The organism is Lolliginicoccus suaedae, assembly GCF_008312885.1.
GTDB classification, from domain to species: Bacteria; Actinomycetota; Actinomycetes; order Mycobacteriales; family Mycobacteriaceae; genus Lolliginicoccus; species Lolliginicoccus suaedae.
The window spans coordinates 56,903-171,413 of record NZ_VSSO01000004.1; the positions used below are offsets into that span (position 1 = coordinate 56,903).

At 68.5% G+C, this 114,511-nt stretch carries 107 protein-coding genes and 2 tRNA genes (1 of these 109 only partly in view); 31 read left to right on the plus strand and 78 right to left on the minus strand.

The window, feature by feature from the left end; all coding sequences use genetic code 11:
- The 3 genes in view from dnaG to FXO18_RS12050 are tightly spaced (at most 45 nt apart) and all read right to left on the minus strand, a layout consistent with a single transcriptional unit that may run on beyond the window.
- On the minus strand, nt 1–1,566 hold the 5' portion of the coding sequence (gene dnaG / locus FXO18_RS12040; RefSeq protein WP_149361381.1) for a DNA primase. Its footprint begins 351 nt before the window's first position; only the first 1,566 of its 1,917 coding nucleotides appear in the window; the start codon lies at nt 1,564–1,566; its stop codon lies off the left edge, out of view.
- A 45-nt stretch (nt 1,567–1,611) separates the two neighbouring features.
- On the minus strand, nt 1,612–2,898 hold the full coding sequence (locus FXO18_RS12045; RefSeq protein ID WP_149361382.1) for a deoxyguanosinetriphosphate triphosphohydrolase: 1,287 nt from the start codon (nt 2,896–2,898) through the stop codon (nt 1,612–1,614).
- 35 nt (nt 2,899–2,933) lie between these two features.
- Nucleotides 2,934–3,608 (minus strand): YdcF family protein, encoded by a 675-nt coding sequence (locus FXO18_RS12050; RefSeq protein WP_149361383.1) that lies wholly within the window; start codon nt 3,606–3,608, stop codon nt 2,934–2,936.
- A gap of 84 nt (nt 3,609–3,692) precedes the next feature.
- Between FXO18_RS12050 and FXO18_RS12055 the strand changes: the two genes are divergently transcribed.
- Genes FXO18_RS12055 through FXO18_RS12080 form a run of 6 tightly spaced genes read left to right on the plus strand, consistent with a single transcriptional unit; the run spans nt 3,693 to nt 9,070 of the window.
- Nucleotides 3,693–5,762, plus strand: a complete 2,070-nt coding sequence (locus FXO18_RS12055; RefSeq protein WP_149361384.1) for a TPM domain-containing protein — start codon at nt 3,693–3,695, stop codon at nt 5,760–5,762.
- A 29-nt stretch (nt 5,763–5,791) separates the two neighbouring features.
- Entirely contained in the window at nt 5,792–6,628 is an 837-nt protein-coding gene (locus FXO18_RS12060) for a hypothetical protein (RefSeq protein ID WP_149361385.1), read from the plus strand.
- Between the two features lie 46 nt (nt 6,629–6,674).
- Nucleotides 6,675–7,175 (plus strand): RNA polymerase sigma factor, encoded by a 501-nt coding sequence (locus FXO18_RS12065; protein ID WP_149361386.1) that lies wholly within the window; start codon nt 6,675–6,677, stop codon nt 7,173–7,175.
- On the plus strand, nt 7,172–7,774 hold the full coding sequence (locus FXO18_RS12070) for a methylated-DNA--[protein]-cysteine S-methyltransferase (RefSeq protein WP_149361387.1): 603 nt from the start codon (nt 7,172–7,174) through the stop codon (nt 7,772–7,774). Before FXO18_RS12065 ends, FXO18_RS12070 begins: the two co-directional genes overlap by 4 nt.
- On the plus strand, nt 7,767–8,429 hold the full coding sequence (locus FXO18_RS12075) for an alpha-ketoglutarate-dependent dioxygenase AlkB (RefSeq protein ID WP_149361388.1): 663 nt from the start codon (nt 7,767–7,769) through the stop codon (nt 8,427–8,429). The genes FXO18_RS12070 and FXO18_RS12075 overlap by 8 nt, the downstream gene beginning before the upstream one ends.
- A complete protein-coding gene (locus FXO18_RS12080; RefSeq protein ID WP_149361389.1) occupies nt 8,426–9,070 on the plus strand; it encodes a DNA-3-methyladenine glycosylase I in 645 nt (214 codons plus the stop codon). Before FXO18_RS12075 ends, FXO18_RS12080 begins: the two co-directional genes overlap by 4 nt.
- A gap of 236 nt (nt 9,071–9,306) precedes the next feature.
- Here the strand turns inward: FXO18_RS12080 and FXO18_RS12085 are convergent, their stop codons facing one another.
- Nucleotides 9,307–10,695 (minus strand): glycine--tRNA ligase, encoded by a 1,389-nt coding sequence (locus FXO18_RS12085; RefSeq protein ID WP_149361390.1) that lies wholly within the window; start codon nt 10,693–10,695, stop codon nt 9,307–9,309.
- A 234-nt stretch (nt 10,696–10,929) separates the two neighbouring features.
- Here FXO18_RS12085 and FXO18_RS12090 point away from each other — a divergent pair, with 234 nt between their 5' ends.
- Together FXO18_RS12090 and FXO18_RS12095 are read left to right on the plus strand one after the other, a co-directional pair.
- Nucleotides 10,930–11,277: an ArsR/SmtB family transcription factor gene (locus tag FXO18_RS12090; protein WP_149361391.1), complete on the plus strand. Its 348-nt coding sequence runs from the start codon at nt 10,930–10,932 to the stop codon at nt 11,275–11,277.
- Nucleotides 11,274–11,711, plus strand: coding sequence for a Fur family transcriptional regulator (locus tag FXO18_RS12095; protein WP_149361392.1), 438 nt, complete (start codon nt 11,274–11,276; stop codon nt 11,709–11,711). The genes FXO18_RS12090 and FXO18_RS12095 overlap by 4 nt, the downstream gene beginning before the upstream one ends.
- 135 nt (nt 11,712–11,846) lie before the next feature.
- On the opposite strand, the gene FXO18_RS12100 is transcribed toward FXO18_RS12095, so the two are convergent.
- The 16 genes from FXO18_RS12100 to hemW form a co-directional block, all read right to left on the minus strand.
- A complete protein-coding gene (locus FXO18_RS12100; protein ID WP_149361393.1) occupies nt 11,847–12,662 on the minus strand; it encodes an isoprenyl transferase in 816 nt (271 codons plus the stop codon).
- 67 nt (nt 12,663–12,729) lie between these two features.
- Nucleotides 12,730–13,506 (minus strand): DNA repair protein RecO, encoded by a 777-nt coding sequence (gene recO, locus FXO18_RS12105; RefSeq protein WP_149361394.1) that lies wholly within the window; start codon nt 13,504–13,506, stop codon nt 12,730–12,732.
- A gap of 31 nt (nt 13,507–13,537) precedes the next feature.
- The gene (locus tag FXO18_RS12110; protein ID WP_149361395.1) at nt 13,538–14,338 is read right to left on the minus strand and encodes a response regulator transcription factor; all 801 of its coding nucleotides are present in this window, start codon (nt 14,336–14,338) and stop codon (nt 13,538–13,540) included.
- A 74-nt stretch (nt 14,339–14,412) separates the two neighbouring features.
- Nucleotides 14,413–15,306: a phosphate ABC transporter ATP-binding protein PstB gene (gene pstB, locus FXO18_RS12115; protein WP_149361725.1), complete on the minus strand. Its 894-nt coding sequence runs from the start codon at nt 15,304–15,306 to the stop codon at nt 14,413–14,415.
- 76 nt (nt 15,307–15,382) lie between these two features.
- Nucleotides 15,383–16,207 (minus strand): phosphate ABC transporter ATP-binding protein PstB, encoded by an 825-nt coding sequence (gene pstB / locus FXO18_RS12120; protein ID WP_149361396.1) that lies wholly within the window; start codon nt 16,205–16,207, stop codon nt 15,383–15,385.
- A gap of 5 nt (nt 16,208–16,212) precedes the next feature.
- Nucleotides 16,213–17,124: a phosphate ABC transporter permease PstA gene (gene pstA, locus FXO18_RS12125; RefSeq protein WP_223114735.1), complete on the minus strand. Its 912-nt coding sequence runs from the start codon at nt 17,122–17,124 to the stop codon at nt 16,213–16,215.
- Nucleotides 17,121–18,110: a phosphate ABC transporter permease subunit PstC gene (pstC, locus tag FXO18_RS12130; protein ID WP_149361398.1), complete on the minus strand. Its 990-nt coding sequence runs from the start codon at nt 18,108–18,110 to the stop codon at nt 17,121–17,123. Before pstC ends, pstA begins: the two co-directional genes overlap by 4 nt.
- Nucleotides 18,111–18,227: 117 nt before the next feature.
- Nucleotides 18,228–19,298: a phosphate ABC transporter substrate-binding protein PstS gene (gene pstS, locus FXO18_RS12135; protein WP_149361399.1), complete on the minus strand. Its 1,071-nt coding sequence runs from the start codon at nt 19,296–19,298 to the stop codon at nt 18,228–18,230.
- 183 nt (nt 19,299–19,481) lie between these two features.
- On the minus strand, nt 19,482–20,390 hold the full coding sequence (gene era / locus FXO18_RS12140; RefSeq protein WP_149361400.1) for a GTPase Era: 909 nt from the start codon (nt 20,388–20,390) through the stop codon (nt 19,482–19,484).
- Complete coding sequence (locus FXO18_RS12145) at nt 20,380–21,735, minus strand: hemolysin family protein (RefSeq protein WP_149361726.1); 1,356 nt, start codon at nt 21,733–21,735, stop codon at nt 20,380–20,382. Before FXO18_RS12145 ends, era begins: the two co-directional genes overlap by 11 nt.
- A gap of 29 nt (nt 21,736–21,764) precedes the next feature.
- A complete protein-coding gene (gene ybeY / locus FXO18_RS12150; RefSeq protein WP_149361401.1) occupies nt 21,765–22,310 on the minus strand; it encodes an rRNA maturation RNase YbeY in 546 nt (181 codons plus the stop codon).
- 103 nt (nt 22,311–22,413) lie between these two features.
- Complete coding sequence (locus FXO18_RS12155) at nt 22,414–23,517, minus strand: PhoH family protein (RefSeq protein WP_407936470.1); 1,104 nt, start codon at nt 23,515–23,517, stop codon at nt 22,414–22,416.
- Nucleotides 23,518–23,685: 168 nt separating this feature from the next.
- Nucleotides 23,686–24,450: a 16S rRNA (uracil(1498)-N(3))-methyltransferase gene (locus FXO18_RS12160; protein ID WP_149361402.1), complete on the minus strand. Its 765-nt coding sequence runs from the start codon at nt 24,448–24,450 to the stop codon at nt 23,686–23,688.
- 4 nt (nt 24,451–24,454) lie between these two features.
- Nucleotides 24,455–25,609 carry a molecular chaperone DnaJ gene (dnaJ, locus tag FXO18_RS12165; RefSeq protein ID WP_149361403.1) on the minus strand — a complete coding sequence of 385 codons (1,155 nt, stop codon included), beginning with the start codon at nt 25,607–25,609 and terminating at the stop codon, nt 24,455–24,457.
- A gap of 117 nt (nt 25,610–25,726) precedes the next feature.
- Complete coding sequence (hrcA, locus tag FXO18_RS12170; protein WP_149361404.1) at nt 25,727–26,761, minus strand: heat-inducible transcriptional repressor HrcA; 1,035 nt, start codon at nt 26,759–26,761, stop codon at nt 25,727–25,729.
- A gap of 195 nt (nt 26,762–26,956) precedes the next feature.
- Nucleotides 26,957–28,156 (minus strand): radical SAM family heme chaperone HemW, encoded by a 1,200-nt coding sequence (hemW, locus tag FXO18_RS12175; protein ID WP_149361405.1) that lies wholly within the window; start codon nt 28,154–28,156, stop codon nt 26,957–26,959.
- 424 nt (nt 28,157–28,580) lie between these two features.
- On the opposite strand from hemW, the gene FXO18_RS12180 reads away from it, so the two are divergent.
- The 4 genes from FXO18_RS12180 to FXO18_RS12195 all read left to right on the plus strand — a co-directional run bounded on the left by FXO18_RS12180 (nt 28,581) and on the right by FXO18_RS12195 (nt 33,523).
- A complete protein-coding gene (locus FXO18_RS12180) occupies nt 28,581–30,296 on the plus strand; it encodes a nitrite/sulfite reductase (RefSeq protein WP_149361406.1) in 1,716 nt (571 codons plus the stop codon).
- 226 nt (nt 30,297–30,522) lie between these two features.
- On the plus strand, nt 30,523–31,224 hold the full coding sequence (locus FXO18_RS12185; RefSeq protein WP_149361407.1) for a phosphoadenylyl-sulfate reductase: 702 nt from the start codon (nt 30,523–30,525) through the stop codon (nt 31,222–31,224).
- Nucleotides 31,225–31,262: 38 nt separating this feature from the next.
- Nucleotides 31,263–32,228 (plus strand): sulfate adenylyltransferase subunit CysD, encoded by a 966-nt coding sequence (gene cysD / locus FXO18_RS12190; RefSeq protein ID WP_235900644.1) that lies wholly within the window; start codon nt 31,263–31,265, stop codon nt 32,226–32,228.
- 2 nt (nt 32,229–32,230) lie between these two features.
- Nucleotides 32,231–33,523 (plus strand): sulfate adenylyltransferase subunit 1, encoded by a 1,293-nt coding sequence (locus tag FXO18_RS12195; RefSeq protein WP_149361408.1) that lies wholly within the window; start codon nt 32,231–32,233, stop codon nt 33,521–33,523.
- A 282-nt stretch (nt 33,524–33,805) separates the two neighbouring features.
- Here the strand turns inward: FXO18_RS12195 and FXO18_RS12200 are convergent, their stop codons facing one another.
- The 7 genes from FXO18_RS12200 to FXO18_RS12225 all read right to left on the minus strand — a co-directional run bounded on the left by FXO18_RS12200 (nt 33,806) and on the right by FXO18_RS12225 (nt 40,630).
- Nucleotides 33,806–36,097 carry a hypothetical protein gene (locus tag FXO18_RS12200; RefSeq protein ID WP_149361409.1) on the minus strand — a complete coding sequence of 764 codons (2,292 nt, stop codon included), beginning with the start codon at nt 36,095–36,097 and terminating at the stop codon, nt 33,806–33,808.
- Nucleotides 36,098–36,296: 199 nt separating this feature from the next.
- On the minus strand, nt 36,297–37,265 hold the full coding sequence (locus tag FXO18_RS12205) for a sulfate/molybdate ABC transporter ATP-binding protein (RefSeq protein ID WP_149361410.1): 969 nt from the start codon (nt 37,263–37,265) through the stop codon (nt 36,297–36,299).
- On the minus strand, nt 37,262–38,071 hold the full coding sequence (cysW, locus tag FXO18_RS12210; protein ID WP_149361411.1) for a sulfate ABC transporter permease subunit CysW: 810 nt from the start codon (nt 38,069–38,071) through the stop codon (nt 37,262–37,264). The genes FXO18_RS12205 and cysW overlap by 4 nt, the downstream gene beginning before the upstream one ends.
- The gene (gene cysT, locus FXO18_RS12215) at nt 38,068–38,898 is read right to left on the minus strand and encodes a sulfate ABC transporter permease subunit CysT (RefSeq protein WP_149361412.1); all 831 of its coding nucleotides are present in this window, start codon (nt 38,896–38,898) and stop codon (nt 38,068–38,070) included. Before cysT ends, cysW begins: the two co-directional genes overlap by 4 nt.
- A 4-nt stretch (nt 38,899–38,902) precedes the next feature.
- Nucleotides 38,903–39,952, minus strand: a complete 1,050-nt coding sequence (locus FXO18_RS12220) for an extracellular solute-binding protein (RefSeq protein WP_149361413.1) — start codon at nt 39,950–39,952, stop codon at nt 38,903–38,905.
- A gap of 160 nt (nt 39,953–40,112) precedes the next feature.
- Nucleotides 40,113–40,205, minus strand: coding sequence for an Ms4533A family Cys-rich leader peptide (locus FXO18_RS16270; RefSeq protein WP_407936471.1), 93 nt, complete (start codon nt 40,203–40,205; stop codon nt 40,113–40,115).
- A 149-nt stretch (nt 40,206–40,354) separates the two neighbouring features.
- Nucleotides 40,355–40,630: a hypothetical protein gene (locus FXO18_RS12225; protein WP_149361414.1), complete on the minus strand. Its 276-nt coding sequence runs from the start codon at nt 40,628–40,630 to the stop codon at nt 40,355–40,357.
- A 158-nt stretch (nt 40,631–40,788) separates the two neighbouring features.
- Here FXO18_RS12225 and FXO18_RS12230 point away from each other — a divergent pair, with 158 nt between their 5' ends.
- Nucleotides 40,789–42,708 (plus strand): glycoside hydrolase family 15 protein, encoded by a 1,920-nt coding sequence (locus tag FXO18_RS12230; RefSeq protein ID WP_328593441.1) that lies wholly within the window; start codon nt 40,789–40,791, stop codon nt 42,706–42,708.
- A gap of 286 nt (nt 42,709–42,994) precedes the next feature.
- Here the strand turns inward: FXO18_RS12230 and FXO18_RS12235 are convergent, their stop codons facing one another.
- The 4 genes from FXO18_RS12235 to FXO18_RS12250 all read right to left on the minus strand — a co-directional run bounded on the left by FXO18_RS12235 (nt 42,995) and on the right by FXO18_RS12250 (nt 46,673).
- Complete coding sequence (locus FXO18_RS12235) at nt 42,995–43,369, minus strand: hypothetical protein (protein ID WP_149361416.1); 375 nt, start codon at nt 43,367–43,369, stop codon at nt 42,995–42,997.
- Nucleotides 43,370–43,488: 119 nt separating this feature from the next.
- On the minus strand, nt 43,489–44,424 hold the full coding sequence (locus FXO18_RS12240; protein ID WP_149361417.1) for an NAD(P)H-dependent flavin oxidoreductase: 936 nt from the start codon (nt 44,422–44,424) through the stop codon (nt 43,489–43,491).
- Between the two features lie 43 nt (nt 44,425–44,467).
- Nucleotides 44,468–45,355: a potassium channel family protein gene (locus FXO18_RS12245; protein ID WP_149361418.1), complete on the minus strand. Its 888-nt coding sequence runs from the start codon at nt 45,353–45,355 to the stop codon at nt 44,468–44,470.
- A gap of 94 nt (nt 45,356–45,449) precedes the next feature.
- On the minus strand, nt 45,450–46,673 hold the full coding sequence (locus FXO18_RS12250; RefSeq protein ID WP_149361419.1) for a cation:proton antiporter domain-containing protein: 1,224 nt from the start codon (nt 46,671–46,673) through the stop codon (nt 45,450–45,452).
- A 123-nt stretch (nt 46,674–46,796) separates the two neighbouring features.
- Here FXO18_RS12250 and FXO18_RS12255 point away from each other — a divergent pair, with 123 nt between their 5' ends.
- Nucleotides 46,797–47,582, plus strand: coding sequence for a PhzF family phenazine biosynthesis protein (locus FXO18_RS12255; RefSeq protein ID WP_149361420.1), 786 nt, complete (start codon nt 46,797–46,799; stop codon nt 47,580–47,582).
- A 39-nt stretch (nt 47,583–47,621) separates the two neighbouring features.
- Here FXO18_RS12255 and lepA read toward each other — a convergent pair whose 3' ends face one another.
- Complete coding sequence (lepA, locus tag FXO18_RS12260) at nt 47,622–49,493, minus strand: translation elongation factor 4 (protein ID WP_149361421.1); 1,872 nt, start codon at nt 49,491–49,493, stop codon at nt 47,622–47,624.
- Between the two features lie 250 nt (nt 49,494–49,743).
- Here lepA and FXO18_RS12265 point away from each other — a divergent pair, with 250 nt between their 5' ends.
- The gene (locus FXO18_RS12265) at nt 49,744–51,012 is read left to right on the plus strand and encodes a peptidoglycan recognition protein family protein (RefSeq protein ID WP_187774342.1); all 1,269 of its coding nucleotides are present in this window, start codon (nt 49,744–49,746) and stop codon (nt 51,010–51,012) included.
- On the opposite strand, the gene FXO18_RS12270 is transcribed toward FXO18_RS12265, so the two are convergent.
- From FXO18_RS12270 to FXO18_RS12285, 4 genes are all read right to left on the minus strand, one after another.
- Nucleotides 50,996–51,826, minus strand: a complete 831-nt coding sequence (locus FXO18_RS12270; RefSeq protein WP_187774343.1) for a transglutaminase family protein — start codon at nt 51,824–51,826, stop codon at nt 50,996–50,998. The two genes, FXO18_RS12265 and FXO18_RS12270, sit on opposite strands and share 17 nt — an antisense overlap.
- 8 nt (nt 51,827–51,834) lie before the next feature.
- Complete coding sequence (locus FXO18_RS12275; RefSeq protein WP_149361424.1) at nt 51,835–52,806, minus strand: alpha-E domain-containing protein; 972 nt, start codon at nt 52,804–52,806, stop codon at nt 51,835–51,837.
- 13 nt (nt 52,807–52,819) lie between these two features.
- A complete protein-coding gene (locus FXO18_RS12280; protein WP_407936478.1) occupies nt 52,820–54,394 on the minus strand; it encodes a circularly permuted type 2 ATP-grasp protein in 1,575 nt (524 codons plus the stop codon).
- Between the two features lie 259 nt (nt 54,395–54,653).
- Nucleotides 54,654–55,193, minus strand: coding sequence for a DUF1648 domain-containing protein (locus FXO18_RS12285; RefSeq protein WP_149361425.1), 540 nt, complete (start codon nt 55,191–55,193; stop codon nt 54,654–54,656).
- Nucleotides 55,194–55,687: 494 nt separating this feature from the next.
- On the opposite strand from FXO18_RS12285, the gene rpsT reads away from it, so the two are divergent.
- Entirely contained in the window at nt 55,688–55,951 is a 264-nt protein-coding gene (gene rpsT, locus FXO18_RS12290; RefSeq protein ID WP_149361426.1) for a 30S ribosomal protein S20, read from the plus strand.
- 142 nt (nt 55,952–56,093) lie between these two features.
- On the opposite strand, the gene holA is transcribed toward rpsT, so the two are convergent.
- The 9 genes from holA to FXO18_RS15970 form a co-directional block, all read right to left on the minus strand.
- On the minus strand, nt 56,094–57,041 hold the full coding sequence (gene holA / locus FXO18_RS12295; RefSeq protein WP_407936472.1) for a DNA polymerase III subunit delta: 948 nt from the start codon (nt 57,039–57,041) through the stop codon (nt 56,094–56,096).
- 1 nt (nt 57,042) lies between these two features.
- Nucleotides 57,043–59,475, minus strand: a complete 2,433-nt coding sequence (locus FXO18_RS12300; RefSeq protein ID WP_149361428.1) for a DNA internalization-related competence protein ComEC/Rec2 — start codon at nt 59,473–59,475, stop codon at nt 57,043–57,045.
- Complete coding sequence (locus tag FXO18_RS12305; protein WP_149361429.1) at nt 59,456–60,373, minus strand: ComEA family DNA-binding protein; 918 nt, start codon at nt 60,371–60,373, stop codon at nt 59,456–59,458. Before FXO18_RS12305 ends, FXO18_RS12300 begins: the two co-directional genes overlap by 20 nt.
- A 109-nt stretch (nt 60,374–60,482) precedes the next feature.
- Nucleotides 60,483–61,316: a DegV family protein gene (locus FXO18_RS12310; RefSeq protein WP_149361430.1), complete on the minus strand. Its 834-nt coding sequence runs from the start codon at nt 61,314–61,316 to the stop codon at nt 60,483–60,485.
- A gap of 16 nt (nt 61,317–61,332) precedes the next feature.
- Nucleotides 61,333–62,088, minus strand: coding sequence for a diglucosylglycerate octanoyltransferase (gene octT / locus FXO18_RS12315; RefSeq protein WP_149361431.1), 756 nt, complete (start codon nt 62,086–62,088; stop codon nt 61,333–61,335).
- Nucleotides 62,078–62,761, minus strand: a complete 684-nt coding sequence (locus FXO18_RS12320) for a histidine phosphatase family protein (RefSeq protein WP_149361432.1) — start codon at nt 62,759–62,761, stop codon at nt 62,078–62,080. The genes octT and FXO18_RS12320 overlap by 11 nt, the downstream gene beginning before the upstream one ends.
- A gap of 86 nt (nt 62,762–62,847) precedes the next feature.
- Entirely contained in the window at nt 62,848–63,243 is a 396-nt protein-coding gene (rsfS, locus tag FXO18_RS12325; protein WP_149361433.1) for a ribosome silencing factor, read from the minus strand.
- Complete coding sequence (nadD, locus tag FXO18_RS12330; protein WP_149361434.1) at nt 63,240–63,956, minus strand: nicotinate-nucleotide adenylyltransferase; 717 nt, start codon at nt 63,954–63,956, stop codon at nt 63,240–63,242. The genes rsfS and nadD overlap by 4 nt, the downstream gene beginning before the upstream one ends.
- 68 nt (nt 63,957–64,024) lie before the next feature.
- Complete coding sequence (locus FXO18_RS15970; protein ID WP_187774345.1) at nt 64,025–64,366, minus strand: 2-oxo-4-hydroxy-4-carboxy-5-ureidoimidazoline decarboxylase; 342 nt, start codon at nt 64,364–64,366, stop codon at nt 64,025–64,027.
- A gap of 192 nt (nt 64,367–64,558) precedes the next feature.
- Between FXO18_RS15970 and FXO18_RS12335 the strand changes: the two genes are divergently transcribed.
- Nucleotides 64,559–65,722 carry an adenylate/guanylate cyclase domain-containing protein gene (locus FXO18_RS12335; protein WP_187774346.1) on the plus strand — a complete coding sequence of 388 codons (1,164 nt, stop codon included), beginning with the start codon at nt 64,559–64,561 and terminating at the stop codon, nt 65,720–65,722.
- 6 nt (nt 65,723–65,728) lie between these two features.
- Here the strand turns inward: FXO18_RS12335 and FXO18_RS12340 are convergent, their stop codons facing one another.
- Genes FXO18_RS12340 through FXO18_RS12355 form a run of 4 tightly spaced genes read right to left on the minus strand, consistent with a single transcriptional unit; the run spans nt 65,729 to nt 69,732 of the window.
- Complete coding sequence (locus FXO18_RS12340) at nt 65,729–66,028, minus strand: DUF1905 domain-containing protein (RefSeq protein WP_149361436.1); 300 nt, start codon at nt 66,026–66,028, stop codon at nt 65,729–65,731.
- 36 nt (nt 66,029–66,064) lie between these two features.
- Complete coding sequence (locus tag FXO18_RS12345) at nt 66,065–67,510, minus strand: vWA domain-containing protein (RefSeq protein WP_149361437.1); 1,446 nt, start codon at nt 67,508–67,510, stop codon at nt 66,065–66,067.
- Nucleotides 67,511–67,520: 10 nt separating this feature from the next.
- Complete coding sequence (locus FXO18_RS12350) at nt 67,521–68,399, minus strand: AAA family ATPase (protein WP_149361438.1); 879 nt, start codon at nt 68,397–68,399, stop codon at nt 67,521–67,523.
- 46 nt (nt 68,400–68,445) lie between these two features.
- A complete protein-coding gene (locus FXO18_RS12355; RefSeq protein WP_149361439.1) occupies nt 68,446–69,732 on the minus strand; it encodes a glutamate-5-semialdehyde dehydrogenase in 1,287 nt (428 codons plus the stop codon).
- A 75-nt stretch (nt 69,733–69,807) separates the two neighbouring features.
- On the opposite strand from FXO18_RS12355, the gene FXO18_RS12360 reads away from it, so the two are divergent.
- From FXO18_RS12360 to FXO18_RS12400, 9 genes are all read left to right on the plus strand, one after another.
- The gene (locus FXO18_RS12360; RefSeq protein WP_149361440.1) at nt 69,808–70,668 is read left to right on the plus strand and encodes a ribokinase; all 861 of its coding nucleotides are present in this window, start codon (nt 69,808–69,810) and stop codon (nt 70,666–70,668) included.
- 162 nt (nt 70,669–70,830) lie between these two features.
- Nucleotides 70,831–71,352 carry a diaminobutyrate acetyltransferase gene (gene ectA, locus FXO18_RS12365; RefSeq protein ID WP_149361441.1) on the plus strand — a complete coding sequence of 174 codons (522 nt, stop codon included), beginning with the start codon at nt 70,831–70,833 and terminating at the stop codon, nt 71,350–71,352.
- A gap of 77 nt (nt 71,353–71,429) precedes the next feature.
- Complete coding sequence (gene ectB / locus FXO18_RS12370; protein ID WP_149361442.1) at nt 71,430–72,737, plus strand: diaminobutyrate--2-oxoglutarate transaminase; 1,308 nt, start codon at nt 71,430–71,432, stop codon at nt 72,735–72,737.
- Between the two features lie 88 nt (nt 72,738–72,825).
- Complete coding sequence (locus tag FXO18_RS12375) at nt 72,826–73,224, plus strand: ectoine synthase (protein ID WP_149361443.1); 399 nt, start codon at nt 72,826–72,828, stop codon at nt 73,222–73,224.
- Between the two features lie 345 nt (nt 73,225–73,569).
- Nucleotides 73,570–74,439 (plus strand): Sir2 family NAD-dependent protein deacetylase, encoded by an 870-nt coding sequence (locus tag FXO18_RS12380; protein WP_149361730.1) that lies wholly within the window; start codon nt 73,570–73,572, stop codon nt 74,437–74,439.
- An 83-nt stretch (nt 74,440–74,522) separates the two neighbouring features.
- Nucleotides 74,523–74,849: an ArsR/SmtB family transcription factor gene (locus FXO18_RS12385; protein WP_149361444.1), complete on the plus strand. Its 327-nt coding sequence runs from the start codon at nt 74,523–74,525 to the stop codon at nt 74,847–74,849.
- Between the two features lie 34 nt (nt 74,850–74,883).
- On the plus strand, nt 74,884–75,975 hold the full coding sequence (gene arsB, locus FXO18_RS12390) for an ACR3 family arsenite efflux transporter (RefSeq protein WP_149361445.1): 1,092 nt from the start codon (nt 74,884–74,886) through the stop codon (nt 75,973–75,975).
- Nucleotides 75,972–76,382 (plus strand): arsenate reductase ArsC, encoded by a 411-nt coding sequence (locus FXO18_RS12395; protein ID WP_149361446.1) that lies wholly within the window; start codon nt 75,972–75,974, stop codon nt 76,380–76,382. The genes arsB and FXO18_RS12395 overlap by 4 nt, the downstream gene beginning before the upstream one ends.
- Nucleotides 76,379–76,807, plus strand: coding sequence for an arsenate-mycothiol transferase ArsC (locus tag FXO18_RS12400; protein ID WP_149361447.1), 429 nt, complete (start codon nt 76,379–76,381; stop codon nt 76,805–76,807). The genes FXO18_RS12395 and FXO18_RS12400 overlap by 4 nt, the downstream gene beginning before the upstream one ends.
- 12 nt (nt 76,808–76,819) lie before the next feature.
- On the opposite strand, the gene proB is transcribed toward FXO18_RS12400, so the two are convergent.
- From proB to FXO18_RS12455, 11 genes are all read right to left on the minus strand, one after another.
- Entirely contained in the window at nt 76,820–77,917 is a 1,098-nt protein-coding gene (gene proB, locus FXO18_RS12405) for a glutamate 5-kinase (protein ID WP_149361448.1), read from the minus strand.
- Complete coding sequence (gene obgE, locus FXO18_RS12410) at nt 77,914–79,377, minus strand: GTPase ObgE (RefSeq protein WP_149361449.1); 1,464 nt, start codon at nt 79,375–79,377, stop codon at nt 77,914–77,916. The genes proB and obgE overlap by 4 nt, the downstream gene beginning before the upstream one ends.
- 245 nt (nt 79,378–79,622) lie before the next feature.
- Nucleotides 79,623–79,886: a 50S ribosomal protein L27 gene (gene rpmA / locus FXO18_RS12415; RefSeq protein WP_149361450.1), complete on the minus strand. Its 264-nt coding sequence runs from the start codon at nt 79,884–79,886 to the stop codon at nt 79,623–79,625.
- Between the two features lie 47 nt (nt 79,887–79,933).
- Nucleotides 79,934–80,242, minus strand: coding sequence for a 50S ribosomal protein L21 (rplU, locus tag FXO18_RS12420; RefSeq protein ID WP_149361451.1), 309 nt, complete (start codon nt 80,240–80,242; stop codon nt 79,934–79,936).
- A 406-nt stretch (nt 80,243–80,648) separates the two neighbouring features.
- A complete protein-coding gene (locus FXO18_RS12425; RefSeq protein ID WP_235900646.1) occupies nt 80,649–84,305 on the minus strand; it encodes a translation initiation factor IF-2 N-terminal domain-containing protein in 3,657 nt (1,218 codons plus the stop codon).
- Nucleotides 84,306–84,801: 496 nt separating this feature from the next.
- Nucleotides 84,802–85,215, minus strand: coding sequence for a nucleoside-diphosphate kinase (gene ndk / locus FXO18_RS12430; RefSeq protein WP_149361452.1), 414 nt, complete (start codon nt 85,213–85,215; stop codon nt 84,802–84,804).
- A gap of 34 nt (nt 85,216–85,249) precedes the next feature.
- The gene (locus FXO18_RS12435) at nt 85,250–85,624 is read right to left on the minus strand and encodes a DUF4233 domain-containing protein (RefSeq protein WP_149361732.1); all 375 of its coding nucleotides are present in this window, start codon (nt 85,622–85,624) and stop codon (nt 85,250–85,252) included.
- Nucleotides 85,625–85,689: 65 nt separating this feature from the next.
- Complete coding sequence (gene folC / locus FXO18_RS12440; protein WP_149361453.1) at nt 85,690–87,183, minus strand: bifunctional tetrahydrofolate synthase/dihydrofolate synthase; 1,494 nt, start codon at nt 87,181–87,183, stop codon at nt 85,690–85,692.
- A 123-nt stretch (nt 87,184–87,306) separates the two neighbouring features.
- On the minus strand, nt 87,307–89,931 hold the full coding sequence (locus FXO18_RS12445) for a valine--tRNA ligase (RefSeq protein ID WP_407936479.1): 2,625 nt from the start codon (nt 89,929–89,931) through the stop codon (nt 87,307–87,309).
- Nucleotides 89,932–90,227: 296 nt separating this feature from the next.
- Complete coding sequence (locus FXO18_RS12450; RefSeq protein WP_149361454.1) at nt 90,228–91,559, minus strand: pyridoxal-phosphate dependent enzyme; 1,332 nt, start codon at nt 91,557–91,559, stop codon at nt 90,228–90,230.
- On the minus strand, nt 91,556–93,037 hold the full coding sequence (locus FXO18_RS12455; protein WP_223114736.1) for an alanine racemase: 1,482 nt from the start codon (nt 93,035–93,037) through the stop codon (nt 91,556–91,558). Before FXO18_RS12455 ends, FXO18_RS12450 begins: the two co-directional genes overlap by 4 nt.
- Nucleotides 93,038–93,308: 271 nt before the next feature.
- Between FXO18_RS12455 and FXO18_RS12460 the strand changes: the two genes are divergently transcribed.
- Nucleotides 93,309–94,286: a pirin family protein gene (locus FXO18_RS12460; RefSeq protein ID WP_149361456.1), complete on the plus strand. Its 978-nt coding sequence runs from the start codon at nt 93,309–93,311 to the stop codon at nt 94,284–94,286.
- Between the two features lie 3 nt (nt 94,287–94,289).
- Here the strand turns inward: FXO18_RS12460 and FXO18_RS12465 are convergent, their stop codons facing one another.
- Entirely contained in the window at nt 94,290–96,344 is a 2,055-nt protein-coding gene (locus FXO18_RS12465; RefSeq protein ID WP_149361457.1) for a S9 family peptidase, read from the minus strand.
- A gap of 93 nt (nt 96,345–96,437) precedes the next feature.
- On the opposite strand from FXO18_RS12465, the gene FXO18_RS12470 reads away from it, so the two are divergent.
- Nucleotides 96,438–97,259: a GNAT family N-acetyltransferase gene (locus FXO18_RS12470; RefSeq protein WP_149361458.1), complete on the plus strand. Its 822-nt coding sequence runs from the start codon at nt 96,438–96,440 to the stop codon at nt 97,257–97,259.
- Between the two features lie 23 nt (nt 97,260–97,282).
- On the opposite strand, the gene mobA is transcribed toward FXO18_RS12470, so the two are convergent.
- The 7 genes from mobA to FXO18_RS12505 all read right to left on the minus strand — a co-directional run bounded on the left by mobA (nt 97,283) and on the right by FXO18_RS12505 (nt 103,094).
- On the minus strand, nt 97,283–97,867 hold the full coding sequence (gene mobA / locus FXO18_RS12475) for a molybdenum cofactor guanylyltransferase (RefSeq protein ID WP_149361459.1): 585 nt from the start codon (nt 97,865–97,867) through the stop codon (nt 97,283–97,285).
- Between the two features lie 9 nt (nt 97,868–97,876).
- Nucleotides 97,877–98,344, minus strand: a complete 468-nt coding sequence (aroQ, locus tag FXO18_RS12480) for a type II 3-dehydroquinate dehydratase (RefSeq protein WP_407936480.1) — start codon at nt 98,342–98,344, stop codon at nt 97,877–97,879.
- Nucleotides 98,345–98,346: 2 nt separating this feature from the next.
- Nucleotides 98,347–99,627, minus strand: coding sequence for an ATP-dependent Clp protease ATP-binding subunit ClpX (gene clpX, locus FXO18_RS12485; RefSeq protein WP_149361461.1), 1,281 nt, complete (start codon nt 99,625–99,627; stop codon nt 98,347–98,349).
- Nucleotides 99,628–99,906: 279 nt separating this feature from the next.
- Nucleotides 99,907–100,560 carry an ATP-dependent Clp protease proteolytic subunit gene (locus FXO18_RS12490; protein ID WP_149361462.1) on the minus strand — a complete coding sequence of 218 codons (654 nt, stop codon included), beginning with the start codon at nt 100,558–100,560 and terminating at the stop codon, nt 99,907–99,909.
- 100 nt (nt 100,561–100,660) lie between these two features.
- Entirely contained in the window at nt 100,661–101,248 is a 588-nt protein-coding gene (locus FXO18_RS12495) for an ATP-dependent Clp protease proteolytic subunit (RefSeq protein WP_149361734.1), read from the minus strand.
- A 220-nt stretch (nt 101,249–101,468) separates the two neighbouring features.
- Nucleotides 101,469–102,884, minus strand: coding sequence for a trigger factor (gene tig / locus FXO18_RS12500; RefSeq protein WP_149361463.1), 1,416 nt, complete (start codon nt 102,882–102,884; stop codon nt 101,469–101,471).
- 136 nt (nt 102,885–103,020) lie between these two features.
- Nucleotides 103,021–103,094 (minus strand) — tRNA-Pro (locus FXO18_RS12505).
- Nucleotides 103,095–103,225: 131 nt separating this feature from the next.
- Here FXO18_RS12505 and FXO18_RS12510 point away from each other — a divergent pair.
- Nucleotides 103,226–103,299, plus strand: a tRNA-Gly gene (locus FXO18_RS12510).
- 233 nt (nt 103,300–103,532) lie between these two features.
- Here FXO18_RS12510 and FXO18_RS12515 read toward each other — a convergent pair.
- The 5 genes from FXO18_RS12515 to FXO18_RS12535 form a co-directional block, all read right to left on the minus strand.
- On the minus strand, nt 103,533–104,522 hold the full coding sequence (locus FXO18_RS12515; RefSeq protein WP_149361464.1) for a DUF2804 domain-containing protein: 990 nt from the start codon (nt 104,520–104,522) through the stop codon (nt 103,533–103,535).
- A gap of 2 nt (nt 104,523–104,524) precedes the next feature.
- Nucleotides 104,525–104,803 carry a GNAT family N-acetyltransferase gene (locus FXO18_RS12520; protein WP_149361465.1) on the minus strand — a complete coding sequence of 93 codons (279 nt, stop codon included), beginning with the start codon at nt 104,801–104,803 and terminating at the stop codon, nt 104,525–104,527.
- Between the two features lie 41 nt (nt 104,804–104,844).
- Entirely contained in the window at nt 104,845–105,639 is a 795-nt protein-coding gene (locus tag FXO18_RS12525) for an Fpg/Nei family DNA glycosylase (protein WP_149361466.1), read from the minus strand.
- A gap of 27 nt (nt 105,640–105,666) precedes the next feature.
- A complete protein-coding gene (locus FXO18_RS12530) occupies nt 105,667–106,140 on the minus strand; it encodes a ribose-5-phosphate isomerase (RefSeq protein WP_149361467.1) in 474 nt (157 codons plus the stop codon).
- Nucleotides 106,141–106,385: 245 nt separating this feature from the next.
- Nucleotides 106,386–107,465: an oxygenase MpaB family protein gene (locus FXO18_RS12535; protein ID WP_149361468.1), complete on the minus strand. Its 1,080-nt coding sequence runs from the start codon at nt 107,463–107,465 to the stop codon at nt 106,386–106,388.
- 74 nt (nt 107,466–107,539) lie between these two features.
- Between FXO18_RS12535 and FXO18_RS12540 the strand changes: the two genes are divergently transcribed.
- On the plus strand, nt 107,540–108,196 hold the full coding sequence (locus tag FXO18_RS12540) for a TetR/AcrR family transcriptional regulator (protein ID WP_223114741.1): 657 nt from the start codon (nt 107,540–107,542) through the stop codon (nt 108,194–108,196).
- Here the strand turns inward: FXO18_RS12540 and FXO18_RS12545 are convergent.
- Both FXO18_RS12545 and FXO18_RS12550 read right to left on the minus strand, forming a co-directional pair.
- On the minus strand, nt 108,193–108,804 hold the full coding sequence (locus FXO18_RS12545; RefSeq protein ID WP_149361469.1) for a mycothiol-dependent nitroreductase Rv2466c family protein: 612 nt from the start codon (nt 108,802–108,804) through the stop codon (nt 108,193–108,195). The two genes, FXO18_RS12540 and FXO18_RS12545, sit on opposite strands and share 4 nt — an antisense overlap.
- Nucleotides 108,805–108,852: 48 nt before the next feature.
- Nucleotides 108,853–109,749 (minus strand): SGNH/GDSL hydrolase family protein, encoded by an 897-nt coding sequence (locus FXO18_RS12550; protein WP_149361470.1) that lies wholly within the window; start codon nt 109,747–109,749, stop codon nt 108,853–108,855.
- Nucleotides 109,750–110,295: 546 nt separating this feature from the next.
- On the opposite strand from FXO18_RS12550, the gene pepN reads away from it, so the two are divergent.
- The gene (pepN, locus tag FXO18_RS12555; protein ID WP_149361471.1) at nt 110,296–112,875 is read left to right on the plus strand and encodes an aminopeptidase N; all 2,580 of its coding nucleotides are present in this window, start codon (nt 110,296–110,298) and stop codon (nt 112,873–112,875) included.
- Between the two features lie 109 nt (nt 112,876–112,984).
- Here the strand turns inward: pepN and FXO18_RS12560 are convergent, their stop codons facing one another.
- From FXO18_RS12560 to FXO18_RS12570, 3 genes are all read right to left on the minus strand, one after another.
- Nucleotides 112,985–113,467, minus strand: coding sequence for a DUF5130 family protein (locus FXO18_RS12560; RefSeq protein WP_235900647.1), 483 nt, complete (start codon nt 113,465–113,467; stop codon nt 112,985–112,987).
- On the minus strand, nt 113,454–113,687 hold the full coding sequence (gene ctaJ, locus FXO18_RS12565) for an aa3-type cytochrome oxidase subunit CtaJ (protein WP_235900668.1): 234 nt from the start codon (nt 113,685–113,687) through the stop codon (nt 113,454–113,456). The genes FXO18_RS12560 and ctaJ overlap by 14 nt, the downstream gene beginning before the upstream one ends.
- A gap of 108 nt (nt 113,688–113,795) precedes the next feature.
- Complete coding sequence (locus tag FXO18_RS12570; protein ID WP_235900648.1) at nt 113,796–114,386, minus strand: HNH endonuclease; 591 nt, start codon at nt 114,384–114,386, stop codon at nt 113,796–113,798.
- Nucleotides 114,387–114,511 lie beyond the last annotated feature (125 nt).

A 114,511-nucleotide genomic window follows, 5' to 3' on the forward strand; every position in this document is an offset into this window, starting at 1 on the left:
GAGAATCGCTTCGTGGACGGTGTGGTAGGCGGGGTGGGTGAAGGTCTCGTCGGGCAGCGCGGCGAAGATCGTCCCGGCGATGGCGGGGTATTGCAGCGCGGCCTTGAGCGCTTCCCGCTCGGGCCAGAGCGCGGGGTCGCGCGGGGCTGGCATGCGCGGGGCGGCGGGAGCGCTGGTGGCCTCCTCCGGATGCGATGCCGCAGGACTCTTGGCGGGGGTGGTCGCTGTGGCGGAGCGGGCGTGCTGGGCTTCCTCGCGGACGCGCTTGCGGACTTGCGCCACCTTGTCCCAGCCGACCCATTCGGCGAGCTGGCGGGCGTAGTCGTCGCGCAGGGCACTGTCCTTGATGCGGGCGACGATGGGCACGGTGCGGCGCAGGGCCTCGACCCGTCCCTCGGGGGTGTCGAGGTCGTGCTCGGCGAGGATCGATTGCACAGCGAACGCGAACATCGGGGTGCGCCGGGCGATGAGGTCGCGGACGGCGGCATCGCCGCGTTCCTTGCGGAGGTCGCAGGGGTCCATGCCGTCGGGGGCGATGGCGACGAAGGTGCGGCCGGTGATCTTCTGGTCGCCGTCGAATGCCTTGAGGGCGGCGTTGCGGCCGGCCTCGTCGCCGTCGAAGGTGAAGATCATCTCGCCGCGGAAGTAATCGTCGTCCATCAGCAGGCGCCGCAGCACCGAGGTGTGCTCGTCGCCGAACGCGGTGCCGCACGCCGCGACGGCGGTAGTGATGCCCGCGAGGTGCAGCGCCATGACATCGGTGTAGCCCTCGACGATCACGGCCTGGTGCTGGCGGGCGATGTCGCGCTTGGCGAGGTCGAGCCCGAACAGCACGTTGGACTTCTTGTACAGCATCGTCTCGGGAGTGTTCAGGTACTTGGCCTGGGGGTCGTCGTCGAAGATCTTGCGCGCCCCGAACCCGATGACGTCGCCGGAGAGGTTGCGGATGGGCCACACGAGGCGCCGGTGGAAGCGGTCCATGGGGCCGCGCTTGCCCTCTCGGGAGAGCCCGGCCGCCTCGAGCTCCTTGAACTCGAAGCCGTTGCGCAGCAGGTGCTTGGTGAGGGTGTCCCAGCCCGAGGGCGCGTAGCCGCAGCCGAAGCGGGCCGCGGCGGCCTGGTCGAAGTCGCGCTCGGCGAGGTAGCGGCGGGCGGTCTCGGCCTCCGGGGACGCGAGCTGCTGCGCGTAGAACTCCTGTGCGGCCGCGTTGGCGGCGACGAGGCGGGCGCGGGTGCCGCGGTCTCGCTGGACCGAGGTTCCGCCGCCCTCGTAGTTGATGTGGTAGCCGACCCGGTCGGCGAGCTGCTCGACGGCCTCGGCGAAGCTGACGTGCTCGATCTTCTGCAGGAACGAGTAGACGTCGCCGCCCTCGCCGCAGCCGAAGCAGTGGAAGTGCCCGTGGCTGGGGCGCACGTGGAACGACGGGGTCTTCTCGTCGTGGAACGGGCACAGTCCCTTCATCGACGATCCGACACGACGGAGAGACACGTACTCGCCGATCAGCTCGTCGATCGCGATGCGCTCGCGGATCGCCGCGATGTCTCTGTCAGGGATACGGCCAGCCACGCGACGAGTGTACGGCCCGGCGCGCGGATTGCCGACCGTCCGCTGCTAGCCCCAGGCCGCTTGCGCTCCGCGGCTCGACTTGTCCACCCGCTCGAGCCTGGACTCGGTGTAGGAGGCGATCTGGTCGACGATGACGCGCATCCGGGCCGCGTCGTCCGTCGCGCTCTCCCAGGAGGGGACGAACAGCGCATCGAGCTCCACCGGAGCCGTGTGCAGGAGGTACTGGGCGACGCGGTGGATGCGGTCGCGCTCGCGCTCCTGCCCCGCCCGGTGCTGCGGATTGGTCATCACGTAGCGCAGGGCCATCGTCTTGAGCAGGATCACCTCGGCCTCGATCACGGGCGGGATCCGCAGGCCACTGGCGTAGCGGCCCATCGGCGCGTCCCCCGCCTCGTCCCGGGTGGCGAGGATCGCGGCGGAGGCGAAGCGGCCCACCAGCTCGCTGGTCATGGTCTTCATCGCGACCGAGCAGGCAAGCGTGCCGTCGTACTTGCCGACCGCCTCGACCACGGGCAGCGCCGCGAGCCGATTGGCGGCCTCCACGAGCACGGCGGGGTCGGCGAACCGGAACTCACGGCATCCCACCGCGGCGAGATCGCGCTGCTCGGCGGGGTCGCTGAGAGCCCGCAGGTCCAGCCTGCCCTCGATCACGCCGTCCTCGACGTCATGCACCGAGTAGGCGACATCGTCGGACCAGTCCATGATCTGCGCCTCGAGGGCACGCTCGGTGCCGGGAGCGCCCTCGCGCAGCCACGCCAGGGTAGCGGCGTCGTCATCGTAGGCACCGAACTTGCGGGACCCGCCCGGTGCTGCCGAGGCCGTCCAGGGGTACTTCGTCGCGGCGTCGAGCGAGGCGCGGGTCAGGTTGAGGCCGACGCTGCGTCCCTGATCGTCGAGCACCTTCGGCTCGAGGCGGGCCAGGATGCGCAGGCTCTGGGCGTTGCCCTCGAAGCCGCCGTATCCCTCAGCGACCTCCTCGAGGGCGCGCTCGCCGTTGTGCCCGTAGGGCGGATGCCCGAGATCGTGCGCGAGCCCGGCGAGATCGCACAGGTCCGGGTCGGCGCCGAGGCCCTCGGCGATGCTGCGGCCGATCTGCGCGACCTCCATCGAATGGGTCAAGCGGGTGCGGGGCGTATCGCCCTCCCCCGGACCGACGACCTGGGTCTTGTCGGCGAGGCGGCGCAGCGCGGCGGAATGCAGCACGCGCGCCCGGTCGCGGCTGAACGGCCCCCGGTGGGTCGAGGATGCTCCGGGCAGGGCCGAGCCCTTCGGGGCCTCGGTGACCCGGCGCTCGAGATCATGCTCGGTATAGTCGTAGCGGCGTTGCGTCATGATGCACCGTCCTCGGTCTCGGGGAGCTCGCGCTCCTACAGGCTGGGCGCGTACGGCAGGTCCTGCGAAGAGTGCGTCACCTGGTAGTAGAGCAGGGCCGCGGTCTCTCGCGCTATTCCCTTGACCTGGGACTCGCGGGTCCACACTGCGGGACCGGACCGCACCGGGGCGGTGGTCGCGTCGAGCCCGGCGTCGTTGGCCATGATGCGGGTCCGCAGGCTGTGCCAGGGGTCGGTGGTGATGATGATGGAGCCGAGGCCACGCTCGGTGAGCTCGCGGGCCACGGCATCGACGCTCTCGAGGGTGTCGCTGCCCTCCTCCACTGCCAGGACATGGGCAGCGGGCACGTCCTGCTCGATCAGGTAGTTGCGACCGGCCGCGGCCTCGGTGAAGGCATCGCCCTCGAGCTTCCCGCCAACGGTGACGATCAGCGGCGCGGCGCCGTCGCGGTACAGCGATGCTGCCTGGTCGAGGCGGGCCTGGAACACATCGGTGGGAACGCCGTTGTACTGGGCGGCGCCGAGCACGACGATCGCGTCGGCAGGCCCGGTATCGGACATCCGTGCGACCTGCCACACGCGTCCTGCGGTGCCGAGCACGACGACCAGCGCGATCAGGATTGCCCCGATCACGATCCGACCGATCCACCGTAGGATCACCGTCGCGTCCCTCCTGCCTGGCTCACGATGCCATCGCGACCGCCGCGGCATCCGTGGACACCAGTGTGCCAGCTTGCCCGGTCCGCGGAGAGTGACGTCGTTCACCGCTGGGGCTGATCGGCTAGATTCAACCCCATGCATCGCCAGCGCCCTGCTCCTCGCACAGGTCCTCGCCGCGCAGCATGGACAGTGCTGCTCGCGCTGCTGCTCGTGACCGCTCCCGTGCTCTTCCTGGCGCCAGGCGTCCCGATGGCCCAGGCCGAGCAGCCCTTCGAGCTTCGCGATCGCATCACCGACAATGCCTCCGTGCTGACCGCGGAGGAGGCGGCCTCGGTTCGGGAGGCGATGAACGTGCTCTCCGACGCGCGCGGCATCCGGTTGTGGGTGGTCTTCACCGACAGCTTCTCCGGCATCGACGGCAGCACCTGGACGGACACGGTCACGGAGCTGAGCAGGCTCGCCGACGAGGACGTAGTGCTGGCTGTGGCGGTCGGGGACCGCGACTACTACCTGGGCCTGGCATCAGCACTGACCAGCGTGACCAGCGCCGAGGAGCGGTCGATCGCCCGCGACGACATCGAGCCGAACCTCGCCGCGGACCGCTGGGCCGCCGCGGCGCTCGGCGCGGCCGACGGGCTCGAGCGGGCAGCAGCACCTTCTGCGGGCGGCGGGGCGATGGGTCTCATCGTCGTGGTCGGCGTGATCGCTGGCATCGCGGTTCTCGCCGTGCTGCTGGTGCGACGTCGCAGGAGCGGTGCCGACCACCAGGCTGCCCGGCTAGCAGGGCTCGACCTGACCAATCGCGCGGTCGTGGCGCAGCAGCCGGTACCGGTCCTCGAGAAGCTCTCGCGCACCATGCTCGTCGATACCGACAACGCCATCAGCTCCAGCGCCGAGGAGCTCGCGCGCGCCGCCGACGAGTTCGGCGACCGTGGCTCGATGGGATTCCGCGCCGCCGTGGACGCGGCGCGCAACGATCTCGCCCGGGCGTTCCAGCTGCGCCAGCAGCTCGACACCGGCACGGGCATCCCGATGCTGCAGCGCCACGCCATGCTCGTGGACCTCGTGACGCTCTGCGCGCGCGCCGACGCCGCCCTCGACGAGCAGGTGGAGGCATTCGACAGCAAGCGCGACCTGCTCGTCCAGGCCCCTGACATCCTCGACGCCGTGGCTCGCGACATCGTCACCATCAGCGTGCGTCTCCCCGAGGCGGAGAAGACCCTCGCTGCCCTCAAGGAGCAGTTCGCCCCCGAGGCCCTCGCGACGATCATCACCAACCCTGGCCTGGCCCGCGATCACGTGCAGCTCGCCGAGAGCGCGAGCAGCAGGTCCCACGAGGCGCTCGGTCGCGGCGACGCGGAAGGCGCTGTCGCCCAGGTGCGTGCCGCCGAGTCCGCGGTCAGCCAGGCCAACGCCCTGATAGCCGGTGTGGAGAACGCCGAGAACGACATCCGCGCGGCCATCGATAAGCTGCCCGCCGCCATGGCGGATCTCGACCAGGACATCGCTGCGGCCCAGCGCCTCGCCAGCAGCGGTGGCCCGCGCCTCGCGGAGGCGCGCGCCCGGGCCGAAGCGGCCCTCGCGCACGCGCGCCGCGCCCAGCGCAGCGATCCGCTCAGCAGCATGAAGCACATCGTGCTCGCCGACGATGCCCTCGACGATGTGCTCGACGAGGCCAGCGAGAACGAGCGGCGCCGCCAGCATGCCGTCCGCACCCTCGAGAACGATCTCGCCGCCGCGAAGGCCCACGTCACCGCGACGCTGGACTACATCTCGACCCGGCGCGGCGCGGTGGGCGCCCAGCCCCGCACCCGCCTCTCCGAGGCCATGCGGCACCTCGCCGAGGCCCAGGCGAAGTCTGCCACCGATCCGGTCGCGGCGCTGAACCTCGCGCGGGCCGCGATGCAGCTGGCCCAGCAGGCCCTCGCCGAGGCGCAGAACGAGGTGCGCACCTGGGAGGGCCAGCAGCAGCGCGCGTTCGGCTACGCCCCGGGCGGTGGCGCGAGCTTCCGCCAGTCCCGGAACCCCGCGACCGGGGCCGTCCTCGGCGGGGTGCTTGGTGGCGCGCTCGCCCACGGCATGCAGAACCGCAGCAAGCCCAGCAGGGCAGCCCGCCCCGCGCGCAGGCATGGCCGGGCAGCACAGACCCGCTCGTTCGGTGGTCCCCGCACGTCCGGGCGGCGCGGCACAGGTGGCCGCTTCTAGTATCGGTGGCACCAACCCGAAGGAGCCCCGTGGATAGCAGCACACGCGCGCCCTGGCCGCCGGAATGGCCACGCACTGCCCCGCTGGGACGGACGTGGCTCGGCATCGTCCTGCTCGGTGTCCTCGCCGCCGGAGCGCTTGCCACCGGCATCGCCGGGCTCGCCGACGGCACGCCCGTTGTACTGGTGATCGGCCTGCTATTCGCGATCGCGCTCGGCTTGACCGCCACGTACCTGGTCGTGCGCAGCATCCGGCCCCGGTTCCGGCGCAGCGATATCCTCGCCACCACCGACCGGGATGGCACCCCGGTCACACGCATCCGCCAGTCCGCGCTGCTGTTCCACCTGCGCACGGGGATCGTTGCCGCGCTCGCCCTCGCCTTCGCCATCTCCGCGATCGACCACTACCTGAGCACCGGCAACGAGGGCCTGCTCGGGGTCCTCATCTATGTTCTGCTCGCGGCGTTCTTCGGCTCGTACGTGCTAGCAGCGACCACCGGCGCCCTGGCTCCCGGGCATCTCGATCTCTCCCCCCAGGGCGTGCACCATCGGGGCTGGAGCTTCGAGGCCACCATGCCCTGGCGCACACTCATCGTGGCGCAGCCCGTCTTCGAGGACCGGCACCGCGGCATCCAGCTGATCGGCGATCCTGGCAAGAAGTGGGAGCACGCCTACACCGTCCGGCTGTGGCGCATCGACCGCGTCGCGCTGGTGCCGATCATCGACCTCGACACCCGGCGCTTCCCCATCCCGCCGGACGTGCTGGCCACCTTCCTCGCGCACTACGCGGTAGCCGCGCCCGACCGTGCCGAGCTCGGCACCGATCGCGCCCTCGCCCGCATCGACCGATGGTGGCCACAGTCGTGACCAGCCCGGCCTCACATCCGGGGCGCCCCGCGCGTCTACCTAGGTGATGTCCACCCGATCGCGCGATGCGCCCCCCTTCGAGACCGTCGTCGAGCAGCACGGCCCGATGGTTCTCCGAGTGTGCCGCGCCCTGCTCGGCCCGAGCGCGGATGCCGACGATGCCTGGTCCGAGACGTTCCTCGCCGCGCTGCGCGCCTACCCCGCGCTGCCAGCCGATGCGAACACCGAGGCGTGGCTGGTGACCATCGCGCACCGCAAGGCCATCGACGTGGTCCGTGCCCGGCAGCGACGCCCGGTTCCGGTCCCGGACGTGCCCGAGCCTGGCCAGGCCTATCCGCCAGATCCCGCTGGCACCGGCATCTGGCAGCAGGTCGCCGCTCTGCCGCCCCGGCAGCGGCAGGTGATCGCCTACCGCTACCTCGCCGGGCTCCCCTACTCGCAGATCGCCACCATCACCGGAGGCACCGCTGCCGCGGCCCGCCGCGCCGCCTCCGATGGCATCGCCGCCCTCCGCCGCACGCTCGCCACCACCGAGGACACCCGATGAACCAGCCCCCCGACATGCTGCGTCCCCTTGCCGGGACCAGTCCGGCTCACCTCTCCGCGCTGCGCGACCGCCTCGGCCAGCAGGCCGCCCGCGACGAACTGCTCGACGTGACCATCTGCACCACCGATTCACCCGTGGGCGAGCTGCTGCTCGCCGCCACCCCCGCCGGGCTCGTCCGCATCGCCTTCGACAGCGAGGACCACGACCAGGTCCTCGAGCAGCTCTCCCACGCTCTCGGCCCGCGCATCCTCACCAGCCCCCGCGCCCTCGACCAGGCCCGGCGCGAGCTCGACGAGTACTTCGCCCGCCACCGCACCCGCTTCACCCTTCCGCTCGACTGGTCGCTCACCAAGGGATTCCGCCGCACCGTGCAGGAATACCTCCCCCGCATCTCCTACGGGCGTACCAGCTCCTACAAGGACGTCGCCGAAGCCATCGGCAACGCGCGCGCCATCCGCGCCGTCGGCACCGCGTGCGCCACCAATCCCCTGCCCATCGTGGTGCCCTGCCACCGCGTGCTGCGCAGCGACGGCTCGCTCGGCGGCTACCTCGGCGGGCTCGACGCCAAGACGTTGCTGCTGGAGCTCGAGCGTGGCTGACGAGATCCCCGACCTGCTCGACAGCAGCACTATCCCGGTCGCGGAGGGTGCCACCTGGTTGCCCGGATGGCTCGCCCCGCACCAGCAGCGATGGCTGGCCGACCAGTTCCGAGCCTGGGCCGCCGGACCCGTCCCGGCGTCCTCGCCGCTGATCCACGGCAACCGGATGTCCACCCGCATGGTGTGCCTGGGCTGGCACTGGACCGCCTCCGGCTACCGCCGCGACGCAAGCGACGTCAACGGTCGTCGAGTGCTGCCCGTCCCCGAGTGGGCCGTGCGCCTCGGGCAGGCCGCCGTCGCCGCCGCCCGGGGAACGCCTGCTCCCGACTACCACCCCGACGTCATCCTCGCGAACTACTACTCGGCCGATGCCCGCATGGGCATGCACCAGGACAAGGACGAGCACGCCCACGCCGCCGTGGTCTCGATCTCCATCGGGGACACCTGCACGTTCCGGTTCGGCAACACCCGCACCCGCGCACGCCCCTACGCGGACATCCCGCTCGCCTCCGGTGATGCCTTCGTCTTCGAGGGGCCCGCGCGGCTCGCCTACCACGGCGTCACCCGCATCCACGCCGGCACCGCGCCTCCAGGCTGCGGCCTCGATGCCGGGCGCCTCAGCATGACCCTGCGCATGACAGGACTACCCGGATGACGCCGGCCAGCGACCTCGTCATCGGCGCGGACGGCCTCGGCAGGCCCCCATGGGCGGCGCGCGATCCCCTGCTGCGCGAGTACTACGACACCGAATGGGGCATGCCCGTCACCACCGAGCAAGGCGTCCTCGAACGGCTGTGCCTCGAGGGCTTCCAGGCCGGGCTGTCCTGGGCCACGATCCTCCGCAAGCGCCCCGCCTTCCGCGACGCCTTCGCTGGGTTCGAGCCCGGAACCGTCGCTGCGTTCGGTGACCGCGAGATCGACCGGCTCATGGGCGACGCGCGGATCGTGCGCAACCGCCGCAAGATCGAGGCCACCATTGCCAACGCCCGTGCCACCCTCGCGCTCCGCGACGACCCGGCGCTGGATCCGCCCGAGGCAGGCGCGCTCGAGCTCGAGCCTGGACTGCCCGTCCTGGTGTGGTCGTTCCAGCCCGCGCGCACTCCAGCCCCGCGCACGCTCGCCGAGATCCCCACCACCTCGGCCGAGTCCGTGGCACTGAGCCGTGAGCTCAAGCGGCGGGGGTTCCGGTTCGTCGGCCCCACCACCATGCATGCGCTCATGGAAGCGATCGGGGTGATCGACACCCATCTCGTGGGCAGCCACCGTCGCGGCAGCTCCGGGGTGTGGGCTGGCTAGGGCTTCCGGGTGCCCCTGCGGCCCAAACGCGATAGAAGCCATCCGCCGACCGGCGTGTGGTGGCGGCGTGTCGGACAGTTTCCGGTGCGTTTGACGGCCGCGGATGGCCACCGGCCCGGGCGTCACCGGATGGGCACCGGCCCAGGCGTCACCCTAGAAAAACGAGAAGCCCCCGCGCGGGGCCGAGGAAACGGGCTCCGCGCAGGGACTCTGCTCGCTAGCGGCGAGGACGCTGCTCAGGCGCCGATGAGGCGCTGGGCAAGGTATCCCTCGACCTTGTCCAGGGCGATGCGCTCCTGCGCCATGGTGTCGCGCTCGCGGATGGTGACGGCCTGGTCGTCGAGGGTGTCGAAGTCGACGGTGATGCAGAACGGGGTGCCGATCTCGTCCTGGCGGCGGTAGCGGCGGCCGATGGCCCCGGCATCGTCGAACTCGACGTTCCAGTGCTGGCGCAGCTGGGCGGCGAGGTCCTTGGCCTTCGGCGTGAGATCAGCGTTGCGGCTGAGCGGCAGCACGGCGGCCTTGACGGGGGCAAGGCGCCGGTCGAGGCGCAGCACGACGCGGGTATCCACGCCGCCCTTCGAGTTGGGCGCCTCGTCCTCGCTGTAGGCGTCGACGAGGAACGCCATGAGCGAGCGGGTGAGCCCGGCCGCGGGCTCGATGACGAAGGGGGTGTAGCGGGTGCCGGTGGCCTGGTCGTAGTACGACAGGTCCACGCCGGAGTGCTTGGCGTGGGTGCTCAGGTCGTAGTCGGTGCGGTTGGCCACGCCCTCGAGCTCGCCCCAGCCGCTGCCGGAGAAGCCGAACATGTACTCGATGTCGACGGTGCGTTTCGAGTAGTGCGAGAGCTTGTCCTTCGGGTGCTCGAACAGGCGCAGGTTCTCGGGGTCGATGCCGAGGTCGGTGTACCACTTGAGGCGGTAGTCGATCCAGTACTGGTGCCATTCCTCGTCGGTTCCGGGCTCGACGAAGAACTCCATCTCCATCTGCTCGAACTCGCGGGTGCGGAAGATGAAGTTGCCGGGGGTGATCTCGTTGCGGAAGCTCTTGCCGATCTGCCCGATGCCGAACGGGGGCTTCTTGCGCGCGGAGGTCATGACGTTGGCGAAGTTGACGAAGATGCCCTGGGCGGTCTCGGGCCGCAGGTAGTGCAGGCCCTCCTCGTCATCGACGGGGCCGAGGAAGGTCTTGAGCAGGCCGGAGAAGGCACGCGGCTCGGTCCACTTGCCGGGCTGGCCGGTGTCGGGATCGTTGATGTCGGCGAGGCCGTTCTCGGGCGGGTGGCCGTGCTTGGCCTCGTACGCCTCGATGAGGTGGTCCGCGCGGTAGCGCTTGTGGGTGTGGAGGGACTCGACGAGCGGATCGGTGAAGACGTCGACGTGGCCGGAGGCTTCCCAGACCTGGCGGGGCAGGATGACCGAGGAGTCGAGGCCGACGACGTCATCGCGGCTGGTGACGATATTGCGCCACCACTGCTTCTTGATGTTGTCCTTGAGCTCGACGCCGAGCGGGCCGTAGTCCCAGGCGGAGCGGGTGCCGCCGTAGATCTCGCCGCAGGGGTATACGAGGCCGCGGCGCTTGCATAGGTTGACGACCGTATCGATACGGTTGGACTTGCCTGCCACTGGGGGTGCACTCCATCTTGTCGCGAGGTCACTGAGCTCTTCAGCGCTGTCGGCCAGCACTGCGGGGCCAGCCGGGGGGACTTCTCAGTCCCGGTCAGTCTAGGCAACGCCGGGACGAACGCTAAACCCACCCGGCCTGCCACGGACCGCCCCACCCTTGACATGCAAGTCCATGCATATAATCATGGTTATTGTTTCCATTAATGTGAGGAGCTCACCCTGACCGGCACCGGCATCTTCGACGACAGCAGCGAGGTCGAGCACACCAAGCCCACCACCCCCGCGGCGCCGCTCCCACCGCAGCGCACCCTCGTCGCTGCGGGCGAGCTGCTCCGCGCCCTCGCCGCACCCGTGCGCATCGGCATCGTGCTGCAACTGCGCGAGTCCGAGCGCTGCGTGCATGAGCTCAAGGATGCACTCGGCGTCACCCAGCCCCTGATCAGCCAGCACCTGCGCGTCCTCAAGTCCGCGGGCGTCGTGGAGGGCGAGCGCTCCGGCCGCGAGGTCCTCTACCGGCTCGTGGACGACCACCTCGCCCACATCGTCGCCGACGCCATCGCACACTCGGAGGAGACCCGATGAGCACCAATCACCCCACCAGCACCGGCAAGCGCGCCGCGCCCACCATCGGCGTGCGCTCCACCCGCCAGCGCAGCACCATCACCGCCCTGCTCGATGACATCGACGAGTTCCGCTCCGCCCAGGAGCTCCACGACGTGCTGCGCCAGCGCGGCGAGACGATCGGGCTCACCACCGTCTACCGCACCCTGCAATCGATGGCCGACACCGGCGCGGTAGACGTCCTTCGCACTGACACCGGCGAGGCGATGTACCGCCGCTGCTCGAGCTCGCACCACCATCACGTCGTCTGCCGTGAATGCGGATACACCGTGGAGGTGCACGGGGACGTCGTCGAGAAGTGGACCGCGTCGGTAGCGAAGGCCAACGGCTTCGCGGACGTATCCCACATCGTCGAGATCTTCGGCGTATGCGGGGAATGCCAGCGCAAGGGGTAGACGGCGTGCTAGACCGCAACGCCACGAGTGTGCGAAAAACGACAGGATTTCACGCTAGAGCTGTCGTTTCTCGCACACTCGCGGCCGAGACAGCAGCACACTCGCGACCGAGGCAGCCGCCTCGACGCGGATCCCCTAGCTAGGGTTCACCCCGCCGTAGCGGCGGTCCCGCTTGGCGTACTCGACGCAGGCTGCCCAGAGATCACGGCGGTCGAAGTCAGGGAACAGGGTCTCCTGGAACACGAACTCGGCGTAGGCGGATTGCCACAGCAGGAAGTTGGAGGTGCGCATCTCGCCGGAGGGCCGCAGGAAGAGGTCGACGTCGGGCATGTCCGGCTCGTCGAGGTGGCGGGCGAGCATGGCCTCGGTGATGCGGTCGGGGTTGAGCTGCCCCGCCGCGGCCTTGCGGGCGAGCTCCCGGGCGGCGTCGACGATCTCCGCGCGGCCCCCGTAGTTGACGCACATGGTGAGGGTGAGCTTGGTGTTGTCCTTGGTCATCTCCTCGGCGATCTCGAGCTCGCGGATGACGCTGCGCCACAGCCTCGGCCTCCGCCCGGCCCAGCGCACCCGCACGCCCATCTCGTGCATCTCGTCGCGTCGGTTGCGGATGACATCGCGGTTGAAGCCCATGAGGAAGCGGACCTCCTCGGGGCTGCGGCGCCAGTTCTCGGTGGAGAAGGCGTAGGCCGACAGCCATTGCACGCCGATCTCGAGGGATCCGCACACGACGTCCATGAGGACGGATTCGCCACGCTTGTGGCCCTCGGTGCGAGGCAGGCCACGTTGCTCGGCCCAGCGCCCGTTGCCATCCATGACGAGGGCGACGTGGCGGGGCACGAACTCGGCAGGCAGCCGGGGCGGCGTCGCGCCGGAGGGATGCGGGTCCGGGGGCCGGATCTCGCGCGCTTCGCTTGCTGCTGTCTTCCGCCAGGAGGATCGTCGCTGTGCCACGGTCTCATCTTGCCTGACAGGCCGCGCGGGCCGGGAACGGGGACGCACCCGGCAGAGGAAGCTGCTCCTAGGCGGGAGCGGCGACCGGGTCGGGCGCGGGGCCGGTGTGAGGGCGGGATCGCTCGATGAGCGGCAGGGTGCGCAGTTGCCGCTCGAGGTGCCATTGCAGGTGCGCGGCGGTGAGGCCGCTGGCCTGGCTGCGCACCGTGGGAGTGCTGGCGAGGGCGTGGTCCCAGTGCCCGTGCACGAGGGCGCTCATCAGGGCAAGCACGTCCGCGCTGGGCGTGGCGGCACCAGCGGGCCGGCAAGCCACGCACACGGTGCCTCCTGCGGCGACGTGGAAGGCGCGATGCGGGCCGCTGGTGCCGCAGCGGGCACAGTCCTGCAGGGCGGGCGCCCATCCGGCGAGGCCCATGGCACGCAGGAGGTAGGCGTCAAGGATCAGCTCGGAGGGGCGATCATCGGCGACGAGGGCACGCAGCGCGCCGACGGTGAGGTGGAACAGCCGCGGGGCGGGGGCGTGCTCCTCCCCGGCGAGGCGCTCGGCGGTCTCGAGGATCGCGCAGGCGGTGGTGTAGATGCCGTAGTCGGTGACGGTCTCGGCGGCGAACCCGTCGAGCACCTGCACCTGGGTGACGATGTCGAGGTTGCGGCCGGGGTAGAGCAGCACATCGACGTGGTTGCCGGGCTCGAGGCGCGCGCCGAACTTGGAGCGGGTGCGGCGGATGCCCTTCGCGACGGCACGGACGATGCCGTGCTCGCGAGTGAGCAGGGTGAGGATGCGGTCAGCCTCGCCAAGCTTGTGCTGGCGAAGCACGATCGCGCGTTCCTGGTATAGCCTCACGTGCCTAGTGTGCCATCGGGGTACGACATGTTCATCGCGGCGCGCGCTGGTCCGGGACCGCACGACGCGCGGGAGGCGATGCGTGCCGCTCGGGAACCTGGAACTGGTAGCCGAGCCCGCGGATGGCGCGCAGCCATTGGGGGTCATGCTCGTCGTCACCGAAGCGCTTGCGGAGCCGCGCGATGTGCACGGTGAGGGTGTTGCTGTTGGTGGCGCTGCTCCCCCACACGGCGTGGACGAGCTCGGTGCGGGGCACCACCATGCCGGGCCGCTCGGCGAGGTAGCGCAGCAGCAGGTACTCGCGGGGCGGCAGGCGGAGGCAGTCGCCGTCGATCCACATCTGCGGCGCGGCGCCGTCGATGCGGAGCCTGCCGAGATCGATGGTGCTGCGCCTGGCCTCCTGGATGGCAGCGCTATTGAGGTAGGACTGCACGATCACCGCGAGCTCCTGGGTGCGGTACGGCTTGGGCACCACGATGTTCGCCGCGGTGGAGGCGCGCGCGACGAAGTCCCCATCGCTGGGTGCCGCGGCGACAAGGATGGGCAGGTCCGGATCGCCCAGGCGCACGAGCTCGAGGAACTCCAGGGAGCTGATCAGGCCACCAACGGGGGCGAGCACGACAAGGTCGGGCCGGAGCCTGCCGACGATGAGCAAGGCCTCGGCGGGCTCGAGGCAGGCGTGCACCGTGTAGGGCTGTCCGCGCAGGCCCTCGGCGAGCGCGGTGACGGCGGCCTTGTCATCGTCGATGACGAGGACCATCGGATGGTGGCGGACGGTTGCTGGATCACTGAGCTCGGCTAGCTTGCGCGCACCAACGAACGCGACATCCATGTTCGCCACCACTGCGTTGTCACTTCACTTTCTGCTCGGGCCCTGCCTGCAGCGAACGGCGCGGGCACGCACCATCAGCCGAAGCGGCCGGAGATGTAGTCCTCGGTGCGCTGGTCGGCGGGGTTGGAGAAGATCTTGGCGGTCTCGTCGTACTCGACGAGGCGACCGGTGCGATCACCATGCTCGTCGGCCTCGGCAGTGAAGAAGGCGGTGCGCTGCGAGACGCGCGCGGCCTGCTGCATGTTGTGAGTGACGATGATGATGGTGAATTCCTCGGCGAGATCGGACATCAAGTCCTCGATCTTGAGGGTGGCGATGGGATCGAGCGCGGAGCAGGGCTCGTCCATGAGGATGACCTCGGGCTTGGTGGCGATGGCCCGGGCGATGCACAGCCGCTGCTGCTGGCCGCCGGAGAGCGCGAGTGCGCTGCCCTTGAGGTTGGTCTTCACCTCGTCCCAGATGGCGGCCTTGCGGAGGGCTTCCTCCACGAGATCGTCCATGTTGTCGACCTGCATGTTGGTCACGCGGGGGCCGTAGGCGACGTTCTCGTAGATCGACTTCGGGAAGGGGTTGGGCTTCTGGAAGACCATGCCGATGCGGCGGCGCACCTCGGTGGCGTCGACGCCCTCGCCGTAGATGTCGGTGCCCTCGAAGCGGACCATGCCTTCGACGCGGGCGCCGGGGATCAGGTCATTCATGCGGTTGAGCGACCGGAGCACCGTGGACTTGCCGCAGCCCGAGGGGCCGATGAGGGCGGTGACCTCGTTGCGCGCGAAGGTCATGTTCACGTCGCGCACGGCGAGGTGCTTCTTGTAGAAGACCCGGACGTCGTCGCAGGTGATGGCGGGGCCGCTGCGGCTCGCCGACCTCGCGGGGCGAGCCTCCCCCAGGTTGATGCGCAGGCCGGGCTTATCGCCAGCGCCGGTGGTGTGGGACAGGTCCGTGCCAGTTGACGTCACATGGGCCATGGGGTTCGCTCCTCGCGTGGTGGGGTTCTCGTCGGTCCGGATGGTCGGGGTCTCCTGCCCGTCCGGGGACGCGGCGTCAGCCGAAGCGGCCACTGATGTAGTCCTCGGTCCGCTTGTTGGTGGTCTTGGTGAAGATGTAGTCGGTGCTGGCGAACTCCACGAGCTCTCCAGCGCGGCGATCGCCGTCACCGTCCTCGACGCTGAAGAAGGCGGTCTTGTCAGACACTCGCGCCGCCTGCTGCATGTTGTGCGTCACGATCACGATGCTGAAGGATCCCGCGAGCTCGCGGATGAGATCCTCGATCTTCAGGGTAGCGATCGGATCGAGCGCTGAACAGGGCTCGTCCATGAGCAGCACCTCGGGCTCGACGGCGATCGCGCGGGCGATGCACAGGCGCTGCTGCTGCCCGCCAGAGATTGCGGTGCCGCTTTCCTTGAGCTTCTTGTGCACCTCGTCCCAGAGGCCAGCACGCCGCAGCGAGTTCTCGACGAGGTCATCCATGTTGCCCTTGTAGCCGTTGAGGCGGGGGCCGAAGGCGACATTGTCGTAGATCGACATCTGGAATGGGTTGGGGCGCTGGAAGACCATGCCGATTCGGCGGCGCACCTCGCCCCCATCGATATCGGACTCGTAGATGTTCTCGCCGTTGAAGCGGATCTCGCCGTCGACGCTGGCGCCGGGCACGAGGTCGTTCATGCGGTTGAGCGACCGGAGCAGCGTGGACTTGCCGCAGCCGGAGGGGCCGATGAACGCGGTGACCTCGTTGCGGTTGATGGCGAAGCTCACATCCCGCAGAGCGGTGAAGCTGCCGTACTTGACCGATACCTGATCGATCTCGAAGACCGCATCCTTGGCGGCAGCGGACGACACGGTCGAGCCGGTGGATTCCTGCACTGTCATCACTATCACTTCCGCTTGTTGGATCGGGCACCGATGACGCGGGCGGCAATGATCATGATAAGGACGAGGCCGAACAGGCTGAGCGCGCCACCGAAGGCTCGCTCGAGGCCCGCCTCGAAGGGCTGCCGGGCACCGTTGTAGATCTGCAGCGGCACGGCGGCCTGGGGATCGCCCTGGAACGTCGTCACGAGGAACACGGAGCCGAGCGCCGTGAGGATGAGTGGCGCGGTCTCGCCGATGCCTCGTGCCACCGCCAGCATGGAGCCGGTGATCAGGCCGGGGCCAGCAGCGGGCAGCACGGTGCGCATGATGGTCTGCGCCTTGCCCGCGCCGAGGCCGTAGGAAGCGTTGCGCCACTCGTCGGGAACGAGCTTGAGCATCTCCTCGGCGGAGCGGGTGACGATGGGCAGCATGATGATGGCGATGGCGACGGCCGCGGCGAAGGTGCCGAAGCCGAGCGAGACCCATCCCGAGACCAGGAGCCCGTAGACGAACAGGCCGACGAAGATCGAGGGGATGCCGGTCATGACGTCGGTGAAGAACCGGATCACCATGGAGAGCTTGCCCGTGCCGTACTCGACGAGGTAGATCGCGGTGGCGATGCCCAGGGGAACGGCCATGAGGATGGCGAGGCCCGTGATGTAGAGGGTTCCGAAGAAGCCGGCCAGGTAGCCGCCGCCCTCGCGCGTATAGGGGGGCTCGTTCTCGGTGAAGAACTCGAGGCCGATCACGCCTGCGCCCCGGTAGGCGATGTAGGAGATGATGAGGACCAGCGGGATTGCCGCGATGGCCATGCCTGCGGTCAGCAGGCCGCTGAAGATCGTGTTCGAGATGGTGCGCCGACCGGCATTGCCGGCCCGGTTGCGCAGGCTGCGATGCTCCGCGCCGGGGGTGGGCTTATCGAGCTGGGTGGTCATACTGCTGAGTCTCCCGTCATGCGACCGAGCCGCCATACGATGATGCGAGCGACAACGTTGACGATCATGGTGACGACGAACAGCGCCACACCGATCGCCATGAGGCCCCGGACAGTCTCCGGAGTGGCGTCCTGGAAGGTCGCGGCGATGTGCGCGGCCATGGAGTCACCGCCCTGGACGAGGCTGGAGCTGATCTTCTGCGTGCTACCGATGAGGAACAGCACGGCGACGGTCTCGCCGAGCGCGCGGCCAAGCCCGAGCATGGTGCCACCGACGATGCCGGACAGGCTCGACGGCAGGATGACCTTGCGGATGACCTCGAATCGGGTCGCGCCGAGGCCGTAGGCGGCGTGCTGCTGCTCGATCGGGTTGACGAGGAATACCTCGCGGAAGATCGCGGTCATGATCGGCAGGATCATGATGGCGAGCACGATGCCGGCGCTGAGGTAGCTGGTGCCGAAGACAGGGCCCTCGAGAAGGAAGAACCAGCCGAAGACATCGGCGAGCGGCTCGAGGACGAAGGGCCGCAGCACGTTGGGCATGAACCAGAAGAAGCCCCACATGCCGAAGATGATGGACGGCACCGCGGCGAGCAGCTCGACGCTGTAGGAGAGCGGACCACGAAGCTTGCTCGGGGCGAGCTGCGTGAGGTAGAGCGCCACCCCGATGGCGAGCGGCAGGGCGATCACGATGGCGATCAGCGAAGTGACCAGCGTGCCGTAGATGAACGGCCAGGCACCGTACGTGCCGGTGATCTCGTCGCGTGAGTATCCGGCTTCCCAGTCCGTTCCGAAGAGGAATCCGAAGAAGCCCTCCTTCTGGAAGATCGGCCATGCGTCCTGGGTGGTGCGGATGACCATCAGGGCGAGGATGATCAGGACGGTGGTGGCCGCGATGGCCATCGTCCAGCGGAATATGGGGTCTGCGAAGCGACCGCGGGAGCGGTTTCGCAATTCGGGACCACTAGGTGGTGTGAGTACCGACATGGGGTCTTGTCTCCGTATGTCTGCGTCGGGGCAAGGGTGGTGCTGGGGACGCGGTCCAGCGCGGCCGGCGATGACCGGCCGCGCTGGGGTTCTACCGCCTAGCAGTCACTGAACGAGTCAGTTCTGCGAGTTGATGCGCTCGACCTGCTCGAGGACGCGATCCTTGAGGCCGTCGCCCATCGGGGCGTAGCCAAGCTCGAGAGCGAGGTCATCGGCTTCCTGGTCGGTGAGGACCCAGGTCCAGTAGTCCTTGAGCATCTCGGCGGTGTTCTCGTCGTAGCCGCACTCGTAGGCGAAGATCCAGTTGGTGCCGGTGATCGGGTAGCCCTCGCCACCGATGCCATCGATGGTGAACTGGAACGACTCGGGGATCTCCGCTTCCTCGGAGGCCGCGGTGGTGGCCTCGAGGGTCGGGTAGATCGCGTTGCCATCCGAGTTGACGACGGCCGCCTGGGGCAGGCCCAGCTCGAGCGCGTACGCCTGGTTCACGTACCCGATCGCGCCACTGTTCTGCTCGACCTGGCCGGAGACGCCCTCGTTGCCCTGGCCACCGATGGTGCCGTTCGCCCACTGGACCTCGGTGCCCTCGCCGAACTCATCGGCCCACTCCGCATCCTCGGTCGTGAGGAAATGAGTGAACACGAAGGTGGTGCCGGAGCCGTCCGAGCGATGCACGGGGATGATGTCGAGGTCAGGCAGGTCCATGTCCGGGTTGAGTTCCTGGATCGCCTGATCGTTGTAGTTGGTGATGTCGCGGGAGTAGATGTCGGCGATCACCTCAGGAGTGAGGACCATGCCATCGAGCGCCGGGTCGTTGAACACCATGGCGACCGACCCGAAGATGACGGGGAACTGGATGGCCTCGCAGCCGCGGCCGTCGGTGGCCTCCTGGAGGGCCTCATCGGTGAGGAAGCGCTCGGAGGAGCCGAAGTCGACGGTCTGGCGCAGGAACTGCTCGATGCCGCCGCCGGAGCCGATGCTCTGGTAGTTGATGCGCACGCCGGGCTCGGTCTGCTGGTAGGAAGCAGCCCACTCCTGGAAGACCGGGTTCGGGAAGGACGCGCCAGCACCCGTCAAGGTGCCGCTGAGCGAGCCCTCGCCCCCACCGTTGTCACTGCTGCAGGCCGCGCCGAATGCCACGACCGGCACGGTCGCGCCGAGGGCGACCAGGGAACGCCACTTGCCCATGCTTTTTCTCCTTGGAAGAGTTCGTTCTCGTTTCGGCGGTTCCGCCAACCAAGGTGAACGTAACCGGTTCGCATGAACGAGGAGTGCCTGTAGGCAAACGCAAGGTGAACAGAGCCGATCGCCGCAATGAACCTCTTCGGGGCACGTGTCCTGGGACACAAGGACAAGGGCGTCCGGTTCGCCCTAGAAGCCCAGCTTTCCCAGCTGTTTGGGATCCCGTTGCCAATCCTTTGCCACCTTGACATGCATGTCGAGGAACACCTTGGTGCCGAAGATCCGCTCGAGCTGCGCCCGGGCCGCGCTGCCCACGGCGCGCAACCGGGTGCCACCCTTGCCGATGATGATGGACTTCTGGCTAGGCCGCTCGACGTAGAGGTTCGCGAAGATGGTCAGCACCGGCTGGCCCTTCTTGTTGGTGCTGTCCTTGAGCTCCTCGATGACCACCGCGAGGGAGTGGGGCAGCTCATCGCGCACGCCCTCGAGCGCCGCCTCGCGGATCAGCTCGGCCATGAGCACGATCTCGGGCTCGTCGGTCAGCTCCCCCTCGGGATACAGCGCCGGGCCCTCGGGCATCATCGTGCGCAGCAGCTCGGTGAAGCGCTCGACGTTCTCGCCGGTCTTCGCCGAGACCGGGATGACCTCGGCCTTGTCGCCGAGCTGCTTGGACACGGCGATGAGCTGCTCGATGACCTCGGCCTTCGATACCTTGTCGATCTTCGTGACGACCCCGATCACCGGCGTGCGGGGCGCCACCGACTGGAGCTGCTCGAGGATCCAGCGATCGCCGGGACCGATCTTCTCGTTCGCCGGGATGCACACGCCCACGGCATCGACCTCGGCGTAGGTATCGCGCACGAGGTCATTGAGCCGCTGGCCGAGGAGGGTGCGGGGGCGATGCAGGCCGGGGGTGTCGACCATCACGATCTGCCCATCCTCGCGGTGGATGATGCCGCGGATGGTGTGGCGGGTGGTCTGCGGGCGCGAGGAGGTGATGGCGATCTTGGTGCCCACGAGCGCATTGGTCAACGTTGACTTGCCCGTGTTGGGGCGGCCGACGAGGCAGACGAACCCGGATCGGAAATCAGTGGTCATGGTGGTGTTCCTTTGTCTTGTCCGGGTGTGGGCTGGCATCTGCCGTGGCTTCGCCGGGTCGAGCATCGTCGCTCTCGGTGGCCCCGGGCTCATCGTCGACTTCCCGGCTCGCGAGCACGGTATGGATGCGGACCCTGCCGCGCAGGTCCTTGCCCCCCTCGGCGATCAGCCGGATGCCGTTGATCCGAACCTCGGAGCCGGGCAGCGGGACACGTCCTAGCTCGTGCGCGAGCAGTCCACCGACGGTCTCGACGTCCTCCTCGATCCGCTCGTCGAATAGTTCGCCGAGATCATCGATGGAGATGCGCGCCGAAACCCGGAACATGCCATCCTCGAGCGAAACCACGGGGGGCGTCTCGTCCGTATCGTACTCGTCGGCGATCTCGCCCACGATCTCCTCGAGGATGTCCTCGATCGTCACGATGCCTGCCACGCCCCCGTACTCATCGACGAGGACGACCATATGGTTGCGGTCGCGCTGCATGTCGGCGAGCAACACGTCGAGCGGCTTGGTATCGGGGACGAACACCGCGGGCCGCATCAGTTCCCGCACGAGGACGCTGCGCCCGCCATCGACCGCCGTGTATGTCTTGGTCACCAGGTCCTTCAGATAGACGACACCGCGGATGTCGTCGACGTTCGAACCGACCACGGGGATGCGCGAGTGCCCGCTGCGGATCGCCAGCGATGTGGCCTGCCCCGCATGCTTGTCCTGCTCGATCCACACCATCTCGGTGCGCGGCACCATCACTTCCCGCGCGATCGTGTCACCCAGGTCGAACACGGACTGGATCATGCGATGCTCGTCCGCCGCGACGACACCACGCTCCTGCGCGAGGTCCACGAGCTCGCGCAGCTCGATCTCGGAGGTGAACGGACCATGCCGGAAGCCCTTGCCCGGGGTGACGGCGTTGCCCAGCAGGATCATGCCCCGCATGAGCGGGCCCAGCAGCGTGCCCAGGACGCGCAGCGGGAAGGCGACCGCGGCCGAGATGCCGTAGGCGTGCTGGCGGCCCAAGGTGCGCGGCCCCACGCCGATGAGCACGTAGGACACGACGACCATGACGATGGCGCTGAGCACGAGCGCCCAGTGCGTCTCGAGCCGGTCGAGGAGAAGGGACGCGAGCAGCACCGTCGAGCCGATCTCGCAGACCACTCGCAGCAGGATCGCGAGGTTGATGTATTCCGCGCGGTCATCGACGAGACGGCGCAGACCCCGCGAACCGGTGGCTCCCGACTCGGAGAGCTCCTGGACGCGCGCCACCGACAGAGTATTGAGGGCGGCATCGATGGCGGCGAAGACACCGCCGAGAAGGACCAGAAGGGCAATGATGGCGAGCAGCATGGCGTCGACGCTTTCCGTGGCCGGTCCCGTCACCGATCCGAGGAGTCGTCGAGGAGACCGACCTTGCCGAGCAGGCGCCTGTCCCGCTCGACCTGCGCGGCCTTGCGGGCCTTCTCCTCCTGCGCGGCGACCCAGTCCGCGAGCAGCTGGTTCTGCAGCCCGAACATCTCTTTCTCCTCGTCCGGCTCGGCGTGGTCGTAGCCGAGCAGGTGGAGGACCCCATGCACGGTGAGGACGGCGAGCTCATGCTCGGGCGAGTGCCCTGCTTGCTCGGCCTGCTCGGCCGCTACCTGGGGGCAGATGATGATATCGCCGAGCATCGCTGGACCTGGATCCGCGGCATCGGGACGCCCGCCCGGGGTCAGCTCATCCATCGGGAAGGACATCACGTCGGTGGGGCCGGGCAGGTCCATCCACTGCACGTGCAGCTCCGCCATGGTCTCCTTGTCCACGAAGACCATCGACAGCTCCGCGGCCGGGTGCACATCGAGACGGTCGAGGGCATATCGCGCCACCGCCATCAGGCGCTTAGCCGGTACTGCCACGCCGCTCTCGTTGCTGACTTCGATGCTCACCCTGCGGTGCTACCTTTCATGGTTCTGCTGGCCCAGTGATCATGCCGCGAGCGCGATGCGCTGCCGACGGTGCTCATACCCTACCGCCCGCGCGCGGCGGCTCCTACCTGCGCGGCAACCGGTGATCGGGGCCACGGCGGCGCGGACCATCCCCCACCGGCCTCGGCCCGGCGGACCGCTCGGCATCCTCGAACCGCGCGTAGGCATCGACGATGTCGGAAACGAGCCGGTGGCGCACCACGTCCTTGCTGGTGAGCTCGATGCGCGCGATGCCATCGATGCCCCGGAGGATCTCGGAGGCCACGTGCAGGCCGGAACGGGTGCCCGAGGGCAGGTCCACCTGCGTCACATCACCGGTGACGACGATCTTCGACCCGAAACCGAGCCGGGTGAGGAACATCTTCATCTGCTCGGGGGTGGTGTTCTGGGCCTCGTCGAGGATGATGAACGCATCGTTGAGCGTGCGGCCACGCATGTAGGCGAGCGGCGCCACCTCGATCACTCCGGCCTGCATCAGCTTGGGGATCGCCGCGGGATCGAGCATGTCATGCAGCGCGTCGTACAGCGGCCGCAGGTACGGGTCGATCTTCTCGTTGAGCGTGCCCGGCAGGAACCCGAGGCGCTCCCCCGCCTCCACCGCAGGACGCGTGAGGATGATGCGGGTGACATTCTTCGATTGCAGCGCCTGCACGGCCTTGGCCATGGCGAGGTAGGTCTTGCCCGTGCCCGCGGGCCCGACGCCGAAGACGATCGTCGACTCGTCGATGGCATCGACGTAGGTCTTCTGGTTCACCGTCTTTGGGCGGATGGTCTTGCCGCGCCGGGAGACGATATCGAGGCTGAGCACCTCGGCGGGCGAGTCATGAGTGCCCTCGGTGAGCATCGCGACGCTGCGCTCCACGGCATCGAGGGTGAGCGCCTGGTCCCGACCCACGATGGTGAGCAGCTCATCGAGCACGCGCTCGGCGAGCGCCACGTCCGAGGCATGACCGGTGATGGTCACCTCGTTGCCACGCACATGGATATCAGCGTTGAGCAGGCGCTCGAGCAGGCGAAGGTTCTCGTCCGCCGAGCCGAGCAGCGGGAGCACGGTGTGGGGCGGCAGCTGCATGCTCGACCGCACCGAGCGCTCGAGGGCAGAAGCGGCCGCCGACTGGATTGGCGCCGACTGGGCCGACGTGTTCTGGTCATCGTCGTGGTCCGACACGATGGGTCGCGAACCTGCTTCCTGGTAGCTATGCGGGGACCTCGCGGTGCGCGTGATCCGGATGGCTTCAGTCTATGCCGGGTTGCCGCTCGGCGTCGCGCGAGAATTCCGCGCGCCCCGCGGCGGATGGTGGGCCAGGACGGCCCAGCGCCACACTAGCGGGGACCGTCAGTCGATGGGGGTGGTGCTCCACTTGGCGGTCAGCACACCGAGCGCGCCGAGCGCCACCGCGCCCGCCGTGGAGGTTCGCAGGACCGTCGGCCCGAGCAGCGCGCAGCGAGCGCCCGCGCCCACGAAGAGGTCCAGCTCCTCCGGAGCGACCCCGCCCTCGGGCCCGATCACCAGCAGCAGCTCGGATGCCTCCGACAGCGGGATGTCGTTGATGTGGCGCATCGAGGACTCATGCAGGACCAGGGCTATTCCACCGGCGCCGACCGTGGACTCGATGAGCTCGACCACCTGCTGGGACGAGTGCTGGTCGCGCACCTCGGGGAAGTGGGTGCGGCGGGCCTGCTTGGCTGCGGCGAACGCGGTCTTGCGCCACTTGTCCACGCCCTTCTTCATCTTCAGGCCCTCCCAGCGGGCCACGCAGCGCGATGCCGACCACGGCACGATCACATCGGCACCGGCCTCGGTGACGAGCTCCACCGCTAGCTCGGATCGCTCCGACTTGGGCAAGGCCTGCACGATGGTGATGCGCGGACCATGCGGCGGCACCTGCGCGCGCTCGGTGACCCGGATCTCGACAACGTCCTTCGCGGTGCGCTCCACGATGCCCCGGGCAGTGCCTCCCGCGCCGTCGGTGAGCACGAGCTCCTCGCCGACGCGCATGCGGCGGACGGTGGCCGCATGGTGCCCCTCGGGGCCCGTGAGCACGACGAGCCCGCCATTGTGCTCGGGCAGGACATCCAGGTGGAAGATCGATGCGGCCACGGCGCTAGTGACCGCTCACGAAGTCGCGCAGCTTCGAGAAGATCTTGCTGCCATGGTGCGAGCCGCTCGTGACCACCTCCGCGGAATCGCGGTGCCGGGACTCCCGGAAGGAGCGCAGCAGATCGGCCTGCTTGTGATCCAGCTTCGTCGGCACGACGACCTCGAGGTGCACGTACAGGTCACCGCGGCTATCAGCGCGCAGCCGCGGCATGCCCTGGCGGGGAACGGTCGCCACCGCTCCTGGCTGCGTGCCCGCCTCGACATCGATCTCGATGGGCCCGTCTATGAGGCTCTCGAGGGTCACGGTGGTGCCGAGCGCGGCATCGACCATCGGCACTCGCGCGGTGCAATGCAGCGCATCGCCATCGCGGACGAACGTGTCATGGGGCTGCTCGACGACCTCGACGTACAGGTCGCCAGCAGGGCCGCCGCCCGTGCCGACCTCGCCCTGGCTGGCGAGGCGGACCCGCATGCCGTTGGCCACCCCGGCAGGGATGCGGACGCTGATGTCGCGGCGGGCCCGCACGCGCCCATCTCCGCTGCACTTGCGGCAAGGGTCGGGGATGATGCTGCCGAAACCGTTGCACGTGGGGCAGGGGCGGCTGGTCATGACCTGGCCGAGGAAGCTGCGCTGCACCGATTGGATCTCGCCCGCGCCGCGGCACGTATCGCACTGCACGGGCTTGGAGTCGCCGTTGGCGCCGGAGCCGTGGCACAGATCGCACAGGATGGCGGTATCGACGGTGACCTGCTTGGTCACGCCGCGCGCGCACTCCGCGAGATCGAGGCGCACCTTGATGAGGGCATCGGCACCCGGCTGGACACGGCTGCGCGGACCGCGCGAGCCCATGCCCTGGCCACCGAAGAACGCCTCGAAGACGTCGCCGAGGCCACCGAAGCCCTGGCCGTTGAAGCCACCGCCAGCGCCTGCGCCCGCGGGCCCCTCGAGGGGGTCGCCGCCCATGTCGACGATCTTGCGCTTCTGGGGGTCGCTGAGCACCTCGTAGGCCGTCGTGGCTTCCTTGAACCGGTCCTGCGCGGCTGGGTCAGGGTTCACGTCCGGGTGGTACTCGCGCGCGAGCTTCCGGTACGCGCGCTTGATCTCCTGCTCGGTCGCGGACTTCGTCAGCCCCAGCGTCCCGTAGTAGTCACGTGCCACGTCTGTGTCTCGTCCTGTTCTCGCTCTGCGAATCGTATGCCCTGCCGTCGCGGCGGACGACGGCCATTGAACGACGGTACTCGCTCATTCCCGAGTTGCCACATCGCCAGCGCCTCGTCATCGCGCTGACAGCACCTCGCCGACATATCGGGCGACCGCGGAGACCGCGGCGATGCCCCACGGATAGTCCATGCGGGTCGGTCCCAGTACTCCCACCCCTCCGAAGGTGGTGCCCGCCGATCCATAGCCCGTGGTGATCATCGACGCGCTGCGGATCTGCTCGTCCTCCATCTCCTCACCGATGCGAACGGTCACCATCCCGGGCTGCTGCACCGCGGCGAGAAGCTTGAGCACCACCACCTGCTCCTCGAGCGCCTCGAGGACGGTCAGCATGCCCGTTGGGTTCCCGCCGAAGTCCGCGGCGTTCGCGGTGAGGTTGGAGGTGCCACCGAGCACGAGCCGGTCCTCGCTGCGCTCCACGAGCGTCTCGACGAGCACGGTCGCCGAGCGCACCACCGCGTCCCGCACATCCTGCGGCGCCTGCGACGCGAGCTCGGCGACCGCCACCGAGGCCGCCGCCAGCCGCTTGCCCTCGAGCGCGGCGCCGAGCAGCGAGCGCAGCCGGGACACCTGCTCGTCGTTGATGACATCGCCCAGCTCCACGAGCCGCTGGTCCACCCGCCCGGTGTCCATGATGACCACGAGCAGCAGCCGCGCCGGGTTCAGTGGCACGACCTCGATATGCCGCACCGTGGACGAGGTCAATCGCGGATACTGCATCACTGCGACCTGCCGGGTGAGCTGCGCGAGCAGCCGCACCGCCCGATGCAGCACGTCATCGAGGTCCACGCCGCCCTCGAGGAACTCCATGATGGCGCGGCGCTCCGGCTGCGAGAGAGGCTTGATCTCCGCGAGCCGGTCCACGAACTGCCGGTAGCCCCGGTCAGTAGGCACGCGCCCCGACGAGGTGTGAGGCTGGCGGATGTAGCCCTCGGCCTCGAGCACGGCCATATCGTTGCGGACCGTGGCCGAGGACACCCCTAGGCTATGGCGGTCCACGAGCGTCTTCGATCCCACGGGCTCATGCGTGGAAATGTAGTCGGACACGATTGCCTGCAGCACGGCAAAACGCCTGTCCTCCGGGCTTGGCATGCGTCCACCACCTCCCCGTATTCCTCGGTGCGCGCCGGCATGCGCCGGCCTCGCGGGCATCCGGATCCCCCTGCCGGCCCTCCCCGCGAGGGAAGCCGTGGCGTTGCCGCCGGGCGATCCGTGGTCGACCTCCTATTTTAGCGCCCTCCGCGGTGCTGCCGTGGTTGCCTCGGCCACACCCGCGCGCGACGCGGCTCAGCTAGCGGCCGCGATGCGCCGCACGACGGCATCCGCGAGCAACCGCCCGCGGCCGGTGAGCACGAGCCGATCATCATCCTCGGCGCCGAGGCCCTCGTCGATGCACGCCCGCGCCGCCGCGAGCTCGCGGGGCCCGAGCAGCGACAGATCGAGGCCGCTCCGCATCCGGACCTGCAGCATGATCTGCTCGAGATGTTGATCGTCCGCGGTGAGCTCCTCCCGACCGGCGATCGGCAGCTCGCCCCCATCGAGGGTCTCGGCGTAGCGCGCGGGATGCTTGGCGTTCCACCATCGGATGCCCCCGAGATGACCGTGCGCGCCCGGCCCCGCGCCCCACCAGTTGTCGCCGTTCCAGTAGCCCAGGTTGTGCCGGCACTGCGCCGCCGGGCCCGACGCCCAGTTGGAGACCTCGTACCACTCCAGGCCTGCCGCGGACAGCCGCTCGTCGATCATCTCGTAGCGAGCAGCGAGCACATCGTCGTCGGGCGCGGGCACCACGCCCTTGCGGACCCGCCGGGCCAGCGCCGTGCCCTCCTCCACGATCAGCGCGTAGGCCGACACATGATCGACGCCCGCGTCGAGCACCGCATCGAGGGTCGCAGCGAGGTCCGCGTCGGTCTCGCCCGGCGTGCCGTAGATCATGTCGAGGTTGATGTGCTCGAACCCCGCAGCGCGTGCCTCCCCGGCCGCCGCCACGGCCCGCCCCGGGGTGTGAGTACGGTCCAGGACAGCAAGCACGTGCGGAGCCACCGATTGCATGCCCAGAGACACCCGGGTGAATCCCGCCTCGCGCAGCGCGCCGAAGAACTCCGGCGAGGTCGACTCGGGGTTGGACTCGGTGGTGACCTCGGCTCCCTCGGCGAGCCCCACGGTGCGACGGATCACGCCGAGGACATCGCCCAGCATGTCCGCGCCGACCAGCGACGGGGTACCTCCACCGATGAACACCGTGCTCGCGGCGGGCGCGCCGGCGCCGCATGCCTCGACGGCGAGCTCGAGCTCGCGGGCGAGGGCGGCGAACCAGGAGCCCGGCGAGGCGCTGGTGCCGAGCTCGCCCGCGGTGTACGTGTTGAAGTCGCAGTACCCGCAGCGCGTGGCGCAGAACGGTACGTGTACATAGATGCCGAGCGGCCGGTCCGGCAGGGTGGCGCGCGCCCGCTCGGGGAAGACGGATCGGGCGTCGCTGCTCACGGGCATGTCCTCGCTATCGTGCTGGGCTATTCGCCCTGGGCTATCGTGCTGGCCTGGCATATCGGGGCCCGCGGCGAGCCCCGCGTGCCAGTGTGCCCGCCCGCGGCCCCGCCTGGAAATCGACGCTCTAGCTGCACGTTGTGGTGGCCGTCGGTGTTCATGGCACAATGAACGCGTGAGTGGACCACAAGAATGGCTGGCAGGGATGCACCTGGTGCAGCGCCGCCATATCGATTTCAAGCGTGTTTGCAGTTGCTGCTGTCGCAGCACCACTGCCTGAACGCGCGCCCGCTCCCCCTTGCGTGGCTGGCCGAGCCCGCGCGTCTGGCCCATGGTCCCGCAGTAATCCTCTTGCTGCCAGGGAGTGCCGTGCAGGCCCTGCACGGCTCCGTGGCATCGTCCCCAGCACACCATTTCCCAGGAGACTTGAATGTCGTCAGCCCACGACGCCACCGCGCGCAGTGACCGTGGCGGCCGTGCCCGCTCGACGCGGCCACGGCGCCGCAAGTCCGAGGGCCAGTGGAAGCTCGGCTACCGCGAGCCGCTGAACGCCAACGAGCAGTCCAAGAAGGACGACAACCCCCTCAACGTCCGCCAGCGCATCGAGAACATCTACGCGGTGCGCGGCTTCGACAGCATCGACAAGGCCGACCTGCGTGGCAGGTTCCGCTGGTACGGCCTCTACACCCAGCGCGCCCAGGGCTACGACGGCACCTGGACGGGCGACGAGAACATCGACGTGCTCGAGGACAGCCACTTCATGCTGCGCATCCGGTGCGATGGCGGCCTGCTCGACCTCGAGCAGCTGCGCGTGATCGGCGGGATCTCCCAGGACTTCGGCCGCGACACCGCGGACCTGTCCGATCGCCAGAACGTGCAGTGCCACTGGATCCGGGTCGAGGACATGCCCGAGATCTGGCGGCGCATCGAGGGCGTTGGCCTGACCACCACCGAGGCGTGCGGCGATACCCCGCGCATCATCCTCGGTTCCCCGCTCGCGGGCCTCGCCGTCGACGAGGTGATCGATCCCACACCGGCGATCAAGGAGATCACGCGCCGCTACCTCGGTGACCCTCGCTACTCGAACCTCCCCCGCAAGTTCAAGACCGCCATCTCGGGCCTGCAGGACGTCGCCCACGAGATCAACGATTGCGCGTTCATCGGCGTGGACCACCCCGAGCACGGGCCCGGCCTCGATGTGTGGGTGGGCGGCGGGCTCTCGACCAACCCGATGTTCGCGCAGCGCCTCGGTGCCTGGGTTCCCCTCGACGAGGTGCCCGATGTGTGGGAAGGCATCGTCGCGATCTTCCGTGACTACGGCTACCGGCGCCTGCGCGGCAAGGCGCGCCTGAAGTTCCTCGTGAAGGACTGGGGCGTGGAGAAGTTCCGCCAGGTCCTCGAGGACGAGTACCTCGGGCGCAAGCTCCTCGACGGCCCCGCGCCAGAAGACCAGACCATGCCTCGCGACCACGTGGGCATCCAGAAGCTCAAGAACGGCAACTACTCGGTGGGCGTGGCACCCATCGCGGGCCGGGTCTCGGGGACCAAGCTCCTCGCTGTCGCGGATGCCGCCGAGCGCGCTGGCTCGGACGCGGTGCGGCTCACGCCCTACCAGAAGCTCATCATCGTTGATGTCCCCGAGGCCAATGTCGAGCCGCTCGTCGCGGAGCTTGCCGCGCTCGGGCTGCCCGCCCGGCCGTCGCTGTGGCGCAAGAACCTCATGGCCTGCAGCGGCATCGAGTTCTGCAAGCTCTCGTTCGTCGAGACCCGCAAGCGCTCCCAGGACCTCGTGCCCGAGCTCGAGGAGCGGCTCAAGGACCTCAACGAGCAGCTTGATGTGCCAGTGACGATCAATATCAACGGCTGCCCCAACTCGTGCGCGCGCGCCCAGGTCGCCGACATCGGCTTCAAGGGCCAGCTCGTGCTCGATGACGACGAGAACCAGGTCGAGGGCTTCCAGGTGCACCTCGGAGGCCATCTCGGCCTCGCTGCGGACTTCGGCCGCAAGCTGCGCCAGCACAAGGTCACCACCGACGAGCTCGGCGATTACGTGGAACGCGTGGTGCGCCAGTTCATCGACGACCGTCACGACGGCGAGCGGTTCGCCGACTGGGTGCTGCGCGCCGACGAGGAGAAGCTGCGCTGAGCAGCAGGGACGAGGAACAGGCACGCATGAGGACAGGCAGCGGTGGAGCCCGGCAGCGCCCCGGCGGGAACAGATCCCGCCAGCGCGCCGTTCTACCTGATTGCCCCCCAGCGCGCCCCTTGCACGCACGTGGCCGGCAGCACAGCCCTGCTGACCGGCATCCGGAACCAGGCGCTCCGGCCGGCACCGTCGGCGGCGTGCCTGTTCCCGACCGAAAGGTGACATCATGAGCATCGCGACCGAGAGCGAGCTGCGCGCCATCGCCGAGCGCGGCGCCGCGGAGCTTGACGGCGCATCCGCCGAGGAACTGCTCCAGTGGACCGAGGACACGTTCGGGAGCAGCTACATCGTGGCCTCCAACATGCAGGACGCTGTGCTCGTGCACCTCGCCGCGCAGGTCCATCCCGGAGTGGACGTGCTGTTCCTCGACACTGGCTACCACTTCGCCGAGACCCTCGGTACCCGCGATGCCGTCGAGCAGGTCTACGGCGTGAACATCATCAACGCCACCCCCGAGCACAGCGTTGCCGAGCAGGACAGCATCGAGGGCAAGGACCTGTTCGCGCGCGACCCCAATCGCTGCTGCTTCCTGCGCAAGGTGGTGCCGCTGCGCGAGAACCTCGCGGGCTATGATGCCTGGGTCACCGGCATCCGTCGTGTCGAGGCTCCCACCCGGGCCAACGCTCCGCTGATCTCCTACGACGAGGCTTTCGGCCTCGTGAAGATCAACCCGCTGGCGGCGTGGACCGACGAGCAGATGCAGGATTACATCGACACGCACGGCATACTGGTGAACCCGTTGGTCGACGAAGGCTACCCTTCTATCGGCTGCGCGCCGTGCACGGCCAAGCCCACGCCCGGTACTGACCCGCGCAGCGGCCGCTGGGCGGGGAAGAACAAGATCGAATGCGGCCTGCACGCATCATGACACCATCACAGACAGCCGGACTGGCGTCCGCACGAGAGATGAACGGGGTGTTGCCTGACGTGGGCACGCACATCGCTGACGAAGACTCACCACAGCACCATGCGGCAGCAACGGACTTCGACACGTTGACCGCCCTGGAATCCGAAGCGATCCACGTCTTCCGGGAGGTAGCGGGCGAGTTCGAGCGCCCCGTCATCCTGTTCTCCGGCGGCAAGGACTCGACGGTGCTGCTGCACCTCGCCATCAAGGCGTTCTGGCCCGCGCCGCTGCCGTTCACGCTCCTGCACGTCGACACCGGGCACAACTTCCAGGAAGTGCTCGACTTCCGCGACCGCATCGTCGAGCGGCACAACCTGCGCCTGCACGTCGCCAGCGTCGAGGAGTACATCGCTGACGGGCGCCTCGAGGAGCGCGCCGACGGCATCCGCAACCCCTTGCAGACCGTTCCGCTGCTTGACGCGATCAGCGAGCACCGCTTCGATGCCGTGTTCGGCGGCGGCCGCCGCGACGAGGAGCGCTCCCGCGCCAAGGAACGCATCTTCAGCCTGCGCAACGCCTTCGGCCAGTGGGATCCCAAGAAGCAGCGCCCCGAGCTGTGGAACCTTTACAACGGGCGCCACTCCCCCGGCGAGCATGTACGGGTCTTCCCCCTCTCCAACTGGACCGAGCTCGACATCTGGCGCTACATCGCCCGCGACAACGTCGAGCTGTGCCCGATCTACTACGCGCACGAGCGCGAGGTCTACCAGCGCGACGGCATGTGGCTCGCCCCCGGCCCCTGGGGCGGACCCGCCGACGGCGAGCAGCTCGAGACGCTCTCGGTGCGCTACCGCACCGTCGGCGACGGATCCACCACCGGAGCAGTGCTGTCGGATGCCACCGATAACCTCGCGATCCTCGCCGAGGTGGCCGCATCCCGGCTCACCGAGCGAGGCGCCACCCGCGGTGATGACCGCGTCTCCGAGGCCGCCATGGAAGACCGCAAGCGAGAGGGATATTTCTGAGCATGAGCGACCTACTTCGCCTCGCCACCGCCGGCAGCGTCGATGACGGCAAGTCCACCCTCGTCGGACGGCTGCTCTACGACACCAAGTCCGTGCTCGCCGACCAGATCGACGCCGTCACCCGCGCGTCGGTCGATCGCGGCCTCTCCACGCCCGACCTCTCGCTGCTCGTCGACGGCCTGCGTGCCGAGCGGGAGCAAGGCATCACCATCGACGTCGCGTACCGCTACTTCGCCACCCCGCGCCGCTCCTTCGTGCTCGCCGACACCCCCGGGCACGTGCAGTACACCCGCAACACCGTCTCGGGAGCCTCCACCGCGCAGCTCGTGATCCTCCTCGTCGACGCGCGCAAGGGCGTCATCGAGCAGACCCGCCGACATGCCGCCGTCATGGCGCTGCTCGGCGTTCCCCGCCTCGTGCTCGCTGTCAACAAGATCGACCTCGTGGATGATCCCGCCGAGGTCTACGCTCGCATCTGCACCGAGTTCACCGCGCTCACCACCCAGCTCGGATGGGCGCCGGAGAACGTGCAGGAGATCCCCGTCTCGGCACTGCACGGCGACAACATCGCCACGCCCTCGGAGCGCACCCCCTACTACAGCGGCCCCACGCTCATCGAGCACCTCGAGTCCGTGCCCGTCGATGCCGAGCCGCACAACGTGGGCCTGCGCTTCCCCGTGCAGTACGTCATCCGCCCCCGCACCGCCGACTACCCCGACTACCGGGGCTATGCCGGCCAGATCGCTGCCGGGGAGGTCCGGCCCGGCGATGAGGTGCTCGTGCTTCCCGCAGGGATCCGCAGCACCATCGCCAAGATCGACACCATGGACGGCGAGCTCGAGCACGCCGAGGCAGGCCGCTCCGTCACCCTGCTGCTCACCGATGACATCGACATCTCCCGAGGGGACGTCATCACCTCCCCCGGCGATGCCCCCGAGCCCATCAGCGATTTCGAGGCCACCGTGTGCGTGCTCGCCGACAAGGCGCTGCGTCCCGGTGCCCGCCTGCTGCTCAAGCACGGCACCCACACCACCCAGGCGATCGTCGGTTCGCTCATCGAGCGGTTCAACGAGCAGGAGCTCCGCGCCGATCCCGGGCCCGAGTCGCTCGCGCTCAACGACATCGGCCGCGTGCAGATCCGGGTGGCCAGCCCCATCGTTGCCGATGACTACGCCGTCAACCGCCATACTGGTAGCTTCCTGCTCATCGATCCCGCCAGCGGCAACACCCTCGCCGCCGGGCTCGTCGGAGATGTTCTCTCCGCCGTGGAGATCGGCGAGCGGCGCAACAGCTAGGACGCACTAGCCTGGCCGGTTACCGTTGCTGGCGAGCCTGACGCGCACCCGCGCCGCTGGTGGAAACTTTTCCCGCTCCAGGGAGGAAAAGTTTCCACTGGCGGCGTGCTTGCGTTGGTGGAGGCTTTCGCGCGCGCGTTTCCCCCGCAGCCCCGCTAGCTGGCACGCAGCTGCCACCCATGCCGAGCAGCGGCCAGGCTTGCGCGAACCTGCCACGGTCCTGAACGTGGCAGCTGGGTCCGATCCGTGGCAGCTCCGAACCAAGGGTGGCAGCTCCGGGGACTACTCGCCGCTGCCGGGAGGGGTGAGGTCAAGCTGCTCGACGACCTGCACCGGGTGCCCCACCTCGGAGTCCATGGTGATGGCGATGCCCTCGCCGAAGGGCTGGACCGCGCGGGCTATTCCATCGCTGCGGGACGGCACGCGCCACGGTTCCCAGCGGACGCCGTGATCGGAGAGCCAGATCACCGGTCCGCTGGCCTGGTTGGACGTGTAGCGGCCGGCCGCGGCGAATCCTCCCGAGACGGCAACGGGCTCGCTCATGGTAGCGCCGAACCCGGTACGGAAGGTGCCCTCGAACTGGATGCCGTCCTCGGTACGGAGCACGATGTTGCGACCACCGGTTGTGGCACTGAGGATCGCTTCGTTGTCGCTGGTGGCACAACCAGTGAGCTCGCCCTGGCCACTGCCGAGGATCTCCGCGGTGGCGCGGGTCCATCCTTCGGCGTCCTTCCGCCAGATCGCGGGCACCGGCGAACCATCATCCACAGTTGATCCAGCAACGAGCACGGGCCCATCGGCCACCTGGCATACCGCGTTCGCGGCGCTGCCCTCATCGGTGCCGCCGAGGATCTGCTCCATGGTCCAGGTGCGTCCGTCCGGGGATGCCCAGACCGTCGCCGCAGGCGGGTGCGCGGACTCGGGTCCGGTGGAGGCACCCACGGCATACCATCCCTCATCGGTGCGGGTGACGGCGGTCAGCCTGGCGTCCGAGACCGCGCCGAAGCCCTCGGCAGGCACCCACGGCTGGTCCGGGGCAGGCTGGAACCAGCCGCGTGCCTCGATGCGGTTGCTCTCGACGCTAAACTGGGATCCCAGCGCGATGATCTCGCCCGCTTCGGTGCTGGAGACCACACCGCCAACGAGACCGGCGGCCTCGGGAGGGTCGACAGTGATCGGGACGAGGGCGGGCGACCCCTCCGGCGCGCCACCGCGCAGCTCGAAGAGCTCGCGCTGCTCGGAGCTGCTGAAGTCTGCTCCATCGATGTCGTATTGCACTCGTAGCGTGGTGGCGAGCACGCGGCCGGCAGCGGAAACGATGTCCTCCACCTGCGCGATCTGCTCGCTGGTGCCGACGCGCTGCACCTCGCGCCATTCCTCGCCGGGGCCCTTGACGCCCATGACGACCTCGCCGACGGCGAACGAGCCGAGGAGCACCGCGCGCTGCTCGGGGTTCATCCCAATGACAACGCCGCCGACGCCCGGGAAGTCCATCGGCTCGGAGACACCGTTGAAGAACCACTGACCGTCCGGGGTGCGATGGTAGAACCCGGCGCGGAGGGAATCGTTGTTGCTTGCCACGACGTAGAGGTCGCCGCCGCGGGCGGAGGGCCGTCCCAGGGTGGTATCGACGCCTTCGGCGATGTAGAACACCGATTCGGCAGGAGGCGCCGGCACGGTCTCGGCGGTCCATTCCGCGCCGTCTCCGGAAGACCACGCTGCGGGGACCTGGCCACTCTCGGCCTGGGGGTTGAGCGTTCCGCCGGTCATGACGAACTGATCGCCGATGCTCTCGACTCCCGAGATGACCATGTCGCTGCTGCTGCCGATCGGGTGCGGGCCATCCCAGGTGCTGCCCGCGTCGGTCGAGGTGTAGGAGACGAACGTGCCAGCAGCCCCCTCGTCGCCGCGCTGCGCGATGAGCACGACATTGTCCCCGTGGGCCGCCATGTCCACGATGAGCCGCTGCTCGCGGTCCGGGATACCGGGGAGCAGCGTGTACTCCACCGAGTCGCCCTCGACTATGGCGACGCCGAGCTCCTTGTCCAGCGAGTTCCCTGCCGTGATGATCTTCTCCCCGGTGACGGTGCCGGTGACGACCCGGAACTCGTTGGCGTACTCCGGTGGCAGCGGCACGGCGGACCAGCCGCGGCGATCACCGGAGCGCCAGATGCGGGACACGAGGGCACCATCCTCGAAGGAGGTTCCCACCACGGCACTGATCGATCCGTTGCCAACGAGCCCCCCGGAGAAGGGGTGCGGGTAGTCGGGCGCCACTTCGATAGGCGACCACGCGTCTCCGTTGTCGGCGACCCACACCACCGGCCTCGTGGAGCGGCCTGGGGCGGCCATGTTCAGCGCGACCGCGTAGGGCACGTTCTCCGCAGGGGGCAGCAGGTCGAGGCCGCGGCCCGCGAACTCGCCTGAGCGGAACAAGGAGCCAGGCACATCGGCGGGGACAGTGCTGAGCTCGCGCAGCTCGATGGGGGGCGCCTGGGTAGTCTCCGGAGGCGGCTCGGTGGACGCTTCGGGAACCTCGTCCGGCGTGGATGCGCACGATGCGGCGAGCAACACCACCGCTAGGGCAGCGAGGTGCCGCCGTGCCGTGCGTCGGTTCGGCGGAGCGTGATGTGGCCTGTTCGCCTGCCCAGGATGAGCCATGATTCCGACACTAATGCGTGTCCTCCCCAGGTAGTGCCACAATGCCCGAGTTCGCCGCTGGATATTGCCCCCCTGGCCCTGCCGGAGGTTGTCACAGGCCTCGCTTGGGGGGCTACCGCGCCGCGGTAGTGGCGGCCCCGGGGATGTGCGCGGCCCGCACGTAGATCTGCTCGCCCCGCTCGAGCCCGAGATCGTCAGCGTCGCCGCGGGTGATCTGGGCGGAGAGGCGTGGGTCGCCGTTGAGCGGCACGAGCTCTACCCGCACCTCGAACCCGAGCCGGACGATGCGGTCCACGGTGGCCTCGATGGCGCCCGGGTGGAATGTCCGGTCGAGGTGGAGGTCATGCGGGCGGACGAGCGCGCCGTTGATCGTGGCGACGGGCCCGAGGAAGGACATGACGAAATCGTTGGCGGGGCGCTCGTAGAGATCGTCGGGCGTGCCGACCTGCTCGATGTTGCCGCGGTTCATGACTGCTATGCGGTCGGCGACATCGAGGGCCTCCTCCTGGTCGTGGGTGACGAGGACGGTAGTGACGTGGACCTCGTCGTGCAGCCGACGGAGCCATTCTCGGAGGTCTGCGCGCACCTTGGCATCGAGCGCCCCGAAGGGCTCGTCGAGCAGCAGCACCTTCGGATCCACCGCGAGCGCGCGGGCGAGGGCCATGCGTTGCCGCTGCCCGCCCGAGAGCTGGGCCGGGTAGCGGCGCTGGAAGCCGTCGAGGCCCACGATGCGCAGCAGCTCGTCGACGCGATCATTGATCTCGTTCTTGGGGCGGCGGCGGATGCGCAGGCCGAAAGCGATGTTGTCGCGCACGGTCATGTGCTTGAACGCGGCGTAGTGCTGGAACACGAACCCGATTCCGCGCTTCTGCGGCGGCACCCCGGTGACGTCCTCCCCGCCGATGGTGATGATGCCCGAGTCCGGGCTCTCCAGCCCGGCGATGGACCGCAGCAAGGTGGACTTGCCGGACCCGGACGGGCCGAGCAGGGCAGTGAGGCTGCCCGAGGGGATGTCGAGGTTGACGCCGTCGAGCGCGATGAAGTCCCCGTAGTTCTTGCGGACGTCGGTCACGGTGATCATGGTGTGCTCCGCTTGCGGTCGAGTAGGGTCATGAGCAGCAATGTCAGGATCGCGATGCCCATCAGCAACGTCGCGGCGCTGTAAGCACCGTACGTGTTGTGATCGTCGATGTAGCGGGCGTGGACGAGCAGGGTGAGCGTCTGCGATACCCCAGCGAACCCGGACGAGACCATGAGCACGGCCCCGAACTCGCCCAGTGCCCGTGCCACGGTCAGCACCACCCCGTAGGTGAGGCCCCAGCGGATCGCGGGCAGGGTGATCATTCGGAAGGTCTGCCAGTTGTTCGCCCCGAGGGTGGCGGCGGCCTGCTCCTGCTCCTCGCCGATCTCGCGCAGCACCGGCTCGACCTCCCGCACCACGAAGGGCAGGGTGACGAAGATCGTGGCGAGCACCATGCCGGGCAGTCCGAAGATGACGCGGATGCCGGTGAGCTCCACGATGCTGCCGAACCAGCCGCCGACGCCCCACAGGGTGATGAGCGCGACGCCCACGACCACGGGCGAGACGGCGAACGGGATGTCCACCACGGCCTCGAGGAGCCGCCGCCCGGGGAACCGCCCGCGCACGAGGGCGAGTGCGGTGACGATGCCGAAGATCACGTTGATGGGCACCACGATCACCACGATCAGCAGCGATAGGTTCAGCGCCGATATGGCCGCCGGGGTACTGATGGCTTCCCAGAACGCGATGAAGCCGTTCTCGAACGACCGGTACAGGATCATGCCGATCGGGATGAGCAGCAGCAGCGCGAGGTAGGCGAGCGCGACGAAGCGCAGCAGGTAGCGGGCGTTCTTGCTGAGGATCATGTGTCCTGCTCCTCCCGCCGGGTGGCCCGGTTGGACAGGACCCGCAGGACGAGCAGCGTGACGAACGCGATGGCGAGCAGCACCACTGATGTCGCGGCCGCATCGCTGGAACGGTCCATCTCGAGGAGCTGCTGGATGTACTGGGAGGTCACCTGCGTCTCGCCGCGGATGTTGCCACCGATGAGGATGATCGAGCCGAATTCGCCGATCGCGCGCGCGAACGCGAGCCCGGCGCCACCGAGGATCGCCGGGGCGAGCACGGGCAGCACGACCTTGCGCAGGATCGTCAGGTTGCCCGCGCCTAGCGAGGCCGCCGCCTGCTCGACATCCCGGTCGAGCTCCATCAGCACCGGTTGCACCGATCGCACCACGAATGGCAGCGTGACGAACGCGAGCGCCACTATGAGGCCGGCCTTGGTGGCGTTGAGGTGCACGTTGATCGGGCTGCCGGGGCCATAGAGCGACAGCAGCACGATGCTCGCCACGATGGTGGGCAGCGCGAACGGCAGGTCGATGATGCCATTGACGAATCGCTTGCCCGGGAACTCATCGCGCACCAGGACCCAGGCGATCATCGTGCCGAACACGACATTGATCAGGGCCACCACGACCGACACGAGGACGGTGATGCGCAGCGAGGCGAGCGCGCCCGGGGCGGTGATGGCGTCCCAGAAGCCGCCGATGCCACCATCCAGCGCGGTAGCGGCTAGCGCGGCGAGCGGCAGCAGCACGATGATGCTGAGCCACAGGACGGCCATGCCGACGCCGAGCGAGCCGAAGCTCGGTGATCGGCGCCGGGCTCGCGCCGGGGCGGATGTGGTGGTCATGCTCCTACCTCAATGCCTCGTAGTAGATGACGGAGATGAAGCCCTCGTCGGGATCGAACAATGTGGCGTTGACCTCGTCCCAGCCACCGAGATCATCGATCGACCACAGTCGCTCGGGCTCGGGGAACTCCTCGGCGAACTCCGCAAGGATCCCCGGCACCACCGGTCGGTAGCCGGCCTCGGCCCAGGCCCGCTGGCCCGCAGCGGTGTACTGGAACCCGATGAAGTCCTCGGCGAGCGGTCGAGTGGCCGAGCCCGGACGGTCGACGATCGCGACGGGGTTGTCGATGCGCAGCGTGCGCGGGGGGATGACATGGTCGAGCGGCTCGCCGTTGCGCTCGAGGAAGATGGCTTCGTTCTCATAGGTGATCAGCACGTCGCCGCGGCCCTGGAGGAAAGCCTCGGTGGCCTCGCGCGCCGAGCCGGGCTGGATGGTGATGTGATCGTTGACGAGCCGCTCGACGAACTCGATGCCCGCCTCCGGATCCTCGCCGCCCTCGCTCGCCACCGCGTAGGGCGCGAGAAGGTTCCACTTCGCCGAGCCGGAGCTGAAAGGATTCGGGGTGATGACCTCGAGTCCGGGGCGGAGCAGATCATCCCACTCCGAGATGCCGAGCGGGTTGCCCTCCCGCACCACCAGCGTCACCACGGAGCCGAAGGGAACACCGCTATGCTCGTCGTCGTTCCAGTCCTCGCGCACGAGCCCCTCGTCGACGAGCCGGTCCACATCAGGCTCGGTGGAGAACGCCACGACGTCCGCGGGGGCGCCGAAGGCGACCTTGCGGGACTGGTCGGCGGAGGCGCCGAACGATTGGAGGAACGAGATGCCCGAGCCTTCGGGGGTCTCGGCGAAGGCGGGGATGACCTCGTCGAAGCCTGGCTTGGCGACCGCATAGGCGAACAGCCCGAGCGTGCCGCGGCTGCCGTCGCCGCCGATGGTGGACTGGCCGGGGATGTCGCTTGGCCCGCCCGCGCAGCCTGCCAGCAATAGGGCGGCTGCGGCGGCCAGGGCAGTGACCCGGCTCCCCCAGTTTCCGCGCGGCTGAGGTCGCATTGGTGAACTAGCCTTCCCGTCTCGACTGACATGACACTAAGCGGTTCATATCGGAGGCGTGCAGCCACGATCACTCCAGGGACATGAACTGCCGCCATGATTCGGGGGCGGCGCCCGGCCAGCTCCTAGTGCACGCGATGCGTGACGAGCAAGGCTTGGCTCAGCGACAACACATGATGTCAGCGACGGCGGGCAGGCCAACAGCAATGAGCGCCAACTGATGGCGTACTACATATTGCTCGGCTGCTTCCACGGCGCCAATCCTAACAGGGGCGGCCGCGTGCGGGAAAACACACGATCGCCGGTGCGCCCCGGCCGTGGCTCAGAGCATCGAGATCCCCCACGCGATGAGTACCAGCACGAGCAGCGCCACCAGCGCCAGCGATACACGGGACGTCGGCATCAGTGCTCTCCATTCCTTGCTTCCGCGCCATCGCTGCCCGGCGGCGATCCAGGCTTGCTGCCCCATCGCGGAACGCGCCGCAGCACCTTGTAGTACACGGCGCTGCCAGCGGCATCGAGCCAGCGGGCAAGCACGAAGCACAGCGGCACCACGATCACGGCAACGATCGCGACCTGCGGCAGGAACGACAAGCCCGTGATCCACAGCTCGGCGCCATCCCACCAGCGGGCCACCATATCCACGCCACCACTGTAGCGGTCGTCGTGGCCGTCCACCCCGCTGGTCCCGGGCCGCCACCGGAACCGCCGGATGCCGAATGCGCGCGACCGCCCGCCAGCCGGTCCACAATAGGAGCATGGCGACCCCCGCAGCGGAGAAACCCACCGAGGAGAACCCCACGAGCCACCGCGATCGGAGCACGGCCGACCCTGGCCTGCCCGCCCCGCCGCGCGCCCACCACAGCGGGTTCCCCCCGATCGGCGAGTACGGTTTCCTCTCCGACTGCGAGACCACATGCCTCATCGCGCCCAACGGCGCGGTCGAGTGGATGTGCGTCCCCCGCCCCGACTCGCCCTCGGTGTTCGCCGCCATCCTCGATCGCAGCGCTGGCCACTTCCGCATCGGCCCCTACGGGCAGACCGTGCCCGCCGCGCGCCGCTACCTGCCGGGCGGGCTGATCCTGGAGACGACCTGGCAGACCGAGACGGGCTGGCTGACCGTGCGCGATGCGCTCGTCATGGGGCCCTGGCACAACACCGAGGAACGGTCCCGCACCCATCGCCGCACCCCCACCGACTGGGATGCCGAGCACATGCTGCTCCGCACCGTCAAGTGCGTCAGCGGCACTGTCGAGCTCGAGCTGACGTGCGAGCCTGCCTTCGACTACCACCGCAAGTCGGCGGCCTGGGACTACTCCGGGAAGGTGTACGAGCAAGCCACCGCGTACTGCATCGAGTCCCCCGACGGCGAGCCCCAGCTGACCCTCACCACCAACCTGCGGCTCGGCCTCGAGGGCAGGGAGGCCCGCGCCCGCACCCGCATGAGCGAGGGGGATCGGGCGTACGTCGCGCTCTCCTGGGGCGACCTCGCCGCGCCCCCGTCCTACGACGAGGCCGCGGAGAAGATGTGGCAGACCGCCGAGTGCTGGCGCCAATGGATCACCATCGGACGGTTCCCCGACCACCCGTGGCGCAGCTACCTGCAACGCAGCGCCCTCACCCTGAAGGGCCTCACCTACGCGCCCACCGGGGCGCTGCTCGCCGCCGCCACCACCTCGCTGCCCGAGACCCCGGGTGGCGAGCGCAACTGGGACTACCGGTACGCCTGGATCCGTGACTCCACGTTCGCGCTATGGGGGCTCTACACCCTCGGCCTCGACCGGGAGGCCAACGACTTCTTCGCCTTCATCTCCGACATGGGCGTCAACGACAAGGGCGAGCCCGTCTCGTTGCAAGTGATGTACGGGGTGGGCGGCGAGAAGACCCTCACCGAGGCCGAGCTCGGCCACCTCACCGGCTACGAGGGGGCCCGGCCCGTCCGCATCGGCAATGGCGCGTTCGACCAGCAGCAGCACGACATCTGGGGCATCATCCTGGACTCCGTCTACCTGCACGTCCGGTCCCGGAACCAGGTTCCTGAATCGCTCTGGCCGCTGCTGAAGCGACAGGTCGAGGAGGCGATCGACAACTGGCGCAAGCCCGACCGCGGCATCTGGGAGGTCCGCGGCGCTAAGCAGCACTTCACCTCCTCGAAGGTCATGTGCTGGGTCGCCCTCGACCGTGGTGCCAAGCTCGCCGCGATGCACGGCGAGGAGGAGTACGCCGCCCGCTGGTCCGGCATCGCCACCGAGATCAAGGAGGATATCCTCGCCCACGGCGTCGATGACCGCGGCGTGTTCACCCAGCGCTACGGCGACCCCGCGCTCGACGCTTCGCTGCTGCTCGTGCCACTGATGCGGTTCCTGCCCGCCGATGACTTCCGTGTGCGCAACACTGTGCTCGCCATCGCTGACGAGCTCACCGAGGACGGGCTCGTGCTCCGCTACCGCGTGCATGAGACCGACGACGGGCTCAGCGGCGAGGAGGGAAGCTTCACGATCTGCTCGTTCTGGCTGGTCTCCGCTCTCGTCGAGATCGGCGAGGTGCGGCGTGCCAAGCATCTGCTCGAGCGGCTCCTCGGCTTCGCGAGCCCGCTCGAGCTCTATGCGGAGGAGATCGATCCGCGCACCGGCAGGCACCTTGGGAACTTCCCGCAAGCGTTCACCCACCTCGCGCTGATCAATGCCGTGGTGCATGTCATCCGCGCCGAGGAGGACCAGGAGGCCGGGTCTTTCAGCCCAGCGCACACGCACTAGGCGATGGGGCTGGGGCTTGGCTGGAGCGGCTTCCGATGCAGGGGCCCGGCCGGGGCTTCAGCCAAATCTGCTGGTTGATGCCACGTTTCGAGTTGCGTGTCGCGGCGTGTCGCGTGACATTGGCTAGCAAATCCCACGGTGCCCCCAGCGAGGACGCGCACCGGCGGGCACCCAGCGGGCCCATGCAACGGAGCCCGCCCTGCCACGGCCCTCATCGGGCGGTGGCAGGGCGGGATCGTGGCCTTGCTGGAGGATGGCCACGGCGCGGCGGGCCACCTCGGAGCTACTACTTCTCGAGCTCGGGATCCTTCTCGTCCTCGTCGCGGGCGACAACGGCTTCCTTGCCGCCGCGGGAGGTGAGCCGCTTGAGCGGCTTGCGCAGCGACTGCGCGGGGCTGAGCATCCAGTCGGCGTTGTCGAGAACATTGTCGAGCCGGACAAGCGACTCGTTGAGCGAGTCGAGCGAGCTGTTCAGGGTGTTCAGGCTGCCGTCGAGCTTGGTGAGGGTGCTGTCGAGCTTCTCGAGGACGAGGAGCAGGCGGTCGGTGATGATGTCGAGCCGGCCGAGGGTCTCGTCGAGATTGAGCACCGCGTTGGTGAGCTGCTTGATCTTGCGGCCCGGGCCCCAGCCCTTGGTGGTCTCCTGGGGTGAATCAGTCATTGGTTCTCCTTAGCTAGCACGCCGACCCTGGTCGCGGGACCCACCGTGGGGCGGATCCGCATGTCTGAATCCTAGGGCACTGCGACCGGATCGGCGCGGGCGCGCCAACGTCGCGCCGGTCACATGCCGCAAAACCGACTCAGGAGTTTCTCCGCGTCACTTCCGATGCTCGAGACCACATCCGCCACAGGCCGGGAGGCATTCACGAGCCCGGCGGCCTGCCCCGCGTACACCACGCCAGTGTCCGGATCATCCGCTTCATACCCGGCGGCGATCTGGTCCTCCCCCGCCCCCGCGCCATGGAACTGGTCGCTGAAGCTGTTGCGGATCGCGCGGCCGAACCAGCGCGGCGACCACGGTTGGTGGCGCGCCTTGTCGAACACATCGGTATACACCGTGTCCGCGCTGCCAGCCCGCAGCAGCCGGTCCACCGCGTAGCCGGGCCCGATCGCCTCCGGGCTCGCAAGGAGGACAGTACCGATGAGCACGCCCTCCCCTCCCGCGGCGAGCACCGCGGCCAGCCCCCGGCCCGTCGCTATTCCACCGGCCGCGAGCACCGGCAGCCTGGTGGACTCGAGCACCTCCTGGAGCAGCGGCAGCGTCGCGATGCGGCCGGTGTGCCCGCCTGCCTCCGCGCCCTGCGCCACCACCGCGTCCACGCCAGCGGCCTCGGCGACGCGGAGGTCCTCGATGGTGTTCACCTGCGCGATCGCGATCGCACCAGCCCCGTGCACGCGCGGCACGTACGGTGCTGGATCACCGAACGACAAGGACACCAGCGCGGGCCGCTCCGCGAGGGCGGCATCGAGCAGCGCGTCATCGTCGTCGAGCGCCCAGGTCATCAGGCCCACGCCGAACGATCCGCCGATCTCCCGCGCCACCGCGGCCTCCGTCGCGATCCATTCCGGCGTGGTGTAGCGCGCCGCGCCGAGCATGCCGATGCCGCCCGCGCGGCTCACCTCCCCCGCCAGCTTTCCGCCCGCGCGACCGCCCATCGGGGCGCCCACGATCGGATAGGTGATACCCAGCTCCCGCGTCAACCAAGTCGTCAGCACAGGTCCTGCCTACCACAGCGCCGAGCTCGTCGGCACTGGGCGCCTAGATGTTCCCGATCGGGGCATGCCGATGGTCCGCGGCGAGCGCTAGGCAGACCTCCCGGGGCGCCGTCGCGCCATGGAGGTACTCGTTGCCCAGGCGCCGGGCCAGGCGCTCCATCTGGTCATCGAGGCGCCGGGCAGCGCAGCGGACCTCGAACGCCGCGGAGCCGAGCCCCGCCTCCAGCAGGCGTGGCACGTAGGCCAGCGTCGCCGCGAACGATTCATCCGCTGCGCTCTCGCGGAAGTAGTACGTCTCCCCATATTGGGCGAGGTCCATCTCCACCGTGGCCAGTGCATCGGCCACGGAGACGAGCCACTGCGCCGCGATGCTCGCCTGCCCGGTGGAGATCACCTCCTCCGAGCTGCTCGCAGCCATCAGCGCGAGCTCCCGGGCGACCGTGCGGCGCCGGCGCAGCGCCGGATATACCTGGAGCACCCAGGTGACCGCAGCGGTGAACAGCCAGAAGCCCAGGAGCGCCTGGATCGGCACCAGGACACGCAGCGCGGGAAGCACGGGCGTGATATCGCCGAAGCCCAGCGTCGCCACGGTCACCAGCGAGAGGTACAGCGCAGCGAGCGGGTCCGAGGATGCCGCGGGCTGGAGCGAGGAGCTGAACGCGAACCCGGCGGGCATGTGCGGCATATAGATCAACGTCCATCCCCCGACGAGCATGACTGTCCACGTGATGAGCGTGGCGGCCAGACCAAGCGGGCCGACCGGCACCAGGGAGCGCCCCTTTCCGCTGAGCTTGCCCGCTGCCCGCCACAGAGAGGCGAAAAGGCCGCGGCAAACGGTGCCCAGCCCCTGTGGATGCCAGAGGGTCGCATAGATATCCCGGATGACAACGCCCACCAGGAGCGCCCCTACCGCGCTGAACAGCCACGTCACGGCGTCCCCTCGTCTCTGCGGGTGCCGCGAGGACTGGTCGGCATATGCGCGCGATCAGTGTGCATCCGGTCTGCGTACCCGGCCTGGGCGCCCGCTAACCTTCCTCGCGGGCCGCGCGTGCCGTGGATTTGCGGTACAGCACCCTGCCCGGCGCGCCCGTCAGGCCGAAGATGATGGTGCTGCACACCAGTACCAGCGACCCTGCCGCCAGGATCGTGGTGCCCGCCCCTCCGCGCGAGGCCTCGAGCGTGAGGTAGAACAGCGCCGCCACCCCCACCGGACCGAACCATCCGAGGTACAGGGCATCCGCCGCTCGCAGCCGCAAGGCTCGTCCCAGGATCAGCAGAAGCGGGAGCCTGCGCAGCAGCAGTATGCCCAGCACGAGCACCAGGCCGTTCCAGCCGAGCGCGCCCCATTCGCTCCAGGGCAGCGCGGCCCCGAGCACCACGAACAACGGGAGCACCGCGAAGCGATTGATCGCCTCATCGATGGGAGCCTCCATGGTCCGCTCCCCGCCGGTCGCCACGAGGTTGAAGGCAAGCCCCGCGACGAATACCGCGAGCACCCCGTCGACGTGTGCGATGCCGGAGATGCCCAGGGTGCCCAGCGCCAGCACCACGGTGAAGAACAGCTCGGGAGCGCTCGCGGTCGCCCCATGCTTGTCGCCCGTCCGCATGGCCGCGCCACCGAGCGATCCGGCCAGCGCGCCGACGACGATCCCGCCGAGCACCTGCCAGAGCGACTCCGCGAGCGCGGAGGGCACGCTCGAGGCCCCCGCGATGGCGAGGGCGATGAGCACCAGGGGCAGCGCGAGGCCGTCGTTGGCGCCCGATTCCAGCGACAGCAGATGGCGATCGCGCGCGGGAAGGTCCTGCTCGGCGGCCTCGCCCGTGACCACGCTCGATGCCAGTACCGGGTCGGTGGGGCTGAGCGCGGCACCGAGCAGCAGTGCTGCGGCGATCGATATGTCGAGCACCGCCCAGCTGACCGCTGCCGAGGCGAGCGCCATGAGCGGCATGACCAGGACGACCAGCACGAGGACCGGCCGCCAGCACGCGCGCACGACACTGAGCGGATAGCGGAGCGCGACCGCCATCACCGAGATCGCCAGGAGCACGCCGCTCGCGTCATGGAGGAAGGCTTGCTCGCTGGTCAGCGGCTTGATCGGTAAGGCTCCCAGCACTGCTGGGCCCAGCAGGACACCCACCACGAGAGCGAGCAGGGGCTCCGAGAGCGGCAGCCGACGCATGCGCGCCGAGATCGTCGCGACGAGCATCCCGAGGATGCCGACCGCGGCAAGGACGATATCGATGCTCATTCACCAGGGGTGCCCCGGGACAGCCGTCTCAATCCGTCGGCGGGCAGAATCGTGGCGTTCCGGTCCGCCACCACGGCAGGGACGCATCGAGCGGGCCAGGCCCGCGAGCGCTAGCCTGTTCGCATGCGCGAGTACTGGATCGTTGATGCCTTTGCCGCAGAGGCCTTCTCCGGCAACCCGGCCGCTGTGGTGCCCGTCGAGGACGGGCTCGATGATCGCTGGGCGCAGGACGTTGCCGCGGAGTTCAACCTGTCCGAGACGGCGTTCCCGCGGCCCGTCGGCGAGGGCGAATGGGAGCTGCGCTGGTTCACTCCCACCACGGAGGTGGACCTGTGCGGGCACGCGACGCTGGCAACGGCGCACGTGCTGGGGCTGCAGGGCCATGCCGGGCCCATGCGGTTCCAGACGCGCAGCGGGCCGCTAGTCGTTGAGCGTGAGGGCGAGCATCTGTGGATGGACTTCCCCGCCGCCGAGCCACAGCCCGCGGAGGTGCCCGCGGGCCTCGCCGAGGCGCTGGGCACGGAGCCCCGCGGAGCATGGTCGGGGTCCACGGGGGATCTCCTCGTCGAGCTCGACGATGCCAGCGCGGTGCTCGGGCTCGCCCCTGACCTTGCTGCCCTCGCCCGCATCCCGGCGCGCGGGATCATCGCCACCGCCGCGGCGCGGGGCAGCCATGACTTCGTGTCGCGCTTCTTCGCCCCCGCCGTCGGGGTGGCCGAGGACCCGGTGACAGGCAGCACCCACACGATGCTCGCCCCGTTCTGGAGCGCGCGCACCGGCAAGGATGAGCTCGTCGCCTTCCAGGCATCGCGCCGGGGCGGCGAGCTGCGCCTGCGGATGCGCCCGGGCGGGCGGGTGCTCATCGGTGGTTCCACGGTGACCGTGATGACCGGCACGCTGCACGCGTAGCGAGCAGGCAGCGGCCGGTCGCCCCATCAGCGCGGGAGCCTACTTCTTCGTCTTGTCGGCCGCCGAGTCGGTCGAGAGGGCCGCGACGAAGGCTTCCTGCGGGACCTCGACGCGACCGATGGTCTTCATCCGCTTCTTGCCCTCCTTCTGCTTCTCGAGCAGCTTGCGCTTGCGGCTGATGTCACCGCCGTAGCACTTGGCGAGCACGTCCTTTCGGATGGCGCGGATGTTCTCGCGGGCGATGACCTTCGAGCCGATCGCGGCCTGGATGGGCACCTCGAAGTGCTGGCGCGGGATGAGCTCCTTGAGCTTGGTGCACATCTTGTTGCCGTAGGTGTGCGCGGCGTCCTTGTGCACGATGGCGCTGAACGCGTCGACGGCCTCGCCCTGCAGCAGGATGTCGACCTTGACGAGCTGCGCCTCCTGCTCGCCGGACTCCTCGTAGTCCATCGAGGCGTAGCCGCGGGTGCGGGACTTCAGCGCGTCGAAGAAGTCGAAGATGATCTCCGCCATCGGCATGCGGTAGCGCATCTCGACTCGGGTCTCGGAGAGATAATCCATGCCGCCGAGATCGCCGCGGCGCGACTGGCATAGCTCCATGACGGTGCCCACGAACTCCGAAGGGGTGATGATGGTGCACTTGACCAGGGGCTCGTGCACGGAGCGGACCTTGCCGTCGGGCCAGTCCGAGGGGTTGGTGACGGTCAGCTCGGAACCGTCGTCGAGCTCCACCCGGTAGATGACGTTGGGCGCGGTGGAGATCAGGTCGAGGTTGAACTCGCGCTCGAGCCGGTCGCGGGTGATCTCCATGTGCAGCAGGCCGAGGAAGCCGCAGCGGAAGCCGAAGCCGAGCGCCACGGACGTCTCGGGCTCGTAGGTGAGCGCGGCATCGTTGAGCTGCAGCTTGTCGAGGGCATCGCGCAGCACGGGATAGTCCGAGCCATCCACGGGGTACAGGCCCGAGTACACCATCGGCCGCGGGTCCCGGTAGCCCACGAGCGCTTGGGTGGCGCTGTTGCGGGCGGCGGTGACGGTATCGCCGACGCGCGACTGGCGCACGTCCTTCACCCCGGTGATGAGGTAGCCGACCTCGCCGACGCCGAGCCCATCGCACTTCTTCGGCTCGGGCGAGATGATGCCCACCTCGAGCAGGTCGTGGGTGGCTCCGGTGGACATCATGAGGATCTTCTGCTTGGGGCTGATGCGCCCGTCCACGACGCGCACGTAGGTGACCACGCCGCGGTAGGTGTCGTACACGGAGTCGAAGATCATCGCGCGCGGGGGCGCCTCGTCCTCGCCGACCGGCGGCGGGATCTGCTTCACCACGGCGTCGAGGAGCTCCTTGACACCGATGCCGGTCTTTCCCGAGACGCGCAGCACATCCTCGGCCTCGCAGTCGATGATGTGCGCGATCTCGTCGGCGTAGCGGTCCGGATCCGCGGAGGGCAGGTCGATCTTGTTGAGCACCGGGATGATCGTGAGATCCCGCTCGAGCGCCATGTACAGGTTCGCCAGCGTCTGCGCCTCGATGCCCTGGGCGGCGTCGACGAGCAGGATCGCGCCCTCGCACGCCTCGAGCGCGCGAGAGACCTCATAGGTGAAGTCCACGTGCCCCGGAGTGTCGATCACCTGCAGGACGTAGTCCTCCTCGGTGCCGTCCTCGAGGGTGATCTGCCAGGGCAGCCGCACGTTCTGCGCCTTGATGGTGATGCCCCGCTCGCGCTCGATGTCCATCCGATCGAGGTACTGGTCACGCATCAGGCGCTCGTCCACAACGCCGGTGATCTGCAGCATGCGGTCGGCCAGCGTGGACTTGCCGTGGTCGATGTGCGCGATGATGCAGAAGTTCCTGATCCGCGCGGGATCGGTGAACGTCGTGTCCGCGAAGCTAGGCACTCGGCTCCTTACCATGCTGTCGTGTGGGGTTGGCTCTCGGCTGACGAGCCTACGTGCTCGATTCTATGGCTTCGGGTGCCTGGATCGATATTCGGTGGCCCAGCGCCCCGGGCCCTGGCCATGCGCATGCCCAGTGCCGGGCGCCCGTTGCGCTTTGCTAACGAGTGGGTTGCGTCCATGCAGCCCCGCCACGGCCCCACCCCCGTGCCCCCTACGGTGGGGGCGCAGAAGCACGCTCAGCACCGACACCTCCCGGGATGCCATCGTGACGAACCATCACCAGCCGCGCGCCCACAACCGTCATCCGCTGCCACTCGACCGCCGTGGTTTCATGCTCGCTGGCTCCAGCGCGGCCCTCGGATTGACCACCCTCGGCCTGGCTTCCCTGGGCACCGCGCCGGCCCGGGCGCGCACCACGCCGGCGCTGGTCCCGGACGAGCCGTTCGCCGCGATCCCCCTCGGATCCCCCGTCACGCCGCCCCCGGCCGCGGAATACGTGGGCATGACCTTCGCCCGCCCCACCACCGCGCCCGCCCGCGTGCGCTTCACCAGTGCAGGCACCGCGAGCCGCTGGCATGCCATGGGCCCGAGCAGTCATTGCCCCGATTCGGTGCCGCTTGGCATTTCCACCGACCTGCTGCGCATCCCCGACGGCTGCACCGGCATCGAGGTCACGCACGACGATGCCGCCGCCGGAGCAAGCGCGATGACGATCAGCGGGGGCGTGCGACCCATCGCCAACGCCGGCAACACCACTGACTTCCTTGGATTGCCCGTCATCACGCGCCCCGGCTGGGGCGCCGAGACCAACCTCGTCGAGAGCCCCTGGAACAGGCAGTACACGGCCGCCCAGATGATCACGGTGCATCACTCCGCGTCGGCACCATGGACTACCGGCCCAGCCACCGTGCGCGCGATCTACCGCTACCACGCCTGGATGCTCGGCTGGGGCGATGTCGGCTACCACCTGCTCATCGATCCGGCGGGAGCGGTGTACGCCGGGCGCGACACGGGATCCGACTCCTCGCCGGTGTTCCAGCCGGGCACCACCAATGTCGTCACCGCCGGGCACTCCTACGCCCGCAACGGCGGCAACATCGGCATCTGCGTGGTGGGCGACTACGAGACCCAGCGCCCCAGCGCGGCCGCGCAGCGCTCGCTCGTCACGGTTCTTGCCGCGCTGTGCCAGCACCTCGGCCTCGACCCGGTCAGTCGGCTCACCTACATCGAGCCTGACTTCGGTTCCCGGCACACGGTTCCCGCGATCGCCCAGCATCGCGACCTCAACGACACGTCCTGCCCCGGCGACGGATTCACCGCGATCTTCGGCGCGCTGCGTGCCGTGGTGCCGACCCGCATGGCATCCAGGCGCGCGGCCAGCGAGGACGCAGCGGCCACCGACGAGCAGGCAGCCCAGGCACTGTCACCCGTCGAGCCAGCTAACGCCGCGGCGAGCGGGACCGCCCCGGCCGAGATCGCGCCCGTCGAGCTAGCCACCGGCGAGGCCGGGCCGGGAGCTACGCCAGGCGCGTGATGTCGACCACGACATCGAGAGCCGTGGACTTGCCGCCGATATAGATCCCCCGCAGCGGGGGCACATCCCGGTAGTCGCGCCCCACGCCGACCGCGACGTGCTGCTCGCTGACGTCCATCGCATTGGTCGGGTCGAAGCCCCACCAGCCGCCGGTCCACGCCTCGATCCAGGCATGGCTCTCCCCCGATACCGTCTCGCCGACCTGGCCATCCGCCTTGGGATACAGGTAGCCGGAGACGTAGCGGCACGGCACGCCGATGCCACGCAGCATCAACAGGGTCAGGTGCGCGTAGTCCTGGCAGACGCCCTTGCGCTCCTCCCACGCCTCCACCGCGGAGGTATGCACCCCGGTGGTTCCGGGCACGTACGACATCTGCTCGTGCACCCAGCGCGAGATGATCTCCACGGCCTCATCGGGCCGGTGCCCCTTGCGGAGATCCTCGGCGATCGCGGTGAGCCCCTCATCGCGCGGCACGTAGTTAGTGTTGAGCAGCGACTCGTTGAACCAGTCGAGGATCCGGTCGCTGCCCAGGTCCTTCCACGTCACCCGCTCCTCGGGCCGGACCGAGGGATCGGTCTCGACCACCGACGAGCCCACCACCTCCAGCTCGGTGTGCGGCGCATGCAGATCGAACGCCGTCACATGGGTGCCCCAATAGTCGGTGTATCGGTAGGAGCGCGTCGCCGGGCTGGTCTCCACCCGGTTGAGGATGACGTTCTGCCGCGGCTCGCTGCGCGGGCTCAGCCGGGCCTCGTTGTAGGATCGCGTCACCGACCCCTCGTAGGCATAGCCCGTCGTATGGACTATCCGCATGCGCCAGTTCACAGCTCCGCCTCCACGTGCATATCGTCGTGCCCCGCATCGGCATCGGTCCATGCCACCCACGGCGCCGAGTGGAAGTACTGCAGCGCCACCGCCTCGTTGACCTCGGTGCACGTGTCGAGCAGGGCCAGCAAGCGCGGCTGCAACTCGTCCAGCAGCATCCCCGGCCGCAGGAACTCCAGCTCGCTGCGCGCCCGGCCCAGCAGGCGCGGCGCCTCGGCACGCGCTCCGATGCGGCTGCGCGGACGATTGTCCAGCTCCTCCAGCGCGATCTCCGCGGTTCGCATCGCATGGAACACCGAGCGCGGGAACAAGCGATCGAGCAGCAGGAACTCCACCACGCGGCCCGCATCGAGCGCGCCACGGTAGGTGCGCAGATACGTATCGTGCGCGCCCGCCGAGCGCAGCACCGTCACCCACGACGGCGACAGCGTCCGGTCCCCCGCGCGCGACAGCAGCAGCCGCACCAGCATGTCCACGCGCTCCACCGACCGGCCGAGCAGCAGGAACCGGTAGCCGTCATCGCGGCTGAGGGTGCTATCGGCGAGCCCCGCGAACATCGCCGCCCGCTCCTCCACATAGCGGAAGAACTCATGCGGTCCCAGCAACCGGGCCGCTCGCTCGCGCGAAGCAAGCCCGTTGACGGTCGTGTTCAGGCATTCCCACATCTCCGTGGACGTCACCTCGCGGGCACCGCGCGCGTTCTCCCGCGCCCGCGCCAGCGAATCAACGATCGAGCCCGAGTTCTCCCGGCTGTACGCCACCCGCTCGGTCAGCGACCACACATCGAGCGGCCCATCCGGAGGCTCCACCCCCAGGACCTTCAGCAGGATCCGTGACGTGCGATCCGGATCCACCGTGGAATCCTCGAGGAGGTGGTGGACCGCCACATCGAGGATCCGGGCGAGATCATCGGCCCGCTCGACATACCGGCCGATCCAGTACAGCGATTCCGCGTTGCGCGCAAGCATGATCCCCCACCTCCTATTGCTGCTGCTGTTGCTGTTGTTCCTGCTCAGTACCAGGATCGGGCCCCACCTCGGAACGATGCGCCGTCTTCGGCTCGGTGACCACCTCATCGCCGACGAGTTCCCGGTCCTCCGCGGCCGAGCGCGTCGTTGCCAGCACCCAGGTGTCCTTGCTGCCACCGCCCTGGCTGGAGTTGACCACCAGCGAGCTCTCCTTCAGCGCCACCCGAGTGAGCCCGCCCGGCAGCACCACCACATCCTCGCCATCGTTGACCGCGAACGGGCGCAGGTCCACATGCCGCGGCGCGAGCTCATCGCCCACCTTCGTCGGCACCGTCGACAACTGCACCACCGGCTGGGCGATCCAATCACGCGGATTGTCGCGCACCTGCTTCGAGATGGACTTCAGCTCCGCGGGCGACGAATCCGGTCCAAAGACGATGCCATAGCCGCCCGAGCCCTCCACCGGCTTGATCACCAGCTCATCGACCCGCTCGAGAACCTCCTCGAGCTCGTCGGGGATCCAGCACCGGAACGTATCGACATTCGGCAGGCTCGGCTTCTCATTGAGGTAGTACTCGATGATCGTCGGCACATACGTATAGACCAGCTTGTCATCGCCCACGCCATTGCCGACCGCGCTGGAGATCACCACATTGCCCGCGCGCGCCGCGTTCAGCACACCCGGCACGCCCAGCACCGAGTCCGGGCGGAACTGCAACGGATCCAGGAAGTCATCATCGATGCGCCGGTAGATCACATCCACCTGCTGCTCGCCCTCGGTGGTGCGCATGTACACCACGTTGTCGCGGCAGAACAGGTCGCGCCCCTCCACCAGCTCCACGCCCATCGTGCGGGCGAGCAAGGAATGCTCGAAGTACGCCGAGTTCGCCACGCCGGGGGTCAGCACCACCACCGTCGGATCAGCCTCGTTCAATGCCGCCGAGTTCCGCAGCGCCCGCAGCAGGTGCGACGGGTAGTCCCCCACCGCGCGCACGCGATGGCTCGCGAACAGATCCGGGAACACACGCGTCATCGTCCGCCGGTTCTCCAGCACGTACGACACCCCCGACGGGGAGCGCAGATTGTCCTCGAGAACCCGGAAGACGCCCTTCTCGTCCTTGATCAGATCGATGCCAGCCACATGGATGCGCACCTCGTTCGGCGGGACGATGCCCATCGCCTCGCGGTGGAAATGCTGGCATGACGTGACCAGCCGGCGCGGCAGCACGCCATCACGCAGGATGTTCTGCTCCCCATAGATGTCATCGAGGAACAATTCCAGCGCCTTCACGCGCTGCTTGATGCCCTTCTCCAGGCGCGCCCACTCCGCCGCAGCGATGACACGCGGCACCAGGTCCAGCGGAAACGGGCGCTCCTGCCCCGACAAGGAGAACGTGATCCCCTGATCGAGGAACGCGCGCCCCAGCGCATCCGCGCGGGCCGCCAGATCCATCGCCGAGACCGGGGCCAGCGCCGAGAAGATGCCCTTGTAGGCCGAGCGCACATCCCCGTGCGCGTCGAACATCTCGTCATACGCCTTGGCGTAGTGCTCATGCACGGGGCCAGTGCCCGCGTAGCCGCTGAACACGTACTCGCCATGCCCTGCCTCATCGGCTTGCTGCAGCGCCTCGAAGAGGGCGCTATGGGCACGAGGTGATCTTGAACCGGAACTCACTCACTCCATGGTGCTACACCTGCGGGTCCTCGGCACGCAGAACGGCGCCGTATCGCGTTAAAGTCTCGTTTCCGCCCGGCGTGGCCAGGCCGGCGCGCCGTGCTCGCGCGGTCTCAGGAGCGCGGTCTCAGGAGCGCGGTCTCAGGAGCGCGGTCTCATCAGCGCGGTCTCATCAGCGCGGTCTCAGGAGCGCGGCACCGCCCAGGCCAACGAGCACCGATAGCACCGTCCCCACCACCATCCCGCTACCGGACGGTTGAGCAGCCAGCGAAGCATCGTCCAGGCCACGCTGGCCAGACAGCATCACCAGGGTGCCGGCCGAGATGAACACGGTGATCGCCCACGACGCGCCCGCCGTGAATCGTGCCGCCCAGCGCCGGAACGCCGAGCCCCGAGTCTCGAGGAGCACTGCGAGCACCGCGAGCAACACAGTGAACAGCGCTGGCACCACGTACGACAGCACCGCCGTCGAGGCACTGCTCAGCGACGTGGGCTGCCCGGTCGTCGGCGACCACTGGGTCACCACCTGATCGGGCAGCGATGGCATCCACACCATCATCACGATGGTGCTGATCGCGATCATCAGGAACGGGACAGCGATGACCGCACGGTTGCGTGGATCCCCGAACCCACTTCGGGGGGACATGATGTCCCCGCTTCCCGTACTGCTCTCGCCGCTGGTTCCTTGGGGAGATTGCTCGTGGTCGCTCACGACACCCACCCTATCCAAGGCGTGGTCGCGCGCGTGGTCCTCCACCTCGGGTTGGGCCGTTTCGGCCGACGAGGGCCGGGGTCGCGTTGCGAGTGGAAACTTTTCCCGCTCTGAGCGGGAAAAGTTTCCACTCGCGCCCTCGGATGGCGGTCTCGGCCCGCTGCCCTCGGCCTCGCGATGTGGTCCCGCCTTGACGGCCACGGCTCACGAGCGGCCAGGCAGCACCGAATGCCGTCGCGGTTCGATCGAGTCGCGGTTCGGTCGAGCCCCGCGGCCTCCGGCACCCCCTGCAATGACGGCATGCGGCAATTAGCCTGTTGGCATTGCCAGTGGTAGTCTTGCCCTTCGGCGCGCACGGTCAGCCAGTGGCTGCTGCGCACGCACTCCCGGCGCAGGCAACGCTTCGAGCCACCCACACAGTGGAGACGAGCGAAGCGGCCTGCAAAAAGAGTGCCAAGTCATCCATTAGACGAATCTGACCAGAGGTTGTACGCGTGGCCAACATCAAGTCCCAGATGAAGCGGATCGGCACCAACGAGCGTAACCGGCTCCGCAACCAGTCGGTGAGGTCTGCGCTGCGCACTGCCATCCGGAACTTCCGGGAAGCAGCTGCCGCAGGCGACAAGAGCACCGCGGAGGAGACGCTTCGCGCGGCTAGCCGCAAGCTCGACAAGGCAGCCACCAAGGGTGTCATCCATAAGAACCAGGCCGCCAACAAGAAGTCGGCCATGGCATCGGCGTTCAACAAGATCGCCTGATCACAGCATTTCCCGGAACGACCCAGCCTGCTGAGCGCTCAGTTAGAGAACGACGCTCTCCAGTAGTGCTGGGTCGTTTTGGCGTATCCGCATCAAGCGCTGGCATCACGAATGGACGCATCAAGCGCGGACCGAACCCGCTTCAGTCAGCCAGGCTGGAGATTTGCATGATCGCTCGCTCGAGCGCGTAGTCGGCGTCCGCCGCGCCCCCCTTCACATCCCCATTGAGGCGAGTGACCACGCGCAGGGCGACCGCTAGCGTGTCCGGCCGCCAGGCGCGGGCCTGCTGCTGGGTCTTGCGGACCTTCCACGGCGGCATCCCCAGCTGGCCCGCTAGCCGTCCTGGGTCTCCCCTGCCTGCCGCCGCCACCCGGGCGATCGAGCGGATCGCCTCACCGAGCGCATCGGCGAGCAACACATGCGGTGTTCCGGTGTGGAGCGCCCACCGGACCGAGGCAAGGGCCGCGGCACGATTTCCCGCGACCGCTTTGTCCGCCACATCGAACCCGGTGACCTCGGCCCTCCCCGAGTAGTAGCGCTGCACTGCCTCGGCCGTGACAGCACCGCCCGTGTCGGCAGCGAGCTGGGAGCATGCGGAGGCGAGCTCGCGCAGGTTGGATCCGACGGCATCGAGGATCGTGGTGATCACGTCTGGACTGGCTCGCACACCGTGATCGCGAAGCTCGGTGCGCACGAACTCGACGCGCTCGCTGGCGTTGAGCTTGGCGCAGCGGTGCGTTTCCGCGCCGAGCTTCTGCAGTGTCCCGGCTAGGGCCTTGGCGCGACCACCGCCGGTGTGGTGGACGATGAGCGTGACCCCATCGGGCATGTCGCGGGCTGTGCTGGTGATGACCTCGACCGCGTCCTTGCCCGCTTCGTGCGCGTCGTCGAGCGCGACGATGCGGTCCTCGCCGAACAGGGAGGGGCTGAGCATCTCCGCGAGGATGCTGATACTGGCGTCCCCTGCGCGCATGCGAGTGAGCTGCATTCCCGCGGCATCGTCGCTTGCTGCCCGGGCCGCCTCGATGAGGCGGCGCAAGGATCGCTCGACGAGGTATTCCTCGTCCCCGAGCAGCAGGTGGAGTGGCACGCTAAGACATTCCCACATCGGCGTGCTCGGCCACAATCCCCAGCCCCTCAGGGGTAGGCCGGAGGGTGCTGGTGCCGTTCTGGTCGGTCCGGGCGATCACCGCGCCGTGGCGGCGCAGCTGGTCGAGGATGGTGGCGCGGGGGTGCCCGTGCGAGTTGTCCGCTCCGACGCCGATGAGCGCGATGCGGGGTTTCACGGCGGCGAGGAACCGCGCATCGGTGGTGGCCGCCCCATGATGCGGCACGGTCATGATGTCGGCGCGCAGCATCTCGGCGGGATAGGTGCCGAGCAGCCATTGCTGAGCGGAGTGCTCGGCATCGCCCGTGACGAGGAGGGTCGGCCCGTCCTCGCGAAGCGTCATGGACACGACAAGGGATTGATCGTTGGGATCGGCGTGGAGCGCGCGCTGCGGCTCGGGCCCGAGGACCGTGGCTCGAAGAGGGCCGAAGGCGAGGGCGTCACCGGCAGAGACTGTCCGCACGGGAATGTGGTGTTCCTGGGCAAGCGCGTCGACCTCTGCGAGCGCCGCTTCGGGGTCACGACCGGGGCCCATGATGATCGTGCTGGGGCCGCGCGCGGCGATCGCCTCGAGCCCGTCGACATGGTCGGCGTGCAGATGGGTGATGAGCACAGCGTCGATGGTGCGGATGCCGAGCCGGTCAAGGCATCGGTCGGCGGCCGCGGGTTCCGGACCGGTGTCGATGACGAGGGCACTGCGCGCGCCGGTGGCGACGACGAACATGTCGCCCTGCCCGACATCGCAGGCCGCCACCAGCCAGCCCGGCGGAACGCTGGGTGGCCACGCGACCCGCATGATGACGAGGCATGCGGGGATGGTCGTGGCCAGCACCAGCATGCAGCGATATGGGATGGGTGCGCACCGCCACCAGGCGAGGCATTGGCGGGCCCGCAGCACTGCTGCGCCGAGCAGGGTGAGGGCCAGCACGAGCGCGAACCCGCTCGCGCCCTGCGGGACGCCGATGCTGGATCGGGGAAGCCCGGCGCACCAGGTAGCCACCGCGATGATCCAGCTGGTGGGGTGCCCGGCGATCCAGATCGGGATCGCCGCGAGAGTGGTGGACAGGGGCGCGAGAAGGAGACCGAGGTAGCCGCACACGATCACTACGGTCACGATGGGAGCCACGAGCAGGTTGGCGAGGACGCCGACGACGCTGAACTGGCCGAACGCCGCGGCGATCAGCGGCGCTGTGACTATCTGGGCGGCAAGGGCGACCGCGAGCACCGCCGCGATGCGGCGAGGCATTCCGCAGCGTTGCAGCCATTCCGCGACCGGTGGCGCGAGCAGCACCAGCCCGGCCGTGGCGATGACCGACAGCGCGAAACCGATGTGGACCGCTAGTTGCGGCAGCGCGATCAGCAGCACGATCACCGCAGCGCAGAGCGCGGGCAGGGCGTGGCGGCGGCGGCCAGCGAGGATCGCCAGGAGCGTGACTGATCCCATGGCTGCGGCGCGGAGCACGCTCGGCTCGGGCCGGCACACGATGACCAGGGCAAGCAGCGCGACCGCTGCGGTGATGGCTGCGGCGCGCCGGGAGCCTGTGGCGATCCGGGCAGCGAGCAGAACCGCTCCGCACACGATGGTGACGTGCGTGCCGGACACGACAGTGAGGTGCGTGAGGCTGCTGGTGACGAATGCCTCGCGCAGTTCCGGTGGCATGGCGGAGCGGTCTCCGATGACGATCCCTGGCAGCACAGCGGCGGTCGCCTCGTCGAGGGTCGCGGCAACAGCGTCGCGGTAGCGGTCGCGCACGTGCCCGGCAGCTTGCCCCCACCAGTTCGTGCTCGCGGTGACCGTTGGCGTGCCCCGAGCGAACACCGTGGCGACGGTGAGGTCATTGCGGCTGGGCTCGGCGATGGTCCCGGTGAAGCGCACGTGGTCACCGGGGAGCAGTGTCGCCCAGCCGCCGGCGCTGGTGGAATTGCCGATAGTACTGGAGGTGGCGTCGTCTGGTGCCCGCGCGAAGATGGTCACGGTGCCACCGGCGAATGTCATCGCTTGCCCCGCCGTGTCCTGCCCGGTGGTGAAGGCTTCGAGCCGGGCACGCAGCAGCCAGGTGGGCTGCGCTGGGCCATCGAGGAGGCGGGGATCGCTCAGCACGCGGGCTTGGACGACAACGTCTCCGCTGGTGGCGTGTGCCCGCAGCGGGTGGGTCGCGGCGGCATGCGCGTGCATGGCACCGGCTGCGGCGAGCGCGATCCAGAACAGGCAGGCCGTGGCGATGATGACGCGCAGCCGCGGTGGCGCTGGCCTGATAGCGAGCGTGGCGAGCGCGATAGTCGCGGCGACGGCAATGCTGGCGATCGCAGCGATGTGACCGTGCGCGACCGCGAGCGCCGTGGCTGCCCAGGCCACGAGGGCGCAGGGCACAAGCCGGATATCGATGCTCGGTTGGTCAGAACGTGAGGTGGTCACGGAATTGCTCGAGCTTTGCCGGGCCGATCCCGCGGATCTCGCGGAGCTGGTCGATCGAGCGGAAGGGACCGTTGGCCTCGCGCCATTGCACGATAGCTGCGGCGGTGACGGGTCCGATGCCGGGCAGCGCTTCGAGCTGTGCGGCGGTGGCGGAGTTGGCATTGACGATACTGGGCGCAGCCTCCCCTGCGCTGGTCTCCCCCGCCCTGGCATGCTGCGGCGTGGACGCTCCCAGGATGACGCTCACGACTGGGTTGGTCGCTCCATCGGCATGACGATCGCCGACGATGATGTGGTCGCCATCGCGCAGTGGCTGAGCCAGGTTGAGGGTGAGGGTATCGGCCCCTGGCAGTGGTCCTCCTGCTTCTGCTAGAGCGTTGGCGACCCGTGCCCCGGGCTGCACGGTCACGAGACCTGGAACAGCTACGTGGCCCGCGACGCTGACGATGAGGTGGTTCGGTTGCGCTGGTGCCTCGCTAGGGCTTGCCGCGGCCGTTGCGGGCAAGGGCTCCAAGCGCTCCACCGGTGCCACGTCCTTGTGGGATGCAGTGGTGCTGCTGTGGCTCCCTGAAGCCGGGTCGGGCACAGGTGATTCCCGGGGTGCCGCGGACCGGGTGAGCAGCACAGCAATGATGATGCCGATGACGCCGGTCGCGATCAGTGCCATCGCGCCCGCGCGCGAGAGGTCGATGCGGGCCCGCGTGGGCGGGGCATCGGGCGTGCGCCACTCGGCGGGCGCGTGGCGTCCCTCGCCAGCGACTTCGTGCTCATCAGCGGGGTCGCTGGACTGCTCGGCAGCGCTAGGTTCACCAGCAGGAATGGTCGCGGTACCGGTCTCATGCGGCAGGGACATGACGGCGCGGAACCTTTCCCGCGCCGCGTCAGCGTCATAGGGCATGAGGCGACGCTAGGGCAGTCGTGGCCTGGTTCCCCGCGCTGCGGGCGATGCTGTGGAGAAACCGACTAGCTGGGGATAACGCCTTGGGCTCATGTAGTCGTGGTAGAGGCTAGTCGTGGTAGAGGGAGACGCTGATCGCGCCGGGGCCGAGATGCACGCCGAGCACGGCACCGAGATCCGAGAGGTGGGTAGAGCGGACCGTGCCGAGACGGGTGGTGATGCGGTCGAGGACCTGCCGGGCGCGGTCCTCGGCCTCGATGTGCTGGACGGCGACACGGATATCACGATGCGGGGAGCCAGCATCGACAGCGAGATCAACGAGCCGGTTGAGGGCCTTGGTGGCGGTGCGTGCCTTGTCGCGCACGGCGAGCGCCCCGTCGGAGAGGTGCAGCACGGGCTTGATGGCGAGCGCGGTACCGAGGATCGCGGACGCCGCACCGATGCGTCCCCCGCGGCGCAGGTTGTCTAGCTGGTTGACGTAGACGAACGATTGCGTGCGGGTGGCCGCGCGGACCGCTGTCTCGTAGACCGCGTCGCGGTCGCATCCGTCCTGGGCTGCCCGGGCGGCCGCGAGAACGATGAAGGCCAGGCTGAACGCCGCGGCCTGGGAGTCGACGACGCGCACATGCGGCCCGGCCTGGCTGGCCGCCTGGTGCGCCGCCTCCCAGGTGGAGGAGAGCTTCCGCGACAGGAAGATGCCGACGACGCCATCCCCGTCGCTGGCGGACTGAGCTTCCTCGAACGCGCTGACGAGTTCCTGGGGGGATGCTCCCGCTGTGGAGATGCCGCTGCCCCGCCAGGCATCGCTGGGCATGGCATCGACCCCTTCGCGGAGGTCTTTCCCGTGATAGAGGATGTGCAGGGGGACGACATGGATGCCATGCCGGCGCACGAGATCGATGGGCAGCGTCGCTGACGAGTCCGTTACTACTGTGACTGCCATTGCATGTCCTCTCTCGCTACCGCGCCGCCCTGGCATTTCCGGGCGAATCACTCTCACCGGACACGATAGCGGTGTGCATCAGCCGGGCGACGCGGCGATGGGCCGCGAAGCCCCAATGGATACCGTCCGGGTTTCCCTCCCCTGCCCTCAGATGATCGATGGTGGCAGCGGGAATGTCCACGAGCGGAATGCCCTTCTCGCTGGCCCACCTCGTGATGGCGCGGGAGGTACGGGGCTGCCCGGGCTGGGCGTAGCCGTAGTAGCGGCTGTGGTGAAGCGCTGGCTGCACCGCGATGATCGGGATGCCGGGGCGCACGGCGGTGATGGCGGCACGGATCCGCTCGAGGTACGCGACGGTCACTGCGGGCGGCAGGGCCATGGGCCAGCCGAGGGGCGAGAGCATCGGTTGCACCCGCGCGTAGGTGGCGCGCACGCGTCGGCGCAGCCAGGAGGGGCGCACGTATCGGATCTGCTCGCGCAGCGCGGTGGGCAGGGGCGAGGGCAGGGAGTCCATGCCGGCCACCGCGATGACGACGGCTCCGGCGCGCGGGATGGTTGCCCACACGAGCGGGTCCTGGGTCAGTGCCCACCAGGCATCGCGGGTGGTCCAGCCCACGCGCGCGCACACGTGCGCGCGCCAGCCGAGCCCGGAGGCGACGAGGCTCGGCCAGATGCGCTGGTCATCGGCGGGCAGGCCTCCGGCGGGGCCGTAGAACGAGAGGGAGTCGCCCAGGACGAGCAGGGTGGGCGGGTTGCTGGTCTCAAGTGGCATCGGGCGCTACCTGGGCCGAGGAGTTCCATACGTCGAGGCGCCATTGCCCGGTGCCGTCGGGCGCGCCGTAGTGGCTGAGCTGGGCCCAGCTGGCATTGCCGGGCGCGCCGAGGGTCGGCCAGCGGCTGACCGGGAGGTCGAGCAGCCGGGCGGTCAGGGCACAGATCAGGCCGCCGTGGGCGACCAGCACGATGGGGTGCTCGGGCCAATGCTCGAGGGTGGCGTCGCCGCCGGAGGATCGGGCGAGCAGTTCGTCGATCAGTGGCGTGGCGCGGGCGGCCACATCGATGCGGCTCTCCCCTCCCCCTGGCGGCGCCAGCCGGGGTTCGAGCCGCCAGGCCATCCGGGCGCCGGGATCGAGGGTATCGACCTCGGCGTGCGTGCGGCCCTGCCAGTCACCGAGGTGCGTCTCGCGCAGCCGCTCGTCCTTGCTGACGGGCAGTCCGGTCGCGGAGCCGAGCTCGAGGGCGGTGTCGTAGGCCCGGTGCAGGTCCGAGGAGATGATCGCGAGCGGATCGCAGTGGGCGAGCACCTCGGCGGCGCGCTTGGCCTGCTCGATGCCGAGGGCCGAGAGCGCGGTGTCGAGCTGCCCCTGCATGCGGCTCTCGGCGTTGTACACCGTCTGTCCGTGGCGGAGCAGCACGATCCTGCGGATCGTGACTGGTGGCGCCATGGTGGGTCCTCGTTCCTTGTGCGACGGCGGCCCGCGGGGCCACGGATCACTCTAGCCGCTACCGCCGTCTCGTCCGGGGAGGAGCCTCAGTCCTGCTCGGCGTCCTCGTCGGGGCGGGACTCGTCGAGGCCCTCGACCGTGATGGCGGGGCAATCCTTCCAGAGCCGCTCGAGGCCGTAGTAGGAACGCTCCTCGCCGTGCTGGATGTGAACGACGAAATCGACGTAGTCGAGCAGTGCCCAGCGGCCTTCGCTGGCTCCCTCGCGGCGGGTGGGCTTGCGGCCGATCTCGCGCAGCTTCTCCTCGACGTTGTCGACGATGGAGCTGACGTGCCGCTCGTTGCCACCGGTGGCGATGACGAAGCAGTCGGTGATGACGAGATGCTCGGACACATCGAGGACGATGATGTCGGTGGCCTTCTTCTCGGATGCGGCGCGGGCCGCTACGGCGCTGGCCTCGATCGCCTCGTGCGTGGCGGTCATGGATTCTCCTCATGTGGGATTGCCCGCGAGGACGCGGGCGGTGTGTCTGCGGATGCCGGGGCGGTCTCGGGCTTCGTGCCTGTTCCCGGGGCGTCGGTGGCCCTCCGGTAGAGATCCCGCTTGGCGATGTATTGCACCACCCCGTCCGGCACCAGGTACCAGACGGGCCGCCCCTCGCGGGACCTGGCCCGGCAGTCGCTCGAGGAGATCGCCAGGGCCGGGATCTCGATCAAGGTGATGACGTCATCGGGACGATCATCGAGGTGGGCGGAGAGATGCTCGGCGTGTAGATCATAGCCGGGCCTGCTCACCCCGACGAATTTCGCGAGATCGAAGATCTCCTCCCAGCTCTGCCAGGACAAGATGTTGGCGAGCGCATCGGCGCCGGTGATGAAGTAGAGCTCATTGCCGGGATAGGCGGCGCGCAGGTCCCGGAGGGTGTCCGCGGTGCGGGTGATGCCGGGCCGGTCGATGTCGACCCGGCTGACCGAGAAGCGGGGGTTCGAGGCGGTAGCGATGACGGTCATCAGGTAGCGGTCCTCGGCGGGGCTCACCGCCCGGCTTGCCTTCTGCCAGGGCTGCCCGGTGGGCACGAAGATCACCTCGTCGAGGTCGAACCGGTCGGCGACCTCGCTGGCAGCCACGAGGTGGCCATGATGGATGGGATCGAAGGTGCCACCCATGACCCCGAGGCGTCGTGTGTCTGCGCGCATGGAAGTCGACAATACGGCGCATCTCGGCCCAGCGGGCGCTGTGGCAGCGCGGTTCCAGCAGTGGGTGCCTATTCCGCGAACAGCCAATCGAGGTGATGCAGCGCCAGCGCGCGAACCTCATGGGCGGGCGCCAGGGCCGCGGCGCCGGGCACCGGGCTGTCAGCGGGACGCTCCGGAGCACCGTGCATGGCGCGCTGCTCGCGGGTGATCGGGCTCTGCTCGAGGGCCCGAGCGACCTCGCTGGCGGTCCAGCACAGCGAGGCGTGCTCGGCGAACTCGATGAGCCGGTCCACAGAGGGGTATGGGCGGTGCGCAACGATGGCGTCCACCCAACGGGGTATCCCCGCGCAGGTAGCGACCATTGCTGCCGCGCGCTGCCTGGGCAACGCGTTGAACTGGGCGATCCTCATGGCCAACCACCTCCAGCGGAGCGATCCACGTGCCGATGGGATGACCGTATTCCTCCAGCCAGCGAGAGTTTTTTCGCCACCGTGAAGGTTGTGTTAACTGCTCGGACCTGGGAGGCGGCCCCTTGCGCTCGCCCCGGCACCTTTCTGCCTCATCCCGGGCCGGTTCTCCTCCGTGATGGATACGATCGACAGGTGGCCATCAAGGACGGCACGGAACCCGCGCACCGGCCAGCTGGCGCGGCACTGGACGAGGAACTCGAGCGCGCGGGCTTGCTCGACGGGTTGAGGGGCGAGGCGCGCTCGCTGCGCCTCGCGGCCCTGCGCGCGCTCGCCGGCGATGGCGTGCCGATCGAGCAGCTCGTGGTCGCGGTCAGCACGGGACGGCTCGCGAGCCTCATCCTCGAGAAGGCCCTGGATCCGCCGGGCGTCTTCACCATCCATGAGCTCGCGAGCAAGGCGGGCGTGGAGACCGAGCAGCTGCGGTCCTGGTTCCGCGCGCTGGGCCGCGGCGTCCCCGCCACCGGCGCGCCGGTCTATAGCCACGATGACCTGCTCATCGCGGAACGGTTCCGCGAGTACTTGCGGCTGGGTTTCGACACCGAGAAGTTGTTCGCCACGGCCCGGGTGTGGGGACGCAACCTCGGCAGCTTCGTCGACGCGATGTCCGGCATGGTCGAGGATGTGCTGCTGGCCGCGCACGACGATCCCGATGTCGTCCTGCGCTACGCGATGGAGGTCCGCCGCTTCGCCGAGGCCGAGGCGCAGATCGTGGCGCACCTGCTCGGCACCATGCTGGCCCAGCGGATCCGCTCGGACGCCGTGGGCGCGGCAGGGTCCCGCGACATCACGATCACCGGGGTCCAGGAAGTCGCGTTCTGCTTCGCCGATCTCGTCGGCTTCACCCGCCTCGGCGAGAAGCTGCCCGTCGACATCCTCGGGGAGATGGCTGATGATCTCGGCGCGCTCGCCACCGATCTGGCCGAAGCCCCGGTTCGCGTGGTCAAGGCCATCGGGGACGCGGTGATGCTGATGAGCCCGGATCCCGTTGCCCTGGCGCGCACGGCAGTGACGATCGTCGATGAGGCGCAGGCCCGCGGCTTGCCACCACTGCGGGCCTCGGTGACGCTTGGCACCGCGATCTCGCGGGCCGGCGACTGGTACGGGCGCCCGATCAACCTTGCCAGCCGGGTGCTCTCCGCCGCGCAGCCGCACCAGGTACTGGTCACCGATGCCGTGCGCGAGGCCTTGCACCAAGCAGGCTGGAGCACGAGCCCCGCTGGCGCTTTCGACTTCAAGGGAGTTCCCGGACCGACACCCCTGTTCACCGTCGAGGCGCCGCCCCAGGCACGCCCCTGATCAGCCTCACGCCCCGGCGAGCTCGAGGCGGACAGTCACGGTGTCGCCCTCGGTGATGCCCTCGGCGGCGCGCACCTGCTTCTTGATGGGCAGCAGGAAGCTGCCGGTCGGCTTGTCGGGGAACACCGAGGTGCGCCACGTGGTGCTGCCGATGGTCACGGCGACCCGCACGGATCCGAACCCGGCACGGGGCCCCGCTTGCTGGTCGTGGATCTCCTCGGCGATGCCGAGGGGCAGGCGCAGGAAAGTCCACGAGACGGCATCGCCGTGCCAGAGGAACAGGTCAGCATCGAACTCCCAGCGCATGGCTTGATGCTAGCGCCGCGGACCGACAGGAACGCGCTACACCGGCAGGAGCCGCGCGACGACGGCCGCGAGATGCTCGGCGGTGCGGCATTCATGCATGGGGATGATCTGCTGGTAGAGGTCGGCGGCGGAGTCGCCGCTGCCCCATTGGGCGGCGGGCTCGGGGTTGAGCCAGTGCGCTTGCCTGGCCGTGGTGACCATGCGGGCGAGCGCGGCGAGGTTGGGGTCACGGTAGTTGGTGCGGCCGTCTCCGAGGATGAGCAGGGAGGCCCGGTGGGTGAGCGCGTGGCCGAACTCGTTGGTGAAGGTGGCGAAGGCATTGCCGTAGTCGGAGTGGCCGTCGTAGGTGATGAGGCGGGATTCGGCCATCATGCGGGAGATGGCGGTGCCGAGGCCGGACTGGGCGTCGAGGTAGGCGGTGACCTCGTCGGTCGCGTCGATGAAGGCGAAGATCCGCACCCGGGAGAATTGCTCGCGCAGCGCGTGGACGAGTTGCAGGGTGAAGTTGCTGAACCCGGCGACGGATCCGGAGATGTCGCACAGCACGACGAGCTCGGGCCGGGTGCGCTTGGGGCGCTGCGCGACGAGGTCGATGGGCACGCCACCGGTGGTCATGGACTTGCGCATGGTCTTGCGGACGTCAATGGATCCGGCGCGCATGCGCTTGCGGCGGACGGCGAGCCTGCTGGCGAGCAGCCGGGCGAGCGGCGCGACACTGGCACGCAGAGCGCGCAGCTCGGTGTCGCTGGCGCGCAGGAAGTCGACCTGCTCGGCAACCTTGGGCACGGCGTACGTGGTGACCTTCTGCACGCCGAGGCGCTGGGCGACGCGCCGCTGCGTCTCGGACTCGACCTGGGCCCGGAACCGCGCGACGAGGGCGGCGGCATTGCGCTTGGCCACCTCGAGGGCGAACGGCTCGGGGGTGCCTCCCCCCGCGGGGGCGATCCGCTCGAGGAGCCCCTTGAGGACCTTGTCGAGGACCTGGTCAGGGGCCATGGCCTGCAACGCCTGGTAGGCGGAGAAGGATTCACCGTTCATCGAGCGGTAGCGGCCCAGCTCATCGACGATGAGGGTGATCGTCTCGTCGAGCTCGTCCTTCGCATTGAGGGAGGTGCTGGCGAGCAGATCAGCGACGGTGTCGCGCAGCGCTGCGACATCGAGGTCGCCGTCCTCGTCGCGGGGATGCTCGGCACCGCTTTCATCGGTGACGGCGCGGGCGTCGGCCGCTGCGGGGAACCACAGGTCGAAGGTCGTGTCGAACGTGGGTCGGTGGGTATCGCGGCGCACCAGCGCGCAAGCAAGGCCCTCGCGCACCACGTCACGCTGCTCGAGGCCGAGGTGGGTGAGCACGCGAGCGGCATCCACGGTCTCGGCCGGCCCGACTGGCATGCCCTTTGCCCGGAGCGCCTCGACGAATCCGGCGAGGTGCCCGGTGATGCGGGGGTGCTCCGCGGCGCTTCCGGTGTTCCCTGGGCTGTCCATGCTGGCCGCGCTAGGAAAGCTTGAGATCGGCGAGGGCGCGCTGGTGGTCGGCCTGATGCTTGAGCACCACGCCGAGGGTGGTGCGGATCGCGGCGTCGTCGAGCTTCGCCTCACCGAGGGCCAGTAGCGTGCGGGCCCAGTCGATGGTCTCGGCGACCGACGGCGACTTCTTGAGCTGCAGCGCCCGGAGCGCACCGATCACATCAACGATGCTGGCAGCGAACGCGGCGGGCAGCTCGGGCACGCGCGCGGCGAGGATGCGTCGCTCGCGGTCGGGGTCCGGGTAGTCCATGTGGAGGAACAGGCAGCGGCGCTTGAGCGCCTCGGAGAGCTCTCGGGTGGCATTCGAGGTGAGGATGGTCAGCGGCCGGCGGGTGGCGGTGATGGTGCCGAGCTCGGGGACGGTGACGGCGAAGTCGCTGAGCACCTCGAGCAGCAGGCCCTCGAACTCGGTGTCGGCCTTGTCGGTCTCGTCGATCAGCAGCACGGTGGGCTCGGTGCGACGGATCGCGGCGAGCAGTGGCCGCGCGAGCAGGAACTCCTCGGAGAAGACGTCGTCGCGCGTGTCCTCCCAGCTGTTCTCGTGCGCTGCCTGGATGCGCAGGATCTGCTTGGCGTGGTTCCACTCGTAGAGGGCACGTGCCTCATCGACGCCCTCGTAGCATTGCAGCCGGATCAGGCCTGCCCCGGTAGCCGTCGCGATCGCGCGGGACAGCTCGGTCTTGCCGACCCCGGCGGGTCCCTCGATGAGCAGCGGCTTGCCGAGCCGATCGGCGAGGAACACGGCCGTCGCGGTGGCGGTGTCGGCGAGGTAGCCGGTGGCGGCGAGCCGTTCGATGACCTCAGCGGGCGAGGCGAACGCGGGCGTGGTCACGCTGATGGGGTTCATGAGTGCCTTTCCGGCGCGCGGGCCAGTGAGTATGCCTAGGGAACTGCTAGGCGGGCCTGGTGTGGCCGCTGCCCCACACGATCCACTTGGTGGAGGTGAGCTCGGGAAGGCCCATGGGTCCGCGGGCGTGGAGCTTCTGGGTGGAGATGCCGATCTCCGCGCCGAAGCCGAACTGCTCGCCGTCGGTGAAGGCGGTGGACGCGTTGACCATCACTGCGGCGGCATCGACGCGGTTGGTGAACTCGCGCGCGGCGGCGAGATCACTGGTGATGATGGCCTCGGTGTGGCTGGTGCCGTACTGGTCGATGTGCTCGATGGCGGCATCGATGCCGTCGACGACCTTCACCGCGATATCGAGGCTCAAGTACTCGTCGGTCCAGTCCTGCTCCGTGGTGGGCACCATGCCGGGCAGGTCGCCGTGCAGGGTGACGCTGTGCATCTGGAGGGCCTGGGTGAGCCGAGGGATGGCCGTGCTGGCGATCGTCTTGTCGATGAGCAGGGTCTCAGCGGTGTTGCACACGCTGGGGCGTCGTGTCTTGGAGTTGAGCACGACCTTCTCGGCGATGTCGAGATCGGCCGCGGAGTGGATGTAGACGTGCACGTTGCCGACGCCGGTCTCGATGGTGGGCACGGTGGCGTCGCGCACCACGGCGTTGATGAGCCCGGCACCGCCGCGCGGGATGACGACGTCGACGAGCCCGCGGGCCTGGATGAGGTGGGTCACGGATGCGCGGTCCTCGGCGGGCAGCAGCTGCACCGCATCGGTGGGCAATCCTTGCTGATCGAGGGCGCCGCGCAAGGTGTCGACGAGGGTGGCGTTGGAGGAGGCGGCGGATCCGGAGCCACGCAGGAGAACGGCGTTGCCGGACTTGAGCGACAGGCCGAACCCGTCGACGGTGACGTTGGGCCGGGCCTCGTAGACGATGCCGATGACACCGAGCGGGACGCGCTTCTGGACGAGCTCGAGGCCGTTGGGAAGGGTCTTGCCCTGGATGATCTCGCCGATCGGGTCGGCAAGGCCAGCGACCTGGCGCAGCCCGGACGCGATGGCCTCCACTCGGGCCTCGGTCAAGCGCAACCGGTCGATCAGCGATTCGGCGGTCCCGGCGGCGCGGGCGCGCTCGATGTCATCATCGTTCGCCGCGAGGATGGCGCCGGTGGCGGCGAGGATGGCGTCGGCCGCGGCATGCAGCGCGGCGTTCTTCTGCTCAGCGGTCAGCAGCGCGAGCACGCGGGACGCGCCGCGCGCGCGGCGGGCCGCATCGTGGACGTGCGAGCGAAGGTCGGTGTCGGTGGAGCTGGCCGAGGCCGCGAGGGTGGAGCCGGTCGTCATGGCCTCCAGGGTAGCGGGTCGGCCTGGCACGCGGATCGTGCCGCGCGCCGGGGGCGCGCGTGCGATGCTGGTGCCATGAGCAGGATCGCAGTGCTGGGCAGCGTGAACATGGACCTGGTGACACGGGCTCCCCGCATTCCAGCCGTGGGCGAGACCGTGCTGGGCGAGTCTCTAGCACAGCTTCCTGGCGGCAAGGGCGCGAACCAGGCGAAGGCCGCCGCCCGGCTTGGTGGGGAGGTGTGGTTCCTCGGCGCGCTCGGCGGGGATCAGTTCGCCACCCCGCTGCGGGAGTCGATGGAACGGGCCGGGGTTCACCTTCCCGAGGTGCGCGAGGTGGAGGCGCCGAGCGGGCTCGCAGCGATCAGCGTGGACCATTCTGGTGACAACGCGATCATCGTGGTGCCGGGCGCCAACGCGGCCATGACGGCATTGCTGCCGGAGGAGCGACGGCGGATCGTCGAGTGCGATGTGCTGCTGCTCCAATGCGAGCTGCCGATCGGGATCGTGACGGAGGCGGCGCTGGCCGCGAGCGCCGCGGGCGTCACGGTCATGCTGAACCCCTCCCCCGCCGGGGAGCTTCCGCGTGAGCTCGTGGCGGCCACGGACGTGCTGATCGTCAATGAGAACGAGGCCGCGCTCCTGCACGGGGAGCTGCGGCATGCCCGCCATGCAGTGACCACGCGGGGGTCGGCGGGAGCCTCCTACCGGGGCCCTGGCGGTGGTGTGATCGAGGTGGCGCCGCCCGCCGTCGAGGTGGTCGATACCACGGGGGCCGGCGATGCTTTCGCTGGCGCGCTCGCGGCCTTCTGGCACACTGGGCCTCGCACGGCGCTGCGCTGGGCCACTGCGGCTGGAGCAGTGGCAACGACGCGGCCTGGAGCTTTCGCGCCACCATTGACGCTGGTAGCGGAGTTCGTCGAGCACGAGGAAGCGTGACCGGCAGCCACCTTGGGTGCCGTCGCAGCATACGTCAACTATGATTGCAATGTGACGATAGCCACATTGCATGGCTGTCCAGCGAAAACAGCTCCGAAAGTGCCCCTGCCCGCGCGACGCTCCCTGACAAAGGGACGACGCATTGTTAATCTCAGGTTACCGATGAAATCTGACATCGAAAACACAGACACCGCCCGCCGTGCGGTGCGATTCCGCTTTCCAGAAATCTCGGACGGGATTCGACTCTGGGAAATCGCCCGCGATTCACAAGTACTAGACCTGAACTCGAGCTACGCATACGTGCTCTGGTGCCGCGATTTCCGGGAGTCCTCGGTCGTCGCGGAGGTCGATGGCCGAGTAGCCGGGTTCGTCACCGGATACTTCCGTCCGCCGGATCCACTCACCATCATGGTGTGGCAGGTCGCCGTGGACGGCGACTACCGGGGCCTGAGGATCGCCCACAACATGCTTGATTGGCTGCTAGACCAGCCTCCGGTGCAGCGCGCCACCCATCTCGAGACGACCATCAGCCCGGACAACGAAGCGTCCATCAAGCTGTTCACCTCGCTCGCGCGCTCCCGTGATACCGATATCGTGCGCAGCGATCTGTTCGCGCCCGACCTGTTCCCGGATAGCCACGAGGCCGAGGACCTGTACCGGATCGGTGAGTTCGCCCCGCGCTGACCACGGCCGCGAGACCATGCGGCCACAGCATGACCATCACGTCCCTGACGTCGATTCGCATTTTCAAGGAGATAGACATGACCATCGCTGACTTGCCTACTGACGATAAGTCCGAGAAGCCCAGCACCGGATCGGGCGTCCCGTCGATCATCCTCAACCGGGAGTCCGAGGTCCGGGGATACTGCCGTGGCTGGCCCACCACCTTCACCACCGCCAAGGGGTCCTGGATCACCGACACCTCTGGCCGCAAGTACCTCGATTTCTTCGCCGGGGCCGGTTCGCTCAACTACGGCCACAACCACCCGGTGCTCAAGGAAGCCCTCCTTGACTACATCGGCAAGGACGGCATCACCCACGGGCTCGACATGGCCACCGTGGCGAAGAAGGAGTTCCTCGAGACGTTCGAGGAGAACCTCCTCAAGCCGCGCGGGCTCGACTACAAGGTGCAGTTCCCCGGCCCCACCGGGACCAACTCCGTCGAGGCTGCCCTCAAGCTCGCCCGCAAGGCCACCGGCCGCGAGGCGATCATCAACTTCACCAATGCCTTCCACGGCATGACGCTAGGTGCCCTCTCGGTCACCGGCAACTCGATGAAGCGCGCCGGCGCCGGCATCCCGCTGGTCCATGCCACGCCGATGCCGTACGACAACTACTTCGGCGGCGTCACCGAGGACTTCCAGTGGTTCGAGCGCGTCCTCGATGACTCCGGCTCGGGCCTCAACCGCCCCGCCGCTGTCATCGTCGAGACCGTGCAGGGCGAGGGAGGCGTCAACGTGGCCCGCTTCGAGTGGCTGCGCGCCCTCGCGGACCTCTGCGCCCGTCGCGACATCCTGCTGATCGTCGATGATGTGCAGATGGGCTGCGGCCGCACCGGCCCGTTCTTCTCCTTCGAGGCAGCCGGCATCACGCCGGACATCGTGACCATCTCGAAGTCCATCAGCGGCTATGGCCTCCCGATGGCGCTGACGCTGTTCAAGCCGGAGCTCGACATCTGGACGCCGGGCGAGCACAACGGCACCTTCCGCGGCAACAACCCCGCTTTCGTCACCGCGAAGCTCGCGATCGACACGTTCTGGGCGGACAACACCCTGGAGCTCGCCACGGCCCGCAATGGAGAGAAGATCGCCGAGCGGTTCCAGGCGCTCGCCCAGGAGCTCGGCGGACTCCAGCAACGCGGTCGCGGAATGGTCCAGGGCCTCGTGTTCGACGAGCCCGAGCTCGCCTCCGCCGCATGCGAGATCGCGTTCAACAACGGCATGCTCGCCGAGACCTCCGGCCCCTCCGACGAGGTCGTCAAGCTGCTGCCGCCGCTGACCCTCACCGATGAGGAGCTTGATCTCGGCCTCGACATCCTGTGCGATGCCGCCCGGCAGGTCCTGCGCTGAGACCAGCCACCGTTCATCACGCCGTCGCCGCGCGATCCCCCGCGCGGCGGCGCGCTTGGTTCAGCAGATCTCAGAGAAAGGCACCAGCATGATCGTTCGCACCACCCAGGACATCACCAACACCGAGCGGGACGTCGAGGCCGAGAACGGCAACTGGCGCTCCAAGCGCATCGTCCTCGCCGATGACCGCGTTGGCTTCTCCTTCCACGAGACCGTCATCAAGGCCGGCACGGTCAACGATTTCTGGTACGCCAACCATGTCGAGGCGGTCTGGCTCGTCGAGGGGCGCGGCAGGCTCACCGATCTCGAGACCGGCACTGTCTACGACATCGGCCCCGGTTCCATGTACCTGCTCAATGGCTTCGAGAAGCACCGCCTCGAGGTTGATGAGCAGATGCGCATGATGTGCGTGTTCAACCCGCCCGTCACCGGGCGCGAGGTGCATGACGAGCATGGCGTGTACCCGCTCATCACGCTCGACGAGTGATCTCCACTAGTTCCTCGGCAAGGCCCGGCGGCGCGGGTTCCACCGGCCGCCGGGCCTTCCCGTTCCCAACGGGCCCGCTGTGCCTGCCCGGCTTGTCGGACTTACCGAGCCCGCGTTGACGATTGCGCCCCGACTGGAAACAAACAGGGAATTCTAGATAGAGAATAGCTTCGGTGTATAACAAATCCGGGACTGATGGCCGGATGATCCACGTTTTGACCGAGCAGGCTGGTATACCGGAATAGGACGCGGGGCAGCTGGGGAAGGTGCCCCGCGTCCTTTCTTGCGCGGAGAGGGTGCGACGGCACCGCGCTCGGGCCTATCCTGGGCGGGGTGAGAAGCCCGATGCCACCCGATCTCCAGCCACGAGCCGATCTCCACCAGTCGGACACCGAGCTCGACGGCCTCGCCCGGGCCATCGAGATCCTCGCGGGCCGCAATACGGTCGCGCTGACCGGGGCGGGCCTATCCACCGATTCCGGCATCCCGGACTACCGCAGCCCCTCCTCGCCCCCGCGCACGCCCATGACGATCGCGCAGTTCTTGGGCAGCCGGGAGGCCCGCCAGCAGTACTGGGCGCGCAATCATATCGGTTGGCGATTCATCGCGTCCCGCTCGCCCAACCCTGGGCATCGCGCGCTCGCCACGCTCGAGGATGCGGGTGTCATCCGCTCGGTGATCACCCAGAACGTGGACCTGCTCCACACCCGCGCCGGGCACCGCGACGTGATCAACCTGCATGGCACCTACCGCACGGTGATCTGCCTCGATTGCGGGGCGCGCTCGGACCGTGCCGTTCTCGCCAAGCAGCTCGAGCAGCTCAACCCGGGCTTCGCGAGGGCCGCGACCATTGACGGCCTCGAGATCGCCCCCGATGCCGATGCCCTGGTCAAGGACGTGGCAACGTTTCGCATGGTCGATTGCGCTCTTTGCGGTGGAATCCTCAAGCCCGACATCGTGTTCTTCGGCGAGTCCGTCCCCCGCCCCACTGTCGAGCACTGCTACGCGGAGGTCGATGCCGCCGATGCGGTGCTCGTCGCGGGCTCGTCCTTGACCGTGATGTCCGGGCTGCGGTTCGTGCGTCGTGCCGCCCGGCGCGGCATCCCCATCATCATCGTCAACCGTGGTGGCACCCGGGGCGATGAGCTCGCGAGCGCGCGCATCGATGGGGGGTGCTCGGAAACGCTGGGCACCCTCGCAGAGGTGTTGCTCTAGCGGTACTGCTCCAGAGCAGGACCTCCCGGTGGATGGCCACCGCCCGGATTGCCGACTATATCGACTTCTGTCAATATAGATGCATGTCGAACCAGACCGAGGACCTCGCCGCGATGCTCAAGGCGCTCGGCGACCCCATCCGGCTCCAGATCGCCACCACCCTGGCAACGAGCACGGGCAGCGTCTGCGTCTGCGACATCACCAGCTTGTTCACCGTCTCGCAGCCCACCGTCTCCCACCACCTGAAGGTGCTGCGCGAGGCCGGCATGGTCAGCGCCGAGCGGCACGGGACGTGGATGCACTACACGCTCACCCCCCGCGCCCACGAGATCATCACCGCCATCCTCTCCGCCAGCGCAGCCCGCTCAGTCCCCACGCTGCCCATAGCGCCCGCCACCGACTGCTGCTAGCCCCGCCCGCGCAGCACACGCGAAGGACCCCACTGTGACCGCTCCCCCGAGCACCGGAACCCACGTCGTCGACAAGCTCTCCACCCTCGACCGATACCTGCCCGTCTGGATCGGCGCCGCGATGATCCTCGGCCTGCTCCTCGGCCGCTTCGTCCCCGGCATCAACACCGCCATCGACAGCATCACCGTCGACGGCATCTCGCTGCCCATCGCGCTCGGGCTGCTCATCATGATGTACCCCGTCCTCGCGAAGGTCCGGTACGACCGCCTCGATACCGTCACCGCGGACCGCCGCCTGCTCGCGAGCTCGATCATCCTCAACTGGGTCGTCGGCCCGGCCGTGATGTTCGCGCTGGCGTGGATGCTTCTGCCGGACCTGCCCGAGTACCGCACGGGCCTCATCATCGTCGGCCTGGCCCGCTGCATCGCGATGGTCATCATCTGGAACGACCTCGCCTGCGGCGACCGCGAGGCCGCGGCCGTTCTCGTCGCCCTGAACTCGGTATTCCAGATCGTCATGTTCGCCGTGCTCGGCTGGTTCTACCTCGACCTGCTTCCGGGCTGGCTCGGCCTCGACCAAGCGACCATCGACGCATCACCGTGGGACATCGCCCGCTCCGTGCTCATCTTCCTCGGCCTCCCGCTCGTCGCTGGCTACCTCACCCGCAGGCTTGGCGAGCGCGCCCGCGGCCGCGAGTGGTACGAGGCGTCCTTCCTGCCACGCATCGGCCCCTGGGCGCTCTACGGGCTGCTCTTCACCATCGTGATGCTCTTCGCGCTGCAGGGCGAGCAGATCGCCGCCAGCCCGCTCGACGTCGTGCGCATCGCGCTGCCGCTGCTGCTGTACTTCGCGATCATGTGGGGCAGCGGCTACCTCGCCGGCATCATGCTGGGACTGAGCTACGAGCGGACCACGACGCTCGCCTTCACCGCGGCGGGCAACAACTTCGAGCTCGCCATCGCCGTCGCCATCGCCACCTTTGGCGTGACGTCCGGGCAAGCACTGGCTGGCGTCGTCGGCCCGCTCATCGAGGTACCGGTGCTCGTCGGCCTCGTCTACGTCTCCCTGTGGCTGCGCCGCCGCTACTGGAGCAACTCCACGAACCAGCAGAGGACAACCGCATGAGCGACCGCCCCAGCGTCCTGTTCGTCTGCGTCCACAACGCCGGTCGCTCCCAGATGGCCGCCGCCTACCTCGACCACCTAGCGGCCGGGCGCATCGAGGTCCGCTCCGCCGGTAGCGCCCCCGCCGAGACGATCAATCCGGCCGCGGTGGCCGTGATGGCCGAGGAAGGCATCGACATGGCGGAATCCCGGCCCAAGCTCCTCACCGTCGATTCGGTGCAGGATTCCGACGTGATCATCACGATGGGCTGCGGCGACGCGTGCCCGGTGTTCCCCGGCAAGTCCTACCGCGACTGGGTGCTCGAGGATCCCGCCGGGCAAGGCATCGATGCGGTGCGCCCGATCCGGGACGAGATCCGTCGCCGTGTCGAGGAGCTCATCGCCGAGCTCACCGGGGCCGATCGATGACCTCGGGGGCCGTGCCGCAGGTCCTGTTCGTGTGCGTCCGCAATGGCGGCAAGTCCCAGATGGCGGCGGCCCTGCTGCGCCACCATGCCGGAGATGCCGTGCTCGTGCGCTCCGCAGGGACCGACCCGGGTGCCACGCTGAACGCGGAGTCGGTTCGCAGCATCGCCGAGCTGGGCGCCTCGATGGAGGGCGAGCATCCCAAGCCGATCGACCGCAACGTGCTCGCCGCCGCTGATGCCGTCGTGCTCCTCGGGGAAGATGCCATCATCGACGATCCGCCAGCCACTGTCGAGCGGTGGATCACTGACGAACCATCCGAGCGAGGGATCACCGGAATGGAGCGCATGCGGCTCGTGCGCGACGATATCGATGCACGCGTCCGTGAGCTCGCCACCCGCCTTGGCATAGCGCTGGGCAACGCGTAGCGAGCTAGTGAGCTAGTGCGCGACGAGGTCGTCGGCATGGATGACGGGCCGCCGCAGCTCCGGGGAGAGCGCGCTGCTGGACTGGCCCAGCATGCCCGCTAGCTCGGCCGCGTCGTAGGCGACCACCCCGCGGGCGACGCGACTGCCGTCGGGCGCGCACAGCTCCACGACATCGCCGGCGTAGAAGCGACCCTCGACCGCGGTGATCCCTGCGGCCAGGAGCGACCTCCGATGCCCGATCACAGCCTGCACCGCCCCCTCGTCGAGGTGGAGGGAACCATTCGTATCAGCGGCATGCCGCACCCAGAACTTGCGGGCAGACATGCGCTCGGGGCGGGCCACGAACGCCGTGCCGGTACCGGCGGCGGAGAGCGCCTCGGCGGCATCGGTGGCGGCGGCGAGCAGGACCGGTATCCCCGAGTCCGCGGCGAGGCGTGCTGCCGATAGCTTCGAGGCCATCCCGCCCGTGCCGAGAGCCCCGCCACTGCCCGCGATCACTCCGTCGAGATCGGCAGGGCCATCGACCTGGTTGATCCGCCGCGCTCCCCCTTTGCGAGGATCACCGTCGTAGAGGCCATCCACATCCGAGAGCAGGACGAGCGCGTCCGCGCCCACGAGATGCGCGACGAGGGCCGCGAGCCGATCATTATCGCCGAAGCGCAGCTCGGTCGTCGCTACGGTGTCATTCTCGTTGACCACCGGCACCGCGTGCAGCGCGCGCAACCGATCGAGTGTGCGCTGGGCGTTGCGATGCTGGGCCCGCCGGGCGATGTCATCAGCGGTGAGAAGGACCTGGCCGACGGTGCGCCCGTAGCGGGCGAACGATGCCCCCCAGGCCTGGACGAGCGCGAGCTGCCCGACGCTGGCCGCGGCCTGCTTCGTCGCGAGATCCTGGGGGCGCTTGCGCAGCCCGAGCGGCGCGATGCCCGCCCCCACCGCGCCGGAGGACACCACGACGAGGTCGGAGCCGAGCCGCATGCGGGCCTCGAACGCGTCGACCAGTGCATCGATGCGCTCGGTGACCAGGCCGCCCTCCACGGTGGTGATGGCCGATGACCCGACCTTGACCACCACGCTGCGGGCCCCAGCGATGGTGGCGCGGATGCTCACTGCTCGAGCTCGCTCTCGTTCTCCTCCAGTCCCCGACGAATACGGCTAGCCAGCTTGCGCTCCTTCGCGCCGATGCGTTCGGTCTGCTCGAGACGCGCATCAGTGCCGCGACCGGTGGGCACGACATCTGCTCCGGCCGGGGTCTGGGGATCGAAGTCGAAGGTGACGTCCCCGACGGTGACCGATGCGCCAGGCTGCGCTCCGAGCCGGAGCAGCTCGTCCTCCACGCCCAGCTTGTTGAGCCGGTCCGCGAGGAAGCCCACGGCCTCATCGTTGTCGAACTGGGTCTGCTTGATCCACCGCTCCGGCTTCGCGCCACGCACGATGAATCCGCCCGGCTGCGCGGGGTCAGGAGTGACGGTGAACGAGTCCTCGGCGAACTGCACGGGCCGGATGATCTGCCTGCGCTCGGTCTCCTTGGGATGGGCCTCGCGGTACTCCGCGACGATCCGCGCGAGCGCGAACGACAGCTCGCGCAATCCGGTGCGCGCCACCGCCGAGATGATGTGCACGGGCCAGCCGCGCTCCTCGAGCTCGGACCGCACGAACTCCGCGAGCTCCGCGGCCTCGGGCACATCGGCCTTGTTGAGCACCACGATGCGCGGACGATCACGCAGGTCGCCGAGGCTGGCGTCACCCTCCAGGGACGGCGTGTACGCGGCAAGCTCGGCCTCGAGGGCGTCGATGTCGGAGATCGGGTCGCGACCCGGGTCGAGCGTGGCGCAATCGACGACATGCGCGAGGACCGCGCATCGCTCGATGTGTCGCAGGAAGTCCAGGCCCAGGCCCTTGCCCTCGCTCGCGCCGGGGATCAGGCCCGGCACATCGGCGATCGTGTAGGTGACGTCGCCCGCCTCGACCACGCCCAGGTTCGGCCGCAACGTGGTGAAGGGGTAGTCAGCGATCTTCGGCTTTGCCGCCGACAGCACCGAGATGAGCGACGACTTCCCCGCGGACGGGAAACCCACGAGCCCGACATCGGCGACCGACTTCAGCTCGAGGACGACTTCAGCATGCTCGCCGTCCTCGCCCAGCAGCGCGAAGCCGGGGGCGCGGCGGGCACGAGAGACCAGCGCGGCGTTGCCGAGACCACCACGGCCACCGCGAGCGATGACGAGCTCCGTGCCAGCGCCGACCATGTCCGCGAGGAACTCGCCGTTCTTGTCGAGGACGACGGTTCCCTCGGGGACCTGCAGGATCAGGTCATCGCCCTCCGCGCCATTCCGGTTGCTGCCCTGGCCGGACTTGCCGTTCGAAGCCTTCGCGTGCGGACGGAAGTGGAAGTCGAGAAGCGTGTGCACGTTGGGGTCCACGACGAGGATGACGCTGCCGCCGCGGCCGCCGTTGCCACCGTCGGGCCCACCGAGGGGCTTGAACTTCTCACGGTGCACGGAGGCACAGCCGTGCCCGCCGTTGCCTGCCTGGGTGTGCAGAACGACGCGGTCGATGAATCGTGCCACGAGTGGATCCTCCTCCCACCGGGATCACCGGTGGTACTGGTCCGCGCGGCAGTGCCGCGACTGGTGCCCCGTGGTTCCGGGGCAGATTGGTGCCGGGAAAAGATGGACGCTCTGGGCGGCTGCCGGGGCTCCGCGGCCAGTGCGGCAATGCAAACAGGGGCGGGCTTTCGGGCGTGCTGCCCGGGCCCGCCCCTGCAAGAGCGTGAACGCTGCGTCTAACGCGTGTCCCTGCGAGGTGCTACGTCCTACGCCGAAACCTCGACGGGCAGGACGTTGATGGTCTTGCGGCCACGCTTGCGGCCGAACTCAACCACTCCACCATCGAGAGCGAAAAGGGTATCGTCGCCGCCCCGGCCCACGCCAACACCGGGGTGGAAGTGCGTGCCACGCTGGCGGACGAGGATCTCGCCACCGTTGACGAGCTGGCCGCCGTAGCGCTTGACGCCGAGCCGCTTGGCGTTCGAGTCGCGCCCGTTGCGCGAGCTGGAAGCACCCTTCTTATGTGCCATTGCTGGTCCTCCTTGAAGGCCTGAAGTACTGAGATCGAGACAGTGACTTACGCGTTGATGCCGGTGACCTTCAGGACGGTCAGCTTCTGCCGGTGACCCTGCCGCTTGTGGTATCCGGTCTTGTTCTTGAACTTGTGGATGCGGATCTTCGGGCCCTTGGTCTGCTCGACGACCTCACCGGTGACCGAGGCCTTGGCCAGCGCGGCGGAATCGGAGGTGACTTCTGCGCCATTGACGACTAGGGCGACAGGAAGCTCAACCGCAGTGCCCGGAGCACCCTCGATCTTCTCGACCTTCACGAGGTCACCAACAGCAACCTTGTACTGCTTGCCGCCGGACTTGACGATCGCGTACATGGAGGGCTACCCCTTGCTTCATCAAACGTGTGTGCTCGTACCGCAGGGCGCGATACGACTGGTCCATCATGCTAGCTACCCGGTTCACCAATGCACCTGCGGCGAACACGGGGTTCACACCGTCACCACGTCTCGCAGGCACATAGCTTGCACAGGAGGCAGTGCTCCCATGACCACTCACTTATGCGCGATCGCAGCATGAAGGGGCATCGCCGGGCAGCGACTTTCCAAGGCTAGTGGACGGGAGGCTGCCTGGTCAAACCAGGGGTCGCGGGCGCCCCTGTTCAAACCGCAAACGCGATAGAAGCCGCAGTGAATCCAAAGCTGCTTCTATCGCGTTTGACGGTTTCCGGTGCTTTGGCCGCGACGAGACCCCCGAGCTAGGCGCCCGGCGGCTTCGCAGGGCCTAGTCCGTGCTCCCAGCGGAGTCAGACCCAGCGTCATCTCCGGCATCGGCCGGAGCCGAGTCCGACCCAGCCGCGTCGGTCGCAGCGGAGTCCGCCGCGTCCACCGGTGGTCCCGAGGGCCGTCCCGCAGCACGCCGCCGTCGCCGCTGAACGGGCCGGGCGACCACCTCGGCCTCCTGCGCCGGCACGATCGTCACGGCCGGAGCATGTTCGGCACTCGCAGGCTCCGCCACGGTTGCTGCCTCCGCGGATGCTGCCGCTGGCGCCGAGGATGCCTGCTCGGTGGCAACGGGCGCCGCAGGCTCCGGAGCCGAGGACGCTGCCCCGCCCGCGGGCCGCTGGACACGCCGTCGCCGCGGTGGACGCGCCGTTTCCGTGTCCGCTTCCCTGGTGACAACGCTCGAGGCACTAGCAGCCGCGCTGGAACCGGCATCCTCCACGGCCGCGGGTGCCGTGGCCGCTGCCTGCCCTGACGTACTGACCGACACCTGCGCTGCAGCTGTGGCTTCGTGTGCCGGCTGTGCAGCCTGCGCGTCCTGTGTCTCGCCGTCCTGCGTTTCCGCTACAGGCTTGGCGGCGCTGCTGGAACCGGTCGACCGGCTGCGCCGACGAGACCGGGATGGCCTGCTGCCCTGCTCCGGCGCCGCGGCCTCCGAGGAGTCCGCATCCTTCGATGACACGTCCGCAGCAGCGCTGGCGTCGGCGGCCTGCCCGCTCGAGGCACCGTGTGCCGCGGCAGCGGCCTCTTCCTCCTCCTGCGGCGTGGACATCGCGAGGATCATCGGATGCTTGGAGTGGTTCTCTGCTTGCGCCTTGAGGTCATCGGGCGATGACTGCGGCGCATGCTGGCTCGGGGCCTCGGGCGCCTCTACCTCGGGCTTGGCGGCGCGTGTTCGGCGCGACCTGCGGGAACTGGCGCCGCGGTCCGGCTCGGACTGCGCGTCGACGGGCTCGTCGTGCATGACGAGGCCGCGGCCGTGGCAGTGCTCGCAGGTGGTCGAGAAGGCCTCGACGAGGCCGGTGCCGATCCGCTTGCGCGTCATCTGTACCAGGCCGAGCGAGGTGACCTCGGAGACCTGGTGCCGGGTCCGGTCCCGCGCCAGTGCCTCGGTGAGGCGCCGGAGCACGAGATCGCGATTGGATTCGAGCACCATGTCGATGAAGTCGATAACGATCATTCCGCCGACGTCGCGCAGGCGTAGCTGGCGCACGATCTCCTCGGCCGACTCGAGGTTGTTCCTCGTGACGGTCTCCTCGAGGTTGCCCCCCGATCCGGTGAACTTGCCGGTGTTGACATCGATGACGGTCATCGCTTCGGTGCGATCGATGACGAGCGTGCCACCGGATGGCAGCCAGACCTTGCGGTCGAGGGCCTTGGAGATCTGCTCGTCGATACGGAACCGCTCGAACACATCGAGCTTCTCCTCGTGCTGGTGCACGCGGTCGAGGAGGTCCGGCGCTACCTTGCGCACGTAGCCCTCCACGGTCTCCCACACACGATCGCCCTGCACGACCAGCTTCGCGAAGTCCTCGTTGAACATGTCGCGCACGACCTTCACGAGGAGGTCGGGCTCCTCGTACAGCGCTCGGGGCGCCTTGCCCTTGTCGGCCTTCGCATCCTCGGCGATCGACGCCCACAGCTTCTGGAGCCGGTCGACGTCGCGCGCGAGCTCCTCGGCCGGCACTCCCTCGGACGCCGTGCGCACGATGACGCCCGCATCGTCGGGGATGATCTCGCGGAGGATCTCCTTGAGCCTGCGCCGCTCATTATCGGGGAGCTTGCGGCTGATGCCGGTGGACGAGCCCTCGGGCACGTAGACGAGGAAGCGGCCGGCGAGCGAGACCTGCGTCGTCAGTCGAGCACCCTTGTGACCGACCGGGTCCTTGGAGACCTGCACGAGCACCTGGTCGCCGGGCCGCAGCGCCTGCTCGATCTTCCGGGCGCCGCCATCGAGCCCGGCAGCATCCCAGTTGACCTCGCCGGCGTAGAGCACGCCGTTGCGGCCGCGGCCGATATCGACGAACGCGGCCTCCATGCTGGGCAGGACGTTCTGGACCCGTCCCAGGTAGATGTTGCCCACGATCGAGCCGGACGCGGCGCTGGTCACGAAATGCTCGACGAGCATCCCGTCCTCGAGGACGCCGATCTGGGTGGTCGTGCCGGGCTGGTTGCTGGCACGCTTCTCGCGCACCACCATCACGCGCTCCACTGATTCGCGGCGCGCGAGGAACTCGGCCTCGGTCAGGATCGGTGGGCGCCGACGGACTGCTTCCCGCCCGTCGCGGCGCCGCTGGCGCTTGGCCTCGAGACGGGTCGAGCCGCTGATCCCCTGCACCTCGTCCTTGCGGGACTTGCTGCGTGGCTCCCGCTCGTGGACGACTGTGTTGGGCGGGTCCTCCCCTGCGGTGGCATCGCTGGAATCGTCCCCGCTGCCTCGCCTCCGACGGCGGCGACGGCGGCGACGGCTGCTCGCGGAGCCGGATGCGTCATCGCTCTCGTTGTCGTCTCCAGCAGAATCCTCGGAGGAATCGCCCGAAGATGATTCGCCCTTGGCCGACTCATCCTTCGCCGACTCGCTCTTGCCGGTATCGCTCTTGCCGGTATCGCCGCCGCCCTGCGAGGCTTCGGCCTTCCCGGACTGCTTACTGCTCGTCGCGCCCGAGTCCTTGCGGCTGGTTCCGCTGTCCGGCTGCTGGTCAGAGTCGTCGCTATCGCTGTCCGACGAGCCCTCGTCGCCCGGCGATGCCTCGCCCTTGCCGCGGCCACGGCCACGGCGACCCCTGCGTCGGCGCCTGTTGCGCTTGCCGCTGTCATCATCGGTTTCCGATTCCGAGGTCTCCGCGTCGCCCCGGTCCGACTCGCTCGCCTTGTCCGACTCGGTGGCCTCGTCGGAGCCGCGGGCTTGATCGGAGCCGCGGCGCCGGGGCTCGTAGCTCCCTGGCGCCTCGGGTTCTCCTGAATCCTTGCCGCCGCTGGACTTGCGCTTGCCTGACTTGGGCGGCTCGGCCTTGCCGCCGCCCTCGGTCTGGGCATCGTCGGTCCGAGCATCCGTGGCCTGGGTGTCATCGGCCTTGGGCGATCCAGCCTGCTCCGGTGCCTGCTCCTCGCTCGCGCGCTTGGGCTTGCGGGTGCGTGTACGTGCCCGAGGCTCTTCCTCGCGGTCCACTTCTGGCGGCGAGAGGAACAAGGGCGGTCCGACATTGATCTCTGGCTCATCGCCCGAGCGCTTGCTGGATCCAGTGGGCTTGCGCTTGGCCGCTGGCTCCGAGAAGAGGGAAGGTGGCTCCGACCCGGCTGATTGCTCCTCAGGCCCTGTCGCGCCGGCTGATTGCTCGGCCTGGGCGGTCTTGGCATCAGGAGCCTCGGGCGGCGAACCTGCTGCACCTGCTGGGCCTGCCGTGCCTTGCGCATCATCCCAGAGCTGCTCGGCGAGAGCGCGCTCCACGGTGGAGTGCGCGCTGCGCATCTCGTGGCCTTGCTCCTTGAGGCTCGCGAGCAGTTGCTTGCTGGTCTGCCCTAGCAGCTTGGCGAGCGCGTGCACGCGCATCTTGGCGGGGAACACTGGGCGTGAGTCCTCACTGTCGGCGGACTGAGCTGCGGGTTCACCGCTGGTGTTCGGTTGGGTAGCGTCATCGGGCGCCACGTGATCAGCCACGTATACTCCTCGGGCCCCCGGGCGCGTCGGACGCGGCCACACAGGGGCATAAGCCTTCTCGCGCTCGTTCCGGCGCGAGTTCATTGTCAGGTCTGCCAGCGGTGCCTCGCCGGGAAGTTGTTCCAGCGGGTCATCGCTGCGGGCACCCTGGCTCGCCCGGCTGGATCCTCCCTTGGGCTCGGCGCCTGGCATGACTGTCATGCCGCGCCTGAACCGGTGGTGGGACCAGGCCGGGCTCCCCGTTGGAAGCCCTGCAGCAGCACCGTCTCATCCTCGCTGGAACGCGACAAAGTCCCCGTCCCGTCGCGGCGGATGTGATGCCACTGCCTCCTACTATCCCACACTCCTCGCGCCAGGCTCGCCACGATGGGAAAGACTCGGCAGCGCGGCTAGTGCCCATGCACTCAGCCGGTGCTGCCGAGCCTCGGTGTGGTGCGGCCCTCGCGGACCGCTGATGCGATGGCCGGGCCAGGCGGCCCGGGTCGCGGTGATCGGATCAGGCCAGGCCGGGGAACCAGAGCGCGATCTCGCGCGCGGAGGAATCCGTCGAGTCCGATCCGTGGACGATGTTCTCCTGGACCTCGAGGGCGAAGTCGCCACGGACGGAACCGGGGGCTGCCTTCTCCACGGGGTCGGTGCCACCGGCGATCTGGCGGAACGCCGCGACCGCGCGCGGGCCCTCCACCACGGCCGCGACGAGCGGCCCGGAGGTGATGAAGTCGATCAGGGACTGGTAGAAGGGCTTGCCCTGGTGCTCGGCATAGTGCTGGGCAGCAATCTCCTCGGTGACATGCTTCAGCTCCAGCGCAGCGAGGCTGAGGCCGCGCCGCTCGATGCGGGAGATGACTTCACCGACGAGGCCACGGGCCACGCCGTCGGGCTTGATCAGTACTAGGGTGCGCTCACTCACGCGCCTAGCCTATCTGCCTTGGCCCACGGACGCGTCACTGGCCCGGTGCATCGTTCTCCTCCGCGCGCTCGTCCGCCCGGGCGCGCTGCTGCGCGGGCAGCAGGCCCGCGGCCATCCGCTTGCGAATGTCGTTGCGCAGGTACAGGATGTACGCCCACACCGCGAGGAAGATGAGGCCGAGGACGCCGAGCGCGATGCTGAAGAAGAACGTCCCGACCATGAGTGCTTGCAGCGCGAAGTCGAAGCGCAGCGCCCATGGCCGGCGCTGCAGGCCGGATCCGAGGATCATCAGGACAGCGAGCCCGAGGATGTAGCCCCCCGAGAGCCAGGTGATGCCATCGCCGACGCGCCAGACGACGGGCAGGGCGAGCAGGACGACGATGGCCTGCAGGATGAGCGTGCCGGCCATGACGCCCCGCAGGCCCTTCCAGGGATCGGGGACTGCCCCGGGACCAGTGCTCGCGGTTGTCTCGGTCACAAGGGTTCCTTTCCGAACAGGCTGCGCGCGTTGCCGGCGGTGACGACGGATCCGGTGATGACGATGCCTGCCCCGGAGACATGCTCATCGCCGGTGGCGACCTCCTCCGCGCGTGCCACCGCGGTCTCGATGGCATCGGCGAGGCCTTGGGCGATGATGACGCGATCATCACCGAATCGTGGCATCGCGAGCTCGGCGAGCTCGTTGGCGGGCATCGCGCGGGGCGAGGAGTTGGTCGTGACAACGATCTCGTCGAGGACTGGCTCGAGGGCATCGAGGATCCCGGCGGCATCCTTGTCCGCCATCACGGCGACCACGCCGACCAGCCGGCGGAAATCGAACTCATCGGAGAGCGCCCGGGCGAGAGCCTGGGCACCGTGCGGGTTGTGCGCCGCGTCGAGGAACACGGTGGGCGCGGGCCGGACCCGCTCGAGCCGTCCGGGGCTGGCGACGGTGGCGAATGCCTCGCGCACCGAGTCGATGTCGAGCCGGCGATCCTTGCCCGCGCCGAAGAACGCTTCGACCGCGGCGAGCGCGAGGGAGGCATTGCGCGCCTGGTGCTCGCCGTGCAGCGGCAGGAAGATGTCGTCGTAGACGCCTCCGAGGCCTTGCAGGGTTACCTGCTGTCCACCTACTGCCACGCGCCGCTCGAGGACGAGGAACTCGCTGCCCGCGCGGGCCACCGCGGCATCCGCGTCGAGCGCCTGGCGGAGCAGGACGTCCATGGATTCGGGTTGCTGCTCGCCGATGACCGCGACCGTGTCGGTGGGGACGATCCTGTCGGGCGCGCGCTTGATGATGCCGGCCTTCTCGGAGGCGATGGCGGTGAGCGTCGAGCCGAGGTACTCGGTGTGGTCGAGGCCGATGGGGGTAATTACCGCGACATCGCCGGTGATCACGTTGGTGGCGTCCCAGGTGCCACCGAGCCCGACCTCGATGACACCGACGTCGATGGGCGCATCGGCGAAAACAGTGAACGCCATCGCGGTGAGCACCTCGAACTTGCTCATGCGCGGGCCGCCCGCAGCGACTGATTTCTCGTCGATCATCGCGATGTAGGGCTCGAGCTCGCGGTAGGTGTCGATGTAGGTCCGCGGGCTGATGGGCGCGTTGTCCACGCTGATCCGCTCGGTGACGAGCTGCAGGTGCGGGCTGGTCGTGCGGCCCGTGCGCTGCCCCATGCGAGTGAGCAGCGCATCGATCATCCGGGCGACGGAGGTCTTGCCGTTGGTGCCAGCGATGTGGATCGATGGGTACGCGGTGTGCGGCTCGCCCAGCACATCGAGCAGCAGGGAGATCCGCGTCAGGCTCGGCTCGATCTTCGTCTCGGGCCAGCGCTGGTCGAGCTCGGCCTCCACCTCCGCGAGCTCGGCGAGGTCCTCCGCGGTGGGCGGGATGTAGATCGGCGTGTCCGGGTCCGGCTTGTCATCGTCGTCCGGCACCCCGAGCGCCTTGAGGAGGTCGGGTCCGTCGAGGTCATCGATATTCATCGTGCTCCCAGATTGATTGGTGTGCCCAGCCGCATCGTGCCCAGCCGCATCGTGCCCAGCCGCATCGTGCCCAGCCTCATTGTGCGCGCATCCTCGTCGTGCAGCCTCATCGCGCGGCCAGCCTCACCGTGCAGCGAGCGCAGCAAGCCGCTCCCCGATGCGCTGCACCTCCTCCTCGGCGATGGCCTTGCGGGTGGTGATCTTCTCGACGACCTGCGCCGGCGCCTTGGCGAGGAATGCCTCGTTGCCGAGCTTGGCGGAGGTCTGCGCGAGCTCCTTCTCCGCGGCTGCGAGATCCTTGGCCAGGCGGCGCTTCTCTGCCTCGATGTCCACCGTTCCGGAGGTGTCGAGCTCCACCTGCAGCGTGGTCCGGCTGGTGCGCACCTCGATGGCCGCGGATGCGGTGAAGCCTTCCTCGGCCGCGGTGAGCCTCGACAGGGCCGCGATGTAGGGATGCAGCGACGTGAGGTCCGCCTGTTCGAGGCCGACGATGCGGGCGGGCACCTTCTGGCCCGGGCGCAGGCCCTGGTCGGAGCGGAACCGGCGGATCTCGGTGACGAGGTGCTGGACATCGTCGATGCGGCGGGCGGCCTGCTCGTCGCGGTCCGCGCCCAGCGTGCCGGGCCAGTCCGCGATGACGACGGATTCCTCGCCGGTGAGCTTGGTCCAGAGCGTCTCGGTGACGAACGGGATGACGGGATGCAGCAGGCGCAGCAGCGTGTCGAGGATGGTCCCGACGACGATGCGGGTGGCGGGCGCGGTGTCCTCGTCGGCGAACTGCACCTTGGCGAGCTCGAGGTACCAGTCGCAGAACTCGTCCCAGGCGAAGTGGTAGAGGGCCTCGCATGCCTTGCCGAACTCGTAGCGATCGAACGCGGCATCGACCTCGGCACGCACGTGCTCGAGGCGGTCGAGGATCCACCGGTCCGGGTCGGTGAGGGTGTCGCGGGCGGGAAGCTCGCCGGGCGCGGCGCCGTTCATCAGGGCCAGCTTGGTGGCGTTGAACAGCTTGGTGGCGAAGTTGCGGGCCGCTTGGGCATGGTCCTCGCCGACGGGCAGGTCCGCGCCGGGGTTGGCGCCGCGCGCGAGGGTGAAGCGCAGGGCATCCGCGCCGAACCGCTCCACCCAGTCGAGCGGGTCGATGCCGTTGCCGCGGGACTTCGACATCTTGCGGCCCTGCTCATCGCGCACGAGCCCGTGGAGGAACACATCGTGGAACGGGACCTTGCCCCCGGGCGCGTGCTCGTCCTCCTCGGCGACGAACCGGCCGAACATCATCATCCGGGCGACCCAGAAGAACAGGATGTCGTAGCCGGTGACGAGCACGCTGGTGGGATAGAACTTGGCGAGCTCGTCGGTCTGCTCGGGCCAGCCCATCGTGGAGAACGGCCACAGGCCGGAGGAGAACCAGGTGTCGAGCACATCGGGATCCTGCACATAGCCCTCAGGTGCAGTCTCCCCCGGCGCGGGGCACACGACGTCGCCGTCTGGCCCGTACCAGATGGGGATGCGGTGACCCCACCACAGCTGCCGGGAGATGCACCAGTCGTGCATATCGTCGACCCAGGAGAACCACCGGGGCTCCAAGGACTTGGGGTGGATGACGGTATCGCCATCGCGGACGGCGTCACCGGCCATGCGCGCGAGCTCGTCCACCTTGACCCACCACTGCTTGGACAACCGGGGCTCGATGACCTCGCCGCCGCGCTCGGAGTGGCCGACGCTGTGCACGTAGGGGCGCTTCTCGGCGACCACGCGGCCCTCGGCGGCGAGCCGCTCCCGGATGCGGGCGCGGGCCTCGAACCGGTCCATGCCATCGAACTCGGTGCCCGTGCCAGCGATGCGCGCGTGCTCGTCCATGATCGTGGGCATCGGCAAGTCGTGCCGCACGCCGAGCTCGAAGTCGTTGGGGTCGTGGGCGGGGGTGATCTTCACCGCGCCGGACCCGAAGGAGGGATCGACGTAGTCATCGGCCACGATGGGGATCTGGCGCTCGGTGATGGGGTGGTAGACGGTGGTGCCGATCAAGTGCTGGTAGCGCTCGTCGTCGGGGTGCACGGCGACGGCGGTATCACCGAGCATCGTCTCGACACGGGTGGTGGCGACGATGACGTGTGGCTCGTCGTCGTTGAGGGAGCCGTAGCGCAGCGACACCAGCTCTCCCTCGACCTCCTCGTGCTTGACCTCGATGTCGGAGATGGCGGTCTGCAGCACGGGCGACCAGTTGACCAGGCGCTCGGCGCGATAGATCAGCCCGGCGTCATAGAGCTTCTTGAAGATGGTGTGCACGGCGCGCGAGAGGCCCTCGTCGAGGGTGAAGCGCTCGCGGCCCCAGTCGACGCCGTCGCCGATGCGGCGCATCTGCTCCATGATGGTGCCGCCCGACTCGGCCTTCCACTGCCATACCCGCTCGACGAAGGCCTCTCGGCCCATCTCGTGGCGGCTGGTGCCGGCGGCATCGAGCTGCTTCTCGACGACCATCTGGGTGGCGATGCCGGCGTGGTCCATGCCGGGCAGCCAGAGCACCTCGAAGCCCTGCATGCGCTTGCGGCGGCACAGGATGTCCATCAGGGTGTGATCGAGCGCGTGGCCCATGTGCAGGCTGCCAGTGACGTTCGGCGGCGGCAGCACGATGGAGAAGCCTGGCTTGTCGCTGCGCGGATCGGCGGTGAAGTACCCGGCGTCGACCCAGCGCTGGTACAGCTCCGCCTCCACGGCCTGCGGCTCCCATGCCTTGGGCAGGTCCACGGCGGGCCGGGATCCGTCCGGGCTGGATCCTTGCGGGCTCGTGCCGCTGGGGGTGGCGGTGTCCTGGGGGTCTGGCGCTGCACTGGTCACCCCGCGATTCTAGGGAACAGGACTGCCCCGGGTCACATCAGTTGCACCACGGGCAGCCCGGACGCCGTTCTGCTGCAGCGTGTCGCGGGGAAATCGCGATCGGGTTCCTCGTCGCCAGGCACAGAGCCACTGCGGTCACCCCGGCCATGCTCGGCGGCATCGGCGCGCTCACCACCGCGAGCATCCTGCTCGCAACGGTGCGGTGATCACATCATCGCGAGCTCGGCACCCGCGGCACGAGCACTCGACAGCCCACCCTCGAGCACGAACGTCGCCTGGTGGCCGAGCCGCACCAGCATCGCCGCGAGCTTCACGGAGATCTCCCCATCCGCGCACACCAGCAGCACCTCGGTCTCGGGACCGAATGGCATGCCTGCCCGCAGGTTCTCCACGAACACATCGTCGGGGATGTTGATCGAGCCTGGCAGGTGGCTGAGGCCGAAGGCATAGCGGGCGCGCACGTCCACGATGAGCGGATGCTTCTCCGCACGATGCTCCTCGATCTGGTGGGGGCCCACGCGCGGCACCGCGTCCACGTCCTCGGCGCTCACCGCCGCTAGCCCTAGCGTGCTCGCCGGCTGGCCGAGGAGATCGGGCCTGCGTGAGCGCACGTAGCTCATGTATGGCTCGATGCGGTCGCACACCAGGAACACAGCGGTGCGCCGCTCCGTGGAGCCGGCCTCGCCGAGCTTCCGGTCCTCCTCCCGCAGGTACTCCAACGCTCCGTGGTAGGCGGCACCGCTTGTCGGTCCGCCGAGGATGCCACTGCGGCGGATGAGCTGGGCCGTTCCCTCGAGAGCCTCGCTCGAGCCGATCTCCGTGATCACGTCGAACTCGGCAGGGTCGTAGAGCCCGACCTCCTGCAGTTCATCGACCGTCCGGATGCCCGGGATGAAGTCTGGCTTGCGCACGACGAGACCCACTGCGCGGACGTCGGGACGCGATGCCCGCAGCGCACGGATAATGCCGGTCGAGGACCCTGCCGTGCCGACGGTGGCGATGAAATAGTCCGGCGCCGCGCCACCGAGATCCTCGATGATCTCCGGCCCGGTGTCCTGGGTGTGGATCCCGGAGTTGTCGTCGTTGTAGTACTGGTCGGTGTGGACCACGGAGTCGTCACCGGCCATCTCGCGGTAGATCACGCTGCGGGGATCATCGACGCACCCGCGGTCGAACGATTCCTGCTGCCCGGGCAGCTCATCGATCCGTGCCCCGATGAGCGCGAGCATGTCCTTGATCTCGGGGACCTTCATGCGATTGGTGACGCACCGGAACGGCACGCCGTTCATGCTCGCGATCACCGAGAGCGCCTTCGCGGTGTTTCCGCTCGACAATTCGACTATTGACTGGCCATTGGCCTTGATGTCCTCGATGCTGCTGCGGACTAGTCCCCACGCGGTGCGGTCCTTCACCGAGCCAAATGGATTCATCATCTCAAGCTTGGCGTAGAGGTCGATATGGGCGAGACCGTGAACGGCGGGGCTGATCCTGACCAATGGCGTGTTGCCGATGACGTCGAGGATGCTGTCGTACTTCATGAGTTTCCCTCCCCTGGCTCGCAGGCCTCGTGCACGGGCTCCGGCCAGTACCGGCCGTCCTCCCACCAGCGCATCGGCTCCATGCTGCCGCGTGGCGTGACCTGCGCCGCGATCACGTGATGGCTATCGAGGTCAGCGAGATAGCCGGCGGTGTTGACGAAAGCGAGGATGTCGCCCGCCCGCGGCATGGCCCGAAAACTGATCGCGCGACGGGTGATGAGGCCAGACTCGGAATCACGGTTCCCCACCAGGAATCCAGAGCCTGGTCCCGGCACATCCGCATCGGCACTGCCCGGGACCCGCACCAGCAGCGGATCCATCATGACACCGAACCGCTCGGTCCTGAGATCATCGGAGGACGCATCGACCTCGATCGTAGCACCACTGGACCCACCTCCCGAGACGCGCAGCACGCGTACGAGCGTCAGTCCGGCCTGGTCCACGAGCCACCGCCCGGGCTCGATCCACAGCTCGAGCATCGAGTCCCGCAGAATGCGGCCAAAAGATGCCCCGGACGATTCCTGCCGCTGCCCGAGCAGATCATCGAGGTACCTCGCCCCGACCGCGGTGCGCTGCGCTGGATAGAGGCTCGCAGCCCCGCGCAGCTTGCCCTTCTCGGCGCGAAGGCCGTAGTGGAAGGATTGCCAGGTGAACGGCGCGCGCCGACCGAGCGCGGAATCGATCAACGCAGTGGTGAATGCATCCCACTGGCCCGGGTCAGCCACATACGTCACGCCAAAGCCTCCGCCGATGGAAATGACATCGGGAGAGAAGCCCGCGGCCCGCGCCTCGCGCAGCACCCGGAGGCATCCATCGAGCGCCAGCGCCTTCTCGGGAATGCCCACCGTATCCAGGTGAAAGGACAATCCCCTCAGACTGAGATCGCGATGCCGGGAAAGCTCCGCCGCGATCGCCGGGAAATCCCTCTCCGCGAAACCGGATCGCGAAGGACGGATCTTGACCGGCGCGCCCGTATCGACGAACGACGAGAAGCGCAGCAGGACATCCAGGCGGCCGGCGAGCGCACCGGCCTCGCGCAGTTCCTCCAGCGAGCTGACCACCACCGTGCACCCGGCCCTCGCGGCGAGCCACAGCATCTCCGGCGTCTTCACGCCGCCCACCAGGATCGAGCGTCCAGGGACGCCCGCCGAGAGCGCATCGGTCATCGAGGCCAGCGAGCACGCGAGGACTCCGGCCCCCTCTGCCGAGACCTGCCGGATGACCGTCGTGGACGGGCATGCCTGCGCGCCGAACCGGATCGCGCCGGAAACACCATGTCGATCCAGGACCGCCCGCGCCGCAGCGATATTCCCGGCGACCTGCTCCGGCAGCAGGATCGTCAGCGGCGAGCCGAGCGCCGCCACCCATCGATGGACTTCCACCGGGCGGGCGAGCACTGCACGGGCGTGCGTGCCCACCAGCGGCTCGAGCGTCGGCACCGCACCGGCCCCAGCAGTCGTGGATACCTCGCCGTTCACTGTACGAACGACCGGTTCCTGAGCTGGCAAGGACATCTGACTCGCTTTCGTGCGTGAGCGCCGGGGCACTCTCAGCATAGGACGATCCGGGAAAGAGCCACGAACGCCATGTGGGCCGTCTACCAAATCGAAACTCGCCACCACGTGCGGCCACGCGGTCCATGCGCGCGGTCCACGCCCGCGACCCGAGTCCCGGAGAAGCCTGGGCGGTCGCGCGGTAGCCTGATCGAACAGCACTCGCACGGTTGACCACGCACCCGACGGAGACGCCATGAGCAACACCGAAGCCCACCCCGCGGAGCTCACCTGCACCGCCACGAGCAGCCACGGCGAGGTGGAGATCCTCGAGCCTCGCGACGTCCCCCTCGGTGGGCCCCGAGCGATGCTGGTGCGGCGCACTCTCCCCCAGCGGCAACGCTCGTTCATCGGCGCATGGTGCTTCGCCGACCACTACGGCCCCGAGGACGTCGCCGATAGTGGCGGCATGGATGTGGCCCCGCACCCCCATACCGGGCTGCAAACCGTGAGCTGGCTGTTCACTGGAGAGATCGAGCATCGCGACAGCGGCGGCGTGCACGGTCTCGTCCGGCCGGGCGAGATCAACCTGATGACTGGCGGCCACGGCATCTGCCACTCCGAGGTCTCCACGAGCAATACCACTGTGCTGCACGGCGTGCAGCTCTGGGTAGCGCTGCCCGAGCACGCGCGCGATGCCCCCCGCGAGTTCCAGCATCATGCCCCCGAGCTCGTCGAGCTCGACGGCGCCAGCCTCCGCGTGTTCCTTGGCAGCCTCGCCGGCAGTACTTCACCGGTCAGCACGCACACGCCGCTGCTGGGAGCCGAGCTCCTGCTCGAGCCCGGCGCCACCGTGGAGCTCGAGGTCGATCCGGCGTTCGAGCATGGCCTCCTCGTCGATACTGGCCGCGCCCGCACCGGCGGCACCAGCATCGAGCCCGGCGCGCTCGCCTACCTGCCGACGGGGCGCAGCACGATCATGCTGGACAACACGCACGATGGCCCCACCCGCATCATCCTGCTCGGCGGCACGCCCTTCGACGAGGAGATCATCATGTGGTGGAACTTCGTGGGCCGCACCCACGAGGAGATCACCCGCTTCCGCGACGACTGGGAAGCCCACTCCGATCGGTTCGGGGCCGTGGAGGGATACGTCGGCAAGACCGATCGCATCCCGGCTCCACCGCTGCCCAACGCCCAGCTCAAGCCTCGCCGCAACCCTCCGAGCCGATAGCCATCACTCCTCGTCATCCTCGGGGAGCTCGACGCCCAGCACGTCGGGCAGCTCGGCAGGCCCGGCCTCCATCCGGGAAGCGAGGAACGCCAGGATCGTCTCGTACCACACCTTGGTGTGCTGAGGCTTGAGGATCCAGTGGTTCTCATCGGGGAAGCACAAGAACTGGTGCTCGGACACGCCGTGATCATCAGTGGGCAGTCCGGACTCGGAGTTGAGCTCGTACCACAGTCGCAGCGCCTCGCCGATGGGCACGCGATAGTCCTTGTCACCGTGGATGACCAGCATGGGCGTGGTGATGTCAGCGACGTAGAGGTGCGGCGAGTTCTCCACCGCCATCTCGGGCGTCATCTCCCGCGCCCAGTACCATGCCGCATCCGTGGTAGGGCCGAACTGATCCAGCGCCCACAGGCCCGCATGGCTGATGATCGCCTTGAACCGGTTGGTATGCCCGGCGATCCAGTTGGCCATGTAGCCACCGAACGAGCCACCCATCGCGGCGGTGCGCGTCTCGTCGATCTCCGGCAGCTGCTCGGTCGCGTCGGTCAGCGCCATCAGGTCGGTGAAGGGCGCCTTGCCCCACTGGCCCCAGCCGCGCTGGATGAACTTGCGCCCGAAACCGGTGGACAGCGCCGGGTCCGGCAGGAGCACCGCGTATCCGCGCGCGACCATCAGCCACGGGTTCCACCGCCACTGCCAGGTATTCCACGAGCCCAGGGGGCCACCGTGGATCCACACCAGCAGCGGGGCCGGGGCATCGGCGCACGCAGTGGCGGGCAGCGCGAGCCATGCCCGGATCGGGGTGCCATCGTCCCCGCTCGTCAGGACCTCGATGACACGGCCGGGGACAGCAGGAACCGGCGCAGGCGCGGGCAGCCGCACGATCTCCCCGGACTCGAGATCGATGCGCACCGGTGCGGGCGGCACGGAGATCGCCGCGCGCAAGGCGTAGGCGTAGCGGCCGGTCGGATCGATGCAGGCGTCACTGTACGCGGCATCATCGGTGGTGAGGGCTCGCACGGCGGCCTTCGGGCTCGTCACGGACACGAGGAACAGCGGCGCGCGCCCGTACTGGTCGGCGGTGACAACGAGCCCACTGCCATCGGGCAGCCATGCGAGCGCGGTCGCCCAGCGGTCCCAGCCCACCGCGAGGCGCACCGACTTGCCGGTGGAAAGGTCGTGGACGTGGATCGTCACGTCGGGCGCGGTGTCGGGCTCCGCGTGCGCCTCGCGCACGTAGGCGATGCGCCTGCCGTCGGGCGAGATCGTGGGCATCCCGAAGTCGGCGTCATTCTCCCGCGCGATCACCGACTGCTCCCCGGAATCGAGGTCGATGTGCATCAGCTGCGCGCGCGTGACCCCGAGCGGACCAGCCTCGTTCCATACCGTGACCGCGTAGGAGCCCGATGGATCGACGTCGATCGGTGCCTCGCGCAATGCCGCGTCCTGCACGACACGGCGGCAGGAAGGGCCATCCCCCGCGACGGCGAGGCACGGTACCTCGGGGCCCAGGTCATGATCCCAGTACCGCACGGGGTAGCCGGTGTGCAGGATCGCCGAGACCTTGCCCGACCTGCGCGCGTCGCGGATCCGTTCATCACCGGCGTCATCGGTCGCCGACGGGAAGACGGGCATGGTCACGATCGTCGTGTCGCGCTCGCTCGGCACCACGATGCTGCTGATGCCCAGCGGAGCGCGCGCCACCTCGACAGCCTCGGCGCCATCGCGGGGCAGGCGCCAGGCGGTGGCGGGATCCTCGTCCGACTTGCCTCGCGCAGCGACGAAGAGCACATCGCCGTTGGGCGCGAACGCCGGCGAGCTCTCCCCGCGCGCGCCGTGGGTGAGTCGACGAGCGGGACGCTGCCCCTGCGGGTCGATCTCCCACAGCGCGGGAACATGCTTGGTCGACTCATCGTTGAGCTCGCTGGCAACGGTGACCAAGCGGGACCCGTCCGGGGAGAGCCGCAGCCCGGACAAGCGGGGCAGCCGCAGGAACGCATCAAGATCGTGGAACGGGGTCTCGCTGGGGGCGCTGGCGCCACTCTTCGCATCGGTCACAGTGAAGTTGTTACCACGTGCGCGCCCCACCGTGCCGCGTGATGCCGAGCACGACAGCTGCCCCGGGCCTTCCGAGCGCCGTAGAGTAAGCCGGTGAGCACTCCATTCTCCCCTGGGCGGAACGGCACTGCCCCGCCCGCCGCGGACAGGATCGCAGCGTTGTTCGCCTCGCTCTCCTCGCCCGCGCGGGTGACGCTCGTCCACCACGTCGCGAGCAGCCCCGACGGCATCCGCAGCAGCGAGCCACTCCCCGACGGCTGCACGAGCACTGACCTCGACGCCCTTCTCCAGTCCGGGATCCTCGCCGAGCACAACGGCAGCCTCGTCGTCCCTGGCAATGCCCGCGCGCACGGCTCCGTGCTCACCGACCTGCTGCTCGGCCTCGCCCCGATCGGCATCGGCAGCGCTGCCCCGCGCGCATCCAGCGAGCTCGCGATCCGCGCGGTGGCCACCGAGGACTGGCCGTCGATCATCGCGATCTACGAGGACGGCATCGCCACGGGCAACGCGACATTCGATACCCGTTCCGCCGGAGCCGAGGCTTTCGACGGCCGTTGGCTGCCCGAGCATCGCTGGGTCGCCGAGCGCGACGGCACCATCCTGGGCTGGGCCGCGCTGAGCCCCACCTCGGTGCGGCCGTTCTTCGCCGGGGTGCTCGAGGTGTCCATCTACATCAGCGGTGAAGCAGCCGGGCAGGGCGTGGGCGCGCTCCTGCTCGATCACCTGGTGCGCCATGCGGATGCTGCGGGACTGTGGACGCTGCAATCGTCGATCTTCCCGGAGAACATGGCCAGCCTCGTGCTGCACCGCAAGGCGGGCTTCCGCACCGTCGGCGTGCGGCAGGCGGTAGCGCGCCACCATGACCACTGGCGGGACACGGTGATCGTGGAGCGCCGCAGCGCCAGCGTCTGGTAGCCGCCAGAGCTGTTCATAGGGGGCTAGTCGCGCGGGGCTTCCTCGCTCCGGGCCGCGTGATACTCCTCGGGCGTGTTGAGGTTGCGCAACTGGGGCTCGAGTCCCGGGACGGGCACTTCCACGGTGCGGGCGCCGGCGAGGAACTGCCGTGGCGAGCGCTGGCCGTCAGCGAGCGCAGCTTCCATCATCGGCGCGAGCGTGGTCCGGTAGAGGGCCGCGAGAGGTTGCGCGGAGACGCCATCGTGGGCGGCGACGATGTCATGAGCCCCGGAGATGTGCCGGGCGAGATGATCGATGAGGGTGGTCGAGATGCCGGGCATGTCGACCGCGCAGGCGAAGACCCACTCGGCGGGATGCGCCGCCGCAAGTCCTGTCGCGAGCCCGCGCAAGGGGCCCTGGTGGGCGATGGGATCCTCGACGGTACGAGCGCCGGGCAGCGACAGTAGCTGGCCGGGCGCGGCGACAACGATGATCGGTGCGCAGCGTGGCCCTAGACGAGCGACGAGGTGCTCGGCCAGAGTTGCGCCTCCCCACGCGAGGGTTGCCTTGTCACGCCCCATCCGGCGGGATTGGCCACCGGCGAGGATGACCCCGGCGATCTCAGGCATGGAGCACGTTCATGGCCTCGGGAGCACTCGGGCCAGGTGATCGATGGCGGCGAGGTAGCCATGCGTGCCGAGGCCGGCGATCACTCCGGTCGCGATGCCCGAGATGTAGGAGTGGTGCCGGAATTCCTCGCGCGAGTGGATATTGCTGATGTGGACCTCGAGGACGGGTGCCTCGACGGTGACCACGGCGTCGCGCAGCGCGACGGAGGTGTGCGTGAGCCCGCCCGGGTTGAGGATCAGCCCGGCGCACGACTCGCGGATCTCGTGGATCCAGTCGATGAGGGTGCCCTCGTGGTTGCTCTGGCGGGCGTCGAGCGCGAAGCCGTGGTTGCGCGCGTGCTCGCGGCATAGCTCCTCGACATCAGCGAGGGTGGTGTGCCCGTAGATGTCGGGCTGCCGCTTGCCGAGCAGGTTGAGGTTGGGCCCATTGAGCACGACGATGGTGCCTCGGACCGGCTGTGGCGTGGTCACGGTGATGCTCAGGCGGACTTGTCGCGCCGCTCGGGATCCTCGGCTCGACGCGGAACGATCGTCGGGTTGACGTTCTCCCGGACAGTGGCCCCGGTAACGACGACCTTGGCGACATCATCGCGGCTCGGGATGTCATACATCACGGGCAGGAGCACTTCCTCCATGATGGCGCGCAGTCCGCGGGCACCAGTGCCACGCAGGATCGCCTGGTCGGCGATCGCCTCAAGGGCCTCCGGGGTGAACTCGAGCTCGACGTTATCCATCTCGAACAGCCGGGTGTACTGCTTGACAAGCGCGTTCTTCGGCTCGGACAGGATGGAGACGAGCGATTCCTTGTCCAGGTTGGTCACCGAGGCGACCACGGGCAGGCGCCCGATGAACTCAGGGATCAGGCCGAACTTGATGAGGTCCTCGGGCATGACGTCGGCGAAGCGATCGGCGGTGTCGATCTCGTTCTTGGACCGCACCTCGGAGCCGAAGCCGATTCCGCGCTTGCCCGCCCGGTCGGAGACGATCCGCTCGAGGCCAGCGAAGGCCCCTGCAACGATGAACAGCACATTACTGGTGTCGATCTGGATGAACTCCTGGTGGGGGTGCTTGCGCCCGCCTTGCGGCGGCACGCTCGCCTGGGTTCCCTCGAGGATCTTCAGCAGCGCCTGCTGCACGCCTTCGCCCGATACATCACGAGTGATCGACGGGTTCTCGCTCTTGCGGGCGATCTTATCGACCTCGTCGATGTAGATGATGCCCGTCTCGGCACGCTTGACGTCGTAGTCCGCAGCCTGGATCAGCTTCAGCAGGATGTTCTCGACATCCTCGCCGACGTACCCCGCCTCGGTGAGCGCCGTGGCGTCAGCGATCGCGAAGGGAACGTTGAGCATCTTCGCGAGAGTCTGCGCAAGGTAGGTCTTGCCGCAGCCCGTCGGCCCGAGCATGAGGATGTTCGACTTCTGCAGATCGACATGCTCGTGGCGCGAGTCGCGGGCCTTCTCGCCAGCCTGCACTCGCTTGTAGTGGTTGTACACGGCCACGGCGAGGGTGCGCTTGGCGTTGCCCTGACCGATGACGTACTGGTCGAGGAAGTCGTGGATCTCGGCAGGCTTGGGCAACTGGTCGAGCTTCACGTCGCTGGACTCAGCGAGCTCTTCCTCGATGATCTCATTGCACAGGTCGATGCACTCGTCGCAGATGTACACGCCCGGGCCCGCGATGAGCTTCTTGACCTGCTTCTGGCTCTTTCCGCAGAAAGAGCACTTCAACAAGTCGCCGCCGTCACCGATGCGCGCCATACCCGTGCTCCCAACTTCCTGATACTCGCCACGCCTGCCAGGAGTTCCCGGCAATTACAACATCGTGGTCATGTGCAGCATGCTCTGACAGTACCTGTCGCGGACGATCCACGACGTTCTAGTGCCTGCCAGCTACCTATCGTCAGCGCCCCGGTGACGCTTCGCCAACCCGTGGAGGCTCTAGCGTCACCGTTCGATACCGATTCGTGCGGTATCTGCCGCCATGCGGCGTGTCGTCCCAGCATACAACCGGGACGACCCGTCAGCATGTCGGTTTTGTCACTGGTTGGACAGTGAAAGCTTGCGGTACTCGAGAACATTGTCGATGAGGCCATAAGCCTTGGCTTCCTCGGCGGTGAGGATGAGGTCACGATCGCTGTCCTTGCGGATCTGCTCCGCGGACTTGCCGGTGTGGCGCGCGAGCGTGGTTTCCATCTGCTTGCGCATCCGCTCGATCTCCCGGGCCTGGATCTCGAGGTCCGACACCTGGCCCTGCATGCCACCAGTGGCCGGCTGGTGGACGAGGATTCGGGCGTTGGGCAGCGCGAGCCGCTTGCCGGGCGATCCAGCGGCAAGCAGGATCGCTGCCGCGGACGCGGCCTGGCCGAGGCACACGGTGGTGATGTCGGCACGCACATACTGCATGGTGTCGTAGATCGCCATCAGCGAGGTGAACGAGCCACCCGGAGAGTTGATGTACATGGTGATGTCGCGGTCAGGATCCTGCGACTCAAGGACGAGCAGCTGCGCCATCACGTCATTCGCGGACGCGTCGTCGACCTGCACGCCGAGGAAGATGATGCGTTCCTCGAAGAGCTTGTTGTACGGGTTCGATTCCTTGACGCCGTAGCTGGAATGCTCGATGAACGAGGGCAGGATGTAGCGGGCCTGCGGGCCCATGTGCTGTGGAAGCGGATTGCGGTTGACGGTCATGTCTTCTCCACGTTTCTATCAGGCGAGGACAACAGATGGGTTCGGTGCGGCCCCGGCGGCCGAGGCCGCCGATGGCTCAGCGGAGTGGCCGGCGGAAGGATCAGCGGCCAATGCCGCCGGACTGGCCGGCACGGGAGATTACGTGGTCGACAAAACCGTAGTCCTGCGCCTGCGCGGCAGTGAACCAGCGATCACGATCAGAGTCCTCGGTGATCTGCTCGACGGTCTGCCCGGTGTGGAGCGCGATCAGCTCCGCCATCTCGCGCTTGGTATAGGCGTACTGCTCGGCCTGGATAGCGATATCCGCCGCGGTACCACCGATGCCCGCGGAAGGCTGGTGCATCATGATGCGCGCGTGCGGGAGCGCGTACCGCTTGCCCTTCGCGCCCGCCGAGAGCAGGAACTGCCCCATCGATGCCGCGAGCCCCATGGCGTAGGTAGCGACATCGCACTCGGCGAACTGCATGGTGTCGAAGATCGCCATGCCTGCGGTGACCGAGCCACCGGGCGAGTTGATGTAAAGCGAGATATCCCGGGTGGGGTCCTCCGCGGAGAGCAGGAGGATCTGAGCGCACAGCTTGTTGGCGATGTCATCGTCGACCTGCGTGCCCAGGAAGATGATGCGCTCCTGCAACAGCCGCTCGAACACCGAGTCGCTGAGGTTCATTCCGTATGTGCCTGAACGCATCGATGGGGTGCGCGCGGGAGTGTGCACGGTCACGGGTGCCTGCCTTCCGGATACCTGGACGTTGTTTCCCCGGCGCCGGGGCTTGATGCGGGGGTTCCCGCCTCCAAGTCGAGCTCGTGGGCGCCGATGTGCATTGGGTCTGACACTGACAGTAACGAACTAGGGCGGCGCCGGTATCCCGGCACCGCCCTAGTTCGCTGTAAGCGTCAAGAAATACGGCCTACTTGGTGTCGGCCGCGGTCTCCTCGACCTCGCTGGCATCGCCAGCCTCGTCGTCGGAGTCCTCGGTCGGAAGCGCGTCGTCCTCGTCGTCCGCCGGAGCGCCGAAGTACTCCGTGACATCAAGCTCCGAGCCATTCTGGTCCTTGACGACCACGGCGCGGATCACCTCGACGAGAGCCTTGGTGCGGCGCGCGTCAGCAAAGATCGTCGCGAGGCCATTCGGCTGCTTCTGGATCTCCTGGATGAACTGCTGCGGCTCCATGCCGTAGCGCTGCGCCTCGGAGAAGATCCGCTCGAACAGCTCCTGCTGGCCCACCGTGATGTCATCGGCATCAGCGATCGCATCGAGCAGCAGCTGAGCACGGACCGCGCGATCCGCGGCCTCGCGGGACTCAGCGTCGAACTCCTCGCGCGACTTGCCCTGCGCCTCGAGCAGACGGTTAAGGGTGTCTTCCTCGCCTCCCAGCGAGTGGAGCGCGCTGTGCAGCTGCTCATGCACCTGCTCATCGACGACCTTCTGCGGCGCCTCGAACTCCACGACCTCGAGCAGCTTCTCGAGAACCTTGTCCCGGATCGAGTTGGTCAGCGCGATGCGCTTGGACTGCTCCGCCTTCTCCCGGAGATCGGCGCGCAGCTCCTCGACGGTGTCGAAAGCGCTGGACAGCGAGGCGAAGTCATCATCGACCTCGGGCAGCTCGCGGGTCTTCACCGACGTCACCTTCACGGCAACGACAGCGTCCTCGCCAGCGAAGTCACCGGCAAGCAGCTTCGTGGGGAACTCCGCCGTGCCACCGGCCGCGACACCGGTGATGGCCTCATCGAGACCCTCGATCAGCTCGCCCGAGCCCACCTCGTGGGACAAGTCATCGGCGGTCGCGTCCTCGACAGGCTTGCCGTCAACGGTGGCGGAGAGATCAAGGGTGACGAGATCGCCCTTCTCCGCGCCACGCTCGACCGGGACTACCGTGCCGAAGCGCTTGCGCAGCTCCTCGAGCTGCTCCTCGACGTCCTCGTCCGTGGCTTCCTCGGCCTCGACCGACACCTCGAGCGAGGCATACTCGGGCAGGGTGATCTCGGGGCGCACATCCACCTCGGCGGTGAAGCCGAAGTGATCGTCCTCGATCTTGGTGACCTCGATCTCGGGCTGGCCGATGGCCTTGACATCGCCCTCGGCGACTGCCTCCGAGTACTTGCCCGGAACGGTGTCATTGATGACCTGCTCGAGCACGGCACTACGGCCAACGCGCGCATCGATGATGCGGGGCGGCACCTTTCCAGGGCGGAAGCCGGGCACCCGGACCTGCTGGGCGAGCGCCTTGTAGGCGCGGTCGAAGTCCGGCTTCAGCTCCTCGAAGGGCACCTCGACACTGATACGTACTCGCGTCGCGCTCAGCTGCTCGACGGTGCTTTTCACGGAGATGCTCCTACCTGGTTTTTTGTGAATCGTACAAGGGGGTGGCAATGCGAATCCCGGATCACCGGCCCCGGTCGCGCGGCCCGCCGGCCTAGCTTGGCGCCAAGCTCACGATCCACGACCGGAGGCCACAACGTCGGGGTGACAGGATTTGAACCTGCGACCCTCCGCTCCCAAAGCGGATGCGCTACCAAGCTGCGCTACACCCCGTTTGCTCCAACCCGAGAGACTACATGGAAAAAGCCCCGAGTTGCAGCCGGGGCAATATTACGTGCTTGGCTTGGCGTTTCCAAAGCAGGTTAGGTACAGTCACATGTCGCATGCACCTCAGGTGCCGGCGCGCGGGTGTAGTTCAATGGTAGAACCTCAGCCTTCCAAGCTGATGGTGCGGGTTCGATTCCCGTCACCCGCTCCACACGGAGAGGCCCCCGGCCAGCGGAAACGCGGCCGGGGGCTTTCTCGTTCCAGCTGTGCGTCGCGCGACTGGTCCGCCGCGCGACCGGTCCGCCACGCGTCCGGTCCGCCAGTGTTCGAAAAGCGACAGCTCAGCGCCGGAATCCTGTCGTTTTTCGCACTATCGCCGGACGAGCCGAGCCGAGCCGAGCCAGCCGAGCCGAGCCAGCCGACCCGAGCCGAGCCAGCCGAGCCTCACCAGCGGGCCCGGTGGTCCTCCACCACTCCCCTGCCACGGACCTGGTGCACCACTCCATCCGGCGAGCGGAATGTTCCCTCGAACCAGCCGAAGGGCTGGACGAACTTGCTGGCGATCACACCCGCCTCGAGATGCTCCCTGCGCTGGCCCTCGGGGTGGAAGACAAGATCAACCGCTCCGCCGGCGGTGCGCAGGCGCCAGGGCTCGAGCGGTGCCGATCGATCGAGCTCGAAGACAGCCTGGGGCAGTGGCACGATCCCGCCTTGCCACCAGACCGCGTTCTCGAGCCCATCGAGGAAGTGGGCCACCAGGTTGATCGCGATGGGCTGGCCCGATTCCGTGGTGCCGTCGAGGCTTGCCCAGTTCCACAGCGTCTCGCGGGGCGGGTAGCCGAGGGTGAGGTCGAGCGAGGCGCGTCCGGCGAGATCAACGACGGCGTCTCTGGTGCGCGCGCTCCCCGATGCGGCGAGCCCGGCGAACTTGCAAGTGTGATGGAAGGGCCTTCCGGGCGCCGAGCTGATTGCAGAGATCGCGAGCGGCTCGGTAGTCCCTTCGATGGTGGCTGACAGTTCCAGGTTGCGCCCGTGGTGATGCAGGTGCCACGCGCCACGGTCATGGTGGATGCGCCATGTGCTCCGCCCGCGCCCGAGCGTCCATTCGACGCGCCAGTCCGGCGCGAACGAGCGCGGGAACCCAGCGGGGATGAGGATCTTGTCCTCGGTGAGCTGCCCGGTACGGCGGTCGTGCACGTAGCAGAAGCCGGTCGCGGTATGGCCGGCGTCGACGATCGCGAATCCGGCCGCGGCCTCCTCGGCGAAGAAGCCCGCATAGATCCACGCCTTGCGCTGGGCGCGGCGGCGCCACGGCTGGCCGCGATCCCATTCAGTGGTGGAGAGGTCCGGGATGGGCCCGAGGTAGCGACCGTCGAGCGCGCCGGCACGCTCGCCTGGTCGGGGCAACCGGTCGGGCGCGGGCGGCAGGTGCATGATCAGGCCAGCAGATCCTTGTACTCGGGGTTCTTCGCGATGAAGCCCTCGACGAACGGGCAGGCCGGGATGATCGAGAAGCCAGTGGCGCGGCTATCGTCGAGCGCGTGCTGCACTACCTTGCCGGCGATGCCCTTCCCCCGGTGGCCAGGGTCGGTGACCGTGTGGTTGAACTCGCGGATCGCGCCGGTCTCGACGTATTCGGCGTAGCCTGCCTCGTTCCCGTCGATGATGAGGGAGTAGCGGCGGGCGTCGGCGTCGTGCTTCATCGTCTCGGTCATGCTCTCCCCAACATATGCGTCCCGCGGGTTTGTTCCCCGTGCTAGCGCTGGCATCGCGGGCACCAGTAGAGCTTCCGGCCGCGCAGCTCCTCCTGCTTGATGGTGGCTGCGCAGACGCGGCAGGGTTCTCCCGCGCGCCGGTACACGTAGGTACGGGGGCGTCCGGGCTGGTAGGGCGGGGCGCCGTGGTCGTGCTCGGCATCCACGGTGATCATGCGTCCTTCCCGGACTCCCACCGGCATGAGTGCGGCGAGGTCGTTCCAGAGGGCGTCCCAGTGATGACGTTCAAGATCGCGTCCAGGCCGGTGGGGCGCGATGCGCTGCCGGAACAACACCTCTGCCCGGTAGACGTTGCCGACTCCGGCGAGCACTGCCTGGTCCATCAGCAAGGCCCCGATGGGCACGCGCGAGCGTGCGATGCGCTCCCAGGCGAGATCAGGCTGGGCGTCGTGGCGCAGGGGGTCGGGACCGAGACGGTCGAGCAGTGCCGCGAGCTCGGGCGGTCCGATCAGCTCGCAGCGCGTCGGGCCGCGGAGATCGATGATGCGCGATCGCGTGGCCAGCCGCATGCGGACCTGCCCGACCGGTGGCGCATCGCTTGCTGGAAGCGTGGTGAAGGTGCCATACAGCCCGAGATGGATGTGGACGAGCGTCCCGTCCGCGTAGCGGTGCAGCAGGTGCTTGCCCCACGCCTCGGCGGCCTCGAACGACTGCCCGTCGATTCTCCGGGCGCCCTCGGCGAAGCGCCCCTGGGGGCTGCTGGCCCGCACGCGCGCACCGGCCAGCAAGCGGGTGTGCTCGCCGGCGAGCCGGTGCAGGGTATGCCCCTCAGGCACGGGCCGCGCCCAGCGCGCCGCGGGGCATCACGCGCCTGGAACGACCGGGGCCTCGCCGGAGTTCTCGTACTCGGCGAGGATGTCGATGCGCCGCTGGTGGCGGGCCTCGTCGGACCACTCGGTGGCCAGGAACGCCTCGACGATCGCGAAGGCCTCCTCGGTGCTGTGCATGCGGCCACCGAGGCCGATGAGCTGCGCGTTGTTGTGCTGGCGGGCAAGCTTGGCCGTCTCGACGCTCCAGGCGAGCGCGCAGCGCGCACCGGGCACCTTGTTGGCGGCGATCTGCTCGCCGTTGCCGGAGCCACCAAGGACGATTCCGAGGCTGCCGGGGTCAGCGACGACCTTGCGGGCCGCATCGATGCAGAACGCGGGATAGTCGTCGAGGGCGTCGTACTCGAAGGCACCGCAGTCGGTGACATCGTGCCCGAGGGAGGTGAGATGGTCCTTGATGAGATTCTTCAGCTCGAAGCCGGCATGGTCGGCACCTAGGTAAACGCGCATGGCCCCGATTCTGCCAGCCCCGGCGCGGAACCGACGCATCGGCACGGAAAGGTCGCTGGATCGAGGGTGCTCGGCGGAATGCTCGCGTGGCAAAAGCACCGGAAACCGCCAAACGCGATAGAAGCCGACCTGGTTGCGCGGCAGCTTCTATCGCGTTTGCGGCTCGGGGCCGGGGCTAGGGGCAGGGACGCCTCCGGGGAGGCACTGGCATCGCTCCGGAAGGGCCCGCCGCTACCCCGTGAGCCTCACGCGATGGCGCCGATGTGCTGCTCGGACTCGATGATGCCCTCGTCGCTGGGCTTCTCTCCCTTGCCGAACACGCGATCATGCTGCTTGGCGCGCAGCTCCGGGTGCGCGTCCACCGGCAGCTCATAGCCATACTTGGCCTGTGCCTCGCGCGGGGTCATGGTGATCGGGTTCTCGGCCGGGATGTCGAGCAGCACGGGCATGGCGATCTCGAGCGCGGCCGGGGCGATCATCTTCATCAGCAGCATCGAGAGGTTGATCGACCGATGCATGGCAGCGTGGAAGACCTTGTTCGGCGGCACGATCAGCAGGTCGAGCAGCGGGCCCTGCCGCAGCCCGCACATCTGGCGCATGTACTGCGGGTAGGTGGAGATGATGCCGTGGCGCAGCACGTACAGCAGGGGGCTCATCGCCTTCTTCTGCCACGCTGGCATGTCGGGCGGCAGCGCCACGTCGAGGCCGAGGATGAAGTGCACCATGTCCTGCGCCGCTTCGGAGGCGGCGAGGTGCGGGCGCCAGTCCTCGAAGTACGCGATGACGTCCTCTCGGGAGCGTGGCACGGTCGCGGGGTCGATGGTTTGCAGCTCGGCGGCCCGGGCGCACTCCTCCCAGAACTGTGCCTCCTCGCTGGGCGAGAGGCGGCCGGGGCCGAACTTCTCGTAGCAATAGAGGATCGAGTGCCACGCTGTCACGTGGATCCATAGCTGGGAGCTCGGCTTGTTGGCGTCGTAGGCCGAACCGGTCACTGGATCGTTGCCGATCGCTTTCGAGTGGACCTTGACGAGCACGTCCGCTGCCTTGGCGGTGGGCTCGGTGGCGCCGAAGGCGACCATGGCGAAGTAGCGCATGGTGCGTCCGTAGCGGGTGTGGGGGCGGTACCTCACTCCTCCCGCCTGGACGACTGCCGCAGCGAGGTTGGGGTCGAGGTGCTCGATGGTCACCGCGCGCGCGAAGCCGAGGATGTACGAGGTGGGGTGGCTCCACACCTTCCAGGCAACCGAGCCAGGCCCGAAGAAGCCGTAGTCAGCGTGCGGGGCGAACTCCTGGCGGAGCGCGGATCTGGTCTTGATCCCGAGCATGGGCGTGGTCCTCCTTGAATTACTACAGCATTGTAGGTTCAGCGAAGTTTACACTACTGCAGTAACGTCAAGGAGTGACTTCAGGCACGGATCCGGCCCCACGCAAGCGCCGCCGCTACGCCCCACGCATGCCCATCGAGCAACGCCGCGAGCAACTGCTCGATGCCGCGCTGCGCGTCGTCGTCCGCGACGGGTACGACAATGTCTCCATCGAAGCGATCGCGCAGGAGTCAGGAGTTACCCGCCCGGTGGTCTACAGCGCCTATGACGGCCTCGAGCCACTCCTGCACGCCCTCCTCGACCGCACCCAGCGCCGCGCGCTGGCGTCCGCGTTGCGACTCATCCCCACCGATGCCGGGACAGGTGACGTCGACGACTGGATCCTCGATGGCGTCTCCGGCCTCATCGACCTCGTGCGGCAGCAACCAGAGATCTGGAAGCCGGTGCTCGGCATCACCACCAACACGCCAGCGATGGTCCGGGACCGGATCGAGGCGACCCGGGACCTCATCCGCGGCTACATCGCCGACGCCCTGCGCCTCGGCCTCGAGCAGCGCGGCGGCCCCTGGCTCGACGTCGAAGTGCTCGCGCACCTCGTGCTCGTCACCACGGAGCACTTCGGCCGACTCATGCTCGAGGATCCGCCCCGCTACACCAGGGACCGCCTCGTTGATGCACTCCGGGGGCTGCTCGAGGCGACCCGGCCGCCCGAGCAGGAACCAGCGGACTAGTCGAACACCGGATCCTCGGCGCGCGTGCGCTTGAGCTCGAAGAAGTGCGGGTAGGACGCGAGCGCGACGGCACCGTCCCAGATCTTGCCCGCCGTTTCCCCGCGCGGGATGCGGGAGAGCACGGGCCCGAAGAACGCGGTCCCATTGATGTGGATCGTGGGCGTGCCCACGTCATCACCAACCTTGTCCATGCCTGCATGATGGCTCGCCCGCAGGACCTCGTCATGCGCGTCGCTCGTGGCAGCCTCGGCGAGGCTCGCGGGCAGCCCGGTCTCGGCGAGCGCCTCGCGCACTACCTCCATGCGGTCGCTCATGCCCTTGTTGTGGATGCGCTCCCCCATCGCCGTGTAGAGCGGGCCGAGCACCTCGGGGCCGTGCTGCTGCTCGGCGGCGATGAGCACCCGCACCGGCCCGAGGGTGCTGTCGAGCATGTCGCGATAACCCTCCGGGATGTCCTTGCCCTCGTTGAGCACATACAGGCTCATCACGTGGAACCGGACGTCGATATCGCGCACGTCCTGGACCTCGAGGATCCACCGGGAGGTGATCCAGCACCACGGGCAAGCAGGGTCGAACCAGAAGTCAACGCGGTCGCGGGTATCTGGCATCAGCAATCCTCTCGATCGGGGGCGCCCGGCACGCGGGCGCTAGCTGGGTCAACGCACGCGCTTGCGGAACTCTTCCTTGATGTACCCCTGGAAGATCCTGGAGAAGCCCGCGTTGCCGGTGTTGTTGGGGTGCATGCTCAGCGACGTCGAGGTCGTGACATTGCCCTCGTACCACTTGAGCGGCTTGGGCTGGCAGGCATCATGGCCCACACTGCGCGAGGCCAGGTCGACGTAGGTGATGCCGGCATGATCAGCCGCGGCCTTGATGATGGCGTTCATCCGATCCTGGTAGTCGGCGATGAACCGGGCATCGGCATCGCTGGCGGGAACCGACGGCCAGCAGCCCCGGTTGCCCACCGTGCCGCCGTGGCTCGCAAGGAAGATCAATGCCTTCGGCGCGCGCTCCTGGAGCGTGCCGAGCAGCCGATCGAGCCGGGGCCGCAGCGGTCGCAGCGACTCCATCGCGGCGATGCGGGTCTCGGGATCGTTGCGGCACTCACGGTCCCCGCCCTCGTCCTTGGTGAAGCACCGCCGAGCGATGTCATACCACCGCACATCGTTGCCGCCGATGCTGATCGTGATGAGCGTTGTCTCAGGGGTGACGGCGTCGAGCTGCAGCGGCTTCGGGCCACTGCGGGTCTCCTGCGGCATGTCGAGGATGTCCTCGACGGTCGCGCCACTGCACGCGGCGAAGGTGAAGAACTCCGGCCGCAGCCACTCCGAGAGCAATCGCGGATAGGACTCGGCGGTGCGCCCGCAGCTGTCGTTGAGGAACTGCAGGGTCGACGGGCCGGCCGCGCGGGAATCACCGAGCGCCACGTAGTGCTCGCTCGTGCGGGGAGCGCTCGCGCCAGGCATCGCGACCAGCGCCAGACCGAGGACGAGGAGCAGGCCGATCGCGGAGATCACGCGGCGGATCCCGCGCGGGGGCCGTGCTAGCGGCATCGGGGTGGGTCTCCTCGGTTCTCGCGGCAAGGTCGGCACGACCGTCTCGACGAACCAACGTACACACCGTGGCGGCCCGGCGCACCGGCCGCGCTGCCCGTCCGGCGAGACCAGGCCGGGCCAAAAGAAAATCCGGCCCGGTCACGCTTGATTGTCGTGACCAGGCCGGGTCTTCCCGCGCCCCCACAAATACAGCTGCGGGCCCGCCAAGTGGGCTGGGCGGCTAGCGCCAGACCATCACCCGACGCATCGCCGATGTTGACTGCACATGAAGTTGCAGGCACCCCTCGCGGTGGCGATCGCATCGCTGCATGGACTTATCCTCGCACGTCGGACGCATCCGCGGGATGGCCCCCGAGAATTTGTGAGTGGATTCACCGCATACCGCTCAGCGGGATTTTCCTGTGAGCGGAAATCACGGCAACGCCCGGTGTCCACGGTGACGAGGGGCTCCCCACGGCGCATGATGGGGGGTGCTGGATCGGCATGCCCCGTGCCGGCCATGCCTGATGATCATCCGAACACCACGGCAGAAAGGCACTCCTCGTGGCAGCTCCAAACCTGACCCGGGACCAGGCGCGGGAACGCGCTGGCATCCTCTCGATCGAAAGCTACACCGTGCACATCGACGTCACCGATGGCCACGGCCAGCCGGGCACGGAGACGTTCCGCTCCCGCACCGTTGCTCGCTTCGCCGCCACGCCAGGTACCTCGACGTTCATCGACCTGATCGCCACGAGGATCCACGAGGCCACGCTCAATGGCGCCACGGTCGACACCTCCGGCTACTCCCACGAGGAGGGCCTCGCCCTCGACGCGCTCGCCGCATCCAATGAGCTAGTGATCGACGCGGAGCTCGAGTACTCGCATACCGGCGAGGGCCTGCACCGCTTCGTCGATCCCGCCGACGGCGAGGTCTACCTGTACTCGCAGTTCGAGACCGCCGATGCCAAGCGCATGTTCGCCTGCTTCGACCAGCCCGACCTCAAGGCCGTGTTCGACTTCTCCGTGACCGCCCCCGAGCACTGGGAGGTCATCACCAACGGCGCCGAGACCAGCCGCGATGGGCTGGTGCGGACTTTCGCCACCACGCCGCGGATGAGCACCTACCTCGCGGCGCTCGTGGCGGGCCCCTACGCGAAGTGGACCGACACCTATCGCGATGAGCATGGCGAGATCCCGCTGGGCATCTTCTGCCGCGCATCGCTGGCCGAGCACATGGACGCCGACCGGCTGTTCACCGAGACCAAGCAGGGCTTCGGCTTCTATCACCGCAACTTCGAGATCCCCTACGCCTTCGGCAAGTACGACCAGCTCTTCGTCCCCGAGTTCAACGCCGGCGCGATGGAGAACGCGGGCGCGGTCACCTACCTCGAGGACTACGTCTTCCGCAGCCGCGTCACCCGCTACCTCTACGAGCGGCGCGCCGAGACCGTGCTGCACGAGATGGCGCACATGTGGTTCGGCGACCTCGTGACCATGCTCTGGTGGGACGACCTGTGGCTCAACGAATCGTTCGCCACTTTCGCCTCGGTGCTGTGCCAGGCCGAGGCCACCGAGTACACCAACGCGTGGACGTCGTTCGCCAACGTCGAGAAGGCATGGGCGTACCGGCAGGACCAGCTTCCCTCCACCCACCCCATCGCCGCGGACATCCCCGATCTCGAGGCAGTGGAGGTCAACTTCGACGGCATCACCTACGCCAAGGGCGCGAGCGTGCTCAAGCAGCTCGTCGCCTACGTGGGCCTCGAGGACTTCCTCGCCGGGCTGCGCGCCTACTTCCGCGAGCACGCCTACGGCAACGCCACCTTCGATGACCTCCTGCGCGCCCTCGAGGCATCCTCGGGCCGCGACCTCTCGGACTGGGGCGACCAGTGGCTGCGCACCACCGGCCTGAACACCCTCGCGCCCGAGTTCACCGTCGACGAGGACGGCAACTACGCCTCGTTCGCCGTGGTGCAGGGCGGCGCGGAGCCAGGCGCGGGCGAGCGACGCACCCACCGCATCGCGGTCGGCGTGTACGGCGATGACGAGTCCGGGCGCCTCGTGCGGCAGCGCCGCATCGAGCTCGACGTCGACGGCGAGCGCACCGAGCTTCCTGATCTCGTCGGCACGCCGCGCGGCGCGCTCATCCTCGTCAACGACGATGACCTCACCTACTGCTCGCTGCGCCTCGATGATGATTCGCTGCGCACCGCGGTGGAGCGCATCGGCGACATCAGCGAATCGCTCCCCCGCACCCTGGTGTGGTCGGCCGCGTGGGAGATGACGCGCAACGCGCAGATGCGCTCCCGCGACTTCGCCGCGCTCGTGCAGCGTGGCATCGGCACCGAGAGCGAGGTCGGCGTGGTTCAACGGCTCCTGCTGCAGGCAGCCACCGCCATCGGCTCCTACGCTGAGCCAGCCTGGGCGGACGAGACCGGCTGGCCTGGGTTCGCCGACACGCTGCTCGAGCAGGCCCGCACCGCCGAGGCAGGCTCGGACCATCAGCTCGCGTTCGTCAACGCGTTGTGCGCTGCCCGCCTCGAGGACCGTCATGCCGACGTGCTCGGGACCGCGCTCTCCGAGAGCCCCGACGCCGCCGGGTTCCCTGGCCTCACTGTCGACACCGATCTGCGCTGGCGCCTCATCCAGGCGCTCGCCGCAGCGGGCCGGATCGACGCGGACACCGACGGCACGCCGCGCATCGACGAGGAGGCAGCGCGCGATAACACCTCCACCGGCGCGCGGCAGGCCGCGCAGGCCGCCGCGATGCGCCCGCGCGCGGATGCCAAGGCACACGTGTGGGAGAGCGTCATCAATGACAGCTCCCTCTCCCACACGCTGACACGCTCGATGATCGGCGGATTCTCCCAGCCCGGCCAGGCAGCACTGCTCGAGGGCTACGCGGATCGATACTTCGCCGCGATCCCCGGCATCTGGCGGGACCGCACCAGCGAGGTCGCCCAGACCATCGTGATCGGCCTCTATCCGGCCTGGGACATCAGCGAGGCAGGCTTGCGGCGCGCCGACGAGTTCCTCGCCGGGGACCATTCCGCGGCGCTGCGCCGCCTCGTCATCGAGGGCCGGGCCGGGATCGAGCGGTCCCTGCGAGCACGCGCGTTCGACGCCTCCTCCGGGAAGTAGTCGCCGGGCCAGGCAGTAATACCCGATGAAAACAGGCCGCCCCCCGGTATACCGGGGGGCGGCCCACGTGGGTGTCCAGCATCAGGCTGGAACGAGCATCACGGATAGGTCAGGAACGCACCGGGCTCGTCGCGGCAGCCATGACCTTGACCGCGGCCACGAGTCCGTCGAGGAGGTCACCCTCGCGCAGCAGCGGAAGCGCGGCAGTGATGCCGAGCTGGCAGATCCGGTCGGTCACGCGATGTGCCACCGCGGGGCCGGAGACGATCTCGATGCGACGCTCGCCCGGCGCGACGGCGATCAGCGCGGAATGCGCGGCGTCGTCGAGGCTATCGAGGAGCTCGAAAGCCTTGTCGTTCGAGTCAGGCCCGAGCTCACCGAGATAGATCGTGAACTTGATGCCTGTATCGCGGGTAGCGCGGATCAACGCCTCATCGAGGCGGATGCGGTGCTCGGAGTCGAAACCGAGCTTGTCCACGGGCTCATCGAGGAAACGGACGGCTGATACCCGGCCGCTCGCGGTCTGCACCGACCCCATGGGCAGGTCCTCGAGGGGTGGCGCGGAAGGGACGACGATCTCACCATGTTGCACTTGCGGATCCTCCAATCGGCTGCGCATCGGACGTGTCGCCATGGCCACCGTGGCTGTGTCCATGCTCATCGACGGCGCTCCACCACACCGGGCCATAGGGCCACGGGTCACCCAGCCGGTACGGCTCGGGACGGAGCTCGGGCTTCTTCAACATCGCGGCAAGCCCGAGGACGGCAATTACCGCCGCCGGAATGACCACGAACACGAGGACTGTCTCCATGATGCTCACACATAAAAGGTAATCGAAGCGCTACCGGTCGCGCGCGCCGGGCCGGCAAAAATACCCCAGCAACTCCGATCGGGCCACCGCGGTCAAGCCTCGCGCCCCTCAGGCCGACGCCAGCGCGGGCACATAGTCCGACCACACCGGGTCATGCGAGCGGATCTTCGATACCAGGTGCCAATGGCGTCCAGCGGGAGCGCGCAGCGGCGCGGCCAGCGTCCAGCCGATCTCGCTGAGCAGCTTGTCGGCCTTGCGGTGGTTGCATCGCGTGCAGCACGCCACGCAGTTCTCCCACGTATGGGTTCCGCCGCGGCTGCGGGGAATGACGTGATCGATCGTGTCAGCGCGGCCGCCGCAGTACCCGCACCGGTTCCGGTCGCGCTGCATGAGCGTCGCCCGGGTCAGCGGCACCCGGGCGATGTAGGGCACCCGCACATAGGTGGTGAGGCGTATCACCGACGGAACAGGGATGGTCCCGCCAGCAGCGTGGATGAGGACTCCCGACGCATCAGGATGCAGTATCTCCGCGCGGCCGCGGAGGACCAGGATTATGGCGCGGCGGGCCGGCACGGTGGTCAACGGCTCGAAGCTGGCATTGAGGAGCAGCACGCGCCGATCGATCCAGTTCCGGCGCGGCGATGACGACGCGATCGAGCGTGCCCGCGGTGACTCGTCGGCATGGTCACCGCCAGGCATGCGTTGTCGGTGGTGGGCTTCCCTCGCGTGACGTCTGGACATCCGGCCTCCCATGAGCGCTGCTTACCAGTGAACCGAAAAATTCCGTTTCGCGCACGGCGAATAACGCAAGCAGCCAGGTAATA

What these genes read in the sequence shown, in the direction of transcription:
- FXO18_RS12250 (WP_149361419.1), bottom strand. Translation starts at nt 46,673, where the DNA reads ATGAGCATCGATATCGTCCTTGCCGCGGTCGGCATCCTCGGGATGCTC.
- mobA (WP_149361459.1), bottom strand. Translation starts at nt 97,867, where the DNA reads ATGCCTGAGATCGCCGGGGTCATCCTCGCCGGTGGCCAATCCCGCCGG.
- FXO18_RS12490 (WP_149361462.1), bottom strand. Translation starts at nt 100,560, where the DNA reads ATGACCGTCAACCGCAATCCGCTTCCACAGCACATGGGCCCGCAGGCC.
- FXO18_RS12545 (WP_149361469.1), bottom strand. Translation starts at nt 108,804, where the DNA reads ATGCCAGATACCCGCGACCGCGTTGACTTCTGGTTCGACCCTGCTTGC.
- FXO18_RS12180 (WP_149361406.1), top strand. Translation starts at nt 28,581, where the DNA reads ATGTCGTCAGCCCACGACGCCACCGCGCGCAGTGACCGTGGCGGCCGT.
- FXO18_RS12515 (WP_149361464.1), bottom strand. Translation starts at nt 104,522, where the DNA reads ATGCACCTGCCGCCCGCGCCCGACCGGTTGCCCCGACCAGGCGAGCGT.
- FXO18_RS12095 (WP_149361392.1), top strand. Translation starts at nt 11,274, where the DNA reads ATGAGCACCAATCACCCCACCAGCACCGGCAAGCGCGCCGCGCCCACC.
- FXO18_RS12375 (WP_149361443.1), top strand. Translation starts at nt 72,826, where the DNA reads ATGATCGTTCGCACCACCCAGGACATCACCAACACCGAGCGGGACGTC.
- FXO18_RS12460 (WP_149361456.1), top strand. Translation starts at nt 93,309, where the DNA reads ATGAGCAACACCGAAGCCCACCCCGCGGAGCTCACCTGCACCGCCACG.
- FXO18_RS12360 (WP_149361440.1), top strand. Translation starts at nt 69,808, where the DNA reads ATGAGCAGGATCGCAGTGCTGGGCAGCGTGAACATGGACCTGGTGACA.
- FXO18_RS12070 (WP_149361387.1), top strand. Translation starts at nt 7,172, where the DNA reads ATGAACCAGCCCCCCGACATGCTGCGTCCCCTTGCCGGGACCAGTCCG.
- FXO18_RS12055 (WP_149361384.1), top strand. Translation starts at nt 3,693, where the DNA reads ATGCATCGCCAGCGCCCTGCTCCTCGCACAGGTCCTCGCCGCGCAGCA.
- nadD (WP_149361434.1), bottom strand. Translation starts at nt 63,956, where the DNA reads ATGCGCGCAGACACACGACGCCTCGGGGTCATGGGTGGCACCTTCGAT.
- FXO18_RS12570 (WP_235900648.1), bottom strand. Translation starts at nt 114,386, where the DNA reads ATGCCTGGCGGTGACCATGCCGACGAGTCACCGCGGGCACGCTCGATC.
- rpmA (WP_149361450.1), bottom strand. Translation starts at nt 79,886, where the DNA reads ATGGCACATAAGAAGGGTGCTTCCAGCTCGCGCAACGGGCGCGACTCG.
- FXO18_RS12205 (WP_149361410.1), bottom strand. Translation starts at nt 37,265, where the DNA reads ATGATCACCGTGACCGACGTCCGCAAGAACTACGGGGACTTCATCGCG.
- FXO18_RS12520 (WP_149361465.1), bottom strand. Translation starts at nt 104,803, where the DNA reads ATGACCGAGACGATGAAGCACGACGCCGACGCCCGCCGCTACTCCCTC.
- FXO18_RS12530 (WP_149361467.1), bottom strand. Translation starts at nt 106,140, where the DNA reads ATGCGCGTTTACCTAGGTGCCGACCATGCCGGCTTCGAGCTGAAGAAT.
- folC (WP_149361453.1), bottom strand. Translation starts at nt 87,183, where the DNA reads ATGAATATCGATGACCTCGACGGACCCGACCTCCTCAAGGCGCTCGGG.
- FXO18_RS12220 (WP_149361413.1), bottom strand. Translation starts at nt 39,952, where the DNA reads ATGCGACCTCAGCCGCGCGGAAACTGGGGGAGCCGGGTCACTGCCCTG.
- cysW (WP_149361411.1), bottom strand. Translation starts at nt 38,071, where the DNA reads ATGATCCTCAGCAAGAACGCCCGCTACCTGCTGCGCTTCGTCGCGCTC.
- clpX (WP_149361461.1), bottom strand. Translation starts at nt 99,627, where the DNA reads ATGGCGCGCATCGGTGACGGCGGCGACTTGTTGAAGTGCTCTTTCTGC.
- FXO18_RS12145 (WP_149361726.1), bottom strand. Translation starts at nt 21,735, where the DNA reads ATGCTGCTCGCCATCATTGCCCTTCTGGTCCTTCTCGGCGGTGTCTTC.
- ctaJ (WP_235900668.1), bottom strand. Translation starts at nt 113,687, where the DNA reads ATGGAGACAGTCCTCGTGTTCGTGGTCATTCCGGCGGCGGTAATTGCC.
- hrcA (WP_149361404.1), bottom strand. Translation starts at nt 26,761, where the DNA reads ATGCCAAGCCCGGAGGACAGGCGTTTTGCCGTGCTGCAGGCAATCGTG.
- FXO18_RS12185 (WP_149361407.1), top strand. Translation starts at nt 30,523, where the DNA reads ATGAGCATCGCGACCGAGAGCGAGCTGCGCGCCATCGCCGAGCGCGGC.
- FXO18_RS12235 (WP_149361416.1), bottom strand. Translation starts at nt 43,369, where the DNA reads ATGACTGATTCACCCCAGGAGACCACCAAGGGCTGGGGCCCGGGCCGC.
- pstC (WP_149361398.1), bottom strand. Translation starts at nt 18,110, where the DNA reads ATGTCGGTACTCACACCACCTAGTGGTCCCGAATTGCGAAACCGCTCC.
- FXO18_RS12050 (WP_149361383.1), bottom strand. Translation starts at nt 3,608, where the DNA reads ATGCCGCGGCGGTCGCGATGGCATCGTGAGCCAGGCAGGAGGGACGCG.
- ectA (WP_149361441.1), top strand. Translation starts at nt 70,831, where the DNA reads ATGAAATCTGACATCGAAAACACAGACACCGCCCGCCGTGCGGTGCGA.
- cysD (WP_235900644.1), top strand. Translation starts at nt 31,263, where the DNA reads ATGAACGGGGTGTTGCCTGACGTGGGCACGCACATCGCTGACGAAGAC.
- FXO18_RS12080 (WP_149361389.1), top strand. Translation starts at nt 8,426, where the DNA reads ATGACGCCGGCCAGCGACCTCGTCATCGGCGCGGACGGCCTCGGCAGG.
- FXO18_RS12345 (WP_149361437.1), bottom strand. Translation starts at nt 67,510, where the DNA reads ATGGACAGCCCAGGGAACACCGGAAGCGCCGCGGAGCACCCCCGCATC.
- era (WP_149361400.1), bottom strand. Translation starts at nt 20,390, where the DNA reads ATGACCACTGATTTCCGATCCGGGTTCGTCTGCCTCGTCGGCCGCCCC.
- FXO18_RS12255 (WP_149361420.1), top strand. Translation starts at nt 46,797, where the DNA reads ATGCGCGAGTACTGGATCGTTGATGCCTTTGCCGCAGAGGCCTTCTCC.
- lepA (WP_149361421.1), bottom strand. Translation starts at nt 49,493, where the DNA reads ATGGTAAGGAGCCGAGTGCCTAGCTTCGCGGACACGACGTTCACCGAT.
- FXO18_RS12320 (WP_149361432.1), bottom strand. Translation starts at nt 62,761, where the DNA reads ATGGCGCCACCAGTCACGATCCGCAGGATCGTGCTGCTCCGCCACGGA.
- pstA (WP_223114735.1), bottom strand. Translation starts at nt 17,124, where the DNA reads ATGACCACCCAGCTCGATAAGCCCACCCCCGGCGCGGAGCATCGCAGC.
- cysT (WP_149361412.1), bottom strand. Translation starts at nt 38,898, where the DNA reads ATGACCACCACATCCGCCCCGGCGCGAGCCCGGCGCCGATCACCGAGC.
- FXO18_RS12400 (WP_149361447.1), top strand. Translation starts at nt 76,379, where the DNA reads ATGACCTCGGGGGCCGTGCCGCAGGTCCTGTTCGTGTGCGTCCGCAAT.
- ectB (WP_149361442.1), top strand. Translation starts at nt 71,430, where the DNA reads ATGACCATCGCTGACTTGCCTACTGACGATAAGTCCGAGAAGCCCAGC.
- pstS (WP_149361399.1), bottom strand. Translation starts at nt 19,298, where the DNA reads ATGGGCAAGTGGCGTTCCCTGGTCGCCCTCGGCGCGACCGTGCCGGTC.
- FXO18_RS12110 (WP_149361395.1), bottom strand. Translation starts at nt 14,338, where the DNA reads ATGGATGTCGCGTTCGTTGGTGCGCGCAAGCTAGCCGAGCTCAGTGAT.
- FXO18_RS12355 (WP_149361439.1), bottom strand. Translation starts at nt 69,732, where the DNA reads ATGACGACCGGCTCCACCCTCGCGGCCTCGGCCAGCTCCACCGACACC.
- FXO18_RS12380 (WP_149361730.1), top strand. Translation starts at nt 73,570, where the DNA reads ATGCCACCCGATCTCCAGCCACGAGCCGATCTCCACCAGTCGGACACC.
- FXO18_RS12310 (WP_149361430.1), bottom strand. Translation starts at nt 61,316, where the DNA reads ATGGCAGTCACAGTAGTAACGGACTCGTCAGCGACGCTGCCCATCGAT.
- FXO18_RS12270 (WP_187774343.1), bottom strand. Translation starts at nt 51,826, where the DNA reads ATGCGGATAGTCCATACGACGGGCTATGCCTACGAGGGGTCGGTGACG.
- FXO18_RS12495 (WP_149361734.1), bottom strand. Translation starts at nt 101,248, where the DNA reads ATGCGTTCAGGCACATACGGAATGAACCTCAGCGACTCGGTGTTCGAG.
- FXO18_RS15970 (WP_187774345.1), bottom strand. Translation starts at nt 64,366, where the DNA reads ATGAGGATCGCCCAGTTCAACGCGTTGCCCAGGCAGCGCGCGGCAGCA.
- FXO18_RS12340 (WP_149361436.1), bottom strand. Translation starts at nt 66,028, where the DNA reads ATGCGCTGGGAGTTCGATGCTGACCTGTTCCTCTGGCACGGCGATGCC.
- octT (WP_149361431.1), bottom strand. Translation starts at nt 62,088, where the DNA reads ATGCCACTTGAGACCAGCAACCCGCCCACCCTGCTCGTCCTGGGCGAC.
- pstB (WP_149361725.1), bottom strand. Translation starts at nt 15,306, where the DNA reads ATGGCCCATGTGACGTCAACTGGCACGGACCTGTCCCACACCACCGGC.
- FXO18_RS12385 (WP_149361444.1), top strand. Translation starts at nt 74,523, where the DNA reads ATGTCGAACCAGACCGAGGACCTCGCCGCGATGCTCAAGGCGCTCGGC.
- rplU (WP_149361451.1), bottom strand. Translation starts at nt 80,242, where the DNA reads ATGTACGCGATCGTCAAGTCCGGCGGCAAGCAGTACAAGGTTGCTGTT.
- FXO18_RS12045 (WP_149361382.1), bottom strand. Translation starts at nt 2,898, where the DNA reads ATGACGCAACGCCGCTACGACTATACCGAGCATGATCTCGAGCGCCGG.
- FXO18_RS12550 (WP_149361470.1), bottom strand. Translation starts at nt 109,749, where the DNA reads ATGCCGCTAGCACGGCCCCCGCGCGGGATCCGCCGCGTGATCTCCGCG.
- FXO18_RS12450 (WP_149361454.1), bottom strand. Translation starts at nt 91,559, where the DNA reads ATGAAGTACGACAGCATCCTCGACGTCATCGGCAACACGCCATTGGTC.
- FXO18_RS12535 (WP_149361468.1), bottom strand. Translation starts at nt 107,465, where the DNA reads ATGCTCGGGATCAAGACCAGATCCGCGCTCCGCCAGGAGTTCGCCCCG.
- pstB (WP_149361396.1), bottom strand. Translation starts at nt 16,207, where the DNA reads ATGACAGTGCAGGAATCCACCGGCTCGACCGTGTCGTCCGCTGCCGCC.
- FXO18_RS12275 (WP_149361424.1), bottom strand. Translation starts at nt 52,806, where the DNA reads ATGCTTGCGCGCAACGCGGAATCGCTGTACTGGATCGGCCGGTATGTC.
- FXO18_RS12305 (WP_149361429.1), bottom strand. Translation starts at nt 60,373, where the DNA reads ATGCCCTATGACGCTGACGCGGCGCGGGAAAGGTTCCGCGCCGTCATG.
- FXO18_RS12195 (WP_149361408.1), top strand. Translation starts at nt 32,231, where the DNA reads ATGAGCGACCTACTTCGCCTCGCCACCGCCGGCAGCGTCGATGACGGC.
- FXO18_RS12435 (WP_149361732.1), bottom strand. Translation starts at nt 85,624, where the DNA reads ATGGCCGGCACGCTCATCCTGCAGGCCATCGTCGTCCTGCTCGCCCTG.
- FXO18_RS12065 (WP_149361386.1), top strand. Translation starts at nt 6,675, where the DNA reads ATGTCCACCCGATCGCGCGATGCGCCCCCCTTCGAGACCGTCGTCGAG.
- rsfS (WP_149361433.1), bottom strand. Translation starts at nt 63,243, where the DNA reads ATGACCGCCACGCACGAGGCGATCGAGGCCAGCGCCGTAGCGGCCCGC.
- FXO18_RS12350 (WP_149361438.1), bottom strand. Translation starts at nt 68,399, where the DNA reads ATGAACCCCATCAGCGTGACCACGCCCGCGTTCGCCTCGCCCGCTGAG.
- FXO18_RS12395 (WP_149361446.1), top strand. Translation starts at nt 75,972, where the DNA reads ATGAGCGACCGCCCCAGCGTCCTGTTCGTCTGCGTCCACAACGCCGGT.
- hemW (WP_149361405.1), bottom strand. Translation starts at nt 28,156, where the DNA reads ATGCCCGTGAGCAGCGACGCCCGATCCGTCTTCCCCGAGCGGGCGCGC.